At 45.8% G+C, this 115,343-nt stretch carries 92 protein-coding genes (2 of these 92 only partly in view); 27 read left to right on the top strand and 65 right to left on the bottom strand.

The features are described from left to right. From LZG73_RS06095 to LZG73_RS06035, 13 genes are all read right to left on the bottom strand, one after another. On the bottom strand, window positions 1–198 hold the start of the coding sequence (locus LZG73_RS06095) for an L-histidine N(alpha)-methyltransferase (RefSeq protein ID WP_233846898.1). 744 nt of this gene lie to the left of the window's left edge; the window shows 198 of its 942 coding nt (coding positions 1–198); the start codon lies at window positions 196–198; its stop codon lies beyond the left edge, outside the window. A gap of 18 nt (window positions 199–216) precedes the next feature. After that, the gene (egtB, locus tag LZG73_RS06090; protein WP_233846897.1) at window positions 217–1,383 is read right to left on the bottom strand and encodes an ergothioneine biosynthesis protein EgtB; all 1,167 of its coding nucleotides are present in this window, start codon (window positions 1,381–1,383) and stop codon (window positions 217–219) included. After that, window positions 1,355–2,932: an ABC transporter permease/substrate-binding protein gene (locus LZG73_RS06085; protein ID WP_233846896.1), complete on the bottom strand. Its 1,578-nt coding sequence runs from the start codon at window positions 2,930–2,932 to the stop codon at window positions 1,355–1,357. The genes egtB and LZG73_RS06085 overlap by 29 nt, the downstream gene beginning before the upstream one ends. Continuing rightward, entirely contained in the window at window positions 2,932–3,909 is a 978-nt protein-coding gene (locus LZG73_RS06080; RefSeq protein WP_310588375.1) for an ABC transporter ATP-binding protein, read from the bottom strand. The genes LZG73_RS06085 and LZG73_RS06080 overlap by 1 nt, the downstream gene beginning before the upstream one ends. Before the next feature lie 29 nt (window positions 3,910–3,938). Further along, the gene (locus LZG73_RS06075) at window positions 3,939–5,321 is read right to left on the bottom strand and encodes a mercuric reductase (protein ID WP_233846895.1); all 1,383 of its coding nucleotides are present in this window, start codon (window positions 5,319–5,321) and stop codon (window positions 3,939–3,941) included. Between the two features lie 101 nt (window positions 5,322–5,422). Next, window positions 5,423–6,349 (bottom strand): bifunctional riboflavin kinase/FAD synthetase, encoded by a 927-nt coding sequence (locus LZG73_RS06070; RefSeq protein ID WP_233846894.1) that lies wholly within the window; start codon window positions 6,347–6,349, stop codon window positions 5,423–5,425. After that, the gene (truB, locus tag LZG73_RS06065) at window positions 6,346–7,047 is read right to left on the bottom strand and encodes a tRNA pseudouridine(55) synthase TruB (RefSeq protein ID WP_233846893.1); all 702 of its coding nucleotides are present in this window, start codon (window positions 7,045–7,047) and stop codon (window positions 6,346–6,348) included. Before truB ends, LZG73_RS06070 begins: the two co-directional genes overlap by 4 nt. 27 nt (window positions 7,048–7,074) lie before the next feature. Beyond that, complete coding sequence (locus LZG73_RS06060; protein WP_233846892.1) at window positions 7,075–7,854, bottom strand: undecaprenyl-diphosphate phosphatase; 780 nt, start codon at window positions 7,852–7,854, stop codon at window positions 7,075–7,077. Beyond that, window positions 7,851–8,066, bottom strand: coding sequence for a DUF3098 domain-containing protein (locus LZG73_RS06055; RefSeq protein WP_233846891.1), 216 nt, complete (start codon window positions 8,064–8,066; stop codon window positions 7,851–7,853). Before LZG73_RS06055 ends, LZG73_RS06060 begins: the two co-directional genes overlap by 4 nt. Before the next feature lie 52 nt (window positions 8,067–8,118). Beyond that, window positions 8,119–8,997, bottom strand: coding sequence for an ABC transporter permease (locus LZG73_RS06050; protein ID WP_233846890.1), 879 nt, complete (start codon window positions 8,995–8,997; stop codon window positions 8,119–8,121). Window positions 8,998–9,127: 130 nt separating this feature from the next. Further along, window positions 9,128–9,724, bottom strand: a complete 597-nt coding sequence (locus LZG73_RS06045; protein ID WP_233846889.1) for a bifunctional nuclease family protein — start codon at window positions 9,722–9,724, stop codon at window positions 9,128–9,130. 239 nt (window positions 9,725–9,963) lie between these two features. Beyond that, complete coding sequence (locus tag LZG73_RS06040) at window positions 9,964–10,935, bottom strand: electron transfer flavoprotein subunit alpha/FixB family protein (RefSeq protein ID WP_233846888.1); 972 nt, start codon at window positions 10,933–10,935, stop codon at window positions 9,964–9,966. Between the two features lie 36 nt (window positions 10,936–10,971). Next, window positions 10,972–11,709 (bottom strand): electron transfer flavoprotein subunit beta/FixA family protein, encoded by a 738-nt coding sequence (locus tag LZG73_RS06035; protein WP_233846887.1) that lies wholly within the window; start codon window positions 11,707–11,709, stop codon window positions 10,972–10,974. Between the two features lie 96 nt (window positions 11,710–11,805). Between LZG73_RS06035 and LZG73_RS06030 the strand changes: the two genes are divergently transcribed. Together LZG73_RS06030 and LZG73_RS06025 are read left to right on the top strand one after the other, a co-directional pair. Further along, window positions 11,806–12,132, top strand: coding sequence for a tetratricopeptide repeat protein (locus tag LZG73_RS06030; RefSeq protein ID WP_233846886.1), 327 nt, complete (start codon window positions 11,806–11,808; stop codon window positions 12,130–12,132). Between the two features lie 168 nt (window positions 12,133–12,300). Further along, on the top strand, window positions 12,301–12,657 hold the full coding sequence (locus tag LZG73_RS06025) for a hypothetical protein (RefSeq protein ID WP_026632110.1): 357 nt from the start codon (window positions 12,301–12,303) through the stop codon (window positions 12,655–12,657). 42 nt (window positions 12,658–12,699) lie between these two features. Here LZG73_RS06025 and LZG73_RS06020 read toward each other — a convergent pair whose 3' ends face one another. Together LZG73_RS06020 and LZG73_RS06015 are read right to left on the bottom strand one after the other, a co-directional pair. Next, the gene (locus tag LZG73_RS06020) at window positions 12,700–14,019 is read right to left on the bottom strand and encodes a Gfo/Idh/MocA family protein (protein WP_233846885.1); all 1,320 of its coding nucleotides are present in this window, start codon (window positions 14,017–14,019) and stop codon (window positions 12,700–12,702) included. Window positions 14,020–14,034: 15 nt separating this feature from the next. Further along, the gene (locus LZG73_RS06015; protein WP_233846884.1) at window positions 14,035–15,333 is read right to left on the bottom strand and encodes an acetylxylan esterase; all 1,299 of its coding nucleotides are present in this window, start codon (window positions 15,331–15,333) and stop codon (window positions 14,035–14,037) included. Window positions 15,334–15,460: 127 nt separating this feature from the next. On the opposite strand from LZG73_RS06015, the gene rluF reads away from it, so the two are divergent. The 4 genes from rluF to LZG73_RS05995 all read left to right on the top strand — a co-directional run bounded on the left by rluF (window position 15,461) and on the right by LZG73_RS05995 (window position 19,454). After that, window positions 15,461–16,243 carry a 23S rRNA pseudouridine(2604) synthase RluF gene (gene rluF, locus LZG73_RS06010; protein ID WP_233846883.1) on the top strand — a complete coding sequence of 261 codons (783 nt, stop codon included), beginning with the start codon at window positions 15,461–15,463 and terminating at the stop codon, window positions 16,241–16,243. Window positions 16,244–16,255: 12 nt separating this feature from the next. Next, window positions 16,256–17,503, top strand: coding sequence for a serine hydrolase (locus LZG73_RS06005; protein WP_233846881.1), 1,248 nt, complete (start codon window positions 16,256–16,258; stop codon window positions 17,501–17,503). An 11-nt stretch (window positions 17,504–17,514) separates the two neighbouring features. Then, a complete protein-coding gene (locus tag LZG73_RS06000) occupies window positions 17,515–18,231 on the top strand; it encodes a hypothetical protein (protein WP_233846879.1) in 717 nt (238 codons plus the stop codon). Between the two features lie 146 nt (window positions 18,232–18,377). Continuing rightward, the gene (locus LZG73_RS05995; RefSeq protein ID WP_233846877.1) at window positions 18,378–19,454 is read left to right on the top strand and encodes an AI-2E family transporter; all 1,077 of its coding nucleotides are present in this window, start codon (window positions 18,378–18,380) and stop codon (window positions 19,452–19,454) included. 9 nt (window positions 19,455–19,463) lie between these two features. On the opposite strand, the gene LZG73_RS05990 is transcribed toward LZG73_RS05995, so the two are convergent. The 3 genes from LZG73_RS05990 to LZG73_RS05980 form a co-directional block, all read right to left on the bottom strand. Further along, window positions 19,464–20,465 (bottom strand): bestrophin family protein, encoded by a 1,002-nt coding sequence (locus LZG73_RS05990; protein ID WP_233846875.1) that lies wholly within the window; start codon window positions 20,463–20,465, stop codon window positions 19,464–19,466. 129 nt (window positions 20,466–20,594) lie between these two features. Beyond that, window positions 20,595–22,730 carry a PQQ-binding-like beta-propeller repeat protein gene (locus tag LZG73_RS05985; protein ID WP_233846873.1) on the bottom strand — a complete coding sequence of 712 codons (2,136 nt, stop codon included), beginning with the start codon at window positions 22,728–22,730 and terminating at the stop codon, window positions 20,595–20,597. Between the two features lie 24 nt (window positions 22,731–22,754). Further along, complete coding sequence (locus tag LZG73_RS05980; RefSeq protein ID WP_233846872.1) at window positions 22,755–24,710, bottom strand: sialate O-acetylesterase; 1,956 nt, start codon at window positions 24,708–24,710, stop codon at window positions 22,755–22,757. A gap of 101 nt (window positions 24,711–24,811) precedes the next feature. On the opposite strand from LZG73_RS05980, the gene LZG73_RS05975 reads away from it, so the two are divergent. Then, window positions 24,812–25,714 (top strand): glycosyltransferase, encoded by a 903-nt coding sequence (locus tag LZG73_RS05975; RefSeq protein WP_233846871.1) that lies wholly within the window; start codon window positions 24,812–24,814, stop codon window positions 25,712–25,714. On the opposite strand, the gene LZG73_RS05970 is transcribed toward LZG73_RS05975, so the two are convergent. The 4 genes from LZG73_RS05970 to LZG73_RS05955 all read right to left on the bottom strand — a co-directional run bounded on the left by LZG73_RS05970 (window position 25,705) and on the right by LZG73_RS05955 (window position 30,438). Continuing rightward, entirely contained in the window at window positions 25,705–26,517 is an 813-nt protein-coding gene (locus LZG73_RS05970; protein WP_233846870.1) for a DUF5672 family protein, read from the bottom strand. The two genes, LZG73_RS05975 and LZG73_RS05970, sit on opposite strands and share 10 nt — an antisense overlap. A gap of 27 nt (window positions 26,518–26,544) precedes the next feature. After that, window positions 26,545–27,501 carry a hypothetical protein gene (locus LZG73_RS05965; protein WP_233846869.1) on the bottom strand — a complete coding sequence of 319 codons (957 nt, stop codon included), beginning with the start codon at window positions 27,499–27,501 and terminating at the stop codon, window positions 26,545–26,547. 17 nt (window positions 27,502–27,518) lie between these two features. After that, entirely contained in the window at window positions 27,519–29,339 is a 1,821-nt protein-coding gene (locus LZG73_RS05960; RefSeq protein ID WP_233846868.1) for an ABC transporter ATP-binding protein, read from the bottom strand. Between the two features lie 115 nt (window positions 29,340–29,454). Continuing rightward, complete coding sequence (locus LZG73_RS05955; protein WP_233846867.1) at window positions 29,455–30,438, bottom strand: glycosyltransferase family 2 protein; 984 nt, start codon at window positions 30,436–30,438, stop codon at window positions 29,455–29,457. Window positions 30,439–31,179: 741 nt separating this feature from the next. Here LZG73_RS05955 and LZG73_RS05950 point away from each other — a divergent pair. Continuing rightward, window positions 31,180–32,361: a putative sensor domain DACNV-containing protein gene (locus LZG73_RS05950; protein WP_233846866.1), complete on the top strand. Its 1,182-nt coding sequence runs from the start codon at window positions 31,180–31,182 to the stop codon at window positions 32,359–32,361. 4 nt (window positions 32,362–32,365) lie between these two features. Here LZG73_RS05950 and dinB read toward each other — a convergent pair whose 3' ends face one another. Further along, window positions 32,366–33,475: a DNA polymerase IV gene (dinB, locus tag LZG73_RS05945; RefSeq protein ID WP_233846865.1), complete on the bottom strand. Its 1,110-nt coding sequence runs from the start codon at window positions 33,473–33,475 to the stop codon at window positions 32,366–32,368. A 150-nt stretch (window positions 33,476–33,625) separates the two neighbouring features. Here dinB and LZG73_RS05940 point away from each other — a divergent pair, with 150 nt between their 5' ends. Beyond that, a complete protein-coding gene (locus LZG73_RS05940) occupies window positions 33,626–35,773 on the top strand; it encodes a M43 family zinc metalloprotease (protein WP_233846863.1) in 2,148 nt (715 codons plus the stop codon). A gap of 66 nt (window positions 35,774–35,839) precedes the next feature. Here the strand turns inward: LZG73_RS05940 and LZG73_RS05935 are convergent, their stop codons facing one another. Then, window positions 35,840–36,235 carry a hypothetical protein gene (locus tag LZG73_RS05935; protein WP_233846861.1) on the bottom strand — a complete coding sequence of 132 codons (396 nt, stop codon included), beginning with the start codon at window positions 36,233–36,235 and terminating at the stop codon, window positions 35,840–35,842. 318 nt (window positions 36,236–36,553) lie between these two features. Between LZG73_RS05935 and LZG73_RS05930 the strand changes: the two genes are divergently transcribed. The 4 genes from LZG73_RS05930 (at window position 36,554) to LZG73_RS05915 (ending at window position 43,423) form a co-directional block, all read left to right on the top strand. Further along, window positions 36,554–40,012: a TonB-dependent receptor gene (locus LZG73_RS05930; RefSeq protein WP_233846859.1), complete on the top strand. Its 3,459-nt coding sequence runs from the start codon at window positions 36,554–36,556 to the stop codon at window positions 40,010–40,012. A 23-nt stretch (window positions 40,013–40,035) separates the two neighbouring features. Then, window positions 40,036–41,625, top strand: coding sequence for a RagB/SusD family nutrient uptake outer membrane protein (locus tag LZG73_RS05925; RefSeq protein WP_233846857.1), 1,590 nt, complete (start codon window positions 40,036–40,038; stop codon window positions 41,623–41,625). A 111-nt stretch (window positions 41,626–41,736) separates the two neighbouring features. Continuing rightward, window positions 41,737–42,498 (top strand): 5'-nucleotidase C-terminal domain-containing protein, encoded by a 762-nt coding sequence (locus LZG73_RS05920; protein ID WP_233846855.1) that lies wholly within the window; start codon window positions 41,737–41,739, stop codon window positions 42,496–42,498. Further along, window positions 42,470–43,423 (top strand): metallophosphoesterase, encoded by a 954-nt coding sequence (locus tag LZG73_RS05915; protein ID WP_233846853.1) that lies wholly within the window; start codon window positions 42,470–42,472, stop codon window positions 43,421–43,423. Before LZG73_RS05920 ends, LZG73_RS05915 begins: the two co-directional genes overlap by 29 nt. Before the next feature lie 8 nt (window positions 43,424–43,431). On the opposite strand, the gene LZG73_RS05910 is transcribed toward LZG73_RS05915, so the two are convergent. From LZG73_RS05910 to LZG73_RS05900, 3 genes are all read right to left on the bottom strand, one after another. Next, entirely contained in the window at window positions 43,432–45,045 is a 1,614-nt protein-coding gene (locus tag LZG73_RS05910) for a Na+/H+ antiporter (RefSeq protein ID WP_233846852.1), read from the bottom strand. Window positions 45,046–45,063: 18 nt separating this feature from the next. After that, entirely contained in the window at window positions 45,064–46,389 is a 1,326-nt protein-coding gene (locus LZG73_RS05905) for a cytochrome P450 (RefSeq protein ID WP_233846851.1), read from the bottom strand. Between the two features lie 107 nt (window positions 46,390–46,496). Further along, window positions 46,497–46,976 carry a Dps family protein gene (locus LZG73_RS05900; protein ID WP_233846850.1) on the bottom strand — a complete coding sequence of 160 codons (480 nt, stop codon included), beginning with the start codon at window positions 46,974–46,976 and terminating at the stop codon, window positions 46,497–46,499. Between the two features lie 220 nt (window positions 46,977–47,196). Between LZG73_RS05900 and LZG73_RS05895 the strand changes: the two genes are divergently transcribed. Then, window positions 47,197–47,877: a lipid-binding SYLF domain-containing protein gene (locus LZG73_RS05895; protein ID WP_233846849.1), complete on the top strand. Its 681-nt coding sequence runs from the start codon at window positions 47,197–47,199 to the stop codon at window positions 47,875–47,877. A 16-nt stretch (window positions 47,878–47,893) separates the two neighbouring features. Then, the gene (locus tag LZG73_RS05890; RefSeq protein WP_233846848.1) at window positions 47,894–48,094 is read left to right on the top strand and encodes a KTSC domain-containing protein; all 201 of its coding nucleotides are present in this window, start codon (window positions 47,894–47,896) and stop codon (window positions 48,092–48,094) included. Between the two features lie 13 nt (window positions 48,095–48,107). Here the strand turns inward: LZG73_RS05890 and LZG73_RS05885 are convergent, their stop codons facing one another. From LZG73_RS05885 to LZG73_RS05825, 13 genes are all read right to left on the bottom strand, one after another. Continuing rightward, window positions 48,108–48,296 (bottom strand): hypothetical protein, encoded by a 189-nt coding sequence (locus LZG73_RS05885; RefSeq protein WP_233846847.1) that lies wholly within the window; start codon window positions 48,294–48,296, stop codon window positions 48,108–48,110. A 34-nt stretch (window positions 48,297–48,330) separates the two neighbouring features. Continuing rightward, window positions 48,331–50,043: a GMC oxidoreductase gene (locus LZG73_RS05880; protein ID WP_233846846.1), complete on the bottom strand. Its 1,713-nt coding sequence runs from the start codon at window positions 50,041–50,043 to the stop codon at window positions 48,331–48,333. A gap of 21 nt (window positions 50,044–50,064) precedes the next feature. Next, window positions 50,065–51,285: an esterase gene (locus tag LZG73_RS05875; protein ID WP_233846844.1), complete on the bottom strand. Its 1,221-nt coding sequence runs from the start codon at window positions 51,283–51,285 to the stop codon at window positions 50,065–50,067. A gap of 142 nt (window positions 51,286–51,427) precedes the next feature. Then, window positions 51,428–51,913: a peroxiredoxin gene (locus LZG73_RS05870; protein WP_233846842.1), complete on the bottom strand. Its 486-nt coding sequence runs from the start codon at window positions 51,911–51,913 to the stop codon at window positions 51,428–51,430. Window positions 51,914–51,960: 47 nt separating this feature from the next. Then, window positions 51,961–52,413, bottom strand: a complete 453-nt coding sequence (locus LZG73_RS05865; RefSeq protein ID WP_233846840.1) for an SRPBCC domain-containing protein — start codon at window positions 52,411–52,413, stop codon at window positions 51,961–51,963. Window positions 52,414–52,451: 38 nt separating this feature from the next. Then, window positions 52,452–52,985 (bottom strand): SRPBCC family protein, encoded by a 534-nt coding sequence (locus LZG73_RS05860; RefSeq protein WP_233846838.1) that lies wholly within the window; start codon window positions 52,983–52,985, stop codon window positions 52,452–52,454. Then, window positions 52,982–53,269 (bottom strand): hypothetical protein, encoded by a 288-nt coding sequence (locus tag LZG73_RS05855; RefSeq protein ID WP_233846836.1) that lies wholly within the window; start codon window positions 53,267–53,269, stop codon window positions 52,982–52,984. Before LZG73_RS05855 ends, LZG73_RS05860 begins: the two co-directional genes overlap by 4 nt. A 106-nt stretch (window positions 53,270–53,375) precedes the next feature. Further along, complete coding sequence (locus tag LZG73_RS05850) at window positions 53,376–55,832, bottom strand: glycogen debranching protein (RefSeq protein ID WP_233846835.1); 2,457 nt, start codon at window positions 55,830–55,832, stop codon at window positions 53,376–53,378. A gap of 79 nt (window positions 55,833–55,911) precedes the next feature. Further along, on the bottom strand, window positions 55,912–56,406 hold the full coding sequence (locus tag LZG73_RS05845; protein ID WP_233846834.1) for a DinB family protein: 495 nt from the start codon (window positions 56,404–56,406) through the stop codon (window positions 55,912–55,914). A gap of 18 nt (window positions 56,407–56,424) precedes the next feature. Continuing rightward, window positions 56,425–56,802, bottom strand: coding sequence for a VOC family protein (locus tag LZG73_RS05840; RefSeq protein ID WP_233846833.1), 378 nt, complete (start codon window positions 56,800–56,802; stop codon window positions 56,425–56,427). A gap of 51 nt (window positions 56,803–56,853) precedes the next feature. Beyond that, entirely contained in the window at window positions 56,854–58,191 is a 1,338-nt protein-coding gene (locus tag LZG73_RS05835; protein ID WP_233846832.1) for an MFS transporter, read from the bottom strand. A gap of 149 nt (window positions 58,192–58,340) precedes the next feature. Continuing rightward, on the bottom strand, window positions 58,341–58,916 hold the full coding sequence (locus LZG73_RS05830) for a hypothetical protein (RefSeq protein ID WP_233846831.1): 576 nt from the start codon (window positions 58,914–58,916) through the stop codon (window positions 58,341–58,343). 146 nt (window positions 58,917–59,062) lie between these two features. Then, window positions 59,063–59,581 carry a DinB family protein gene (locus LZG73_RS05825; protein ID WP_233846830.1) on the bottom strand — a complete coding sequence of 173 codons (519 nt, stop codon included), beginning with the start codon at window positions 59,579–59,581 and terminating at the stop codon, window positions 59,063–59,065. 162 nt (window positions 59,582–59,743) lie between these two features. On the opposite strand from LZG73_RS05825, the gene LZG73_RS05820 reads away from it, so the two are divergent. The 4 genes from LZG73_RS05820 to LZG73_RS05805 are packed head-to-tail and all read left to right on the top strand — an operon-like array spanning window position 59,744 to window position 65,926. Next, entirely contained in the window at window positions 59,744–60,358 is a 615-nt protein-coding gene (locus tag LZG73_RS05820; RefSeq protein WP_233846828.1) for a TetR/AcrR family transcriptional regulator, read from the top strand. A 49-nt stretch (window positions 60,359–60,407) separates the two neighbouring features. Continuing rightward, the gene (locus LZG73_RS05815; protein WP_233846826.1) at window positions 60,408–61,772 is read left to right on the top strand and encodes a TolC family protein; all 1,365 of its coding nucleotides are present in this window, start codon (window positions 60,408–60,410) and stop codon (window positions 61,770–61,772) included. A gap of 5 nt (window positions 61,773–61,777) precedes the next feature. Continuing rightward, window positions 61,778–62,821, top strand: a complete 1,044-nt coding sequence (locus LZG73_RS05810; protein ID WP_233846825.1) for an efflux RND transporter periplasmic adaptor subunit — start codon at window positions 61,778–61,780, stop codon at window positions 62,819–62,821. 18 nt (window positions 62,822–62,839) lie between these two features. Continuing rightward, window positions 62,840–65,926, top strand: coding sequence for an efflux RND transporter permease subunit (locus LZG73_RS05805; RefSeq protein WP_233846824.1), 3,087 nt, complete (start codon window positions 62,840–62,842; stop codon window positions 65,924–65,926). A 461-nt stretch (window positions 65,927–66,387) separates the two neighbouring features. Here LZG73_RS05805 and LZG73_RS05800 read toward each other — a convergent pair whose 3' ends face one another. After that, window positions 66,388–68,100 carry a hypothetical protein gene (locus LZG73_RS05800; protein WP_233846823.1) on the bottom strand — a complete coding sequence of 571 codons (1,713 nt, stop codon included), beginning with the start codon at window positions 68,098–68,100 and terminating at the stop codon, window positions 66,388–66,390. Window positions 68,101–68,500: 400 nt separating this feature from the next. Here LZG73_RS05800 and LZG73_RS05795 point away from each other — a divergent pair, with 400 nt between their 5' ends. The 3 genes from LZG73_RS05795 (at window position 68,501) to LZG73_RS05785 (ending at window position 72,015) form a co-directional block, all read left to right on the top strand. Then, the gene (locus LZG73_RS05795) at window positions 68,501–70,738 is read left to right on the top strand and encodes a bifunctional alpha,alpha-trehalose-phosphate synthase (UDP-forming)/trehalose-phosphatase (protein ID WP_233846822.1); all 2,238 of its coding nucleotides are present in this window, start codon (window positions 68,501–68,503) and stop codon (window positions 70,736–70,738) included. A 132-nt stretch (window positions 70,739–70,870) separates the two neighbouring features. Beyond that, complete coding sequence (locus tag LZG73_RS05790) at window positions 70,871–71,383, top strand: Crp/Fnr family transcriptional regulator (protein ID WP_310588391.1); 513 nt, start codon at window positions 70,871–70,873, stop codon at window positions 71,381–71,383. A 68-nt stretch (window positions 71,384–71,451) separates the two neighbouring features. Then, complete coding sequence (locus LZG73_RS05785; protein WP_233846820.1) at window positions 71,452–72,015, top strand: DinB family protein; 564 nt, start codon at window positions 71,452–71,454, stop codon at window positions 72,013–72,015. On the opposite strand, the gene LZG73_RS05780 is transcribed toward LZG73_RS05785, so the two are convergent. The 5 genes from LZG73_RS05780 to LZG73_RS05760 all read right to left on the bottom strand — a co-directional run bounded on the left by LZG73_RS05780 (window position 72,016) and on the right by LZG73_RS05760 (window position 76,961). Then, complete coding sequence (locus LZG73_RS05780) at window positions 72,016–72,267, bottom strand: hypothetical protein (RefSeq protein WP_233846819.1); 252 nt, start codon at window positions 72,265–72,267, stop codon at window positions 72,016–72,018. A 230-nt stretch (window positions 72,268–72,497) separates the two neighbouring features. Further along, window positions 72,498–73,568 (bottom strand): dipeptidase, encoded by a 1,071-nt coding sequence (locus LZG73_RS05775; protein WP_233846817.1) that lies wholly within the window; start codon window positions 73,566–73,568, stop codon window positions 72,498–72,500. Between the two features lie 25 nt (window positions 73,569–73,593). Beyond that, a complete protein-coding gene (locus LZG73_RS05770) occupies window positions 73,594–74,703 on the bottom strand; it encodes a D-TA family PLP-dependent enzyme (RefSeq protein ID WP_233846815.1) in 1,110 nt (369 codons plus the stop codon). 55 nt (window positions 74,704–74,758) lie between these two features. Further along, a complete protein-coding gene (locus LZG73_RS05765; RefSeq protein WP_233846813.1) occupies window positions 74,759–75,232 on the bottom strand; it encodes a RidA family protein in 474 nt (157 codons plus the stop codon). A 424-nt stretch (window positions 75,233–75,656) separates the two neighbouring features. Further along, window positions 75,657–76,961: a gluconate:H+ symporter gene (locus LZG73_RS05760; protein ID WP_233846812.1), complete on the bottom strand. Its 1,305-nt coding sequence runs from the start codon at window positions 76,959–76,961 to the stop codon at window positions 75,657–75,659. 279 nt (window positions 76,962–77,240) lie between these two features. Here LZG73_RS05760 and gyrA point away from each other — a divergent pair, with 279 nt between their 5' ends. After that, a complete protein-coding gene (gyrA, locus tag LZG73_RS05755) occupies window positions 77,241–79,886 on the top strand; it encodes a DNA gyrase subunit A (protein WP_233846811.1) in 2,646 nt (881 codons plus the stop codon). Between the two features lie 73 nt (window positions 79,887–79,959). Then, the gene (locus LZG73_RS05750; RefSeq protein ID WP_233846810.1) at window positions 79,960–81,420 is read left to right on the top strand and encodes a tetratricopeptide repeat protein; all 1,461 of its coding nucleotides are present in this window, start codon (window positions 79,960–79,962) and stop codon (window positions 81,418–81,420) included. A gap of 123 nt (window positions 81,421–81,543) precedes the next feature. Here the strand turns inward: LZG73_RS05750 and LZG73_RS05745 are convergent, their stop codons facing one another. Next, window positions 81,544–81,993, bottom strand: a complete 450-nt coding sequence (locus LZG73_RS05745; RefSeq protein WP_233846809.1) for a hypothetical protein — start codon at window positions 81,991–81,993, stop codon at window positions 81,544–81,546. A 48-nt stretch (window positions 81,994–82,041) separates the two neighbouring features. Beyond that, the gene (locus LZG73_RS05740) at window positions 82,042–82,476 is read right to left on the bottom strand and encodes a glycosyltransferase (RefSeq protein ID WP_233846808.1); all 435 of its coding nucleotides are present in this window, start codon (window positions 82,474–82,476) and stop codon (window positions 82,042–82,044) included. Window positions 82,477–82,937: 461 nt separating this feature from the next. Here LZG73_RS05740 and LZG73_RS05735 point away from each other — a divergent pair, with 461 nt between their 5' ends. After that, the gene (locus tag LZG73_RS05735) at window positions 82,938–83,867 is read left to right on the top strand and encodes a DKNYY domain-containing protein (protein ID WP_233846807.1); all 930 of its coding nucleotides are present in this window, start codon (window positions 82,938–82,940) and stop codon (window positions 83,865–83,867) included. A 30-nt stretch (window positions 83,868–83,897) separates the two neighbouring features. On the opposite strand, the gene LZG73_RS05730 is transcribed toward LZG73_RS05735, so the two are convergent. The 9 genes from LZG73_RS05730 to LZG73_RS05690 form a co-directional block, all read right to left on the bottom strand. Continuing rightward, window positions 83,898–84,764, bottom strand: coding sequence for a hydroxypyruvate isomerase family protein (locus tag LZG73_RS05730; protein ID WP_233846806.1), 867 nt, complete (start codon window positions 84,762–84,764; stop codon window positions 83,898–83,900). Window positions 84,765–84,786: 22 nt separating this feature from the next. Continuing rightward, window positions 84,787–85,680 carry a hydroxypyruvate isomerase family protein gene (locus LZG73_RS05725; RefSeq protein ID WP_233846805.1) on the bottom strand — a complete coding sequence of 298 codons (894 nt, stop codon included), beginning with the start codon at window positions 85,678–85,680 and terminating at the stop codon, window positions 84,787–84,789. A gap of 109 nt (window positions 85,681–85,789) precedes the next feature. Then, complete coding sequence (locus LZG73_RS05720) at window positions 85,790–88,486, bottom strand: c-type cytochrome (RefSeq protein WP_233846803.1); 2,697 nt, start codon at window positions 88,484–88,486, stop codon at window positions 85,790–85,792. A gap of 487 nt (window positions 88,487–88,973) precedes the next feature. Next, entirely contained in the window at window positions 88,974–90,482 is a 1,509-nt protein-coding gene (locus tag LZG73_RS05715; protein ID WP_233846801.1) for a RagB/SusD family nutrient uptake outer membrane protein, read from the bottom strand. Window positions 90,483–90,520: 38 nt separating this feature from the next. Continuing rightward, complete coding sequence (locus LZG73_RS05710; RefSeq protein ID WP_409014311.1) at window positions 90,521–93,712, bottom strand: SusC/RagA family TonB-linked outer membrane protein; 3,192 nt, start codon at window positions 93,710–93,712, stop codon at window positions 90,521–90,523. Between the two features lie 351 nt (window positions 93,713–94,063). Next, window positions 94,064–95,491 carry a DUF1501 domain-containing protein gene (locus LZG73_RS05705; RefSeq protein ID WP_233846799.1) on the bottom strand — a complete coding sequence of 476 codons (1,428 nt, stop codon included), beginning with the start codon at window positions 95,489–95,491 and terminating at the stop codon, window positions 94,064–94,066. Between the two features lie 178 nt (window positions 95,492–95,669). Then, window positions 95,670–97,973 (bottom strand): DUF1549 domain-containing protein, encoded by a 2,304-nt coding sequence (locus LZG73_RS05700; RefSeq protein WP_233847542.1) that lies wholly within the window; start codon window positions 97,971–97,973, stop codon window positions 95,670–95,672. A 319-nt stretch (window positions 97,974–98,292) separates the two neighbouring features. Continuing rightward, a complete protein-coding gene (locus LZG73_RS05695; RefSeq protein WP_233846797.1) occupies window positions 98,293–99,801 on the bottom strand; it encodes a RagB/SusD family nutrient uptake outer membrane protein in 1,509 nt (502 codons plus the stop codon). Between the two features lie 11 nt (window positions 99,802–99,812). Beyond that, complete coding sequence (locus tag LZG73_RS05690) at window positions 99,813–103,046, bottom strand: TonB-dependent receptor (RefSeq protein WP_310588373.1); 3,234 nt, start codon at window positions 103,044–103,046, stop codon at window positions 99,813–99,815. A 360-nt stretch (window positions 103,047–103,406) separates the two neighbouring features. Here LZG73_RS05690 and LZG73_RS05685 point away from each other — a divergent pair, with 360 nt between their 5' ends. Further along, a complete protein-coding gene (locus LZG73_RS05685) occupies window positions 103,407–105,317 on the top strand; it encodes a gliding motility-associated C-terminal domain-containing protein (protein ID WP_233846795.1) in 1,911 nt (636 codons plus the stop codon). Window position 105,318: 1 nt separating this feature from the next. Here the strand turns inward: LZG73_RS05685 and LZG73_RS05680 are convergent, their stop codons facing one another. Continuing rightward, complete coding sequence (locus LZG73_RS05680; protein ID WP_233846793.1) at window positions 105,319–105,744, bottom strand: helix-turn-helix transcriptional regulator; 426 nt, start codon at window positions 105,742–105,744, stop codon at window positions 105,319–105,321. Window positions 105,745–105,978: 234 nt separating this feature from the next. Then, window positions 105,979–106,794: a 2,3,4,5-tetrahydropyridine-2,6-dicarboxylate N-succinyltransferase gene (locus tag LZG73_RS05675; RefSeq protein ID WP_233846791.1), complete on the bottom strand. Its 816-nt coding sequence runs from the start codon at window positions 106,792–106,794 to the stop codon at window positions 105,979–105,981. A 414-nt stretch (window positions 106,795–107,208) separates the two neighbouring features. On the opposite strand from LZG73_RS05675, the gene gap reads away from it, so the two are divergent. Further along, window positions 107,209–108,231 (top strand): type I glyceraldehyde-3-phosphate dehydrogenase, encoded by a 1,023-nt coding sequence (gene gap / locus LZG73_RS05670; RefSeq protein WP_233846789.1) that lies wholly within the window; start codon window positions 107,209–107,211, stop codon window positions 108,229–108,231. A 52-nt stretch (window positions 108,232–108,283) separates the two neighbouring features. Here the strand turns inward: gap and trmB are convergent, their stop codons facing one another. The 6 genes from trmB to LZG73_RS05640 all read right to left on the bottom strand — a co-directional run. Then, window positions 108,284–108,943 (bottom strand): tRNA (guanosine(46)-N7)-methyltransferase TrmB, encoded by a 660-nt coding sequence (gene trmB, locus LZG73_RS05665; protein ID WP_233846787.1) that lies wholly within the window; start codon window positions 108,941–108,943, stop codon window positions 108,284–108,286. A gap of 16 nt (window positions 108,944–108,959) precedes the next feature. Beyond that, entirely contained in the window at window positions 108,960–110,261 is a 1,302-nt protein-coding gene (locus LZG73_RS05660) for a folylpolyglutamate synthase/dihydrofolate synthase family protein (protein WP_233846786.1), read from the bottom strand. Window positions 110,262–110,268: 7 nt separating this feature from the next. Further along, entirely contained in the window at window positions 110,269–111,195 is a 927-nt protein-coding gene (locus LZG73_RS05655; RefSeq protein WP_233846784.1) for a hypothetical protein, read from the bottom strand. 103 nt (window positions 111,196–111,298) lie between these two features. Beyond that, a complete protein-coding gene (locus LZG73_RS05650) occupies window positions 111,299–112,396 on the bottom strand; it encodes an SPOR domain-containing protein (protein ID WP_233846782.1) in 1,098 nt (365 codons plus the stop codon). A 28-nt stretch (window positions 112,397–112,424) separates the two neighbouring features. Next, a complete protein-coding gene (locus tag LZG73_RS05645; protein WP_233846780.1) occupies window positions 112,425–114,095 on the bottom strand; it encodes a TonB-dependent receptor in 1,671 nt (556 codons plus the stop codon). Between the two features lie 42 nt (window positions 114,096–114,137). Continuing rightward, window positions 114,138–115,343 carry the end of a tetratricopeptide repeat protein gene (locus LZG73_RS05640; protein WP_233846778.1) on the bottom strand. It continues 1,806 nt past the right edge of the window, so only the last 1,206 of its 3,012 coding nucleotides appear in the window; the start codon falls outside the window, past its right edge; the stop codon is at window positions 114,138–114,140.

The raw sequence follows: 115,343 nt of genomic DNA, 5'->3' as shown, positions 1-115,343 counted from the left end.
ATTCAGCCTCGCAATAATCTGCGCACTTTGCATTGAGAGAATCTCAAATTCACACGCAGTCGGGTAATATTCAGGCATTTTCATAATATCCTGAAAAATCCCGCTGCCTATGTCATCGTAAAAATATTTGGAAGAAATGTGCTTAAATGGTGCGGAAAGACCTGAATGTATATCTTTTGCAAATGTATTTTCAGACATAATTTTAAATAAATGCAGTTACTTGACAAGGCGGATGCCCGTGTATTGCCAGCGTTCGTGTGCGTGAAAAAAGTTACGATACGTATTCCGACTGTGATTGGGTGAAGTGCCAACGGAGGCTCCGCGAAGCACCATTTGGTTGATCATAAACTTTCCATTATACTCACCAACCGCTCCCGGCGCCTTTGAAAATCCCGGATAAGGCAAATATGAACTGTTCGTCCATTCCCAGCGCTTGCCCCAGTCCAGCTGTTCAGACGCAATCTCCCATTCGAATTCGGTTGGCAAACGCATGCCTTTCCATTGTGCAAAGGCCGATGCTTCGTAAAAGCTAATGTGGCTTAAAATGGCATTCGGATTGACTTTCTGTAATCCTCCCAGTGTAAAATAGTGCCATTCGCCTCCTATTTTGTGCCAATACATGGGCGAGGCAATGTCATTTTCATTGACCCAAGACCAGCCTTCATCAAGCCACAAATTGAAATCCTGATAACCGCCAGCTTCTATGAATGCCATGAAATCTGCATTCGTGACAAGTGATTTTGAAATTTCGAAGTTGTGTAAATAAACTTTATGACGACCCAGTTCATTGTCAAAACTAAACCCTTCACCATTGAACCCAACCTCATAAACGCCTTCGCTGACGGCCAGAAAGCCAGCGTCCTGATTTTCATCATTGACGAGATTGTAGCCGGATTGATAAACGGGAAAAAGGGGATTATGACCAAGAATGTATTTAATGTCCGTCACCAGCAATTCCTGATGCTGCTGCTCGTGGTGCAAGCCGAGCTCAACAAGTGCCAGTGCCGTCGGATCAGTCAGCGACTCCAATAATTCTTCCATGCAGCGATCTACATGTTGCCGGTAGGCATACACATTTTTGGTGGTGGGCCGTGTAACATTTCCCCTGTCGGTCCGCAATGTGCGTTCGCCGACATTGTTGTAATAGCTGTTGAACAAATAATTATAATCGGTGTCAAAGACTTTGTAATCGGGAAGGAATGGTTTTAGAATAAATGTTTCAAAAAACCATGTTGAATGCGCCAGATGCCACTTTGGGGGACTTACAAACGGCACGGGTTGAGGCACATAATCTTCGGTTTCGAGCGGTTCACATATCTTTTCAGAGTAACTTCTTACGGTGTTATATGTGTCGCTAAGGGTGGTGGTTGTCAGTGGATACATAATCTTTCAAATCTGTAATAGAACGTATATTCAATGATTGTGCCTGCTCTTTTCGCATCATTAAGGCATAAGCATTATTAAAGCCAATGGGTTTGAGCCATTCAAGATCATACTGCTTTGCAAAGCCATTTTTTACAAACTGAAAAACCTTTTCACGGCTTCCAGCGAGCTTTATTAATTCGTTTCTGGAAGGTTTCAGGATGACGAGCAGACCAGTGCCCGTGTATTCGGGATACATGTCGATTTCATTATTGGTTAATGCATCAAAACATATCTTGGTTCCACCCAAACCCGTTTTTGTGTCAACCTTTAAGTCTGTATTCCCTTCGATGAGCGCTTTGTAAATATTGATGAGAATGTACTGCTCGGCAAAGATTTTAGAGCCAAGCCGGATGGTCCCTTTGTTGCCGTTTCTTGGTTTTTTGTATAGATTTTGTGTTTTTACAAAATCATAAGCGACTTTTTCAGGGACTTGCTTTAAATAATCAACCCGATAATTAAGCTCAGTCATAATGGAGTCATTGATCTTGCCCGCAAGCAGGTTCAGCGCCTGTTCAAGCTCGGGATATTTGGCCAAAACATCCTTTCTAACCAATGGGGAGGCGTAATAGGGTGGGAAAATTTGCTTGTCATCTTCCAATGTCACGAGGTCATATGCCTTCAATCGACCATCCGTACTGTATCCGCTGATAACGTCGATCTTCTTTTCGAAAGCCGCTTTGTACATCACCGCGTCACTGATGACGACAGTTGGCATATTGAGTTTGTATTTGGATTTCAGGCCCAAATAACCATCTTCGCGTCCCATAAATTCGGGCGTAAAACCGCCTAGCATTTTGGCACCGGCATAAGGAAAAACGTAAAATGACGAACACAGCAGAAGCAAGCCCGGCAGCAGGACTGTGACTTTTCGCATTTTCCGCACATTGGCATTTTGAACCAATGAAAGCAAAAAGTCCAGAATGATCGCTAACAGAGCTGCCGGAATGGCGCCTGCAAGAATCATGTTGGCGTTGTTCAGTGCGATGCCTCCAAAAATGAACTCCCCCAAACCGCCCGCTGCAATGTAAGCCGCCAGCGTCGCGACGCCAACATTGATTACGGTTGCTGTTCGAATGCCAGCCAAAATCACAGGCATGGCGAGCGGAAGCTCAACATTAAAAAGCACTTGCCATGGACTCATTCCCATTCCCCTCGCCGATTCAGTCACCGCAGCATTCACGCCGCGAATGCCCGTATAAGTGTTTCTGATAATGGGGAGCAGAGCATATAAAAATAATGCAGTTATGGCAGGAAGCGCGCCAATGCCGAGCAATGGAATCATGAAACCAAGCAATGCAATGCTAGGAATGGTCTGCAAAATGCCTGCAATGCCAAGCACAAACCATGCGGCTTTCTTGCGTTGCGCAATCCAAATTCCCAACGGCAATCCAACGAGCACGGCGGCCAGCAACGAAATGCAGGTTAAGCCAATGTGCGCGAGCGTCTGGCTCAAAAGCTTGTCGGATTGTTGCGCCATAAAAGCCCATAAACTTTGCTGTTCTTCCATCAGATTCGCTCTTTTATGGTTTTATAGCCATCCTGAATCGCGGTCATTGTGAAAACTTTTCGCTCATTCAAATCCTTGTCATGAATCAGCAAGGCGTCATTTTTGGCCGCTGACAGCAGTTGCATCCCGTCCCACAACGTAATATTTGACTTAATTATCAAAGCAGAATTAATTGTGTCTTCCGCTTCCCAGTTGTCATTTGTTTCCAATGTTTCCCAAATATCACTGAATGTCAATGCACTCATTTCCAGGAAGAAGCGCTGGTTATCGAAGAATGTTTTGGTAAAATCATTCGCCGGCCGCAGCACCAGATCCTTTGCAGTGCCCGCCTGGACGATTTTGCCCTTATCCATCAAACAAATGTGATCGCCAAGCTCGAAAGCTTCCTGCACATCGTGCGTGACAAGGACGATGGTCTTGCTTTTCAACTCCGGCAATTCCAGAAATTCCTTGCGGACGCCTGCCCGCGTGATGGGGTCCAAGGCGCCAAAAGGTTCGTCCATAAGCAGCACGGGCGGATCTGAAATAAGCGCACGGGCAATGGTGACGCGCTGTTGCTGTCCGCCGCTGAGTTCGTCAGGATATTTGTGACCGAATGCCGACAACGGCAATTTCAACTGATCGAGCAATTCTTGGGCCCTTTTGCGGGTTCTGGCCTTGTCCCAACCCAGCAACCTAGGCACGACGGCGACATTCTCCTCGACCGTGTAATGCGGAAACAAGCCATTATTTTGGGAAACGTAGCCGATTGTACGTCTTAAAACTTCGGGTTTTTGGTCAAAGATATTTTTTCCATCAATGGAAATTGAACCGGACGATGCTTCAATGAGGCGATTAAGCATTTTGAGCGTCGTTGTTTTTCCGCATCCGCTCGTGCCCAGCAAAACCATCGTCTCGCCTTCTTTTACGGTAAAAGAAATGTTGTCAACTGCCTTTATATCATTAAAAACTTTGCTGATTTGTTCGGCAATGATCATGAGTTTGTTTTGGCAAACTGTGAGAAGGACTATTTATCAAGGGTCATAAACAGGTTGTTAAGCGATTCTGCGTAGGTCGGGTGGGCAAAAACGCCATCTTTAATGCGGTCGTAAGTGACATTGCCCATCATGGCCATTTGCAAAATCGTGACAATTTCACCGCCTTGTTCGGCCAGCACAGCGGCTCCCAGGATCTGTTTGGTTTTGGCATCGATCACTGCCTTCATCATGCCTCGCGTGTCGCCGGTTTCAATCGCCCGGGCAACGCTATCATTCTTGATTGTTGCGACTATAACGTCCAATCCCTGCTCGCGCGCTTCCTGCTCTGTCATGCCAACGCGCCCCAGCTGCGGATCAATGAACATGCAATAGGGGACAAGCCTGTCTTTAATCGACGCATTGCCGTGATTGATGACATTCTCGCTAATGATCCGGAAATCGTCATAGGAAATGTGTGTGAAAGCCGGGCCTCCTTTCACATCACCCAATGCGTAAATGTCGGCCGCGGTCGTTTCCAGCTTGTCATTGACTTTAATGTAACCCTTTTCATCTGTTTCTACGCCGGCTTTTTCAAGCGCAAGTTCTTTCGTTTGCGGCCTCCTGCCTGTTGCAACGAGGATATGGGAACATGAAAGCTGGGTTTGCTTTCCGTCTGTCTCGGTCGTAACATTGATTTGATCGCCGTTTTTGGAAACTGAAACCGCTTTTGTTTTTGTCAAAATTTCAATTTGCTCTTCCTTTAAAACCTTCATCACTTCTTGGGCAATGTCTGCATCCTCTTTTTTAAGAATGCGCTCGGATGGTTCCAAAATAGTCACTTTACTGCCGAACCGTCTAAACATCTGACCAAATTCCAATCCAATGTAACCACTTCCAAGCACGAGTAAATGTTCCGGAATGCTTTCCAGTTCCAGGATTGTCGTGGAAGTTAAATATTCGACATTTTCAATGTTTTCAATTTTTGGTATCGATGGTTTTTCCCCTGTGTTAATGAAAAATTTGTCAGCAGTTAAAACGGCCGAGCCGCCATTGTTCATCGTTACGGTGATTTCCTTTTCACCTGAAAATGTGGCTGTTCCGTAATGCAAATCCAGATTTTTCGTTCCCTTGATTCCTTTTTCAGACCCGTTTCGCATCCGGTGCACAATGTCGTCTTTGCGCTTCATAATCGCCGAGAAATCGACATAGAATTGATCGGTTATGACGCCCAGACTTTTACTGTGATACATTGACCAAGCCGCTTTTGCCGACGCGATCATGGCTTTGGTAGGGGAGCAGCCGTCGTTAACGCAAGTCCCGCCAACCCAACGCCGCTCAATAAGTGCCGTTTTCAGCCCGGACTCAGCCAGTTTTTTCGAAAGGGGCGTTCCAGCCTGACCTGAACCGATTACAATCGCGTCGTAATGTTGCATACAGAGGAATTGAGATTACTTGATTTTATAAATGTAGACAAAACGTATAACAATAAAAGCGTGCCGTTAAGACACGCTTTCGACGTAAGGTTAGGCTGGTTTTATAGAAAGTAATGCTGCGAATTCTGCTTGTCAATGTTAATCTGCTGCACGAGCATATCCAAATTGTCAAATTTCTGTTCGGGGCGGAGATAATGCAGCAGTTCCAGTTTCAGATCCTCACCGTAAATTTCCTGATTGAAATCAAACAAATGCGCTTCGATTGTGCGCATGGTCCCGTCGACGGTTGGACGCACGCCAATGTTCAGCATTCCCTTAAATGTCAGGTCGTTATGTGTCGCATTGATTATATAAACGCCATTCATAGGAATCAGTTTATAGGATTCGTGCAAATGCAGATTGGCGGTTGGGAAACCAATGGTTCGGCCCAGTTGCTTGCCCTTTACCACAGTGCCGGACAATGAATAAGCTCGGCCAAGCAATTCATTTGCTTCACTTATGTGTCCGGTAATCAGCGACTTACGGATTCGTGAAGAGCTGATCGCCATGTTTTCAATGTCTTCGCGCGGAATTTCCTCCACTTCAAATCCATAGGAAGAGCAGTTTTCCTGTAAGAACTCAAAGCTGCCTTCACGATTTCTGCCGAAACGGTGGTCATAACCAATCACCAGTTTTTTCGTCCCAATCCGCTCAACCAAGATCTGCTGGATAAATTCATGCGAGGAAAGCTCAGAAAATGCACGTGTAAACGGAACAATAGCCAGGTGTTGAATGCCAAGCTGGGAGAACAGTTCAATCTTTTCGTCAATCGTGGAAAGCAATTGCAGCGATTGGCTGTCATCTGAAACAACGGTCCGTGGATGTGGCCAGAATGTTAGCACAACCGTCTCACCGCCAGATTGTTCACTGATTTCCCGGAGCCGGGAAAGGATTTTTTTATGTCCAAGATGGACACCGTCAAAAGTGCCACTTGTTACGACGCCGTATTCCAGTTTTTCAAAGGAATCGAGGCTGTGATAAATATTCATTCGTCCGCTTCTAACTTCAATGCTACTCTTTTTTGATGAATGAAATCGGTCAGATTCCATGCATTTTTTAATTCAAATTCGCCGATCCTGGTTCTGCAAAGCGCGCTCATGTAAGCTCCGCTGCCCGCCAGTTGACCAAAATCGCGAACCATGCTGCGAATATACGTTCCTTTTGAACAAATGATCCGAAAATCAATTGCCGGGAAGTGTTTTGCGTTGATTTCGAAAAGGGAAATTTCGACACTGCGCTTTTTGATCTCGACTTCTTCTCCGCGCCGCGCTTTTTTGTAAAGTCGCTCGCCGTCAACACGTAAGGCAGAATAAATCGGGGGAGTTTGCAAGATGCTTCCGGTCAAAGCCACTCGGGCTTTTTCAAGGATTTCAGGCGTGATGTGCGTGGTTGGAAATTCCGCATCGAACGCTGTTTCCAGATCAATGGAGGGCGTTGTTTTACCCAAAATCAATGTGCCCGTGTATTCTTTTTCCTGTGCCTGATAAGAGTCGATCTGCTTGGTTTTTTTGCCGGTGCAGAGGATCAGCAATCCTGTTGCAAGCGGGTCCAGAGTGCCTGCGTGGCCGATTTTCTTGAATTTACAAGCCCTTTTCAGCTTGTTGGCCACGTCAAATGATGTCCAGGTCAAGGGCTTGTCGATAAGTATGACTTCGCCTTCGTCCGGTATGTTATCTTCGTTATTCAAATTGCGGATGCGTATTAAATGAAGCGCTTAGACAATGTCCAGCTTGTAACCTGAGGCGAGCAATCCCAAAAGGATCAAGCCCAGAATGATCCGGTAATAACCGAAAACCTTGAAGCCATATTTGGTCAAAAAGCTGATAAAGAACTTGATAGCAAGCATGGCAACAACGAATGCAACCAGATTTCCTATCAAAAGCACTTTAATGTCTTCCGCCTGGATTGTATCATAGGTTTTCAGCAGCTTGTAACCGCCTGCCGCAGCCATGGTGGGAACAGCCAGAAAGAAACTAAACTCAGCTGCCTGCTTGCGGGAAAGTCCCTGCAACATGCCGCCGATAATGGTTGAAGCAGATCTTGAAACGCCCGGAATCATTGCTATGCATTGAAAAAAGCCGATTTTAAGCGCGTCGAAATAGGAAATTTCTCTCTCGCGCGTGTTATCATTCGCGATGCGATCAATGAAGATCAGGATAATGCCACCGACCAAAAGGGAGACGGCAACCACAACCACGTTCTCAAGCATTGCATCAATGAAATCATTCAACACAAAACCGATCACGGCAGCGGGAAGAAATGCAACAAATAACTTGAAATAGAAGTCTGCGGTTTGGAAAAAGCGTTTCCAGTAGAGCACCAGAACGGACAATATCGCACCAAACTGAATGTTAACCGTAAACATTTTGGTAAACTCCAAATGACTGATCCCCATAAACGAGGAAGCGATAATCATGTGGCCGGTAGAAGAAACGGGCAAAAACTCTGTAATCCCTTCAACAATTGCTAAAATAATGGCTTGCCAAATGCTCATGAATTTTTGGGTTTACGTAAAATTGCCCAAAATTCAATGATGAAGCCCGCAATCGTAATCAGCGGCCCAAGCGTAAGCCCGAGAAATCCGAAACCGAATTCGCTGCTGTCGAAGGTCATGATCAGAAAGCCAGCCAAAATGACTGCTATGCCAATCAACATCGTCGTATAATTCGATGTCGAAAATGGGAGTTCGTTTTTTGCGTTACTCATTGTTTTAAGATTTTGCTGTTTTTAATAAAGTCAGTGAATCAGGCTGAAAAGCTTAGTATAAGTCATCCAGCGCCATTCTCAAATAGCGCGCGAGTGATTGATAGGTGCTCGAAATGCCAATCAGGACGCCAAGTGTAAGCACAGCAACCACCAGCAAAATGATCTTATCGTATTCCTGTAACATTGCAAGGCCTTCCACATTGCGCACAGCCAATTGTTGCAAAACAATCAGCAACACAGCTGCGAGAATTCCGCCGATCAAACCCTGCACTGCGCCACGCACTACATAGGGACGCTGAATAAATCCGTTCGTCGCGCCTACAAGCTGCATGCTGCGGATCAGGAAACGTTGTGAATAAATCGCGAGTTTAATGGTGTTATTTACAAGTAAGACAATGATAATGAGCATGATCAATGCAAAGCTTGCCAGGACTACGTAAATTTTGGTGACATTTTTATTGATGTTGTCAGCCAGGTCTTCCTGGTAAACCACTTCATAAACGCCCTTTATTTTTTCAAGGTCTTTTTTGATGAGCTGCAACTTGGCTTCTTCGAAATAGTCTTCTTGGATTTTGACGCGATAACTGTCACGAAGAGGATTTTCACCCAAAAAAGCAGCGAAATCTTCTTTTGTTCCTTCAATAAATTCTTTGGCAGCCTCTTCTTTGGAAACGAATGTGATGGGTGTAACTTCGGTGGAAACCAGCACGTAAGGTTTCGCTTTGATAACGCTCAATATGGAGTCCCGGCCGGCCGTTGTTTCCTCTTTGTCTACAAAAACCCTGACTTCAATGTTCTGGCGGATAATGGAAACCAGTTTTTTGGATTGGATCACCAGCAGCCCGCAAAAACCGATCAAAAATAATGCAGCCGTGAGGCTCATCACAATCATTGCATTGGGGTAACTTCCAATCTTCTTTTTCTTAGGCATAATTGCGTAAAGTTTCGCTCAGCAGTTGTCCAGTTTGGTAAGTGAACAGTGGCAAAAATAAGAATTATAATGTCAATAGGCTCAAAACGGCGCGATCCTTAACTATTTTTAACTAACAAATTGTCGTTAATCAATTCCTGCGACCCATTTCGTCACGGATGCTGGCGGCCTTTTCATAATCTTCTTTGGCAAGCGCATCGTCCAGCATGCGTTGCAACTCGTCAAAAGACAGGTCACGCATCTGATCTTTTCCGGTTCCCGAAGGTTTCAATGTTTCTTTTACGGCATCATCGTCGTCATCTTCATCCTCGGTAAGGGAGCTCGACACAATTCCAGCTTCGGAAAGAATGGCCTCGTAAGTGAAGATCGGGATGTCAAAACGCAATCCTATGGCAATTGCGTCGGAGGGGCGCGCATCGATTTCCACTTCTCTTAAACTGTCCGTGCAAACGATTTTGGCATAAAAAATCCCTTCTTTGAGATCAGAAATGACGATTTCCTTTAATGTATAATTCATTCCGTCCGCGAATGATTTGAACAAATCATGCGTCATGGGGCGGTTTGGAACTATGTTTTCAATTTGAACAGCAATGGCCTGTGCCTCGAACACACCAATGATAATAGGCAGGCGGCGATTGCCTAACTCTTCTCCAAGAACCAGTGCGAAGGAGCCGGCTTGGGATTGGCTTGGGGACAGCCCGAGAATTTCTAACTTTATTTTTTTCACGTTAAAACTAAAAGCGCAGGTTTGATTAACAGTTGTGGTGAGTATTTTATCAATTTCTGATCGAAGTTGCAAAAATAATTAACCCGTGCTGCATAAAAAAATGCGCCACGGGTTAAGAAGAGTCTCATTGACAGTTCAATGAAAATAATAGCAGTTAATTATCTGATTTTAAGCAATGTTTTTAATTGAACCTGGCAGCATTTATTCGAATTAATTTCAATGCCGCATAAATCTGGCACTTAAAGCTTTTTTGCCGCTTCCGTTAGTTTTGGCAATATTTCAAACACATCGCCTACAATTCCATAGTCAGCGGACTTGAAAAATGGCGCCTCGGGATCCTTATTGATGACGACAATGCATTTGGAACCATTCACACCAGCGAGGTGCTGAATCGCGCCTGAAATTCCGCAGGCAATGTAAAGATTGGGGGCAACTTTAATTCCTGTTTGGCCAATGTGTTCATGATGCGGCCGCCAATCCAAGTCAGAAACGGGCTTGGAACAGCCTGTGGCCGCACCCAGCGCCTTGGCCAGATCCAAAAGTGGCTGCCAGTTTTCCGGCCCTTTCATGCCGCGTCCGCCCGAAACAATGACTTGTGCCTCGGTAAGCGATAATTCCAAATTCGCTTTTTCAACACTGATCACCGAAGCCTGGAAGTCGTTTTCGCGCAATTGCGGCGCAAATGGCTCAACGGTTGCTTGGGCAGAAGCCACGTCGTTTTCATCAATTTCAATGACATTCTTTTTGATAACCAGGATCTTCACATCCGATTTCACTTCGGTCGTAGCGAATGCTTTTCCTGTAAAAATGCCTCTCTTAACCTTGAATGTTGCGTCAATTTCTGGCAATGCTGTGACACCGGAAACAATGCCGGCTTTAAGCTTCGCAGCCGCACGAGCAGCCATTGCATCGCCCAGACCCGATTTTGACAAAATAATCACCTTGCTATTTTCCTGAGTCACGGCTTGTGAAAGCGCATCCGCATAGGCAAGGCTGTTTTCATGCGTGAGCTTTTCGTCGGCTGCGTGCAGCACTTTGGTGGCTCCGTAATTTCCAGCCTTTTGAAGCGCTATTTCGTCTGCTTGCCCCAGGGCAAGAACCACAACGGGGCCGCCGGTTTTTTCTGCAACTTTCGCGCCGTAAGCAACCGCTTCCAGCGATGTTTTTTTGATTGAACCGTTATCCAGTTCTACATATATAAGGACTGACATGATCGTTTTCGATTTAAAATACTGAAATGAACAAGCTTAGAGCACTTTTGCCTCCGTTTGCAAAAGACGAATCAATGTTTCCGCCTGATCTGCCGGGATCATTTTGCATGCACCTTTTGGCGCTGGTAAAAAATATTTTTCAGGAGAAGTCATATTTTCAACGTCCACAGCCTTAACAACTTGCAGCAGTTTAGTTCTTGCTGTCATTATGCCACGCATGTTGGGGATTTTCCACTCAGCAATGGGTTCCTGGCAGCCCAGCACGAGTGGGAGCGGGGCTCTCAGCACTTCTTTTCCACCATCAATTTCCCTACTGATGGTTGCAAAACCGCCTTCAATATCCAACTTCATTACGGGAGAATAAGAGGCAATGCCGAGCATTTCACCAACCAGTCCGTGAACAACGCCGCTGTTATAATCAATCGATTCGCGACCCATTAAAATCAGGTCGTAACTGTTCTGTTTGGCAATATTGGCGATCTGCACCGCCACGAAATATGAGTCCAAAGGATCTGCATTCACACGGATTGCATCATCGGCTCCGATGGCGAGTGCCTTGCGGATCTGCGGATCAGCGTCCGCTTCACCCACGTGCAACACGGTCAGCGAACCGCCCGATTGTTCCTTCAATTCGACGCCCCGGGCAAGCGCGTAATCATCGTATGGGCCAATAATGTATTGAACGCCGGTTTTATTAAGTCTGGTGTCGTTATCCGTAAATGTTATCTTAGCGGTTGTATCGGGCACATTGGATATACAAACGAGTATTTTCATGAGCTTTTCGTTAACTGATTTTTCTATGTATGGAAATATCTTTGTCCGGGCAAATTAAGGGAAATCTTAAATAGTATGCAAGCATAATAATATACAATGAACACCGCTTTACTCACGAGTCTGCTGGGCTTTTATCACGACGATCCTAACGATCCTTTCAATGTTTACGCGCTCGCAATTGAATACAGCAAATCGGACGCTGCCCAAGCCGAACGATTTTTCGATATCCTGTTGACAGAACACCCGGATTACCTGCCAACCTACTATCATGCTGGTGCATTTTTTGCTAATGCCGAAAAAATTGAGAAGGCTGAGGAAATTTATCGCAAAGGCGTGGCGCTGGCGATGTTACAGAAAAACACCAAGGCGCATCAGGAGCTGCAAAGGGCGTTTAACAGCTTTTTGGACGAACTGGACGACTAATCGGATGGAGGAAAGATTTGCTCATTCGGGTAAAAACCTGTAACTTGCATGATTAGTAAGAATACTACATTCAAGACTGCTTTCGGTAAAACACTTCCTCTCAGTTTAGTTTGATTTTTATGAAGTTCCCTGATCGACGGGATTAAGAAAAATTATTCATTTAATATTATGGAAAAGGAATTATTTATTCCACTTGTGGTAAAGTGGGCACAGGCGCATGGGTTTAAGGATATCCAAGCCAATATGGAAGGATTTGAAACACCGAAGTCCTACGAACGGGCCGCCGACAATGCCAAATTTACCCCGGATGTTACTGGCGTAAATATGTTCAACAGACACTATCTTGAAGTGTCAATGAAAACAGATCAGCTTCGTGGAAGCATTTCTAAATGGAAGTTGCTGAGCGAGCTTGCAGGCATGAAAGGCGCCAAATTATACCTGATGGCACCAAGAGGTCATGTCCGTTTCACACGCGAAATTATAGATCAATACAACATTCCAGCGGAAGTTGTTAAGATCGACTAAAATGATCAGGGATTGTTAGTGATAACAATCCCTGCTTTATTTTCAGACCTGCGGATATTTCCACTCTCCCCGATATTCCCTGCTCAGCAACTTATTTGCTTCCGGATCTCCCTCAATCGTTTCCTTTTCCCCATCCCAGACAATGCTTCTGCCAAGCTTGTAGGAAAGCATCCCGAGCAGTGCAACATTCGTTGAACGCTGTCCAACTTCTATTTCACAAATGGGAGGCTTGTTTGTTTTAATCGACTCAATAAAGTTTGCCCAAAGCTGTGCAATGTTCTGATCATCAGGCTTATTCAGTTGCGCATCCTGGTGAATGATTGGCTTCTTTGGATCTGTCGGATAAAATGTCCAGCCGTCGAGCCAGCCCATGTGAAATGTGCCTTCTGTTCCGTAAAAGTAAACGCCTACTGCTTGCTGCGGATGCGTTTTTTCGGCATTGTTAGCCGCAAAGTTGCGGTGTTCCCATTCCAATGTGAAACCGTCAAAATCAAAAACCGCAACCTGATGGTCCGGCGCATCGGTATTATCCTGCCGGATGGCCCGCCCGCCAGTCGAGTAGATTTTTCTCGGATATTTTTGTTCCGACCACCAAAGCACCTGATCCAGCCAATGGATTCCCCAGTCGCCTAATGTTCCGTTTGCGAAGTTCAGATAATTACGAAATCCGCGTGGATGCATTGTCTTGTTGTAAGGCAAAAGCTGTGCAGGGCCACAGTAAAAGTCCCAATCCAACCCCTGCGGCGGCTCAGAATCAGGCGTTTTTTGACCCGGCCCGCCGCCATAATGTACGAATGCCCGTGCCATGCCGATTTTGCCAGCTTTACCCGATTTTAGAAATTCCATCCCGGACACATTATGCGGAGAAACGCGCCTGTGCGTTCCCACCTGGACGATTTTGCCGTGCTTGCGTGTCGCATTCACCATCGCGCGACCTTCTTTAATTGTATGTGAAATTGGTTTTTCAACATACACGTGTGCGCCCGATTCAATGGCCGCAATGCAGCAGAGCGCATGCCAGTGGTCAGGCGTCGCGACGATTACAACTTCCGGTTTTTCCTTTGCCAAAAGCTCGCGGTAATCCTTGTAAAGCTTAGGCTTGTCCGGCGTCAGTTTGGAAACTTCCGCAGCGCACGCTTTGAGCTGATTTTCATCCACATCGCACAGTGCAACAAGCTTGTTTTCACCCGATTGAATAGCACAGCGCAGAATGTTCGTTCCCCACCAGCCTGCGCCAATGAGGGCGGTCCGGTAAGGAGCTGCGCGACTAACGGCGCTCAAAAGTGGCAATGGTGAGAAGGCCGCACTGGATAGTGCGGCGCCTGCAAGCGCAGACTTCTCGATAAAGGTTCTCCGATCCATGTTAAGGGGTTTAAACTATTTCTTTGTAAGTTTTTCGATGAGCCAGTTGTTCATGACATCCTTTTCTTCCTGATAAGTCCAGTGGCCTGTGTCCAGGAAAAGTTTAAGTTCCTTCGGTGCGCTTGTGACATTATACGACGCATACATAGAAGTCGGCGGGCAGGTTTCGTCATTGAATCCCCAAATGTATAATCCCGGCACTTTCACGCGTCTCGCAAAATTGACCACATCATAATAAGCAACCGTGTTAACCTTTTCCTTTGTGTTGTTTCCCTTGATTCCGTTTTTATCAAAGTAATGTGGCCAGCCGCCTGCGCGTCCGTGCAAATAACCCGTCACATCGCTTAACGCCGGATAAAACGCGCCCAGCCATTTCACGCGCGGGTCAAGTCCGGCTGTGATGATGGACAACGCGCCGCCCTGGCTTCCGCCTGTTACGGCGAGGTTTGTGCCGTCATATTGTGGCAGGCTGGTCAGGAAATCATTGGCGCGGACGCAGCCCAGGTAAACTTTTTTGTAATAAAACTTATCGCGGTCGTCCAGATTGTAAGATGGATAACCATTCAAAAGTCCGAGTCCCATATCCGTATAAACCGACGGGTCCATGATAACAGGAATGCCGTGAATCCCAATTTCCAGCGTGATAATGTCTTTTTCGGCCGTTACAACATCGCCGTAATAAGCTCTTACACCAGCACCCGGGACGCGAAGCAATGCGGGATATTTTCCTTCTTTTTTCGGAATGCTCAAAATGCCGTAGACGCGGACGCCCTTTTTGTGATTCTGTAAATTGAGATGATATACATTCACCTTTTCCGTGCAGCGTTCGGGAAGCAATGTCATTTTAGCATCCATAGGAACCGCAGCCAGTTCTTCTTTGGCGCTCGCCCAGAACGTGTCGAAATCTTGCGGATTGCTTACGGTCGGCTCAATTTTCAACGGGTCAAATCCTGCTGTCGCGATGCCGCGATATTCTATGCCATCAACGGTGACCCAGGCAAGGCAGCGCAAAAAGCCTGGTGTTTTGAGCGTTCCGCCATCGATGGTGAGCTTGCCATCTGCTGCTATTTTGGTTTGTTGAATGGTTGGATCTAATTTTTCAAGGCCGATTTCATAACGCACGGACGCATTTTTTACCAAATTTCCATTGCGCATCACTGTTATCAAAAACTGCACTTTGTCGCCCGTTTTGTAAGTCCAGTCGTCGCGGTCAGTCGTTACGACGACCTCAACGGGCCGCCGGGCAGGCTGGGCGAGCGCGGTGATGATGGAAAGCAAGAAAAGGAATGCAATTGGTAAAAAACGATTTTTCATGAGTGAACTGATTTCTTCTTTTGATTTGAATAAATGAAGCTTAGGTGACAAAAGAGACATTGAGCCTGAATCTTTAATAAAAGCAGCATAAATTTTGTGATTTGCAGTAATTTGCTTTCAAATAATAATGCATTGCCGGCATTCAGCGGCCGGATTAACAACATCTATTTTGATCAGGATTAATAAATTTATAAGTGAAACGGGCTTCTGTTCCCGGCGTGAGGCAGATAAGCTCGTGGAGCAGGGACGCGTAATGTTGAATGGCAGAATCGCCGTTTTGGGCGACAAAGCAACAGCGGCTGAAGAGGTTAAGATTGACGGGAAATTGCTAAAAGTAAAGAAGGCGGCTGTTTACATTGCATTCAACAAGCCCGTGGGAATCACTTGCACGACGGAGCGCGACATTAAGGGCAACATCATCGATTACATTCGGCATCCGGAGCGGATTTTTCCAATCGGCAGGCTCGATAAGCCATCGGAAGGACTGATATTTCTGACGAGCGATGGCGACATTGTGAACAAGATATTGCGGGCCGGCAACAACCATGAGAAAGAATATGTGGTGACGGTTGACAAGATGATCACACCTGATTTTATTCTAAAAATGGCTTCCGGTGTGCCGATTTTAGGAACAGTAACCAAAAAGTGTTTTGTAAAAAAGGAGGCAAGCCACGTGTTTACCATCGTCTTGACGCAAGGCCTTAACCGGCAAATCCGCCGCATGTGCGAATATCTTGGTTATCATGTCACGAAACTGAAACGGGTGCGGATCATGAATGTCACGCTGGACAACCTGCCCACCGGGAAATGGCGCGATTTGACTGCGGCGGAAATGCAAACCATCAACGAGGCCGTTGCCACTTCGGTAAAAACAGAGGAAGGATCGTATTTGCCTGGCTGGGAGGAATAACATTAGATCGACATGATGATTCGTTTTTTTACTTATTTGCTTGTTGGTCTTTCACAGCTTTGCCAGGCGCAGCAACCTGACACATTATTGCTCGAAAGGTTGCTCCGAAGCAAACCTGAGCTGTTTTCGGGCATTCTGAACCATCCGACGAGGAATGAAGTCCAGATCCTTTACACGCAAATTGATAGGGATAAAAACAATGTTCCGCATTTCAAAAGTTACAGCTACAACCTGAATGACCTGCATTATTTTTTCCCCGCGAGCACGGTCAAACTGCCCACGGTAATTTTTGCGCTTGAAAAAATCAACGAGCTGAATGTGAAGGGACTGACAGCGAAAAGCACCATGCTGACAGGCGCTGCATTTGCCAAGCAAACCGCGGTGGAGAGGGACAGTTCTTCGGCAAGCGGGCTTCCGTCATTGGAACATTATATCAAGAAAATCCTGCTTGTCAGTGATAATGATGCTTATAACAGACTTTATGAATTCATCAGCCGGGCGGAAATCAATCAAAAGTTGAAGAAATACGGATTGACAACGAGCAGGATCTTGAATCGTTATGCGGTGAAGGACACCGAAGTCACCTCGCGGCACACGAATCCAATTTCATTTTATGAGCGCGACAGCCTCGTTTTTTATCAGCACGGAAAGTTTGACCCCGAAAACTATCCGCTTCCATTGACCAACACGCTGATGGGCAAGGCTTATCTGGACAGTTCTGACCGGTTCGTAGCAAAGCCATTTAATATGGCCAATAAGAATGCATTCAGCATTTCGGATCAGCAGGCGGTGATGAAAAAATTGCTTTTCCCGGAAGCGTTTCCAGTTAATGAGCGGTTCAATTTGAAGCCGGAAGATTACGAGCTCATTTACACTTACATGAGCAAATATCCGACTGAAAGCGATTTTCCAAAATATGATCCGAAAGACTTCTGGGATTTGTACGCAAAGTTCATTTTCTACGGCGCTGACAAGGAAACCAAGCCGAAACCGAACATCCGCATATTTAATAAATACGGCGATTCTTATGGCTTTATCATTGATAATGCGTTTGTTGTTGACTTTGAAAATAAAGTTGAGTTTATGCTGACCTCCGTGGTGCAATCCAATGAAGATGGCGTGTATAATGACGATAAATATGAATACAAGGAAGTTTGCTATCCGTTTATGAAAAATTTGGGCCAGCTGATTTATGAATATGAATTGGCGCGGAAGAAGGAATATCTGCCGGATTTGTCTAAATTTATCATGAAATATTAAAACAATGTGTTATGGGCCTCACGATGAAAACCTGGTTCGCAATTGCTGTTCTGATAATGTCGGGAAACTCGGCTTTTGCGCAAACGCGGGACGTTTACCGTGTGAAAACTGGCTCGGACGTGTCGAAAGTGATTCCTTTCAATGAGCGTTACCAGTTTGATAAATTTCAGGATGGACGGGTTCTATTCAGAAGCGGCAAGATTTCGAAGGCCAAAATGAATTATAGTCTGGTGCACGGCGAAGTGCTTTTTATCGATGCAAAAAAAGACACGCTTATCTTCAACGACAGTGAATTTATCTCCAAAATCTTCGTTGGCGACAGTCTTTACTATCATTTGAAAGGCCACGGGCACGTGCAGGCAATTGAAGATTTCGGCGGCACGAAGCTGGGCAGAAAGCAATTTTTGGTAAGGCTAGGCAAGGAAAAATATGCATCCTACGACCAATATTCTGCGACTTCCGCCATATCGAGTTATTCCTCTTTCATTAACCAAAACGGCAATTTCCAGGCTTTGGAGGGCAATGAGAAAGTGATCTTGCGGCGTAGAGCCATCTTCTTTTTGATTGATAAAAACGAGCGCGTCTTGATGGCAAGCCGGCCAAATCTGCTCCGGATTTATGCAAATAACAAAAAGCAGCTGAATGCCTATCTCAAAGACAATGCGATCAGCTTCGAGAAAGAAGAGGATCTGAAAAAAGCATTGGCTTTCGCCAGCAGCCTGGAATAAATTGTCGCCTCCCCGCATTCAATTGCTGAAAAACGTATACGCCATAGCGGAAACGGGGCAGAATCTTGCCTTATGCAGCTCCAAATCGTCTCAAAACCGTTTTGGAACGATTCTTTAACCCATCGAGCATTAAAACCACCATCTCTATGAAGGAAGACGTAACCAAATTTTTAAGTTGGGTGTTGTTATTGATCGCAATCCCTGCCGGACTCTATTTTGGCAAAACATTTCTAGCGCCATTTGCCATTGGCGTGGTCCTTGCGATGATGCTGATCCCGATTATGGATTGGTTAATGTCAAAAAAATTATCAAAAGGTTTGGCCGTCGCGGGCAGCACATTGGTGTTGCTCTTATTCCTGGTTTTCCTCGGCGGATTGCTTACGATCCAGGCCAAAATGATCTCGAACGACTGGCCCGAAATTGAGAAAACGACCTCAAAATACTTGAAAGAAGCGCAGGGTTTTATTCAGGAAAAGTCTGGGCTGGACCCCAAAGCACAAATTGACCGGGCGAAAACAATGCTTTCCAAGCTGGGAAGTGGCGGTTCGGCTGCGCTTGGCTCGGTGGGGTCGACAATCGCAAATGTTATTTTGATTATCGTCTATGTCGTGCTGCTCTTGTCTCAGCGTGAGCGCTTTAAGGAATTTATCTTACTCAATTTTCCAAAAGAGGATCACCTGCGCGTTCGGAAAGCTCTGAAGGAAATCCGCAAAACATCGGGCGGCTATTTTTATGGCATGCTCAAAGCAATGATCATTCTTGCGATCTTATATGGCATCGGTTTTACAATTGGCGGCATCAAATATGCGTTCTTGCTCGCGCTGATTGCGGCTGTTTTTTCATTCATTCCGTATGTCGGCAATGCGATCGGAGGCGGACTTGCTGCACTTTTGGCATTGGTTTCAGGCGGCCCGTCGAGCGTGCTGGTCGTGCTGATTGTGATGACGGCCGCACAGATGATCGATAATTACATTACGCAACCTTATGTTGTCGGTAAAGAAGTGGATTTGAATCCGTTCATGACCATCACGTCTGTGGTTGCCTTCGGTGTGTTATGGGGCGTTGCCGGCGCAATCATTGCCATTCCAATTACGGGAATCATCCGCGTTACTTTTCAATATTTGCCCAACACAAAATCTCTTGCTTTCTTAATGGGCAATGAGAAACCTGTGATGGATCTGGAAAGTGTGAAACAGCAGGTTGACGAGCGCAACAGCGCATAAGTCAGCGCGTTACATTAAAATGTTATTGACTGGCGTAATTGCCGCAGGAATGTTCTCTTCATCGAGCATTTCGCGCAAATCGATTTCAATGGTGCGGCAAATCGCGGTCATTGGAACGTCGTTGATGGCGTTTTCGAAAGGGTTTTCGCTCGTGTCGCCGACGATTTCCATGGTGTTAAAAACCCAGCCAATGATCATGTAACTCGGCACGGCAAGCCACATCATGTCTGTGCCAAGTTTTGCGAACTCATTGACCAGCCCAAATGGCAGAACCAGAATAAACAGCCATACAAACACCTTACTGAAATAAGCATATTGTCGCGGAAATGGGAAATTCTTGATCCTTTCGGCAGCGCCTTGCTGGTTATAAAATTCTTGTACAACGCTCATCATTTGAACGTAGAACCGCTCGTTAATCGCCCCTTTGCGAAATGCATCGTCCAATTGCTTGGCCTGGATTTTCATGATATGCGTTGCCGGATTTTTTTTCGACAAAACATATTGCGTTTCTTCCGCTCGCATGAACTGACTTGTTGCATGCAGCAGTGGCGATTCGTGGTGCTCAACCTGATCCTTCACAATGTTGTGAGCAGTGGAAGTCGTGTCATTCCAGGCGCTTTTAGACCTTAGCTGAATCCTGATTGCATTAATGTACGCGATTTGGCGGTGAATCAGCTGGCTGCGGACTTCACTGTGATTGAAATCCGGATCGTCGGGAAGTGGCTGAATGTAAGTGATGGTGTATGTGCCCCAGGTGCGGCTCGCGTTGACGATTGCGCCCCAGATGCGCCTTGCTTCCCAAAGCCTTTCATAGGACGAATTGTTTTTAAAACCCACATAAAATGCCACAGCGGTGCCGATCAAGCCAATGGGCACGAATGAAATGCCGAGGATAATGCCGGAATAATAGCTGATCAGACAAAGGATCGAGGCATAGACAAAAAAGAAAAGAATCGTTTTCCATGCGAATGAAAAGATGATTCCGAATTTAATTTCGCGCGCGGTATACATGCAGGAATTGCGACAGATGAGGTTTAACGAATACTAATATTTCACTTTACATGGCAATCCCGGCATATGTTTGCGTGAAGCAGCAATTTTTACCAATAAAACTGCCGAAACTGAATGTGGAAATGCTGCTTATTCCAACGCGAAGGCTACATATTGATTTCCTTTCTTGGTCCCAAGCTTGGTTCCACCGCAGGCGATTACAACATATTGCTTGCCATTGACCGCATAAGTTGAAGGCGTCGCAAATCCGGCCGCCGGAAGCATTGTTTCCCACAATAGTTTGCCATTCTTTTTATCAAAAACCCTGAACTTGCCATCCTTAGTTGCTGCAATGAAGAGCAAACCGCTCGCTGTGACCACCGGACCGCCGTAGTTTTCGGTTCCCGTCGTCGGAACGCCCTTTTGTTTAAGCGATTCAACTTCTCCGAATGGGATTTTCCACAAATATTCACCCGTATTGAGGTCAATGGCATTAAGCGTTCCCCAGGGCGGTGATATGGCAGGAAGGCCATTGGCGTCCAGGAATTTGTTGTAACCTGTGCTTTGATAAGGCAAATAGGTCTTTTTGGAAGCTGTCGTTTTGGAAACGGCTTCGACTTTTTCATCATTAAACAAGAACGAAACCAATGATTGTTTTTCATCCGCCGTCAGCATAGTGAAGCCCGGCATCATGCCTTTTCCGGACGTGATTATCTGTGTTACAAAAGTGCGGTCGCGGCGTGTACCAATGTCCACCAGGGAAGGATAACCGCTTTTTGCATTGCCTTTGCGTTGCGGGCCGTGACAAGTTACACAGTAAGTTGTGTACACTTTTTCTCCCGGACTCAATGCCGAGAGCTCGCTGGCCTTTGGCGTGTCTTTCATTGTTAAGATCCAGGGCATTTCATTGCTATTGACATACAAAATGCCTTCCTGCGGATCGGCAGCAGCGCCGCCCCATTCCGCACCGCCATCAAAGCCGGGCAAAATCACCGTGCCTTCCTTACTTGGCGCAGCAAACATTGCTTTTTGATAAGTTTTGAACTTGATAACGAGCGAGTCGTGGTCCGGCGCGTGGGTGCTGATGTCGTTTTCGGTCAATGTATGCGCTTGTCGTGCGTAAGGCGCTGGTTTTGTCGGAATTGGCTGCGTTGGCCATGGAAATTCGCCCGGCAACGCTGTTTGCGGTGCGCTGACCTCTTTGATTGGAAATAATGGCTTCCCCGTAATGCGATCAAAAACAAACACATAACCCTGCTTGCTAACCTGCGCAACGGCATCAATTTTTTTTGGCTTTCCGTCTGGCCCTTTCTGGGTCACGGTGATCAGGTTGGGAGGGGCGGGGAGGTCGCGGTCCCACATGTCGTGGTGCATGGTTTGATAATGCCAAAGCCGCTTTCCTGTGCGCACATCCAGCGCGAGCAGGCAGTTTGCAAAAAGGTTTGCGCCTTTTCTTTTTCCGCCATAAAAATCGTAGCCCGCAGATCCGGTCGGAACATACAAAATGCCTCGTTTGCGATCAATCGAGGTGCCGGACCAGTTATTTGCTGCTCCGGTGAATGTGTTTTTGTAAGCATCCGGCGGAAATGTTTCGTAACCGAATTCACCCGGATAAGGGATTGTATGGAATGTCCAAACCAGTTTTCCCGTCTTCACATTGAATGCCCTGAGGTCGCCGGGTGCCGCGTCAGAATCCTCAGATAAGCGAACGGGCATGATGATCAGATCTTCAAAAATCGTCCCTGGTGTGTTAGAAACCAAGTATTTATCTTTCGCAACTTCCGGAAGGCCGGTTCTGAGGTCGATTTTTCCGTTTTCGCCAAAACTTTCAATCGGTTTTCCCGTTTTCGCGTCCAGCGCGTACAAATATGCGCCCATTGAATGCATAATGCGCTTGTCATCACCATCGCTCCAATAAGTAAGTCCGCGACTGGTGTTTGACCCGTTTTTTGATTTATCACCAAAAATCCAGATCTGCTTTCCTGTTGCAGCGTCCAATGCGAATGCCTGAACCGTGTTGGTTACGCCGTATAAAACGCCCTCGACAATGATCGGATTAACCTGTGTTTGACCTGAATCCGGCATGGAATATGTCCACGCAACTTTTAGTTTATTGACATTTTCGTGGTTGATCTGTGTTAATGGCGAATAATGGTTGCGGTCGGGGCCGCCCAGATATTCGGGCCATTCGGTGTCTTCGGCAGGTTTTATTTCAAAATCTTGCTGTTGCAAAGCGGCCAGAAAAATGGCAGATGCGGCAACGAGGATAGAGAGTGGCTTTAACATATAGTGAATGAAAGGAAGTGCTGTTTACTCAAATTTGGTATTAACCGTAATGCCCGGCCAGTCGTCGGTCCGGAACGCGCTGGCTGGAAATCCGTCCGTGCTGTAAAGGTTTGCCTCTGCCGGAGCGTCAGTCCAGGCATAACGAACGGCCACCGGCTTGCCAACTTTCGGGTGTGAAATCTCGACCGTGTTTCCTTTGATCTCTGCTTTGGCAAAATAAAATTTCTTGTCATCGCCAGCAATCTCAAAGCCTTTGAGATAACCATAACGATCTTTCACCATTAACCCATTCTCAGCATGTTTGAAGGAAACAATGGCTTTCCCGTCCTGAAACTGGACTTTATCATACAATGGAGAAGCGTAGGGAATGTTTTGGCCATAATCATTTTTCAGAGCCTGGGTTGCGAGCCTATGCGCCACATCCTGCTTGTTGGTCGGGTGAATGTTGTCTGGATTGCCGACGTCGGTGCTGACGGCCATGCCGGTTTTGGGCAGGCTAAGCGTCATGTTCTGCGCTTCGCGCAACTCAGCCCATCCGCTGCCCTTATTGCTGTCATCATCGCCTCCAAAGCTGGAAAGCTGCACCCAGTAAAATGAAAATTCATCATTCCAAGCCTTGCGCCAGTCGTTGATCATCAGCGGAAAAGCCTTGCGATATTGATAAGCACGACCTGCATTGGACTCGCCCTGATACCAAAGTGTTCCGCGAATGGCGAAGGGAATCAGCGGGACGATCATTGCGTTGTAAATGCTTGTCCCAACATTGTTCATCAAATGCGCATATTCATGTTTGGAAGAAAAAGCGGGCATTAGCAGCCAGTCTTTCGCCAAGCTGATCTTCGTCGTTCCGGCCTCCACAAACAGATCATTGGCGTTGCCCATCATGCCGGGTCCAAACCACGGCGTGCCCACCATAACGCCATGCGCGATCACCAGTTGGTTTTTGCCTTCTTTCCAGGAGTTGGCGGGCACTTTAATCTTGCGAACACCTTTTGAGGACGTTTCGTCAATCAGTTTGCCATTAATGTAAATCTGGTTAGGACTGTCATTTTCGGCCAGTGACAATGTCGTTTCTTTGCCAACCAATTCAGCGGGAATCATGACTTCTTTGGCCATGAAAGCGTTTCCGCGATAACCCATCACACCTTTCCAGTCCCATTGTCCCACGGGATCAGCCGCTTTGAGCCATGTTGAAAAGTCTGCATTGCCGCTGGTGTATTTCTTTTCATCCTCGGCCGTCGGTGTGTAATTGTCGGCTTTAAAGAGTGTTTTCCGAAGTTTTGCGTCCATCATTACGTCAGCTTCCTGCCAAGTTTTAGGCAAGTTTTCTGCGTAATTTTTGAGTTCCGGCTCGGTTAGCATGGCTTCCTTGCTGATCCAGCCTTCCACTTGCGAGCCGCCCCAGGATGAATGCAGAATGCCGACGGGAATGTTTAATTTTTGATATAATTCGCGTGCAAAAAAGAATCCGATTGCAGAGAACTTGCCCACCTTTTCTTCGGAAGCAACTTGCCAATCGCCCTCTTTCAAATCGGTTTCCGGTTGTAATGTTACATTGTGTTTCACTTCAAAATGCCGGATCTGCGGAAAGTTTGCATTCTTCTTTTCAATGTCGTAATCCTTTGCCTGCGCCACGCTCCATTCCATATTGGATTGCCCCGAGCAGAGCCAGACCTCTCCGATAAGCACATCATTAACAGTAAGTTGACCCGATTTTGCGGCCACTTTAAGCACATGCGGACCGCCTGCCTCCATCGCATTGAAGCGCACCGACCATTTGCCTGACGCATCTGCTTTGCCTTGAACGGTTTGTGAACCCAGCGTTACATTGACTTTTTCGCCTGCTTTGGCCCAGCCCCAAACTGGAATCGGCTTTTGTCGTTGCAAAACGACGTGATCGGAGAATAATCTGGCGAATTTTACTTGTGCAAATAGGGAGGTGTGAGCGAAGAAAAAAAGAACTATAACAAAGCGTTTCATGAAGTCAAAAAAGTTAATAACGCCTATAAAATGCCGCCGGGGTGTAGTTTCTACTTAAAGCGTTATTTTTGCAAGTGCCCGCCGAGAATTAATTGCTTCCTATGATCTCCATTATTATTTGTTCCGCCAACCCGCAGGATTTGCTTTTGGTCAAAGAAAACATTGCGCAGACCATTGGGGTTGCTTATGAGATTATTGCTTTTGATAACAGCCAGGCCAGCAAGGGGATTTGTGAGCTTTACAACCAAGGCGCCCGCGAGGCGAAGTTTGATCTGCTTTGTTTCATGCACGAGGACATCGAAATGAAAACTGCTGATTGGGGTAAACAAGTAATCGGAACATTCGCTTCAAATCCTACGCTGGGATTGCTGGGCGTTGCCGGCGGCGGATATAAATCTGTGGTTCCGTCGAGCTGGTATAATGCTGATCTCGAAGTGAATGGTGCGTTTTATTGTAATTTGATTCAAGGGTTCAAATATTCGGGAAGAGAGGCTTTTTGGGATTATCGCAATCCGAAGAATGAAAAAGTTTCCTACGTCGCAAGCATTGACGGTTGCTGGATGGTAACGCATAAAAATATTGCTTTGGAGAAGCCTTTTGACCAAAATCTTCTGCAACATTTCCATGCTTATGACATTGATTTTTCACTGTCCGTCGGTCGGGATTATGACGTTGCAGTCACTTATGAAGTGCTTTTAAGCCACTTTTCCGAGGGGGATTTCAGCGAGAAATGGGAAGAGGAAATTTTGAAAGTGCACCAGAAATGGAGCCACATTCTGCCGGTCAATGTTGATGGCTTGGATGAGCAAACATTGCTCCGTTATGAGCGGCGCGCATTTAAAAGGTTTTTCGAAAAACAGCTTGAAAAAGGCAGATCTTACGGTTATCTAATGAAAATTTGCTGGAACGCACGCCATTCACGCATATTCAAAAATCTGAAATGGTATAAAATGTTTGTCGACCTGCGGCGGGTTGCGACATTGCGTCGTAAAGCTCACAACTGATATCCCATATCCAGCAAATAGGGCTTCCAAAACGCCAGATTATCATCCCGATCCCACGCATGACAGCCGAACGGCAGGCCTTTGTTGAATCGGACTCCGCGTTCCGGATTATTTTCGATGGAAAATTTGTAAGCAGTTTTAAATGCAGGAATGCGCAGCTTGCTGAATTTCCGGTTTACCTCAATGCTCCAAAAAACATCCTCATGAAACTGGTGCTCGTGCCGCTGGTGATATTCCTGGATCTTATCCTGCATGGTTGAGGCAAGTTGGAAGAATTTCTTGACCCGGCGCAGCGAAAAACCGCCATTACCAACCACATTGTCGAATTGCCGCTGCGTGGGCAGGCCATCTTCAATTGTATTTTTCCACATGTGATACAATGTGATCGTCCTTGTTTTAAAAGCCTTGATAAAGTCAGGCTCTTCGAGGCGTTTGGGCCAGGGCGCGCCAATATAATCGTAGCCGCTGCTGCACCACTTTATAAGCTCGTCTTTGAAAACAAATGCGTCCAGCTGATGGATGAGGATGAATTCGTAATCAAGAAATGTCTGGTAAAATTCCGGACTGAGCATTAACCGGTTATAACCCTGCACACCATTGAAAAACTGCGGATCAAAACTGACCGCATCTGTGAAAATATTGTCGTCTCCAAGCTCGGACAAATCAAGCGTGTCCGGCTTAATGGCGATAATTGGATGGTTTGAAAGGATTTTCCTGCATTGCCGAAGCGATATTTTTTCGTAGTCCGAAAGCTGCGTTTTGTAAACGGGAACAACAACAGCAACTTTTTTGGTGCTACTCATTTTGGTCAATGTCAGGGTGTGAGAATGTTAAGCGTTTGTTTTGCGGCTGTCCAGCATTTGGACCAATGATTCCAGGTGTTCCTGGAAGAAAAAGTCATAACCGTCTTCTCCTTCGGGAACCACATTGATCACATCAAAAGATGTTTCCAAAATGCGCGGAACTTTCAAACCTTCGGCGATAGAAAACGGAAACGACTGGTTGCCAATGAAAAACTTAGCACCTTTAATAATCCGTGCCATCTGCATAAAGTCATCAACCTGAACCCATTGAATGCTCGGAACAACCTTTTTGATGTCGTTATATTCGCTTTCGACGCCGATGAAGACAATGTTCGGATAATTATTCAGAAACTTGTAGTTGACCGTATAATTGCGGTAACGCTCGCTGCGTGCCATCACGATCGTGTCCGCATATGCAGTGTCAGGCTCGACTTCCAGCCAGGATTTGTATAAAATCGGGTTAACGCCTGTGAGGTAACTGCACCAGCGCGCAATGTTTCCTTTGTCGAGCGGAATGCCGCCAGCGCGGAAATAATCGAGATCAATGTCAATGAGCTGATCTGTATGCACTTCCACGAGATCAATGTATGGCTGCGGTTTCAGGAGCGTAATGAGCATGTCGGCCATGCGTTGGTTGAGCATCACGTTGCCCAGCGGGTGCGTGTTGTAACCCGAAAGAATCAATGGCTGCCCGAGTCTGAGATATAATTCGATGCGCACATTGGTCATTTTTCGGATCGCATCAATGGTCGGCAATGCGTAAATAATATCGCCTGCATTGCCACTGTGGCTTAGCCTGATGCATCCTTTTTGGGCAGCGTATTCCTTTATTTTGGCAGGACTGGTAAGTTTGTCGGCGTCGTTGATAAAATTGGCAAACGCCAATTGCTTCTGGTTTTTCAACTCCCATTTGTATTGCTTATAGCGGATTTTGTCCGTGTGTTTAAGCCAGAGTCTCGAAGCCAGATTTCTCTTTTTGAACATAATAACTTTAATTAAATCTAATCATTGAAGGTCTGCATATCGATCAGCCTTTTATACAGGCCGTCGTGTGCAATGAGCTCAGAATGGTTGCCTTGCTCAACAATTTCACCCTCTTCCAAAACCACGATCATATCGGCTTTCTGGATCGTGCTCAGCCTGTGGGCGATAACCAGTGACGTTCTGTTTTGCATCAAATTATTCAATGCTTCCTGCACCAGCTTTTCCGACTCTGTGTCCAATGCAGACGTTGCTTCATCCAAAAGCATGATCGGCGGATTTTTCAAAACGGCCCTGGCGATGCATATGCGTTGTTTTTGCCCGCCCGAAAGCTTCATTCCGCGGTCTCCAATGTTGCTTTGGTAACCGTTTTCCGTATCCATAATAAAGTAATGCGCGTTCGCAACGCGTGCTGCGGCTTCTACTTGTTCAGGCGTGGCCGTATGATTTCCAAAAGCGATGTTGTTATAGATGGTGTCATTGAAAAGCATTGATTCCTGGTTAACTACCCCGAACAAGGCCCACAAAGATTCCATTTTGACCTGCTTCACATCCAGATTGTCAATGGAAACGGAGCCTTCCTTGGCATCAATGAAGCGCGGCAGCAAGTCCATCATTGTTGATTTTCCGCCACCGGACGGACCGACGAGCGCAACTGTTTTTCCTTTGGGAATGGTGAGGTTGATGGATTTGAGGACGGGACGGGATTGATAGGCGAATGAGACATTGGTCAATTTCAGCGAGTCATTGAATTCCTTGACATCAACGGCGTTAGGCGCATCCTGGATCTCCGGTTTTTCATCAATTAATTCCAAAACCCTTTCACCCGCAGCGATCCCGGCGTGAATGGTGCTGAAAGAATCCGTTAACGCCTTGGCAGGACGCATTACTTGCGAGAAGAGCGCAATGTAAGCGACAAATTTCGAGACGCTCAGATCGGACTGGTTGTCCAGAATCAGGGAACCTCCATAAAGGACGATAATCGCAACCATTGTAACGCCGAGGAACTCAGAAACGGGACCGCTCAACTGCTGGCGCCGCGCCATTTTGCGCCCAAGCTCTGAATAACGAATGTTTTCCTGGTGAAATTTCTCCTTAATATCCTCCGTCGCGTTGAATGCCTTAATGATCTTGATGCCGGAAAGCGCCTCATCTAGATAACTGATCATTAAACCAAAAAGATGCTGCGCCAAAGTCGCCTGCTCTTTTAGTCTTTTTACAATTTTGGAAATAATAAATGCGGAAATGGGAATAACCAGGATGGCGAAGAATGTAAGCTTGGCAGAAGTGGCAAAAAGCATGAAAACGTAAGCCAGCAATTGCAAGGGTTCTTTAAACACAACCTGCAATGTTCCGGTCACCGAAAACTGCACCACTTGCACGTCAGAGGCGATTTTGGAAATAATGTCGCCCTTGCGCTGGTTGCTGAAATAGCCTGCATGGAGGTTCATAACGTTGTTGAAAACCGTTTTGCGTAGATTTAACAGTGTATGAATCCGCAGGTTTTCCATCACCCGCTGGGAAAAATATTTGAAAATATTGGAAAGCAAAATGGAGGTGACAATAACGGCGCAAACGATTTGCAAAGCGCCATGCGGGCCATAAGTGTTGTTTGCTTGCTGCGCGTAATAGTTGAGCAAGCCCGTCACATCCCAAACATCCGGTTTTTGTATGATTTCAGCCCCGTCCTTATTGTTGTTGAAAAGGGTGCTCATCAGGGGAGCGAGCAATGCTAAATTCAGTGTGTTGAATATGACCCCCAGGACTGTGAATATAATGTAGGGAACTGCAAATCGGGAAATGGGCTGGGCAAAAGATAATAATCGGAAGTATGTTTTCATTTATATGGAAAATGGCACATTAGGATATGCCTGAAAGTAAAACAGCCGGAAATTGTGAAATTTCCGGTTGAGGGTGCAAATTAATGCTAATCGTTTGAAAAACGCAGACGGGGAATTATAATTTTACGACCTGCTTGTATTTCAACATCATTCGGATATTCTCGATGATATCGTTAATTCCAATGTTGGACTTGTGATTTTTCATCTGCGTTTTGAACGCCGTTTTCTTCACGGAAAGCTCATTCATGTTGCGCAGAAAATCGAGATAAGCCTGGGCTTTGTAGAATTGAAGCGTAATGATGCTGGGGAGCACATCGCTCAAAATAACCTGTAAGTGATAGAGATTGAGATCAATTCCGTGCAAATGCAGGTGATGCATATAATAACGGTTGCGGAAATAAATCCTTTTCACCGAATAATTGTCCTTGTGTCCTTTGGTGCTTGCTGAAACTTCGTGACGACAAACCGCATTGTGCTCGTAATAACATTTCCAACCCAATCTCCATGCACGGATCGACATTTCCTGATCTTCTCCGTAATAGGGATTGAACATTTCGTTGAAACCATTGATGGCTTTCAGCTTTCTTGTGTCCATTAATGCAATTGCACCTGACAAATAGAATGTTGGCGTAAGCGTGTCAGAATCTTTGAGATAGAAAAAATTGCTGGGCTTTATTTTACGTCCCAGAATCTTCGGAGAGCGTGCAGCATCGAGAATATTATCATCTTCCATGCCAATAATGCGGCCCATCACACCGAATGTATCTTCAAGCTCGAAATATTTATAAAGCTTTTCGAAATAACCTTCTTCCAGCGTAACGTCTGTGTTTAGCAGGAATATCAGGTCATTAGATGCTTTCTGGATGCCGAGGTTGCAAGTGTGTGAAAATCCTGAATTCTTTTCTTTCCGGATAATCGTAATTTCATCTCCATATTGCTGCTCCAGATAAGCTATAGAATCGTCGCTGGAAGCATCATCCACTACGATGATTTGAACCTTCGTTCCAAGCCCTTTCAGGATCTTGTAGTTGCTCTCAAAATATTTTTCGAACAAATGCTTTCCGTTGTAATTCGGAATCACTACCGAGATGCTTTTCATCAATCTTACAATTTAAAGTGTAGAGTATATTGTGTACCCGATAGTTGTCTGTTTTAAATCTATGTTTTTAGTCACGCCGTCACTTAACAATTATTGCACCAATATTTTGGATGACGGAAAATCCGTTTGCATCATTTATCAAGCGGCAATGCGATTTCAATTTTTATTAAACACAAAGAATCTGCTGGGGACGCATTGTCCTGCTTTCTGCGTTTAAGTGTTTAGGGAGCGAAGAGGGAATAGTAATGCGATATGCCTGCTGTAAAAAATTTTGTAATTAACCTGTTACGGCATTTTGTAAATACTTAATGTAATTATTATCATTTCCCGTATCTATACACGCAATATGAGCATTTTGATGCAGGCAAGATATGTTTTTTCCAAGATCATTCATTCAAACCGCTGTTTTATTTTCATGGCTGAAATATCACTTCTCTAATCTCAAGCTTCGATTTATACGACGTGCAAACTTTAAAAATGGTTGGAAACTGATTTCAAGAAATTGTAAAAAGAGCAAAACGTTTATTCTAAAAAATTTTGAAAGTGCTCATTATCACCGACAACTGTTTCACCATTGGGCCAAAAAAAGTTTGAGTATGTGAAAAAATATACGCAGTTCCGGAATTCCCAACTTTTTATAACTTCTCTTTGTTGCTATCTTAACTTCTCCGCCACTGTCCAGGCAGCTGGCTGCCAAGAGAACGACTAAATCTGCCAAAAAATTTTAAGTGCCTGTTCCCAATGATTCAGACCTTTGATTCCAACACCTTTGCCGGCGACACGGTTCCGGTGACCACATACAAAGCGGCGCGGGCCGTTGCAAGCCTTGTTGAAAGCCATTTTCAGCGTCATCATCAGCAGGTTAGCAGCCATTACGAACACGACCTAGCGCCTAAGCCGGACGCAAAAACCATTGAAACGATCATTGACACCACATTCTGGGCGAGCTTGCGCCGGGAGGAAGGCCGTTCACCCAAAGTTTCCATCGCATTTCTTCCGCCGGAATCTGCTGAGCATCCGCTCATTTTTAGTGAAACACTTTCTTTGACTTCGAATATTTTGACCAAGCTTGCGCCCGCTGTTGAGCGGTCGGGCATTCACCTGGGCGTCTGGATGGAAGGGGATGAGCTGCGGATATGGGGCACCACGCGCGTTATTCCGGGATTATGCTTTGTTTTGGAGGTCGTGGAGCCGGGCATGCTGGTGATCAAACACCGCCGCGTTGACGGTTTTGGCAAATTTGTCAATGTTGCGGTTTTAAAAGGCGATCAGGTTAAAATTGTGGATGAAAAAAGCGGAACGGCGCGCGATTGTCCTTCTGTGATCAATTCCATGATCGGCTTCGCTTCATCCAGTCTCTGGACCGATTCGCTGAATATTCTGGTGCAACTGGCGGTTTCCATGCGTGCACACGAGCGGGGAGGCATTTTGCTTGTTGTGCCCAATGGCAAGGAAGACTGGCGCAAGTCCATCATTCATCCGATCACTTATCACGTTCAGCCGGCCTTTTCCGAACTTGCCGAACTGAACCGCAGATACACCGCCGACCCAAATCCGATTGCCTGGCAGGGACAATTAAGCTCAGCCATCACCGGCCTCGCTGGATTAACTGCTGTTGATGGCGCCACGATCATTAATGACAATTACGAATTGCTTGCATTCGGAGCCAAGATCGGACGCGCTGCGGGTGGCCAGCCCGTAGAGGAAATGCTGGTAACGGAGCCCGTTATAGGGAATGAAGGTTTGGTGCTGCATCCGGTGCAGCAAGGCGGCACGCGGCATCTTTCGGCTGCGCAATTCGTGTTCGATCAGCGTGATGCCATTGCACTCGTGGCCTCTCAGGACGGGCGTTTTACCATATTTTCATGGTCGCCGTGCGAAGGCAAAGTGCAGGCGCACCGCGTGGATGCATTGTTGTTGTAACCGATCAATCATTGAATAATTCCAATTGAGCAGAGTCCCTGGATCTTCTTGGTCTAAACTCTTGCTCGCCAAAATTGGAAAGTGAAACACCCAGTAAGCGAACCGATTTTTCTTCCAGATCTACTTTTTCCAGCAATTGTTTCGCCGTTTCCAGGATTGTTTCCAAGTCTCCGACGGGTGTTGTAAAGGAGTGATTGCGCGTTATTTGCGTAAAATCGCTGTATTTGATTTTTAATGTGATCGTCCGGCCTTTCAATTGTTTCTTTTCCAAACGGTTGACAACAGTGATGCCGATTTTGTCAAGCTCCTTGTGCATTTCCTCAATTTCCGTCAGGTCGTACATGAATGTGTCTTCGGCGCCGAGCGACTTGGTTTCGCGGTGCGTTTCCACTTCACGGTTATCAATTCCCCTCACAATTTTGTAAAAGAAATGACCGGTTTTTCCAAAATGTCTGACCAGCTCATCCTCAGTTAGTTTTTTGAGATCAGCGCCGGTGAAAAGCTGCATCCGCTTCATTTTGTCAGCGGTTACTTTGCCGACACCAAAGAACTTTTCAACCGGCAACGCATTGATGAACGACTCCACTTTGGACGGTCCAATGAAAGTCAGCCCGTTCGGTTTGTTGATGTCGGAAGCGATTTTTGCAACGAATTTATTGATTGAAACGCCCGCAGAAGCTGTCAGATCCAGCTCCGTCTTGATCGCCGATTTGATCTGTTCCGCTATTTCCAATGCTGAACCAATTTGCAGCTTGTCTTCCGTAACATCCAGGAAAGCTTCGTCCAGCGAAAGCGGTTCAATGAGATCGGTGTAACGCGAGAAAATTTCCCGAATGTGATTGGAAACTGATTTGTAAACCTCAAACCTGGGACGGACAAAAATGATGTTTGGACACAATTGAATGGCCTTTCGTGATGACATTGCCGATCTTACGCCAAACTTTCTGGCCTCGTAACTCGCCGTCGCCACAACACCGCGGCCACTGGGTGAACCGCCCACAGCGAGCGGCTTGCCGCGATATTCAGGAAAATCGCGCTGCTCGACAGACGCATAGAATGCATCCATGTCAATATGGATTATCTTGCGCGTCGGCTTGGCAGCATTTTCGGACATTGTGCTCAGGGAATGATTTTAAGATAAAACAAATTAAATAATTAACAATTCGCATCACTTGCCGGTTTTTTTACGTAGTAAACTATAAAACGAGCATTTGTTCAACACCAACAAAATAATTTACTCAATCTTGTTCCCGCAATTCCACTAATGCGATATATTTTACCAAAAGTCAATTCTTTTATTGTCAGCTTCCTCATTTGCTTTTTAGTGATCTCCGGCATTCAGGTTTCCGCGCAGGATCGCTGCGGAACCATGGACCTGCTTAATCTGCGATTCAAGCAGCAACCAACGCTGAAAATCATGTTTGATCGGCGTGAGCAGCAGTTAAAGCAAGTGATTCGCCAGCGGAGTGCTTTGCCAAAATCATTGAAAACCAATGCTGCGGTCACCATTCCAGTCGTGTTTCACGTGGTGAGCAATAATCAGTCAGTGATCACCGAGGCGCAGATTATGGCGCAGCTGGACACCATCAACAAGGATTATGCAGGAATCAATAACAGCGCAAGCCGCGTTCCTGCGCATTTCAGATCATTATTTGGTCAATCCGGCATTCAATTTTGTCTGGCACAACGCACGCCCGATGAAAAACCTACAACCGGAATTGAACGCTATTCCACATCCCGCTCCACATTTGACTACACGAGTAACCTGGTGAAACACGCCGAAGTTGGCGGAGCCGATGCCTGGGACCCGTCTCGTTATCTGAACATCTGGATTTGTGATTTATCCGGCGGAACATTGGGTTATGCGACATTTCCCGATGACGGAACGCCTGACGAACAAGGCGTTGTGATTGATTTTGGAAGTTTGCCGGGCGGAATTGTGTCGGGTTATAATGCTGGAAAGACGCTAACGCATGAATTGGGGCATTATTTCAATTTATATCACATTTGGGGAGATGACAATGGTGCGTGCAGCGGAACGGATGAGGTGGACGACACGCCTAACCAGGGCAACAGTTCTAGCGCATGCCGGACCGGCATCGTGACCGACAATTGCACGACGACTTCGCCCGGGATCATGTATCAGAATTACATGGATTACACTTCAGATAACTGCCTGATTATGTTTACAAAAGGGCAAGTTGCGCGAATGGATGCGTCATTTAACCTTTCAAGAATGTCGCTCGCCAGTTCTGACGCCTGCACGCCTTTGAACCTGAAAAGCAAAGATGCTTCGCTTAAATCCATCACACGTCCGGATCAGCGGATATGCACGAACACGCTCACGCCGCAGGTTGTGCTTGTTAACCGGGGAAATGATGTACTTACTTCGGTGAATATTAATGCGGTGATCGACAATGGCACGGTGCAGACATTCCGGTGGACAGGTTCACTGGCAACATTTGCAGAAACGACCGTAAACTTGCCGGCGCTTACAACCGTCGAAGGCAATCACGTGCTGACCATTTACACTTCGAATCCGAACGGGATTGCCGACGAGGATTCTGGAAATGATGCATTGAGCCTATCCTTCATTTATTATGAACCGTTTGCCGCCCCGGTTATTGAAGGTTTTGAAAGCCTCTTCCCGCCGCAGGGCTGGGACATTGTTAATGAGGACAATGGCACCACATGGGAAAAGACGACAACCGCCGCAAAAACGGGAAGCGCGTCCGTCAAGATTTCCAATTTTGGCAACAAAGCCATTGGGCAGCAAGACTTCCTGAGATCGCCGACAGTTAACATTGCCAACACGGATTCAGCGTTTGTTTCGTTCCAGCTCGCGGCCGCAACTTACACGAATCCCACGACGCAAGGCAATGTGTGGGACACATTACAAGTTCTGATCAGCACCGATTGCGGGCAAACCTACACGAGTGTTTATAAGAAATGGGGTCCATCGCTGACAACCAGGAGCTCAGCCATTCGCACTGCCTTTACACCGACTGCAAACGAGTGGCGCAGCGAGCAGATCAACATCAGCAGTTTCATTAACCAGGGCGAAGTGCTGATTGCATTTCTGAACACCAATGGAAACGAGAACGACATTTATCTCGACGACATTAACATCAGGACGGTCACTGTTAATCCGAATCTGAAAGAAGCGGGATTCCTCGTGACGCCTAGTCCAACGAACGGACTGATTTCCGTGCAGTTTTACCCGCATCCGGAAGGATTGCAGTCGATTTCAATTTACAATGTTGCGGGAGAGAAAATGCTGGAACAGCGTATAACGGGTGAGGTAAGCAGCAATGTGTATGATTTTGACCTGACCAATTATGCCAGCGGGCTTTATATTGTGAAAGCGGAATTTGCTGACAGGGTGTTAACGAAAAAAGTTGTCAAGAATTAGGAGAGAAATAAATCGAAAAACCGGCTTAACGATTACAACTTGTAAGGTTAAGCCGGTTTTTTCTGTTTAATAAATTCGCTTTACGATAACCTTGCTGTTGGTCTGAGCGATGGCGAATTCCTTTGCGTTTTCATTTGGCGGAGAAATAAAAATTTGCTTTTTCTTCTTGCCATCCGTGCTGACCCAGTTTGCAGAATAAATTTCGGGCAAAGTCCCTGAATATATGGGGCGATTGTCGGCATACATAAAGACTTCTTCTTCTTCGTATGCAAGCTCCAAATCGCTCCCTTCAATTACGTCGCAGATAATTTTTAGTTTACCAAAGTCGTCATCCACTAAACCTTTGATCCTGGCTTTTCCGAAAAAAGGATCTTCCTCAAAATCCCAGCGGATATAATATTCGATTACGTTTCCTATCTGAGAATCAATATAATCGGCGGTTAGCAGTTGTTCCTGGCTCATGGTTGTAATTTGTTTCTTATACTCTTATTCACAATATAATTCTTAAACCCCGGGGTTGTGGGCATTTTGACAAATGTAATCTTAACATCATTGTTTCCAAAAATAATTACTTCCGGTTGCCAATTAATTTGGAAAATAAAAAATAACGTTCCAGTAGAACCGCACCGTTTTTTACGAAAGCAACTTACCTATGTATCGCCCGGTTAGTTTGCATTAAAAAGCTGTTTATAACCGATGGAAACTTAGCGGTATGATTTTTGTCGAAGGCTATACGTATTACTTCGGGACTACGTCCTCTCACTTAGCCAAATCATGAATATGCGAACAACTCAACGATCAGATGAGATGCAGCCTCGCGATTGCATGCTCGTTTTTCGGAAGGGCCGAATGCTGCTGCTGTTATGCTGTTTAACCATTACAAATGCCTTCGCGCAGCAGCCCGCGACCGATTCCACGAGAAGAGATTCCCTGCCAAAGCCTCCTCCGGGCGCTATGAAGCCAGCAACAGACACCCTCCCAAAACCCAGGTCAACAACCGACAGCGCAAGCAATGTCCCTGCGGTAAAGCCCACCCAGAACTTTAACCCATTAGTCAAGCCTGTGACGAAGCCGGATTCAACGGCTCCGCAGCAACCCGCCAAGCAAACAGCCACAAGACCTGATTCAAACAATGTCACACCAACAGCGCAGCCGTCAGCGGAACTGGGTGCTAATGCAAAAACGATTTCCGGGAAGGTTATCGATGACAAAGGCGTAGGACTTCCGGGTGTGAGCATTGTGGTAAAAGACGCAAAGATCGCAACCGAAACATCCGCGGAAGGCACATTTACAATGAAAATTCCTGCAACGGGCGCCGTGCTGGTTTTCAGCTTCATTGGTTTTACTTCGAAAGAAGTGCCCGTTGGAACGCAGGCGCAAATAAATGTGCGGCTCGTGCCGGAAGCCAAAGCATTGAACGAAGTTGTGGTGGTCGGTTATGGTGCGCAAAGCAAGCGTGATCTGGCGAGTTCCACGTCCCGCGTTTCTTCACAGGAATACAAATCTGCCGTCGTAAACACCATTGATCAGGCACTGCAAGGTCGGACAACGGGTGTTCAGATTGTCGAGTCCTCGGGTGAGCCTGGCGCTGCTTCGGTGGTGCGGATCAGGGGGAATAATTCACTGAGCGGAAACAATGAGCCTTTATATGTGATCGACGGATTCCCCATGCCGCCTTACCGGGAAGCTGGTGCCAATTTCACGGGCGCCTATTCACAAAACGGATTGTATGGGATTAATCCCAATGACATTGAAAGCATGGAAATCCTAAAAGACGCTTCCGCAACCGCGATTTATGGATCAAGAGGCGCAAATGGCGTTGTTTTGATCACTACAAAAACAGGCAAAAGAGGAGAGGGACGCGTTGAGCTTGTCAACAAAACGTCTTTTGGAACGATTTCCAATCCAATCAAAATGATGAATTCGCGGCAATATGCGGAGACGATCAATGAAAGCTATATCATCTCTGGCCGTAATGCGCCGTTTGAAAATCTGGATAGCGCGATGACCAACACGGACTGGGTTAAAGCGGTGACGCAGCCAAGTTTTCGAGAAGATGTCACTCTGAGTTTGTCAGGCGGAAGCCCGAAATCATCTTATTATATATCAGGAAATTATCTTAAAGAAAAAGGGACGATTATTAACTCCAATAACAACCGGGCAAGCCTGCGCATTAACCTGAACAATGAGATTAATGACTGGTATTCGGTGAAAGGTCAGGTTGCGGTGACGCGTCAGAAAAACAACCGTGCGGTTACGGCTTCGCGTGCCTGGCCCAATTCGGGCGGTTTAATGGACGGATTGCGCGCAGCGCCAACATTGGAAGTGGATTACCTGGGCAACAACAGCCTTGGAATCCCGAATTATCAGGGTTATTATTTTGCAAATCCTGTGAATGAGCTCATGGCCAAAACGGACATTACGCAAAATGATTACTCGATCCTGAACCTTGAAAATTATTTCAAACTGGTGGAAGGATTGCAACTCGTGGTGAGCCTCGGTGGAAACCAGAATCTGACGAGAAGAAACGTTTTCTTGCCGCCCTCTACAGCAGAAGGAAATCAGGTGAAAGGCCGTGGAAGCAACAACACTTCAAACACTTACAGTTACAATGTCAATGCTTACCTGCAATATGAGAAGACATTCAAGTTGGATCATTATTTAAACACAACGCTAGGTGTGGAATATAACGACCAGACTGTTGAATTCGTCAACACCAACTCTTCAGGCTTTGATGTGCCCTATTTTGGCGTTGATAACATTGGCAGCGCGCAGTCGCAGTCCATCGGGTCATATAAAGAAAAGCGCATTTTGCAGTCTGGATTTCTTCGTGCCAATTATTCATTCAAAAGCCGCTATGTCCTGAACACGTCCATCCGCATTGACGGAGCATCGCCATTTGCAGCAAATAGAAAATATGGTATTTTCCCATCGGTGGCGCTCGCTTGGAATTTGGAACAAGAGGAATTCATGAAAGGCGTTACGTTTGTTTCTAACACAAAGCTGCGCGCATCTTATGGTGAAACGGGAAGTCAGGCTATTGGTCCATATTCTTCTTTGTCACAATATGGCAGCGGTTTTTATGAAATGGGACCGGGCGGGAATGCAGGTGTAATCAACACCGGAATTTTCCCAAACACCATTGCCAACCCCAATTTATCCTGGGAGCGGACGCGCCAGTTTAATGCAGGAGCAGATTTCAATGCAGTAAATGATCGCCTCGTTTTCAGCTTCGATTATTACGACAAAGTGACTTCGGATTTGTTGCAGCCAAGAAAAGTCCCGACGCAATCGGGCGTAGGAACCATCATCGACAACTACGGAACCATGCGCAACCGTGGCGTCGAACTCAACATTCAGGCCAATATTGTCAAGAAACAGGATGTCACTTTCTCATCAAGAATCAACCTTTCGCGGAATGTGAACACGCTGGTGGACCTGGGCGACCGCACGCAACCTGACTATGTGAGCATTAACGGAAACTTGCTCGGCGGCGTTTCGGGCATTTTGACACCGGGCGAAGAAGTCGGTCGCTTTTTTGGCTATCGCGTGTCGGGTCTTACGCAAACAAATTCTTTTGACAGCAACGGGAATCCAACTTTTGCAACATTCGAAGGTCCGCGGCCTCCGGGGTCCAAGGGAACGCCACTTTATGGTGCGTGGATTTATGAAGACGTGAATGGTGATAACATTATCACTGACGATGATCGCGTTGTTTTAGGCAAATCAACACCCGATTTCACCTTCGGATGGAGCAATGATTTTACATGGAAGAACTTCGCCGTCAATGCATTGTTCACCGGATCAGTTGGAAATGATGTGCTGAATCTCACCAATTTTTATATCAACAATGGCGTCGTTGATTATGGTGGCGTTGGGTTCAATCAGTCGGAAGATTGGTATAAGAACCGTTACAGGGAAGGCAATGAGCATAACAATGTCAAATATCCCGGCATTCAGCGCGGCATTGCATCCGGCGATATTAACTCCACAATGCTGGAAGACGGCAGTTTTATGCGCTTGAAAATGTTAAGCCTTTCGTACACTTTCCCAAAATTAGGGCCGGTCAAAAATCCAAGATTATTTGTGACAGGAACCAACATCTGGACCTTGACCAATTACACAGGCTTTGATCCGGAAGTGAGTTCGTACGCACAGTCGCTGTTGCAACAAGGCATTGATTATGGTGCCTATCCGTCGCAACGTTCGTACACAATCGGCTTTTCCTGCAATTTCTAATTCCTGATCAACGCAACAAAAATATGGCATATCATACAAAAATATCCGCAATGCTGATGCTGACATTGGGCATTGTTTCCTGCAAAGACAATCTGGAAGAAACGCCGTTTTCGTCACTCAGCAAGGAAGTCGTTTTTAAAGACGAAGATGGCCTTAATCAGGCAACGATCGGGGTGTATCAAGCCTGGACGGCTCCTGACTTTACGGACATTAGTGCACGTTTTGTGCTGACCGAATCGGGCCATCGTTATGCAACTGCCGGGATTTTGGGCTCAGGCGCTGACCCTTATTATCGCTTTGGGCATGTTTCCACATCGGGTGCATTTGAAGCGGTTTGGTCAAGATTCTACAAAATCATTTTCAGGGCAAATGTGGTGATTGATAATGCGCCTCGCGCCGTTCCGGGGGAAGAGGAAGAGGCAGATCCTTACATTGCAGAAGCGCGATTTTTGAGAGCCTATGCTTATTTCAACCTCGTTCGCTTGTTTGGCGGCGTTCCGCTGATCCTCAAAGAGGTGAATTCTTTGGCTGATGAAGACATCATTTTCGCGCCCCGGGAAACCGATGCCGCCGTTTATGACGCCATCATTGCCGACCTGAATTTCGCCGAAGCCAACCTGCCCGACTCTCGCGGCGGAGCTGAACTCGGACGTGTTTCGGCAGGAACAGCCAAAGCAATGCTTGGAAAAGTGTATTTGACAATGGCCGGAAAGCCTTTGAACCGAACTGAAAATTATCAGAAAGCCGTTGACAAATTCGCCGAGCTGGTCGGTCCTGAGAACGAGGAAAAATTTGATTTTGAACTGCTGCCCAACTTTTCGGAAGTGTTTGCACTGGATAATGAGCGGAACCGGGAGATTGTGTTGTCGTTCGGTTATTTTGTCAATTCCTCCAATCCCAATGGTAACATCTTGCCTTTCAACCTGTTCCCATCGGGGCTGGTAAATGGGGATGAGCAAACCAATTACGGGTTGACTTATGATTTTTACAAATTATTTGAAAAATCAGACACGCGCAGGCCATTTACGCTGGTTGACCGATATGTTTTCAAAGGCGGCGCGAGAGCAGGAGCGGAGGAAGGCGACAGCATCATTTACAATCCGACGATTGGCAATTACATTATCAAGCGGACCAATGCGTCACTGGGTCATGACGATTTTAAATACGGCATTGCATTCGGCAAACTGGCGCGCGAGCCGCGTCCTGCCGGAGCCGCCGTGCAAGGTTATAGCGCCGATTTAATTGAAATGCGCTTTTCGGACGTCCTGCTCAGTTATGCAGAAGCTTTGGTAGAAACAGGAAAAACAGCCCAGGCACTGCCCGTTTTGAATCGTGTAAGAGCCCGTGCAAAAGCATCACCATCCAAAGCAACAACGGCCGCAGCACTTCGCACAGCCATTCGTTTGGAGCGGCGCTTGGAACTTACAGGCGAATTGACGACCGTTTTTGACATTCGGCGCTGGGGGACTTTGCAGCAGGAAATCGCGGCAATGAGCGAGGACCAGATCATTGATAATGTCCTCATCCCATATTCACCGCGTCTGGAATTATATCCGATCCCGCAATCGCAAATCGACGCCAATCCAAATTTGAAACAAAGCGAAGGCTGGTAGGCGATCCTTGCGCACACTTCCCAAGTCTTCAAGACTTGGGAAGTCTTAACTGGCATTTAAAAAGCCGTTTTCTAAAAATCCTCGCTATTTTTGTGCTCAACAAATAGCATTATGACCCTGTCTCTCCGACAATTTGGTTACCTCGCATGGATCGCCGCAATTGCCTTTTGCGCATCCTGCCAGCGACATCTGGCTGTTACAAAAAACGAATACAAGCAATATGGCATCAATGCGCAGACTTCCGAGGATTCTGCAATCGTAAATTACTATTTGCCGTACAAGCAAAAAATGCAGGCGGAGATGGGCAAAGTCATTGGCCAGACAGCAGAAGAGCTGACCAAACCCGCTAATCCGGAGACATTAATGGGCAATTATTTTGCAGACGCACTGCTTACGGAGGGATTGAAAAAGGACACAACCATTCAATTTACATTGTCAACCAAAGGCGGATTGCGCACGACCTTTCCGAAAGGCGATATCACCGTTTCCCATGTTTTTGAATTAATGCCGTTTGAAAATGAGATGGTTGTCTTGAAACTCTCCGGCGAGAAAGTGCAGGAAGTCATTAATTTTATTGTCAAAAAAGATGGCGAGCCGATCTCGGGCATGCACATGAAGATCAGAAACGGTGCGGCTTACGATGTAACCATTGCCGGCCAGCCATTTGACAAAAACAAAACCTATAATTTACTGACCTACGATTACCTGGCCGACGGGGGCGATGAACTTGAATGTCTGCGTAATCCATTGGAAAGGAGAGAAATAAACAAAAAAGTGCGTGACGCGCTTTTGGACAACATTAACGATTTGACCCGCCAGGGTAAAAAAATAACCGCTCAGCTCGATGAAAGAATTGTCATTGTTAAGGACTAACCGCAGGGATTTTTTGAAGACAAGTGCAGGAGCTGCGGCATTGATCTCGGCCGGAAGTTTTCCGTTCCAAGCATTTGCCAGGGAATCCACTGTGCAGCTTACGATTTTGCACACCAATGATGTGCATAGCCGCATTGAGCCGTTTCCAATGGATGGTTCGCGGAATCAGGGGATGGGTGGCGTTGCGCGGAGGGCTGCGTTGGTGAAGAAGATCAGGCAGGAGCAGAAGAATGTGCTTCTTTTGGATGCAGGTGACATTTTTCAGGGAACGCCTTATTTCAATTTGTATGGCGGCGAGTTGGAATTGCAGATCATGAGCGATATGGGTTATGATGCCGCCACCATGGGAAATCACGATTTCGACAACGGCGTGGCGGGCTTTGCGAAGCAGCTGCCACATGCCAATTTTCCGATTTTGGTCAGTAATTACAATTTTGAAAATACAGAATTAAAAGGCAAAACGCAGCCTTACAAAATCTTTGAAAAACAGGGTTTGAAAATCGGTGTCTTTGGTTTGGGAATTGAACTGGCGGGTTTGGTGAACAAGAAGAATTATGGCGAGACCGAATATCTTGATCCGATTGCCAAGGCCAATGAAACCGCTTCTTTACTGAAAAATGAAAAGCATTGCGACCTGGTTATTTGCCTGTCGCATTTGGGTTATAAATACAAGGAAAACAAGGTTTCCGATCAGGTTTTGGCCAAATCAACGCGCAACATTGATCTCATCATTGGCGGGCATACGCACACATTTATGAAGCTTCCCGAAGAGATTATGAACCTGGATGGCAAGGTTACGACCGTTAATCAGGTCGGTTTTGCGGGCATTAACCTCGGTCGCCTGGATTACTTTTTTGATAAAGCATCGAAGCAAAAGAAAATGGTGGCAGGCGTTTATCCCGTTCACGAATATGGTCTGGCTTGATCCCAAGCCTATTCCATATGCAGAAATTGCTGCCTGATTTTCTCTTCTTCCAGGTCTAATTGAGATTGGTGCTGGCGAATGACCTCTTCTTCAAATGTTTCTTTTTTGTTGAATTTGTCCAGCAGCATACGTTTATGATCCAGCAACTCCTTTGTTATGACCTGGAATCTTTTGATATAATCGTAGCCGGCCGGTGCATTGTCAGGATGGATCACGTGTTCAAGAAAGCCAATGTCGCTTTCCAGTTTGGCCGTTAAGTTTTGTAACAACTCATTTTTCGGCAACTCGTCGGCATAACGCGTTTTCAGGAATTCGAGCGATTCTTCGGCAAGTTTTCTCCTGATTTTCAAGTCTTGTTCCTGCGCGGGAACTTCGTAATCCAATTCACCCACATCCATCCATTTGATCACCAAAGGCAATGTAAGGCCTTGAAAAACAAGCGTTACCAGAATGACAACAAATGTGATGAACAGGATCATGTTGCGTTGCGGAAATGGCTCACCATTATTCAAAAGCAAAGGAATGGACAGCGCCGAAGCCAGCGAAACCACACCACGCATCCCCGCCCAGCCAAACATAATGGGCGCCCGGTAACCGGGTCGGCTGTCGGCTGTGGTGATAAAGTTGCTGATAAAGACGGTGAACGCAGAAGCGCCAACGGTTGAAGCAAGTCGGGTTATGATCACGACGACCGAAATGATCAGCCCATATTTGATCGCCTCGGGTAATGCGCCTGGCCCGAGCTGCTCTACGATCACCGGAAGTTCGAGCCCGATGAGCATAAAAACAATTCCATTGAACACAAAACCGACTGTTGACCAGACATTTACACCCTGAATGCGGCTCAAATGCCCAAGAATCCGGCGACTGTGGTAAGACAAAAATAACCCGCCTGTCACAACCGCGATCACGCCTGAAAAATGAAATTCTTCTGCTGTAATGTACATTGCATAAGGCGCCACCAATGTTAAAATTGTATCAATGCTGGGCGTTGTGGGAAGCCAGCGATGGATCGCATAAAACAAGGCTCCAATGATCAAACCAATGACAACACCCATGATGATGACGATGAAAAAACTGCTGACCGCATCGCTCATGACGAATGTGCCGGATAGAATTGCCATAAGCGCAAAGCGAAACACGATCAGGCTCGACGCATCATTGAGCAAGCTTTCTCCTTCCAAAATCGTCACGAGGCGCTTGGTAACCTTCACATCTTTCAAAATAGAAGTCGCGGCCACCGCATCCGGCGGTGAAATAATGCCGCCCAGCAGAAATCCGAGTGGCAATGTGAAGCCGGGAATGATGGATTTGGACACATAGGCGATGACACCAGACGTGAGAATCACCACAATGAATGCAAACGAGCCAATTACGCGGCGCCATTTGTAAAAATCCTTCCAGGAAGTCTGCCACGCGGCATCATAAAGCAATGGTGGCAGGAAAATCAAAAATATAAATTCCGGATCAATGGAAATCCTCGGGAGCCCGGGAATAAAGCTGATTGCCAACCCGCCGAGAACGAGGACGATCGGGTAGGAGATTTTTATCCGCTGCGCCAGCATGACGAGAAATAAGATGATGACAATCAGCGAAATGTATAATATAATTTGTTCTGACATAGGAACAGGATTGCTGTTTTAGCGCACGAATAATTTGATTCCGTTGGTTGATTTCAGGACGATCTGTGGATGCATTCCAACGGGATGCCGAGGATCAGATTCGAAGCTAAACCGCTTCACCAATGCAGCGAGAAGCAACTGCATTTCCATCATGGCAAACTGTTGTCCAATGCAAATGCGAGGTCCGGCTCCGAATGGCAGATAATTGAATTTCGCCCTGTCTTTTACGTTTTCAGCATTGAAATTTTCTGGATCAAAAGTCAATGGATTTTTCCAAAGATTGGGATTGCGGTGAAGTTCAAAAACGGATAGGAAAACGGAAGTTCCCGATTTGATCCCAAAACCTTCAATCTCCTGATCCACAATGGCCTCGCGCGTCATGGTCCATGCAGGCGGGTAAAGCCGAAGCCCTTCCTCCACAACTTGACGCGTATAAGGCATTTGCATCAGCTGCTGAAATGTAGGCACATTGTCAAAGATCGCGCTTTCTGCACGAATTTTGGCAACGATTTCCGGTTGTTTGGCGAGCTCATAAAGCAGCCAGCTCAGCCCGGTTGCTGACGTTTCATGGCCTGCTGCAAACATGGTAATGGCCTCATCCCGAATTTGTTGGTCGTTCATTCGCTCGCCAGTTTCCTCATCGGTGCTGTCGAGCAGCAGTTGCAGCAAATCATTTGGTTTTTCTCCTGAAATGCGTCGCTGGTGGATAAATTCAAAGACCAGTTTGTTGAAAAAAGCCAGATCCGTTTCAAAACGGCGGTTTTCTCCATTGATCGCCATAATGGGCACGCGGTAAGGTCTCCGCACGCGCGTTACCAGATATTTTTGCGTTCGGGTGACTTGCTGATAAATGCGCGCTTTGTCCTCCATCGTCATGTTTCCAAAAAGCGTTTTGAGCGCAATGTCAGAGGTTACGCCCATCATTTTTGCGTCAATGTCCACCGCGTCTTTCCCTCGAAAGGCTTCCATTTCATCCAGAAAAGCTGCGGTCAGTTTGCCCATTTCCAAAAATAATTCCTGCAACCTTTCCCTGTGAAAAGCCGGTTGGACCAATCGTCTCTGGCGCAGCCAAAAATCCCCGTCGCTCGTCACCAAGCCATTTCCAAGCACAGGGCGAAGCATTTTGGAAGAACTTCCTTTTTTAAAATTCCGGTTTTGCTGTTGCAGAATGTGTCTGAAAAATCCCGGATCACGGCTCACCACAAACTCCCGGAACAGCCGCATTTGAAATGTATCACCGCAGGACTCAAAACCCTCGTGAAGAAAATGCAAAGGGTTTTTGGCAAACTTGAATGGAGCCAGCACGCCGAGTCTTCCGAGTTTGTAAACGGGAATGTTCCGCATTATCAGTGTTAAGGAAAGAATTTCTGCAAATAAGCGATTAAGGCATAAAAAAACCATCCGTAGCGCGGATGGTTTTTTTATAACTGCCCTTCTGATCAAAGAAAAACCTATTTCTTGCCTGCAAATGAGCGGAGCATCCACGTGTTTTTTTCTTTAAACTGCATAAAGCGGTTAACCATATCATTGGTGCCGTCATCGCTGGCATCGTCGCTCGCGATCAAAAGCTCGCGTTCAAGCTCGATCAGTTTCGCCATATCATCCAGGATCGCATCAACCATTTCCAGATCAGGCATGCCGATGGTGTTGATTTCCTGAATGCTCGATTCGCTGATATAATCTGCAAATCGGCTGTGTGGTGGCTTTCCAAGAGTCAGCACGCGTTCAGCGATCTCGTCAATCGTCAATTGTGCGGCCGTATAAAGTTCTTCAAATTTTACGTGCAGTGTAAAAAAGTTCTGGCCTTTAATGTTCCAGTGACAGCCTCTCAGCTTTTGATAATGGACATGATAATTGGCCAGGTAATCGTTCAGGAGGTCGACCACCGGTTTTACTTCCTTTTCGTTGAGGCTTATTGCTTCCGCATTCATGATGTTTTGGATTAATGTTCTATGCTTTGCTTTGTATCAAAACTATACCAGCGAAATTGTTTTTACATATATACGTAAAAGCTTTTAGATGCGCAAAATATATCTAAAATCGCATAGGAAGCTATTTTTTACAGATTGGGCACGATAGTTGAATGTCTCTCGTTTATTACGCAAAATCGTGTCGAGGGACACAAATCAGCCCACAATTTTTAATTCAATCATGATTACGAAAAATTTGAAACTCAGCCTCCTTTTATTTTTAGTAACTGTCACTGGAAGCATTTCCGAAGTGTCGGCTCAGACAAAGGAAGAAGACAAAATTAAAGCAGCCATAACCGTTCTGGACGATTTCAGTGGCATGCAGGAAAACATTCCGGCGCAATTGCTGGACATTTCAAAAGGCATCATCATTGTTCCCAAGCTCATTAATGCCGGATTAGTCGTTGGCGGCAAACACGGCAAAGGCATTGCAATGGTGAAAAACGACAAAGGCGAATGGAGCGATCCCGTTTTTGTGACGATCACCGGCGGCAGCGTAGGCGCGCAAATTGGCGTTCAGGCAGTGGATCTTGTCTTGATTTTCAAAAGCAGCAAAACGCTTACCGAGATCGGAAAGGGCAGTTTTACATTGGGAGGCGACTTATCAGTTGCTGCGGGTCCCATGGGCAGAAGTTCATCTGCTAGCACCGATTACAAGCTGGAAGCCGAAGTTTATTCCTATTCTAGAAGCAAGGGGCTTTTTGCCGGCGTAACCATCAACGGCGCTGCCCTGGAAGTGGACGCGAAGGCTAACAGCGCATTTTACAATAAATCGCAGGATGCCAACACCATTTTCACGACTTCAAATGTTTCTACGCAGTCCGTGGAAGATTTGAAAGAGAAGCTGGACGAGTTGAATTAGGATTAACCAGATCAATATGCCGTCTTCTGTTGTTGCGGAAATGATTTACAATGAGCATACTGAAACGTTGCGGATCGTTTTTGTTTCGGGGATGGTTTACGATTACCAAAAAGTGCCGCTGCACATTTTCCAGGCGTTGCGCAATGCGAGCTCGAAGGGCACTTATCTGAATCAGGAGATCAAAAATAACTATGAATTTGTGAAGGTCGGCGAGTAATCGCCGGCCTTTTTTATGGGATTTCGCAGTTCTTTTCGTTACAAAACTTTACCTCACCCGTCTTTTCGTTTCTGCATTTGACCTTGCCGGTCACTTTTACCATCGCGCCTTTTTGGATCGACTCGTGGTTAATGATTACCCAGATGTCCTTGCTTCCCTTGATTTTGACGCGCGTGCCGTCAAAAAACTTTTGTACTGCCATTCGATTAATTATGTTCAGGCCGCAAAGATAGGCATCAAATATTTCCTTTCTTCATTTCGGACACCACATGATCCACCGCTCTCGCCGTTAACGCCATATAAGTAAGCGAAGGATTTTGCGTGGAAGTCGAGGTCATGCAAGCGCCATCCGTCACGATCACGTTCGGACATGCGTGCATCTGATTCCATTTGTTAAGCAGAGAAGTTTTGGGATCGTTGCCCATCCTAACGCCGCCCATCTCATGATTTTCACTGCCCGGATTGCGTTTTGTGTCACCCGTTTTAATGTTGGTAAAACCGGATTTATCAAGCATTTCGCTCAACTCCGTGTAAAAATCTTTGACCATTTTCATGTCATTGTCATCAAAGTCCACGGACATGCGAAGTTGCGGAATGCCCCAATCGTCTTTCAAATTCGGATCAAGGCTCACAAAATTCGTTGCTTTTGGCAGCGTTTCGCCCATCATTTGCGCGCCGAGGCTCCAACCGTTCGTTTCGGGTTTGAACAGACTTTCCTTCAATGCATCGCCAAGTTCATTGGTCGGGTTGCCCATTTTTGAAGCAGAGAATGAGGTTGCATAACCCCTCAAAAAGTCGGTTTCCTGCTTGAAAACATTCCTGAAACGCGGAATGTATGCGCCATTGGGCCTTCTTCCTTCGACGGTCTGGTCATGAAAACCGTCAAATTCCGCACTTACGCGGCCACGGTAATTATGGAATCCAATGAATTTGCCCATCAAGCCATTGTCATTGCCCAAGCCATTCGGAAAACGGTTTGATTTTGAATTCAGCAAAATTAAATTGGAATTGAGCGCCGACGCGTTGATGAAAATGATTTTAGCATAAAATTCCGTTATTTCTTTGGTAAGCGCATTCACCACACGCACGCCGGTCGCGCGCTGCTTCTTCTCGTCATAAATTACCGAATGCACCACGGAATGCGGCTGCAATGTCAGGTTTCTAGTCTTTTCGGCCCAGGGCAATGTGGAAGCGTTGGAGCTGAAATATCCGCCAAACGGACAACCGCGCTGGCACATCGTCCTATGCTGGCATTTTGCTCGTCCCTGCGCCGTATGGATTGGTTGCGGGTCGCTGATATGAGCAGCACGGCCAATGATGATCGGACGGGCATTGTTGTAATTTTTTGCAGTTTGTTCGCTAAAATGTTTTTCCACGCAAGACATTTCATGCGGTGTAAGAAATTCACCATCAGGTAATTGCGCAAGCCCATCTTTATTTCCCGAAATCCCGGCAAACTTCTCAACGTAACTATACCAGGGCGCAATATCGGCATAGCGGATGGGCCAGTCGACAGCAAAACCGTCACGTGCTGGACCTTCAAAATCAAAGTCAGACCAGCGCTGCGTTTGCCGAGCCCACAAGAGCGAGCGTCCGCCCACCTGATAACCACGCATCCAGTCGAACGGCTTATCCTGCACATAAGGATGCTCGGCATCTTTGACCACAAAATGCATGGCATCCTCTTTGAAAATGTAATGCTTGCTCACCATTGGATTGGCCTCCCGGATCGCCAGCGATGGCTGCCCGAGATGCGGAAACTCCCACGGCTGCATGTTCGCAGTGGGATAATCCACAATGTGCTTCACATCCCTGCCGCGTTCGAGTATCAATGTTTTCAATCCCTTCTCAGTCAGCTCCTTGGCTGCCCATCCGCCGCTGATTCCTGTGCCGACTACAATAGCATCGTAAGTTTGCGCTTTAACGGAATCGATGTTGAAATTTGACATATGTTGTAAATCAGAATCCTCTTATTTCGTTTTTCCAGAATTGTTTTTCCAAAGATTTGGTAAAAGCTTGTCATTCAGCAGCATGCGCCACGTTCCCCAATCGTGTGCCCCGTCGCCGCCAATGTAATACTCATGTTTGATGCCATGCTTTTCCAACGCCAGATGCGTCGCCTCCGACCGCTTTCCGACAAAGTCCAATTCACCACTTCCCAACCCTACAAGCAAATAATCGACCTTATCCTTGACCTTTGGATCATTAAAAAACGTAGGGTTCAATTTTTCGGGTTCGAGGTCACCGGCGCTCAGAATTCCGAATGAGCTGAACAAATCCAGTGCATTGAAACCGACCGCCTGCGTATGGCGCCCGCCCATAGATAAGCCCGAAATAGCCCGACCTTTTCTGTCGGCAATCGTGCTGTATGCCTTGTCAATGTATGGAACGATTTCCTTCCTGAGTTCTGCTTCAAAAAGCTTGTAAGTTTTGTCCAAATGCTTTGGATCGCTCCTGTGAATCACCTGATTATTAGGCATTGCAATAATCATCGGAACGATTTTTCCCTCCGAAAGCAAATTATCCGCGATGAAGTTTGCCCGACCGTCAAACATCCAGCCCGAAGCCAGCTCGCCGCTTCCACCCAATAAATAAAGGACAGGATATTTCTTCTTTGGATCGTAGCCGGGAGGCGTGTAAACAAACATTTCCCGCTCGCCATTCAATGTGGCAGAATGGTAAATATGACGCGTTATGCTGCCGTGAGGAACATTTTTGGCATCATAATAGGCGGGCTTTTGATCATGAACAACCACATTGGAATATCCCGGCTGGTTGGATGTGCCTGTAAAAGTGTTGTTAGGATCTGCAACCGCAACGCCGTCAATCAGCAAGCGATAAACGTAAATATTGGGTTCTACCGGCCCGACGGTCAGCGTCCAGGTGCTGTCCGAGCCTTTGACAAAAGGAATGGGTTGCTTAGACTTCAATGCAAGCAGGATAGGACCGTCAGTCAATGCAACTTTTTGAACATCAGGTGCTTTTATGCGAAAAGTGATGGTGTGATCGTCGTGAACTTCGGGAGAAATGACGTTGGCGCCGTAGGGATTAAGCTTCTCCGTATTTTTCTGCGGATCGTGGTTGAGATTAACATTGTCCTGCTGGGCAGCAGCGAATGTGAATGCGCAGAAAACCAGGCCAAGGCCCATAACACCGCAACGAATGCGTTTCATCGGAATATTAAACTTCATCTTGTGTAAAATTCGGCTGAGTCAATTGTCTTTGTTCCTAATTAAAGACGCTTGATTGCGAACATTACCCGGTAATTGATGAAATAATATAAGCCGCAGAATTTCAGTTTAGCTGTGTTGCGGTGATAAGGGATTGCATGGCTTAAATGTTTTTGACTGCGTTAAAAATCGTTTGATGGGGCTGCTCGCCTTCGAATGTCTGCACCAGATTGCCCGCTTTGTTGTAAATGGCAATGTAAGGAAACGATTTGATCTGATAATAGCGCTGCACAATGTAGGAATAACCTTCTGTTCCCACTTTGATATTGGGATAAGTGCTTAGCTTATATTGGGTTACAAAAGGTTTCAGCATTTCCATCGACTGAAATGTGATCATTACAACCTGCTTGTTGGCGAAGATGCTGTAATTTTTGATCATGTCTTTGGTAAAATTCTGGCAATGATCGCAATCGGGAGAAAAATATATCAAAACCACCGGCCCGGCAGCGAGCTGTGATGCAGTATACTGCTGGCCGTTCGTCAGTTTAATCTGGAAAGGCGCAATTTTTTTCTGCCCCAATGCCGATTGAGAAAACGCCGCACTGCCAATGGCTAGGAAAAACAGGATCGGAATAATTTTTTTGAACATGCTCGTGTGACTCTTTTTGGATGTAAAGAATCCGCAAGTTATCAGTTTCAAGCCGTTTTTCCTTCTGATAATTCCTTGATCTTAACCATGGCGATGTCCCATTGTCCTGACATCATATCAAAATAAGCGTCGCCCATATCCGATTGCACATCAAGCCGGGTTATGCCGTCCTTTTCGGTGAGCTGATAAGATTCTCTAAATCCTTTCATCGCCTGAGCCAGTTCGCTTTCGTAATCCTCTACGCCGTTATTAATGACGCCATTATATTCAATTACAAGCGTTTCATTAGGCTTGTTTTCCTTGATGAAGCCGATGATTCCTGATTGGGAATGATCTAAAAAACTGACTTTGCTGCCGACTTGCCAATCGGTTACAGCCTGTGTTCCTTCGCTGAATGCGGCATACCAGATCTTGTTTCTTTCGTCCAGAATGAGCGTTTTCCAAACTTCTTCCTTTGGCGCATTGATTTCAATCGACTTTTCAATCAGTAATACTTCCATGACTTGTTTGGTTTTAGGTGATCAATCGTGTTCGGTAATTATTTTTCAAGAACTGTTCTCAAATTGATTAGGCTTTTTTCAAGGTCTTTTCCAAGAATCCCGTCGATAAAGAGGTTGGTAATGTTCATTGGGTAAACACTTTTGCCCCTCATTCCCCAGCTCACTCTTGTTTGTCCATCGCCAGCGGGTTCCGTTTTCATTTCCGTGAGTCCGACGCCTTCAAATGGTTTGATAAAAGTCACTTTCAAGTCAACTTCTTCCGCTTCTTTTATAGCCGTAATTTCCTGATGTCCTTTTCCCACTTTTCCATCCTGGCTATCCCAGGCATACACGAATCCAACCTGCCCATCCACACCCGAATAATCTTTCTTCATCTTCGGATCAGCCATAACCCAAACACTGTAATTGTCCTGATTTTTAACATGCCTTACATAATCAAAAACGGCTCTGCTAGGCTGATTAATCAATATTTCACGCCTCACTTCATATTCTTTTTTGACAAAAGCGGCAACAATTAAAAGCAATACAACAATGCTGACAAGGGCAATCAGGATTATAAAAACGACTCTCATAGTAGATGTTGGGTTAGGGTTGGTTCAGGGGTTAAAACTAAAAATCCAGGAATGCGGTAGGAGACTTCGTCTGCGAGGATTTCGGCTTGGAAGCCGAAGTTTTTTAATGTTTCGATGAGTCGTTCGGACTTGATTTCCTCTTGATGGCAATGGATGCGAAGCACGTGGTCGCAATCTTCCAGGTCGAAACTGGCGCTGTAACCTGGGAATGCACGTTCGATTTGTTCGATTAATAGATTGGCCTGCCCTCGTTTTTTAACATTTGTTTTAAAAATTTCTATCATTTCCAGGGATCGATTAAGTGGTGCTTCATTGAACAAACTAACTCATAAAACCGTCAAAATCTGGTTGCGATTTGCGACATTGATAGGGGGGAATTGTGACAATAAATCATTTTAGCACAGCTGAAAACGCATTGACTTTGCCGCTAAACTCAACGACGTCAAATTGAGCGCGCAAAACGGGCGTCACGGCCTTCCCATTCACAATCCAGTTATTATACTTTCCTTTTGGTAAGGCAATAACCAATTTCCAGTCAGCCTGATTTTGCGAAAGTTTAAGCTCGATCTTGCTTCCAGTTTTTGTAAATTGATAATCCAGCTCATTATCTCCCACAACCACATTGTCCAGGCTTGCATCATTCCACTCAGAAGGCATTTGCGGTTGAATGTAAATCAACTTTTTCGAGGCATGCGGCTGAATGCCGAAAAATTGCTGCACGATCGGGTAAGCATAACTGTACACATTCCAGGCCTGCGCCATCATTCCAAAATCAGGTGAAACTTCGTAGATAGAACCCGGTAAAGCGAAGCTGAATGATCGCGTCATTTTTTTTAAATAGCCCAATGCAGCATCCGGACGACCATAATTGTTTTCGGCAATGGCCAAAACGCCTGTCGGAAGCGTCATCACTGCGCCGGTGTAGGTGAAAACTTTGTTCCTGCCTGCAACAGAACTGGCATCTTTTCCAGCACTTTCATCCCGGTCGATTCCCGTTACAAATGCGCCAAAAGGATTTACGAATTTCGATGCGGTTTGCAATGCCGCCAGCGCTTTGGAAGTATCCGCAATCCCCATTTCCATAGGCGTGTTCACAACCCAGTTGTGGTGGACGACAAATCCCTTCTTGACATTCTGTTTCTGAATGATAATCTTACCCTTAGCAGCTTTCAGTTCAGCCACGGCCCATGGTTTTTTCAATGTGTCGGCTCGCACAATGGCGTCGCTGATGAGGTTGATTGCCTGCTTAGGTGTTCCGATGAAATCCGCAAAAGAACTGCTTTCGGGCACCCAAAAATCGCTGTTAACCTTTGCTCGAATCTTGCCAGCAATGTCCGCATATTCTTTTGCCAAATCCTGATCGCCCAGTTCTGCCGCCATTTCGGCCGCGTCCGCGAAAGCCGTTTGCGTGTAAACAGCGACGTCAATCATCTCACTATCCATGCCATGAATCTCCATCATACCAAAGCCATCCGGGAGCAGATTTCCGTCTTTATCATTTTCCTTCAACAACCAGCTCAGCCCTTTTTTGATCGTTGGAAAATATTTTTGCAAGAATGCCTTATCGCCCGTCCATCGGTAAACGTGTGCGATAAGCGAGGCAAACTGCGGTGTTTCATTCAGATTTCCAGGATTGAAAACAGCCCCGTTTGTCGAAGTTTCATGCATAATGCGTCCGTTACCATTTACTTTTTCAGAAAGCTTGAAAACCACATTCACCGATTGCTCGACAAGGTCCGCTTGTCCGGTGGCAATGAGCCCTTTTAACGCATATTCACTGTCTGCACCAAACCACCACGGATAATCCGGCGCACCTGCCGAAAGCCCTCTGCCGATTTCCGGAACGTCCCGGATCAGCCAGTCGGTGTTGTATTTGGTCCAGCGAAACGCCTGTTCCAGGTTTTTATCAGGAATGGTAAGCTTCGATCTTGACTCGATAGACGCATATCTTTCCTTCTTCTGTTTCAAAAGCGACGCCGCGTTGGCTTGCACATCTTCAAATGTTTTTCTCGCATTGGCTTCGGATTGATAAGAACCCGCGATTGTAAAAGGAACGGTTACGGACGCATTAGGCGCAATGTCAAACGTGTATTGAAGCGATGCAGTGCAGCCATTTCCCTGCGGCTTATAGTCACAACTTATTGCGTTTTGCGCGTGACTTGTCGGTTCCAGATTGGCACCAAACATCACAAACCAATCATTGAGACTATCTTTTGCCATCCAGCTGTGATTGGCTTCATTCCAAATTGCGTTGTCATTGCCGTCAATCATTCCGGTTTTTTCACCCAGCCAAACTTGTCTTAGGTCCGTGTAACCATTGAAGTCAAATTGGATCGTCTGTTTTTTGTCGCTTTTGTTATTGAACGTGTAGGCGACAACCACAGCCTCCTTTCCATCCGGCACAAACTGAAAGCGCTCAACTTTCAGACCAGGCAAGCCGGTTGAAAATACATGTTTGTTGGCAAAAGGATAATTAATGAATGTGTCCGCCTTTGACAGGCAAACAGATTTATTATCAACAGTTAACGAAGCCGCAAAGCCGTCCAAAAGCTTGATCGGATGGTCCCATACGCCGCCCATTTCTCCCGTAACATGCCAGCCCAGATCAGGGAATGTTCCATCTTGATGCCCAACCATATACACCCGATCACCCGCTGTGATGTAAGGCGTGTTGAGGTAAATTGACTTGCCTATGATGCTTTCGGTGTCGGAAACAGTGTTTTGAAAGCTTTTTGTTTCCACTTTGTTTTGAGCACATTGAAACAATAATGCGGAAGCTGCCACAAGGGCTGGAAACGGTTTCCCGAGCACGCTTAGGCAGCCGGAAAGGAATTGATTCAGTTTCATCGGGTTGATCAGAATATCAGCCCCAATTTATGACAATGTTCGCCCTGATCACAAACCCGAGCAAACATTGTCAGCTTTGTCACATGTATTTCATTCCAGGATATCCGAGCAGCCTGCGCCAAAGCGCAATCTGACCAATGATATTGGCTTCCCGATACGAAGTAAACGAGAGCATTTCATGAACCGAATAACTCACATCGGGCCCCATTTCAATCTTTTGGGCCAATTGTTCGTCCGTCGCATTTTGCAAAGCATCCCGCAAAATTGGCGAAATGCGTTCCCAATCAGCACGGTAAGCATCCAGGGAAGGATAAGTTGCATCGGCCTGGATTCCTTTATTCTCAGCAAATAACGCATGTCCCTGCTGCTTTTCATCCCGCCCAAAATGCCGCGCCATGTCAAAGCGCTGCCCCACTGCGCTGCCCGCGAGCCAGGCAATGTGGTTGGCCTGGGTATTCAGGCGATTGTGCGCGTCGGCATCCGAAATGCCGTCCAATGCACTCTTAAAAAAATTGGTTTGCATATCGTACAACTCGATCAGTTCGTACAATTTGCTTTCGTTTGCTGTTGTCATGATGCTTGGATTAAGGATTTAACTTTGCATTACAGATAGGATATTTCCCGCGGGGTCCGTAAACCAGGCTACCGTCGGATCGCCGCGCATGATGTCGTCTTCATCCGTTTTCAGATCAGGCAAGTCGTAGCTTTCAAATTTCACACCGAGCGCTTTGAGCTCTTTGACTGTCTTTTCAACGTCGTCCACAGGGAAGTTCAGGATTGTGAATGTGGCAGGAGTGTGGTCAGGTTTTTCATAAACAATCACATCATTGCTGCCAGCAATATGCAGTTGTAGAATGCTCATTTCTTCAATTTCGGAGAGATCTATTTGGAGGATGTCCCCATAAAATGCTTTAGCTTTTTGCAGATTGTCCACAGAAAATCCGCTGAATGCTTTTGTTTCTTTAAACATAGATTGTGTTTGTTGATGGTCGGCAACCTTGCAGCTGCCGCCTGTTGAACATTAATTTCCCGCCACTTGTATCGCGTCAGCTTCCGTGAAAGCGGGTTCCGGCTGTTTGTAAATTGTTGATAGCTGCTTGTAAGCATTTGACTTCATGGCGATCAGCGTTACGATCAGCCCTATGACTCCGGTGACGGTGAAAAGCAACGCAAGTCCACGCGCAGTGCCGGTTCCGAACCAGGAACCAATGAGTTGAACGCCTGCGCCTGTGGTCATAAAAGGAATGAAAATAAACTTGGCAATGGGCCCGATCATGAATGCAGTAATAGGTGATGCCGCCTGTTCAATGCTTTGGGCAAAACCAAAAACGCGTCCTTGTCGCTCGTGCGGAATGACCTTTTGAAGGATTGTCTGCTCGGTCGCTTCTACAACCGGGATCAGGCAGAGATAAATGAACATGCCAATGCCAAGCAGGACAATGGAAGCCTGAATGGTGAAAAATATGCAGATTGTCCACATAATGATGTTGGAAACAAACAGCGTGCGGAGCGGTTTTTTACCCAACCCTTTTTTGGCAACGACAAGTCCGCCGACGATAAATCCAAGACTCAAAATGCCCCACAATAAGCCCCAAACCTGCACTGACACCAGCGACAAGCCATATGCATCCATCAGCGACATGAACACACCGCCCAGAAAGTTATTGAAAGTGTTGAAAAAAATGAGTCCGAAAAGTCCAGGCACGAGCCCGACCACCGCAATCGTTCCCTTAATGTCTATGTTTTCAAGATGAGTGCCTGTCTGAACGATTTCCTTCTCCGGAATGTGGATTGTAAACAAATGCAGAAGTACGAGCACAGTCAGGCCGACGGCCAATGTCAGCATCCAGGTCATGCCCATGAATCCGATGACCAATCCGCTGAAAATGGAGGCTACCAGAAATGACACACCATTAACGGTTCCTACGAGGCCATTTGCCTTGTCACGACCTTCTTCTTCAATTAAAATGGTGACTACAGTTGCTAACGCAATGCTCCGAATGTTCCCGGTGATGGCACCAAAAAGGCAGCAAGTAATTAATAACCAAAGGCTTGTGCTCGAAGAATCTTTGAAATCAGCATTCGGTGTCGCCAGATAAACGATCAATGCAATGGTGTAAAGCACAAGCGTCGCCACACCAGAAATGGTCATGGACGTTTTTTTCTTGTAACGATCCACGATGGAACCCAGGAAAAAGCCTGAAAGTGCAACTGTGGCGAAATAGATTCCCGCCATCACAGAGGTTGCAATGACAGATTTCGTTTCCAGATAAACCCAAAAGGTGACCGCGAACCAGACAAATGTATTTGTCAGGGACGCGGCGAGCGAATTGATTAAAACGGCGTAAAACGTTTTCATGCATATAGCGCTTTAAGTTGTCTGTCTGAATTAAATTCAACCCGACACCACAAAAATACTACATTAGGCCGAGCGACACAGCGGTGTCGCAGGACAACTTAGGGGTGCAATCGTGCCAACATTTTAACGCCATTTTGAGGCACCATTCCTCAGGGCACGCTGCGAACAGGGGTCGATTGCGGCACTGTCTGTGGCACGGTTTGCCTGTTTGCGGGAGCCGTCGAAGTTCTGTTTGTGGTCGTTGTCGTTGTGGTCGCTGGCTGTGTTGCGGCAGGCGCAGATTGCGTTGTGGTGGTGCTGCGCTGTGTTTGCACACCTGTTTCCGCCTGCACATTCGTGCCCGTTTGCTGCGTCTCTTGCGGTGCGCCCGTTGTGGTTTGCTGCACTTCTATTGTCTGTTCAACCGGTTGTGTGGCAGCAGGTTGATATCGTTGCGGCGATGTCAGCGGATCTTGCGATGTGTTTACTTTGGGCACTTGACCTTCCTGCACGGCTGGAACCGGATTGGTCACCGCTCCCGGATTCGAGGCTTGCGTTGCGGGCTGGATCTGCCCGGTTGGCTTTGGCTGATATTCGCTGTAAGGCCGCGCTGGCTGACCCGGTCCGGAACTTGGGATTTTGCCGGTAGGAGCAGGGCGTGATGGAATTTTTTGCGCGTAGGATTGAACAAAAATAGCCTCCGCAGTGATGAGTGCAGAAACAAGTAAAACAGTCAGGATCTTCATATAGTGTTATCAATTAAAAGATAAATGTAATCTGATTAAGGTTTTGTACCAAAACCATTCCTAACATACGCATCTTTCATGATCGTGAAATGATAAACGGCCTTGATGAGAGGCCGTTTATCTTGAATGGCTAATAGATTACAATGTTACCGATCCCAGAATGCTGGCGGCTCCACACCCAATGCGCGCAAGTAAACATAACCTTGTGCACGGTGGTGAATTTCGTTGTCTATCAGATATAGCAATGTGTTTAGAATGGTGTTTTCGTACATTCCGAATGCCGCTTCTGTTTCGTAAAACCGATTGGGATCGATTTGTGGCCAAAGCGTCTCGATGTACTCAGTTACCAAATCCCAAAGGTTGAGCACTTCCTGCTTAGTTGTGGGAGCAGGCGTCGAATGGTCCAGGACCGGCTCGGAAAATGTCCAGTCTCCATAAGTGATGCCGCGGATGCCGGGAGCAGCCAGACCGACGATTTCCATGGTCAGCTGTGCGAATGTGCGCATGCCGCCGATTGAAAAGGTGTAGAACTGATCTTCCGGAAATGCTTCGATAACCCGGCGCGTCAGTTTGCGATGTCCTTGCCAGTGTTCGAGCAAAGCGTCTGTCGACAGCAATGTTGGTGATTGTGCAACTTCTTTGGTTTCAAGGCTGTTAGCTTCCATTTGTCAAAGGTTTTTAGTGATTTTGTTATTGAACATGACAAAGGAACAGCGGCCTGATGACAGCCGTATGTCAGCAGGATTTTTCTTTTTAAAAATATTTTTATCGATAAAAACGCTTTTACTAAACAGTGTTTATTATATTTACATCGAAAACGATTTGACATGGCAATTAAAGAGCGAAAAGAGCGGGAAAAGGCTGATATGAGAAATCTTATCATTGATTCGGCGACCCAGCTGTTTTTGAAACAAGGCTATGACAAAACGTCGATACGAAACATTGCGGAGGACATTGAATACAGCCCCGCCACCATATATCTTTATTTCAAGGACAAGGACGAGATTTTTTATGTGATCCATGAAAATGCCTTTGCGATTCTGGACAAACAGTTTCGTAAGCACGATGTGATCGAAAATCCATACGAAAGACTTATTGCCGTGTGCAAAACCTATGTGCGTTTTGCGATGGAAAACCCGGATTACTACGATTTGATGTTCATCATGCGTGCGCCGCTTTCTCAGATCAAATCGGAAGAGAAGTGGAATGCTGGTAATTGTGCTTTTGAATATTTGTTGCAAACCATTGATGCCTGTCTGGAAAGGAAGCTGATCAGGCCTGCGGATAAATACGTGTTGTCCATTGCCGTGTGGTCTTTCGGACATGGCGTTGTTTCCCTGCATGTGCGTGAGCGACTATGCGTAATGGGAATGCCGGACGATGTGATGTTGAGCATGATGGAGAGCTCCCTAAACTTTTTTCTTGCGAGTCTCAAAGCCTAAAAAAATTTGACCATGAATAAACAGTGTTTACTAAATAAACGTCATTTATATGAATAGACGGATTCTACGTTTGCGACGGCAAATCGCGTTATTTGCTGTGTTAGCAATGCTGGCCCAACCACTTCGAGCACAAGACAAAGTTCTGGAAGCCTATATCGCACAAGGTTTGAAAAACAATCAGGGACTGCGCCAGCAGGATTTTTTATTGCAAAAAAGTTTGTATGCGCTGAAAGAAGCGAAAAGCTATTTCTTGCCGGAAGTTAACTTTAACACATCTTATCTGGACTCGCGAGGGGGACGGAAGATCAGCATTCCGATCGGGCATTTGCTTAATCCGGTCTATTCGTCGCTAAACCAGCTGACCCATTCGACGGCATTTCCGCAGGTTGAGAATGTGAACCAGACATTCAATCCAAACAACTATTACGACGCGAAATTCAGGACTTCACTGCCGCTTTACAATCCTGAAATAGGCTTCAACACGAAGATCAGGAAAGAGCAGATCAACTTGCAACAAGCTGATTATGATGTTTATAGGCGGGAATTGGTTAAGGAGATCAAGCTCAGTTATTTTGCATATCTCCAATCCCAAGAGGCCGTTCGGATTCTGGAAAGTGCAGTGGCGCTGGCTCGTGAAAATCTCCGCTTTAACCGGGTGCTTGTGAGCAATGACAAAGCGATCCGGACCGTGGTGAGCCGTTCCGAGAACGAGCTGATCGGATTGGAAGCGAGATTGGAAGAGGTAAAATATCAATCCAAAAGCGCAGCTGCATATTTCAACTTCCTGCTGAACAGTCCGCTGGATACGCAGATCGACTTCCAAGCAGCGCCGCAAACGGAGCCGAACGCATTGGCAGTTGCCTCGGTGCGGCGCGAGGAGTTGGTGAAACTTGAATCGCTTTCAAAAATCAATGTGTTGTCAGGCCAGCTGGAAAAGGCTTCGTCACTGCCGAAGCTTGCAACGTTTATAGACTTGGGTTCGCAAGGAGATTTCCTTAATTTCAATAATGACACACGATATTATTTGTTTGGACTCACGCTGGACTGGCGTGTGTTCGCGGGAAATCGGGTGCAATACAGGACCACACAAGCGCAATTGGACGGTAAAGTGACCGGGGAGCAGATTAGCCAGGTGGAGCAGCAATTGGAGCTGCAATCGCAGACTGCGTCTAACAAATTGAATGCTTCGATCAAAATTTACCAGGCCTCCCGGAGCCAGACGGCGCTCTCGGAACAATATTACCAGGACCAGCAGAAGCTTTACCGGGAAGGGCAACTCCTTTACATTGAATTACTTGATGCACAAAATCGACTTGTGAGCGATCAGTTGCAACAAAGCATCGCTTATATGAATATGCAAAGTCGTTCCGCTGAACTGGAACGCGCACAAGCCAGCTATCCATTTTCAAATTAACTGTCATGAAAAAACGCATAAAACCAGGCATAATCGTCATTATCGCTTCCGCGGCGCTCGTGTTTGCAAGCTGCAAGGAGGCTAAGAAAGTCGAAGAAACGGACAGCACGATCCCTGTCAAGATCATCAGCTCCGCGGCACTCAGCCAGTCGCAACCCATTGAAACGTCCGGATTAATGGGTTCAGAAAACGAAGCGCAGCTCTCATTCAAAGTGGGCGGAATTATCAGGGAAATTTTGGTAAAAGAAGGCGACAAAGTGCGGAATGGCCAATTGCTCGCAACACTGAACACAACCGAAATCGCAGCACAAATGGCCCAGGCCGAGGAGAACTTTCTCAAAGCCAAACGGGACGCGCAACGAACACAAAACTTGTATCGCGACAGCGTGAATACGAAGGAACAATTGGAAAATAGCCTTACATCATTGAATGTGGCAGAAAAGCAATTGGAGATTGTGCGCTTTAATCTGTCGCAGTCGAAAATTTACGCGAATTCCGATGGTGTGGTGATCAGGAAATTGCAAAATGCAGGCGAGCAAGTGCAAGGCGGCGCGCCGATTTTATTTCTTAGCAGCACCAATAACAAGGATTGGGTGATCAAATGCGGCTTGACTGACAAAGATTGGACGCGGTTAAAGGGTGGTGAAAAGGCGGAAATCACATTCGACGCCTATCCACAGACTTTTTCAGGAAGTGTGTCCTCATTATCCCAGGGAAGCGACGCCACTTCGGGTTTGTATCAGGCCGAGATCAGGATTGAAAAGCAGCCTGCAAAGCTTGCAACGGGACTTTTCGCGAAGGTCAGCATTTATCCAAAAGAGAAAACAAACCTAATTTCCATTCCAGTGGATGCATTGATCGAAGGAGAAAGTGATAGCGCATTCGTCTTCGTCGCCGATGGCGGCAAGGCCGTGAAGAAGCAGGTTAAGATCGCTTTTTTGGAAGGTGAGAAAGCATTCATTCGGACGGGTGTCGACGCGGGAGCGCAGATTATCCGGGAAGGCTCAGCCTATCTGGCAGATGGTTCAGCAATTAAAATTGTCCAGTAACATTCAAACATTCTCGTTATGAAATTACCTGAATTTGCTGTTAAGAATTACCAATTTACCCTGGTAATATTTCTAGCAGTGTTAGCATTGGGCATTTACTCACTGATTTCGATGCCGCGAAGCGAAGACCCGGACATTCACCCGCCGCAATTTACGGTCGTGATTGTGTATCCAGGTGCAAGTCCTAAGGATGTGGAACAGCTTGTCGTCGATCCGATGGAAAAGAAAATTAATGAACTCGACGACATGAAACACGTAATTACAGACGTTCGCGATGGGCTGGCGGTGATGCAGGTGCAATACAAATACAGCAGCGATCCGGACGATAAATATCAGGAACTTGTTCGCGAGATTAACAGTCTGAGAAGCAATTTGCCTGCGGACATCAGTGACATTCGCATTAACAAGCAAATTCCTTCGGACGTCAGCATTTATCAATATGCGCTGATCAGTGAAAACGCGTCCTATGCGCAGTTGAAAAAGTATTCCAAGGACTTCAAAGAGCGTCTGGAAAAAATCAAATCACTGAAAAAGGTCGAATATTCGGGCTTTCCCGAGCGTCAGGTGAACGTGAGCCTGAATTTGCAAAAGATCGCTCAGCAAAAATTGACTCAGAATCAGGTTATCAGTGCTTTGCAAAGCGAGAATGTCAACATTCCCGGCGGGAGCATCAGCATGGCGACGAAGAAGCTGAACATTAAAACGAGCGGTAATTACCGGACATTGGATGAGGTGGCAAACACAATCGTGTCAACTTCGGGCGGAAAGGTTGTCTACCTGAAAGATGTTGCAGATGTGAAGCTGGGTTATGAAGATGAAACGCACATTACGCGGCTTAACGGCTTTCGTTGCAGTTTTGTGAATGTGAGTCAAAAAGAAGGAGAGAACATTATCGCTGTTCAGGACAAGGTTTTGCCAATTGTTGAAAAGTTTGAAAAAGAACTTCCCGCAAACATTGATCTGGTAAAAGTCTTTGATCAGGCCAAAAGCGTGGACCTGCGCTTATCGCATTTTGCTAGGGATTTTGGCATTGCGATATTGCTCGTGCTGCTCACGCTGCTCCCCCTGGGAACGCGCGCGTCACTCGTCGTGATGATTTCGATTCCGCTTTCGCTCAGCATTGGCCTTACGATCATGAATTTGCTGGGTTACAACATTAATCAGCTTAGCATTGTCGGAATGATCGTTGCGCTCGGAATTTTAGTCGATGACAGCATTGTTGTCGTTGAAAACATTGAGCGTTATTTGCGGCTTGGCTACAACAGGGTGGAGGCGGCCGTGAAAGCTTCTTCACAAATTGGCATGGCGGTTGTTGGCTGCACAATCCTGCTGATCTTCGCATTTCTACCCCTCGTTTTTCTGCCGGAAGGAGCCGGAGATTTTATCAGAAGTTTGCCACTTTCGGTGATCACGACCGTTTTTGCATCCATGCTTGTCTCGCTGACAATCGTTCCGTTTTTATCGAGTGTTATTTTGAAGCCGCATGCGAGTGCTGAGGGAAATTTCTTGTTGAGAGGAATGAAAAAAGGCATTCACAAGACATACGGAAGTGTTTTGGACAAAGCGCTTAAATGGCCGGCCACGACATTGATCTTGGGGGGATTGATATTTGCGGGTTCGCTGGCGCTGGTTCCGTTAATTGGCAATAGTTTGTTTCCCAAGTCTGAAAAACCAATGTTTTTGATCGACATTGAAACGCCGCAGGGGACGAATTTGAAAAAAACGAATCAGGTAACACGCTATGTGGAAGGCATTTTGAAGCAGGAGCCGCTCATTACTTCATTTGCAACCAATGTTGGCAAGGGGAATCCCCGGGTTTATTACAATGTGATCCAACGCAATGAAAGTGAGAACTTTGCCGAGATTTTTGTGCAGGTGGAAGGTTTGGAAACGGAAGAAAAAGTAGAAGTGATCGAGCGGTTGCGGAAAAAATTGGAACGCTATCCGGGCGCTGAAATAAAGGTCAAAGACTTCGAACAAGGCCCATTGATTGAAGCGCCGCTTGCTTACCGCATTTACGGCGAAAATTTGACTGATCTGCGTAAAACTGCATTCCGTGTCGCGGACTTGCTGAGCAAAACCGAAGGAACCATTTATGTCAACAACCCGCTGCTGGTGCAGCCGACGGACCTGAAAGTGAACATTAATAAAGAAAAAGCAGGCACATTAGGCATTTCTTCTGCCGACATCGACCGGACAGTGCGGCTTGGCGCTGCGGGATTGAATGTTGCAACTTACCGGGAGGACGTTGGAAAAGCGGATAACTACAATGTGAATGTGTCTGTTTCCCGAGATGCAGCCATTCAGGATTATGGTGTTTTTGACAAATTATATGTCACTGCTGCCTCAGGAGCGAACATTCCACTCAAAAATGTGGCGACGATCGCGTTCGAAAGCTCTCCAAATCAGATCAGACATTATGACAAGGATCGTTATGTGACCGTTTCGTCATTCGTTAAGCCCAGCTATAATGTGCAACGCTTGAATGAGGAAATTACCGCGAAGCTTGGGCAATTTAAATTTGAAAAAGGCCAGACATTTACTGTCGCCGGAGAAAAGGAAAGTCAGCAGGAGAGTTTTGGCGGACTGGGGTTAATTATTTTGGTCACTGTTTTCGGGTTTCTTGGCGTGCTGATTTTGGAATTTAAAACATTCAAAAGCATCCTGATTGTGCTTTCAGTGATTCCTTTGGGCATCGTTGGTGGCTTGGCAATGCTTTTCCTTACTGGCGAAACGCTCTCTTTTACAGCCACGATCGGCTTCATCGCATTGGTCGGGATTGAGGTTAAAAACTCGCTTTTGGTTGTTGATTTTACCAATCAGCTGAGGGCGCAGGGAACGGGCATTGAAGAAGCGATCATTGAAGCGGGAGAAATCCGTTTTGTGCCGATCCTGCTTACTTCGATGACGGCCATCGGCGGCTTGATCCCGCTTGTGATTGAATATAGCGCACTTTATTCGCCGCTCGCGCTCGTTTTAATTGGCGGATTGATCAGTTCAACATTGCTCTCGCGACTGGTTACGCCGGTGATGTACAAGCTTCTGCCTCCGTCCATTGCGCATGTTGAAGATGAAGAGCTTGCATTGGAGCCCATGTTGCATTGAGCGCTTGTTCCGAGCATTTGGCTTACAAAATTGAATCAATGTTATTTTAAAATTAAAAATGCCCTGAGCAAGATCGCTCAGGGCATTTGCTTTCAATCGGGTGTTTAGGAATCTGCCCGGAGGTTAAAGCAGAAAATAGTCAGTATGAGCCGGGGGGTTAACGTGCGCTTAACTGCTGTGACATAACTTGTGTAAGCCTGATCTTTTTTTGTGCCTGGGCGCTTTGGCCACTGTGCCATCTGCAAACGGACAGGATTAATAAAAGACCGAGGATTAAAGATTGCAAAAAGAAATACCTGGACTTGGCGGTTCGCATGATTTTGGAAAAAAAACTTCAGACGATTCAAATGTAGAAATAGCTTTGTTAACCCAGAGATTTGGGGCATTCCAAAAACATTCCAATTTGAAACATCTTGATTAACTGCGAGTTAATCGGCCATTAAAAATGCGGTCGTTGAAATCTAAATTGTGGAGATAACATCTTTCAGGTCAGCTTCTTCGGGAAGGTTGAGCTTTTTACGAATCCGATGCCGGATCACGCGCACACTTTGAACAGAAATTCCGAGCGTGCTTGCCATTTCTTTATAAGTCAGATTGAGTCTGGCCAATGCCATAAACCGAACTTCGGCGGGCGTGAGGCCAGGCAGTTTCTCGCGCAGACGGGACAAATAACCCACGTGGATTTTTTCAAATAGATTTCTGAAATATTCCCATTGCTCGTCTGTGAGGATCGTGATTTTCTGCAATTCCTGAACCGTCTCATCGCTGGCACTGCTTCCATAACGTGCGCTAAGTTCTTCGACCAGCTGCGTTTTTTCAGAAATGCTTCGTGTGAATTCTTCAAGCTGCATGGTGGCAAAAGTGAGTTCCTGCTCCGCCTTTTCAAGCTGATCCTTAACGAGCCGCTGTTTTTCCAGATTTTTGTAATAATAAGTTTTGTAAAAATACAACGCCATTACGCCCAGCAACAGCACAAGGACAAGGAGGATATTCCGTTCCAATGTTTTGATCTGCCTTTCTGCCGCCACACGTTCCATATCTGCCCGATGCGCATTCAATTGCGCTTTTTCACTGGCGCGCAGCATTTGCATGGAGTTAAAATCCTTTTCAAAAATATTCTTGATCCGATTAGCCGAATCCAGGTAAACGTTTGTCAATTTCAGATTTCCTTTGGCCGCATATACTTTCCCGAAAACCTGATAAAGCTGTTCGAGCGGCTTGTTATTCTGGCTCCTTACTACACATTGCCTGGCATACAACATGGCTTTTTCAGCCTCTGGAATTTTTTCCTCACGAATGTAAATGTCTGCCATCAAAGTAAGCGACCGCGCCGCCTGATCAAAGTCAAAAATAATGACGGCCTGATCAATGTTGGCTTGCAAAAGCGGCTTCGCCCGTTCGTAATTTCCTCTCAGATAAGCTGTTAATCCCAAATCGCCCTGTGCAATGCCTTTCCAGACATTGTAATCGATTATGGCGAGGTTTTTGAGTATTTTGTCAAAATAATAGTCAGCGGAATCGAGCCTTCCAAGCTTAATGTAACTGAGGCCAATCGTGTTGTGCGCAATGTTGTGAACGCCGCGCTGCTCCGGAATCACTTCCACGGTAAGGGCTTCACGCGAGTAATGAACAGCATTTCGGTAATCTGCGAAGAAATAATAGGCTTCCCCAATTTGGGTCAGAACGAAGGCCTTTTCAGGGAATTCCTTCCCGCTAACCTTTTGCAAAAGCGGATGCAGCATGAGATATTGGTCAAATGCGCGCTCGTAGTTTTTTGTATCGTACCAATATAAACGGGCGAGAAAGTGGTGTGCCCGAATGACAATCTGCATATTCCCTTCTTTTGCAGCCTTGTTGATAATGCCATGCAAATTCCTGACATTTTGTTTGATTTGCTTGGGGTAAAGCTTCAAGTCAAGAATGATCCGCGCCAATTCTGCCTCCAATATCAAGTCACGGTCGTTGTGCTTGATCGCGACCGCTTTTAGTCGCGCAACGGATTTATATGACTCAGTGGAATCCGGCTCTGAAATGTACATGTTGATAAACTTGCGCATTTCCGTGTAACGCTCGGGATGGCTCTTGTTAATTAGATTGTCGAATTCGGCAGCATTGGAAATCGCTGATGACAACAGGCAGGTAAAAAAAAGACACCAGTTAAATACGCCCTTCATGTAAGTTTTCGAGTTAGCCGATTATGGGTCAGGGCAAGCATAGCATGCTATACAAGTAAATTCAGGCAAAAAAAGTGGCGGCCATTGACGACCGCCCGCAACCCACAACAAAGAGTGGCACAGTATTAATCTGCGAGTACACAATTGTAGTCAGTGACTAATCTAAGGCATTAATGCCTGTATTTGTGTTCATTCATCACATTAGTTTATGGAAAACAGCAAATTGAATTTGCTTGCCATCAGCCGAAAAATCGGCTGGGGCCTCGACGAATCGGTTCCTATAAAATGATGAAAGAGGTTGCAGACGCTAAGCTAATATAAATCCTGACGACATCAAATTTTTCGTTTTCGATGCTCTACGCAGATTTCGGGCATTGATTTTTTAACTTTTTAAGGCTTTATGGAAAATTCAAAACATAACAAGGATTCGGGCAGATTAATCATTGTAGCCTACCGCTTACCCTTCAAAATTGTCAAGGAAAACGACGAGGTGCAATTGTTTCAGAATTCGGGAGGGCTCGTTTCGGCTGTGCTTTCACTCGTAAAAGAGCAGCCCGGATCAGCGTTTTCGTCCTCCCAGAAGATTCAATGGGTTGGTTTCTCTGAAAATACACGCGAGGAGCTGGAAGGACAAACGCTTGAAAATGACGATTTTGAGGCACACCCGGTTTTCATTCCCGAAGATGTGAATGAAAACTATTACGAAGGTTTTTGCAACAATCTCATTTGGCCATTGTGTCATTATTTTCCATCGCTAGCAAGGTTTGAGGACGATTATTTTGAGGCTTACCAGGTCGCCAACCGCTTGTTTTTTGATAAAATAAATGAGATCATTCAGCCGGGAGATGTAGTTTGGGTGCAGGATTACCAACTTATGCTGTTGCCGCAAATGATCCGGGAACAGCATGCTGAAAATAAGATCGGATTCTTCTTTCACATTCCGTTTCCTTCATTTGAGCTGTTTCGTTTGCTGCCCGTTGCCTGGCGGAAGGCCATCATTGATGGCATTCTTGGTGCCGACGTTGTTGGATTTCACACCAATGATTATGTTGAATATTTCCTCAAAGCCGCACAACTTGTGTCGGGGCACGGGAACAAGCTGCATTACATTAATATGAGCAATCGGATCGTGAAAGTCGATTCGTTTCCGATCAGCATTGATTTCAAAATGTTTAATGAAGCTTACTATGCACCCGAAGTGGAGGCAGCGCGGGCCGAGGCAAGGCATTCGTTGAAAGAAAAAATCATTTTTTCGGTCGACAGGCTAGATTATTCCAAAGGCATTATCCACCGGTTGCGAGGCTTTCAGCGGTTCTTGGAACGTTATCCCGAGTGGCATGGAAAAGTTTCCTTCGTAATGGTTGTGGTTCCATCCCGCGACACGATTGAGCAATATCAGCAGATGAAATCCGAGATTGACCAGGCGGTTGGCAGGATTAATGCGGATTTTGGCAACATTTACTGGCAGCCGATCATTTATCAATATCGCTCCATGTCTTACCACGAACTGGTTGGCATGTACACCGCCAGCGACGTTGCGCTGATTACGCCGGTTAGGGACGGCATGAACCTTGTTTGCAAAGAATATGTGGCGAGCCGGAAAGATCGGAAAGGCGTTTTGATATTGAGCGAAATGGCTGGCGCCGCAGCCGAACTTGGCGAAGCGCTTATTATCAACCCGCTTGATATTCAAGACATTGCAGATGCAATTAAGAAGGCGTTTGAAATGCCGGAAGAAGAACAAACCAAGAGAATGGATGCGATGCGCGAGCGTATCCGTGAGTATGATGTTTTCGCGTGGACCAATGACTTTTTTACGCAAATGACCATGCTGGAACAAGAACATGATCGCCTCAGACAGGTGTTTTTAACAAATACGGGAATCGATGGAATCCGGCAAGCCTACGAAAACGCGACCAACCGGATCCTGTTCTTTGATTATGACGGAACGCTCGCGCCCATCGTGCCCGACCCGTCGAAAGCCATTGTCTCGGACGATGTTAAAAGTTTGATTCTGGAAATCGCGAAGCGCGACACGGTGATCATCATCAGCGGGCGGGATCGTTATTTTCTGGACAACCTCTTCAAAGATCTTCCCGTGCACATTATCGCCGAGCACGGCGCGCTTGTCCGCACGAAAGGAAGCGAAAAATGGATTTTGAACGAAAATTACGAGGAAAACTGGAAGGAAAGCATTCGTCCAATCATGGATATTTATGCCAAAAGGTCACCGGGTGCATTCGTTGAAGAAAAAGAAACCTCGTTGGCCTGGCATTACCGGACTGCCGAGGATGAAGAATATGCGCAAAGACGGGCGCAGGAATTGTTATGGCAATTGAAAAATTACATTCAACCCGAGCTGAATTTACAAGTAATTGACGGAAGCAAAGTCGTTGAAGTGAAAAAAACGGCTTTCAATAAAGGCACTTCTGCACGAGATTTTGTAGACAGTGGAGATTATGATTTTGTGTTGGCCATCGGCGATGACACAACGGACGAGGATATGTTCATCGCATTGCCCGACACCGCTTACACAATTAAGATAGGTGATGATCTTTCCGCCGCCAGAAATCACATCAGAAGCCAGGAAGAGGTTTTTCATTTTCTTAAATTTATGGTTTCATCCATCGGGGCGTGACCGTGCAGATCTGCTCCTTGTAATTTAAGCCAGGTGCAAGAGAATTTATCGATAGGCAACGATGCCGGCCACATTAAAGCCCTCCGCTCGCTGATCAATGCCGTTAAGCCCCTCAATGATGCGGACTGGGCGATGTTTGCCGCCATTTGGAAACCATATTCAGCTGGCAGGAAGGAAGTTATTACTGCGGCGGGAGCGGCGGAGGGTTATTTGTATTTTGTAATAAAAGGCATTCAGCGCGTGTATTATTTTGATGACCAGGGTCGTGAAGCGACGCTGGTTTTCATGTATCCGCCTTCGTTTGGAGGCGTCGTGGATTCGCTGTTGCTCGGGCAGCCGTCGCGATATTATTATGAAACGCTGACGCCTTCCGAGTTTCTGCGCGCGCCGGTGAGCGAATTGCAAACTTTGATGGCTGAAAGGCCGCAAATAAGCGAAATGGTGCGCCTCGGTGTAACGCAGACGCTTTCCGGGATTTTAGAGCGGCTGGTTGAAGTGCAATGCTTTTCTTCGGAGGACAAGTTTAGAAATCTGCTTCGCCGCAGTCCGCACATTCTGCAATTGGTTCCGCATAAATATCTTGCAAATTACCTTGGAATCGATGCGACGAATTTCAGTAAGCTTTTGAATAAGATCAAAATTTGAAATGTTGGTTTTTACCAAGCTTTTAATGCGCTGCCGTTTGCAGTTTTGCATTACAAAACTTACACAAGATGAAACCGATAAACAAATCAGAACTGCTATACAGACTTGAAGATCAAGTCGAAACGCACATTGCAGACGCAATTGCGCTTTTTCAAAACAAGAGCGGGGAGTTTTTAAACAGGCCTTCCGAGACGGGAGGTTGGAGCATTGCGCAATGTCTGGATCACCTTAATAGTTATGGTGATTTTTATCTTCCGCATATTGAAAACAAACTTTCAGTCGCTCCTGACAGCGCTCAGAATACATTTTCCAGCTCCTGGATCGGCGCGTATTTTACCAACATGATGGACCCGCAAACGGGTAAAAAGAAATACAAGGCGATGAAAGGACACATTCCTGCATCAAAATTGAATGCGGAGCAGGTTGTGGCAGAATTTATCAGGCAGCAGGAGGAGTTACTTTCCCGATTGCGCCAGGCCCGGACCAAAGACCTGAACGCAATTAAAATTCCGACCTCGATAACAAAGCTTATTAAGTTGAATTTAGGAGATGTTTTTCAATTCCTGATCGCACATAACGAGCGTCATATGCAGCAGGCCAAAAGGAATCTGACAAAGGAAAGAGCATTCTGATCAGCTGATTGCCAATCCATTCGGCTCACTCAGGTTTTCCAATTTTACAAAATGACAAACATAACCAGCCGAACGCAAGACGGCCTGGATTTTGCTGAAATCGGATAATTCCGACGTCAGTGTCAGCAATAAATCCTGAAAGTCATAAGCCCAGTGCTTTACATTGAGCTGTTTGAGGCAATCGTGCAATCTCTGAAAGGATTTATTGTTCTTGATTTTGGTTCGAAATGAAATTTTATATGTGTTACGCATGGTCTCGGAAATTATGAAGGATAACTGGCAATGCGATCTGGCTCATAAAGTCCCAAGCGCATTGTTGTTCAAATATGCTCTTAATTTATAACTGTTCCAAATAAGAAATGTTAAAATGTCTTAAATGAATGATACAAAAAAAGCCTTGCAACGGTGACGTAAGTTGCAAAGCTTTTTGCTTATTCAGTTTATTATAATATTAAGATTTTATTAGATTCTTTCTCAGCATTTTATTTCCAGCTTCTTTCCAAAAAATCAACCCAATTTCGCCACATAATCTGCTCGATATCGTGACCAGAATAGCCACGTTTCTCCAAAATTCCGGTCATCGACTGCAAATCTGCGATCGAGTCCAAATCCATAGGCGACTGTTCTTTGCCATAAGCGCCATCCAGATCCGAGCCTATGCCTACATGAAGCGCATTTCCGGCAAGTTGGCAAATGTGATCAATGTGTTCGGCAACGTGTGCGATGGTCAACCCCATGCTTTCCGGCGTCGATTTGCCGCGCTCCCAGCCGGGCACCATCATCCAGGCGTCAAACGCCATTCCGATAACGGCCTTTCTTTCAAGCAGTTCCTTGATCATTTCATCGGAAAACTGCCTGTTATGCGGGGTGATTTTACGGACTAGGTTGTGACTCGCCCAAACTGGCCCTTTGAAGATTTCAAGCGCTTCCCAAAATGCCGTGTCGCATAAATGCGTGGCGTCCAGAATCATGTCCAGTTTGTCCATTTCCAGAAGCAAATCCTTGCCTTTTTGCGATAGCGGCTGGTCAGAATCTGTCCCATATGCATACACGCCAGGCCCATAATGTGCAGGCCCGATCGCGCGGAGCCCATATCCGTAAGCGATTTCAAGGTTTTTAAGACTAATGAATGAATCCGCACCTTCCAGGCTCAGAATATATCCGATGGGCAAATGTTCTGTGGATTCGGCATTTTGCCAAAGCGCCAAGTGTTCGTGCAAACCTTTCAAATCGACGATTTGCTTCATTTCGCCGACCTCTTCCATGGCTTTATACCAAGCAATTTGTGCCTGCGTTTGCGCCCATGCTTGTGCCTGGGAATGCCACCCGGGAATTTTGCTGTCTGGCTTTACAAAGCGGGCAATCTGCGTCGCAACACACATTCCGATATTTCCTTTCCGCATTTCCGGAAAACTCACGACGCCTTTGCCGCGGTCGGGCTTATCGGTCAGGTTGGCCTCGCGTTGCCGGATTGCGTGCAAGTCTTGGGTCAGGTCGCGGTTCCATTCCACAGCATTCATGGAAAGGTCGAGATGGGCGTCGAAAATAAACATTTATTAAGGTTTAGGATTTTACTATTTAAATGGTCAGGCGTCTGTTTCGCGCGACGATCTTCCATTCGTCGGCAACTTTCCCGTCATCAATAACAGAAGCGAAGTCGTGCAATGCAACGGTGGGGCATATGTGAAAGGGGAGCGCATAAAGCACATCGCCGATCTGCACCGATTCCCACACATCCTGACTGACTTCCAAAACACCGTGCTCTTCGCTTTGTCCGGTTAACTTGTAATTCGTCAGGTTCAGCAATTTGAAACGGTTTTCAATCGGATTTTCGGCAGCAACGGCTTTGTGTCCCAAATCAATGGTCACGATTCCGGCGGCAGGCTTCGAAACAACGCGAGTCAGCACCAATGCGGCATGTTCAAATGGCTGCCCGTCAAACCGGTCGCCATAACCCCAGTCCCAAAGCACATTGGTGCCCGGACTCAGAAAAACATTGGGACGCATGGCATGAACAGTGAGAGACGGCGAGCCACCCGCAATGATCATGGGTTCCGCGCCCGTGTGATTTTTGATCAGGTCAAAAAGCGGTAAAACTTTATCATAAGCCTCATCCACAGCCGCTTTCCGGTCGGTAAATTCCGGATTGCGCAAATGCCCGTCATACACGTGAACGCCTTGAAACGAAACATTAGGCAATGCGGAAATGTAGCGATATAAGGATAATAATGTTTCGTCGGTGACATGCCCAGAGCGATTCATGCCATTGTTGACATCCAGGAAAACATTTGCAGAAACGCCCGCGGCAATCGCAGCTTCGTTCAGCTGATCGGCGGATTTTTCGTTGTCAACCAATGATGCAAAAGTCACATCAACAAACTTTTCACGAAGCGTAAAAAGCCGTTGAATGTTTGGCCCCACCATTTGATAAGACAATAAGATCCATTTCGCGCCGGAATCTGCAAGCATTTCGGCTTCCGCAATGGTGGCGCATTTGAATTTATTAATGCCTTGCGCAAGCTGCATTTTCACAATCTCGGCAGACTTATGCGTTTTAACGTGCGGAATCAGTCGATCTGCATCGCCTGCGATCTTAATCATCCCACGGATATTATTCTCAATGCGATCACGATAAAACAGAAGCGAAGGAGAAATGACAAGCTCAGGATTGCGAAGTTGAAACCACATAGGGGGAAGTTTTGAATGAGTGAATGAGCGGGCGCCGCTGCGCTGAATGAGTGTATTATTTTTCTTCAAGTTCAAACATCACTTCAATCTCCACCGGAATGTTGTCTGGCAGGCTTCCCATTCCTACGGCGCTTCTTACGCCGATGCCGTTTTCTTCACCCCAGATTTTTGCGAAGAGTTCGCTGCATCCGTTGATAATAAAAGGGTGTTTTTCAAAATCCGGCGTGCAATTTACCATTCCTAAAACTTTGATTACACGTTTAATGCGATCCAGGCTGCCCAGGTTTGCTTTTAATGTTGATAAGATGGTCAATCCAACCTGACGCGCTGCAAGTTTTCCTGCATCGGCGTCCATATCCTTTCCGATTCTTCCCTTAATGAGCGTCCCGTCGTCCTGCACAGTGCCGTGCCCGGAAACGTAAACCCAGCGTTTGTCGACAATTAGAAGCGGCTTGTAAACGCCAAGCGGTTTTGGCGCAGGAGGAAGATTAAGGCCAAGTGCAGCAAAGTTTGATTCCGGAGTGTTCATCTTAATTTTGAATGAGTGAATGAGTGAATGATTGAATGATTGAATGAGCGGGCGCCGTTGCGCTGAATGAGTGAATGTGCTTGCGGCGCTGGATGATTGAATGATTAAATGAGCTGGTGCCGTTGCGCTGAATGATTGAATGACTGAATTTCAGTGAGCGGGCGGCGCTGCGCAGACCGGGTCTCCGGCGATAATTGATGACACGCTGGGCGATGAATGAATGACCAGGATGATTGAATGATAGACTTTTCTGGTGGTTGTTGAAAAAATGAATATGGACTTCCGCAAACAACATTGGATGTTTATTTCTAAAAATTTCAGTCATTCAATCATTCAGTCATTCACTCATTCAATCATTCACTCATTCAATCATTCAGTGCAACGGCGCCCGCTCATTCACTCATTCACTCATTCAAAATTCTTCCTAAACGAACAAATTTAGCACTAAAACGCCCAGTAATCCCATTACGGATACAATTGTTTCCATGACCGACCAGGTTAAAAGTGTGTCTTTAATGCTCAGATTGAAGTATTCTTTGAACAGCCAGAAACCGCCGTCGTTCAGGTGGGAAAACATCAAACTGCCTGATCCAATGGATAATACAAGCAGTTCGGGTGATACATCTGACGTAACCAAAAGTGGTGAAAGAATGCCAACGGTTGTGAGTCCGGCAACGGTTGCCGACCCTACACAAACACGGATTATTGCAGCAATTCCCCAACTTAATAACAATGGTGAAATGTTAACGCCTTTGAGACTTTCAGCAATGAATGTGCTCACGCCGCTGGCTGTCATGATTTCTTTAAAAACACCGGCTCCGGCAATGATCAGCAAAATTACAGAAACGCCCTTGAATGCTTCTTCCATGGATTTGCTGACATTTTTCATATTGAGGCCGCGACGAATCCCCAGCACATAAGCAGCAAACAAAACGGAGATTAACATGCCGAAATAAGGCTCGGCAAGCAGACCAATGATCTTGTTATCAGGATAAATGCGTTTAATTCCAGACATGGAAGTCAATAGAAAAACGGGCAGTAAAGCCGTGACAACGCTGATCCCCAATCCCGGGAGTTCGGCTGTTGGACGCGGTTTTACATTGAAAAGATCTTCGTCTGGTTTGGGTTGAAAGCGCTTTAATGTGCTTCCAAAAAGCGGCCCGGCAACTGCAATGGCTGGAATGGAGACGATGATGCCATATAACAATGTCTGTCCGAGATCCGCATTCAGCTGGCTGGCAATGGCCGCAGGCGAAGGGTGGGGTGGGAGATAACCGTGGGCCACCGACAGTGCGGAAAGCATGGGAACGCCTACATATAATAAAGGAAGACGCGCAGTGGCGCTGATCATGAAAATCAGTGGGATAACGATTACAAAGCCAGCATTATAAAACAATGGAATCCCGATGACAAAACCAGCGAGCGCCATGCCCCACTGAATGTATTTTTTCCCGAAGAGCCCGATGAGCGCGTCGGTTATTCTCTGCGCCGCGCCGCTGTCCGCCACCATTTTTCCGAGCATTGCACCAAAGCCAACGATGAGCACCAGATCGCCCAACGTGCCACCCACGCCTTTTTGAATTGCTTTGCTCACGGTTTCAACATCAAGCCCGCTTGCCAGTCCTAAACCAATGGAAACAAGTAAAAAAGATATAAATGTGTCGATTTTAAGCCAGGCAATGAGTGCAATGAGGGTCAGGATGGCAATAAATGTCAGTAATAAGGGCATAATGGGAACAGGGAAAAGTACGCGTTTAGGTTATAAGCTGGAAGAAAGTAAAATTTAATGATAGAAGCGAATTAAGTTTTGAAAGGATAATCTTCGGGTAAATTCCCAAGGATCACGCATATACGAAATGAATAGTCAAATAGCACAAAAGATAGTTTGTTAGAATGCTTAAAAATAGCGAAATTTGACTTTTTAGAATTTATATTATTGTGTTAATTCATTGAGCAGTTGGATATTTTCGCTTGCTCGTTTAAATTTTTGATTCTTTTCTAATTCTTTATGGCAGAATCTTCTGGTGAAAACATTATCCCCATTAACATTGAGGATGAAATGCGTGGAGCATACATCGATTACTCGATGTCAGTCATTATTTCCCGCGCTTTACCCGACGTTCGCGATGGTTTAAAACCGGTTCACAGGCGTGTGTTGTACGGAATGTCGGATTTAGGGGTTAATTACAACCGCTCGCATAAAAAATCAGCTCGTATAGTAGGGGAGGTTTTGGGAAAATATCACCCGCACGGTGACTCTTCGGTTTATAATACAATGGTGCGTATGGCTCAAACATGGTCATTGCGTTATCCGTTGGTTGATGGGCAAGGTAACTTCGGTTCCGTGGATGGTGATAATCCGGCGGCGATGCGTTACACAGAGGCAAGACTGAAAAGACTTGCTGACGAACTATTGAATGACCTTGGAAAAGACACGGTTGATTTCCAGCCAAACTTTGACGATTCACTTTCTGAGCCTTCCGTTCTTCCTGCAAAATTCCCGAACTTACTGGTTAACGGTTCATCCGGGATCGCTGTGGGAATGGCGACCAACATGGCGCCGCATAATCTTTCGGAGGTTGTGGACGGCGTTTTGGCATATATCGATAACAATGAGATCACCATTCCCGAATTGATGGAGCACATTAAGGCGCCGGATTTTCCAACGGGTGGGATCATTTATGGTTATCAAGGTGTAAAATCTGCATTTGAAACCGGTCGCGGAAGCATCATCATGCGTTCAAAAGCGCAGTTTGAAGTTTCGAAAACAGGACGGGAGCAAATCATTATTACGGAGATTCCGTATATGACCAATAAAGCCGCGATGATTGAACGCATCGCTGGCTTGATCAATGATAAGAAACTGGAAGGAATCTCAGATATACGTGATGAGTCTGACCGGGAAGGAATGCGCATTGTTTTTGATTTGAAAAAAGATGCGGTTCCGAACATTGTTTTGAATCACTTGTTTAAATATACGCCGCTTCAATCAAGCTTCGGCGTGAATAATGTTGCGCTTGTAAAAGGACGTCCCGTTACGCTTAATCTCAAAGATCTGATCAAACATTATGTTGATCACCGGATTGTTGTGATTACGCGCCGGACAGAATACGAACTGAGAGAAGCAGAAAAGAGAGCGCATATTTTGCAAGGGTTGCTTATTGCGCTCGATAATCTGGACGCAGTTATCACTTTGATTCGTAATGCACGCGATCCTGAAATTGCGAAAACAGGTTTGATGGAGTCGTTCGAGTTGAGCGAGATCCAGGCCAAGGCAATTCTTGAACTTCGTCTGCAACGCTTGACTGGTCTTGAAAGAGACAAAATTGTCAAAGAATACGAAGAGATCATGATTTTGATCACGGATTTGAAAGACATTCTTGCCAACGAATTCCGGAAATTTGAGATCATTAAAACAGAACTAGGCGAAATCAAAGATCGCTACGGTGACGAACGCCGCACGAAAATTGAGTTTTCAGCCGAAGAGTTCAGCGATGAAGACATGATTCCGGATGACGAAATGTTGATCACGATTTCGAATGAAGGATATATCAAACGAACTCCGCTGGCAGAATACAGGACCCAAACGAGGGGTGGAGTAGGGTCTCGCGGCGTGAAGACGAAGGACACGGATTTCACCGAGCATTTGTTCTCGGCAACTATGCTCAATTATCTGCTGATCTTTACGGAATATGGTAAGCTGTTCTGGATGAAGGTTTACGAAGTGCCGGAGGGAAGCAAGCAGTCGAAAGGCCGTCCAATCCAGAATTTGATCAGTCTTGAAAATGGAGATTCGATTCGTTCAGTGATCAACGTTCGCACATTGTCGGATGCGGATTACATCAATAACAATTATTTGATCATGTGTACGCAGCAGGGAACAATTAAGAAAACCTTGCTCGAAGCATACTCTCGTCCACGGACAAACGGAATCATCGCCATTTCCATCAATGAAGGCGACCGCTTGTTGAATGTTGCGCTAACCAATGGTGACAATGACATCGTTATTGCATCCAGCGCCGGACGTGCAGTTCGGTTTAACGAAAAGGGCGTTCGTCCGATGGGCAGAACAGCTGCAGGTGTGCGTGGGATCAACCTGAACGATCCTGACAATAAGGTGATCGGAATGGTTTGTATCAATCGCGAAGATGCTCAGTTGCTGGTTGTTTCAGAAAATGGTTTCGGAAAACGGTCGGATATCGACAGTTACCGCATCACCAAACGTGGTGGAAAAGGGGTTTCGACCATGAATGCGACGGACAAAGTGGGTAAACTTGTTGCAATTCGCGAAGTGACGGAGCAGGACGATTTGATGATCATTACCAGAAATGGAATTGCAATTCGCATGAGCGTGCTGGATATTCGACTGGCTGGGCGTAACACTCAGGGAGTTAAATTGATACGCTTGAACAACAGCGATGAAATCACTTCGGTAACCCGAATCTTGAAAGATCCTGATGAAAAGGCCGAAGAACTGGATGAAGATGGCAATGTTATCGTGACTGCGCCTGTAATCGACGGAAACTCAGACGTGATCGTAGTGTCGGCCGATGAGCAAATAGAGGAGGCAGATGACGAGGATGATGTTCTTGAAGACGAAGACGATGAAGAGGACGAAGACGAAAATGAGGCTCCTGAGGATGCAGAGGCATGATTTTTGTAAAAATAATGTTAGTTAATTTATATTTAGGAATCGAACAACCAATCACAACCAAAGTTTAATGTTTATGAAAAAACTGTTTTTTGTGTCTGCGCTTAGTCTTTTCAGCATGTCTGCGTTCGCGCAGGATGATGCTGTTAACAAGGCTATGGTGGATCAATTTCGGAAGGATAAAGAAAAAAGTGATAAAGACATGAGCGATCCAAAAGCCAGCGCGAGAGCGTCGTTTTGGATGGAAAGAGCAAAGCTTTATGAAAACATAGCTTTGCAAGGTTCGGCAGTGGATTCCAGCGCAGCCAAATCATCTTTGGAAGCTTATAAAAAGGTTATTGAACTGGACAAAACTAAAAAAGGTGAGCCAGGTAAATCTGCAAAGGAAGCAGAAACTGTGCTTGCAGGCGGTGAAGGAACGCAGCTGTTCAATGCTTTTGTAAAGCAAGGAGCAGAGAAATATCAGGCAAAGAACCTGAATGGTGCACTTGAAATGTTCACTGCGGCTCAGGAAATCAACAAGAAAGACACGTTGGCTTCGCTTTACGGTGGAATCGCAGCGCAACAGCTTGAAAAGAAAGATGTTGCAAGAGATCAGTTTGAGAAATATGCAGCAAATGGCGGAAAAGATCCAAGCGTATTTTACGGACTTGCGCAGTTGTATAAAGAAGAGAAAAACTTCGATAAGGCGATTGAAGCTTTGAACAAAGGGCTAGCTCAATCTCCAAACAATAAGGATTTGAAGGCAGAAGTTGTTAACATTCTGCTTGCATCTGGCAATGAAGGAAAAGCAATCAGCGAATTGGAAGCATTGGCTCAGTCGGACCCAAAGAACATTCAAAACGTGGTTAACCTTGCAATTCTTTATGATAACATGCAACGAACTGCGGCGGACAGCGTAAAGCAATTAAGCGCTAAAATGGGATCTGGAAGCAAAGGTGCTGCCAGCCTTACTAAAAATCTTGAAGCTGAAAAAAGCAAAATTGAAGTTTACGACGGAGAGGTTAAGCGTATCGGTGCATTGATTAAAAAGCAGCCGAAAAACGCAGATTTGAAACGTCAGCTTGCAGATGTGAATGCTAAAAAGAAAGAAACACTTGCAGCAATCACAGCGCTGGAAGGAGAAGTAAAAACTGCACAAGCATCAGCACAAAGCGGTGATGCAGCTGGAAATGACAAGAAACTTGCAGATTTGAAAGCAAAACAAAAAGAAGCAAGTGACAAAGCAATTGCCAGCTATAAAAAAGCTTTGGAAATTGACGGCACAAACTACGATGCCCTTTATAACTTAGGCGTTTTCTATTTCAACGAAGCAGTTCAGTTGAAAGGCGAAGTTGATAACATGAATATGACTGAGTATCAGCAACGAGGCAAAGAAATCGAAGGCCGCGTTTGTGGCAAGTTCAAAAAGGCCAAGCCATATTTCGAAAAAGCCATTCAGGCAAAAGACGAAGCTGAGGCTAAGGAAAACTTGACAACTGTTAACGGAGTTCTCGAACAGTTCGCAGCAAAACAAGTTGCGTGTGTTGAAGAGTAAGAACCAGTGATATTGAATAGAGTGGGAGAGCAGCAACGAAAGTTGCTGCTTTTTTTTGTGCAAAATTAGCTCGACAGGGTTGGGCAGAGGTCTTGGTCAATAAATGGTGAACCTATTAATCAATCAGAATAATAGGTTCACTTTTGCTCCCCAAATTTTCCTCAAAACAAAAAAGAACTTGCTCAGTCCATTCTTTTTCATAATATGCAAAAGCGGATTTCTGTTTTTCCAGATCATTATGCCAAATGGCAAATCAAAAACAGAGCGATTGCGTTTTAAACTCTTTTGATAAAGTGCCTGGATAAATGGCTGAGATTCAGAATTTTTTGATGCGCAAATTTCAAGCCATTTGCTTTCTTTCAAAAGTTTTTCCGAAGCATTGGCTTTCGTTTTTGCTCCGATTTTAGGTGACGCGAGAATGTTGGTGCAATTGTCGTTATGAATGCGATATTGGACAAGGCTTTCATTTACAAAATCAATTGATCCGCTGCAACATGCAATAAAGGCAAGCCACTGGTCATAATGAAAGTCGGGAGGGAAAGGCAGTGCGATTGCTAGCAGCGAGCTTTTCATCAAAATCGTGTGGCCGGAAACACAGTTCAGGAACAGAAAAGCCTCAGGCTACGAGCCTTTGTAAAAGTTGAATTTGTCAGACATTTTGTAATTCATTGATTTTCCGGTGCCATCAATGAAATGTGAATCACAATAAACAAGCATATGGTGTTTCATAGCGCATTGCTGAATTTCCAATTTGTCATGTCTCCAAATATCATCCTGATCGCAGATAGCAATGAATTCGCCTGTGCAAAGTTTAAGTGCCTTCTCAAAATTCTTGTTGTAGCCAAGCCGTTCAGGATTTACGTAAACCTTGACTGATGCATGAGTTTCCGCATAGTCGCGAATAATGTCATGTGTGAGATCCGATGAACAATCATCGACAATGACAATTTCAATGTTTTTGTAAGTTTGGTTGATCACAGAGTTCAGTTGTTCCTTTAAATAGCGCTGCCCATTGTATGTACAAAGCGCGATGGACATCAGTGGTGTTTTGTTCATTACTTCGTAAGATGTACGAAAGCAATTTCACAATCTGATCAGCAACAGTTATAAGCGTTTACCCTCCGGATGGTTTGGGTGAATAAGCGGTTAACCTTCAAAGACGGAAAGACGCTGAAAATCTATTTAACATAATATAAATTATACAACAAACATATCGAAGTTAACACACTGACTATACGCATGAGATTTGAGCATCCCGGACTAAGGCTGGGTTGTGACAGTCTTAGAGAAAGCTAAGCGGCATCTATTGACAATGTATTTGGTTTAGTCTGTTGATTCTCAATGTTTAACTGTGCTAGCTCACGATTGCAAAACTTTTGATCCATTTTTGATCCGGGTGTCGTTTTAAGCATTATAGCACTTCGGATTGCCACTTAAGAACTTTTTTTCCACTCGATAATTGAAATAAACGAGAATCAGCTGAACGCTTAATCTTTGTTTGGAAAAACTGCATTGCGATGGCTGATCACAAACATTTAAAAAGCAAACTGATTATCATGGGGTTACTCGGAATTTTAGCGAACCTGTTTTATTGCGCTGATAACAAATCTGGCTTTAAGCCAGGCGTATTAACTGCTCGGGGTTACTATGTTGAAAACGGGAAAGCATATTTTTACGGCGGATTCAGTAACGCATCGGTTATCGAATTGAAGGAAGCAAATGCTGAGAAGTTCGAGGCATTTGATAAGCGATTTCCAGGGAATGTCAATGCGTCGGAATATGCTGGTGATGACAAAGTGGTCTACTATCTTGGAAGTTTGCTAAAAGATGCAGACTCTGAAACGTTCGAGGTTCTGGATTTCGGGCTCGGTAAAGATGCAAATCATGTTTATTCTCGCCACAATGTGATATCTGATGATGCTGCCCATTTCGTAAAAATAGACGGCGGACTTTTCAAGGATAGTCAGCATGTTTATAGTGGCGATCAAATTGTTTCCGATGATCCGAATAATATTAAATATCTTGGCGAATTCGGGTATATTAAATATTTCTCCGACTCCAAGGGAATCCTTGCCAATAAAATCCGCATTGATTCCGTAGATGTTCAATCATTCAAACCTCTGGAACATGGCTATGCCATTGACCATTCGCAGGTGTTCATCATACAAGACGCTCGTTTGGAAAAAGTTGAAAATGCGCACACACCAAGCTTTGAAGTGATCAGCCGGTTTTACTCAAAAGATGCTTCAAGCGTCTTTTGGCGCGGAGATAAATTACCGGGCGCAAATCCGGCCACCTTTAAGATTATCAGTGAGGAGCATCATTGCAGTTGTGACGACAAAAAAGTTTACCATCAGAATAAGGTCGTTCCCAATGCTGACCCGGCTAAATTTCCAGTTGGAAAGAAATTTAAATATTGTAATGACAGCGAGATCGTTTTTGAATAATAAATCGAAAACAATCTCGCTGTCAACTAGTTAAGCAATGTCGCAGATCTCAACACATTGTTTCAGAGAAGCGAGCGGCTCTCTTTTTGGAATGAATTCCTGCGCGACATAGCCTTTAAATCCTGTGTCGGCAATCGCTTTCATGATTGCAGGATAATAGAGCTCCTGCCCTTCATCGATTTCGTTTCTTCCCGGCACTCCCCCAGTGTGATAATGCCCAATGTATTTGTGATATTTTTTGATCGTTGCGATCACATCTCCTTCCATAATGGACATATGATAAATGTCATACAGCAGTTTAAAGTGCTCTGAATCAACCATTTCACAAAGTCCTGCACCCCAAGCGGTGTGGTCACACATGTAATCTTTGTGATTCACCTTGCTGTTAAGCAATTCCATGATCATAGTAATGCCGTATTTTTCGGCAGACGGCATCAATCTTCGAAGTCCGATTGCGCTGTTACGCATGCCGTCAATGTCGGACATGCCTTTGCGGTTGCCGGAAAAACAGATTACAGTTGTATAACCTGCTTCTTTCAGTTTTGGAAAAATATCTTCGTAACTTTTGACAAGTTCGTCGTGCAAGGCAGGATCATTGAAGCCTTTCTCAATTCCCATTCCGGCGCCATTGGGCAGCGCACAGGTGAGTCCGTATTTTTTCAAAACCGGCCATTCTTCCGGGCCGAGCAGTTCGACAGAAGTTATTCCTATTTTTTTACACTCCTGCGCAAATGTCTCTAAGGGAATGTCGCGGTAACACCATTTACAAACCGAATGTTTGATCTTCCCATTGAGCTTAGCACCCAAAACTTTTTCATTGGCAGCGAAAACCTCCGATAGTGAGAGCACTCCGGTGCCTGCTGCGAGGCTTTTTAATACAGATCTTCTAGTGGACATAATGAATAATGTTCTAATGTTATCAGGCTATGTCGCAAATGGTAACTCCTTGTTTCAGAGAAGCAATGTCGTCTTTTCTGCTGGGAATGAACTCCTGGCCGACGAAACCTTTGTAACCCGTTTCAATGATCGCTTTCATAATGGACGGATAATATAATTCCTGCGTTTCATCAATTTCGTTTCTCCCCGGAACGCCTCCTGTATGATAATGCGCGATATATTTGTGATATTTCTTAATGGTCGCAATTACGTCACCTTCCTGGATCTGCATGTGATAAATATCGTATAGCAGCTTGAATTTTTCAGAGCCGACCATCTCGCAAAGGGCTGCCCCCCACTCTGTTCTGTCACATTGATAATCCCGATGGTTCACTTTGCTATTCAGCAATTCCATGACCAAAGTCACATTGTGTTTCTCAGCAATTGGCATTAATCGTTTCAAACCCACTGCGCAATTCCGCAGACCGTCCGTGTCTGACATGCCGCGTCTATTGCCCGAAAAACAGATAATTTTGTCAAATCCTGCCTCCCTCACTTTCGGAATTACATCTTCAAAACCTTTCACCAGCTCATCGTGGTTTGCAGGATCATTGAAACCTTTCTCGATATTTCTGGTCAATCCTTCGCCCCATGGCAGTGCGCACGTAAGTCCATACTTTTTAATGACAGGCCATTCGGCTTGTCCAAGCAATTCAATGGATGTCATACCCAGCTTCTTGACTTCCTGAGCGAAAGTATCCAATGGAATTTTACCATAACACCATTTACAAACCGAGTGATTGATTTTCCCGTTAAGTGCGGGTCCCAATGCCTTTTCCGTTGCTGCAAATGCGCTGGTGAGTGTGGCAGGCAACGTTAGTAATCCGGCGCTGGCGGCCATGTTTTTCAAAGCAGAACGTCTCTCTATACGTTTCATTTTTATGCTGGAATTGATACTTTGTGTCAAAAAATGAGTGGTGCAGGTTAGCAACCCGCACCACTCTATTAAGCTTAATAAATAATAATCTACTCAACGCGAGGTTGATCTATTTGCCTCCTTTCGGTGCCGAAGCATCTGAATAAATCGGGTTGTTTTTATTTCCGCCCGACATCAGATAAGCCACGAGATCTCTCAGTTCATTCGGATTTAGTCCATTAATCAAACCTGGGAGCATCACAGAAACCGTCGAAAGTTTTGTTGAAGCAACTTCTTTCTTGCTCAATTTTCGAACTGTTTTCGAGTCAAATGGATTTTGGGCAATGTAATAGAAATTTGCATCTTCATTGATCTGGCGACCGACAATGGATTCTCCGCTTTTCATTGTGTAGGCAATTGATCCGAATTGGTCAGAAATTGTTTTGTTAGGATCAATGATTGATTCCAGCATATCCTTCACGGAGAAACGAGTGCCCAGTTGTGTCAAGTCCGGGCCAACGTCCGAGCCTTCACCTTGGATAACATGGCAGCGATTACAAAGCACAGCGGAGAAAATCATCTTTCCATTGTCGAAATCGCGGTGCGCAAGGCTGTCCTGAACCAATGCAACGGCTTCGTCCACTTTCCAGCCACGTCCGGGTCCTTTTGGAGAATACATTTTCACCAGGTCATTTCCACTTCCGGTAAGTAACTCAGCACCAGACAGTTTATTATAATAAGCAACTTTGTCTTGCGGCACATTTTTCAATGCCAGTTGGCGCGCTTTGTCAATAAAACCAATGTAGCTGCGTCCGCCCTGGTAACTGAATGCTTTATGGAACCATTTGAAATATTGCTCGCTCAACTGAGGCGTCCAGCCCGTTTTCGCGCTGCTCAGCATAATGGCGTAGAATGTCTGCTGCTGTGGCGGCATTTTTTCCAATAATCCAGCCAGATCCAGACCATACTGCGGATTCCTCAGAATAAGATCGGCAGAAGCGGTCACCATTTCATTGTCTTTATCGTCGAATTTCTCATTCTTTTCGATTAAGGCAAGCGTTTTCTCAACGGCTTTTGGTGCTTCAAGCGTAATCAGAATCTTACTCAGAAAACGATTTTGCAATGCGCTTGGAGAAGGATATTTTGGATTAAGATACGCAATAACGGCTTGTTTTGTGGCCGCATCCGGCTGACCTGTGCGATACAGCGTAACTTCCACAGCACGTAACAATGCTTGTTTTTGCAGATCATTCAATTTTGCATAATCGATCTTGGTAAGTCCGTTCAAGATAGGCCCTCCTACTTTCGTCGAATCTCCTTCTCGCGCCAAAGCAATGGACGCATAAATCAATGTCTGCGGGTCTTTCTCAGCGTAAACTTTGTTTTCCCACTCAGCAACCGGTTGATGCTCAATGGCTAAGCGAGCTGCAAAGCGCAAGAAACGGTCCGGGCTTTTCAGATATGGCCAAGAAGTTTCCACTGCTTTTGGATCCTTCACTGCGTGGAATTTTTCCAGATCTGTGCGTTGCTTATGTTCCGCCGTAAGCGTCGGTTTTACCGTGTTAGCGCCTGCCGGAATGTTTTTATAATCGCCATAATACACGCGATAAAGGTCAGATTCCAGACGACGACCGCCTGTCAGGAAATACAAAGCGCCATCCGGGCCAATTGCTCCATCAGTCAAAGGAAGCGGTGCTCCTGAGAGGAATTCTTCATGATCAGCCGAGTAAGTAGAGCCGTTTGGCTTTAAATGCAAACCGTGGACGATCCCGAAACTCCAGTCAAATGCCAGCAGCGTGTTTTTGTATTTTGCGGGAAATCTTGCGTCACTCAGGTAAATAAGGTTGGTAGGCGATCCCTGCCCAATGTTCATGATTGGTGAAAGGAAATCAGCAAATGCTGGTGAAGTGTTGGCCGAGCCGGTTCTCCATCCGTAGTCGCCACCGCTTGTTGCGTGACAAACGCGGGTTGGACGATACCAGGGCGTGCCGAAATCCCATTCCATATCCGAGTCATAAATGAAAAGGTCTCCCGCCTCGTTGAATGCAATGTCATAAGAGTTACGATATCCTGCGCTTACAAGCTCCCATGATTTTCCGTCAGGATCTGTTTTTGCGATCCAGCCGCCCGGCGCATGTCTGTCCGCAGCGTGTCCGCGTGGATCTTTGATAAAGGGGAAAAGATTGTCGTTTTTCCAATTGGGCATCAGGCGATAACTGTCCATTTTGGGCAGATCGGTGAAGTTACCCGCCACGACATAAAGCGATTTTTTATCTGGCGAAAGTACAATGCTGTGCGGACCATGCTCGCCTTCACCTTTCAGTGGTTTGATCAATGTAATCTTGTCATATTGATCGTTTCCGTCGGTGTCTTGCAACCTGTAAAAACCGCTTCCTTTTGGGAATTTCGCACTTTCGCGGTTGTTGATCATGACGTAAAGGCTGTTGAATGCATAAAGCAGACCATGCGCATAACCCATCGCAACTTTCGCCGTGTCGCCTTCCACTTTCAGCGCTTCCACCTTAGGCTTTTCTGTCGAGCCGATCGGCGGCAGCACAAGGCGGAACAAGCCGCCATATTGATCAGAAGTGATCATCCTTCCTTTGTCATCGAAGGTCATCGAAACCCATGAGCCATTCTGTTCTTCGGAAGGACTATATAAATGCTCAGCTTTAAAGCCTTCCGGCAGTTTGAGTTTGTCAACCTTTGAACCGGGCGGACGGTGTTTTGCAGTTCGGTTACTGAGCATAACTCCGCAGAAAACGCCCACTGCAAGCAGCACAGCGAGTGTCATGGGAAGTTTAGACCATTGTTTTTTAGTGTACATTTTACAGCTAAGGATTAAGTAATAAAGAAAAAAGCATTAGTTCAAGGCGAAAGATAAACCGTAACATTCTTAAATAAAGCAAACTAAAACTTTAAATAATCTGATACATACAATATTAAGACGAAACGCCTTTTCGACTATCCTGTTGTGTCGGGGAAAGTGAATGTTGAATGAGCGGGAGCTGATGCGTTGAATTTTGAATGAGTGAATGAGTGAATGAGTGAATGAGCGGGCGCCGCTGCGCTGAATGATTGAATAAGTGAATTTTGAATGAGTGAATGAGTGAATGAGTGATTGAGTGATTGAGTGAATTAGTGAATGAGTGAATGATTGAATGAACGAATGGGTGCGGCTGCGCTGGTGAATTTTTATAAAAAAGAAAATGAGTGAATGATGAAATCATTGAACCGTGATTCAAATATTCAGTCATTCACTCATTCACTCATTCACTCATTCAAAATTAGACTCTATTCAATCATTCAAAATTCTAAAAATGCGGCGTCAATGCGGATTCTACTGCTGGGAGGCCGTAATAGTCGTCGAGGACGGTGAATGCGTTGGGTGGAGGAACTGCGCCTTTTGGGAAGTAATAAGCTTGTGGATTGGCTTTTACTTTTGCTCCGTATGCGCCGATGATTTCCTTCACGCGGCCTGTTCTTGTCAAATCAAACCAGCGTTTGTTTTCAAATGCAAGCTCTACACGTCTTTCTTTAAAGATTGCTTCACGCATGGTCGCCTGGCTGGTCGCTTTGGTTGCAGCCAGTCCTGCGCGGGTGCGAACCTGGTTCAGGTAAGTTGCGGCTTCTGCTGGTTTTCCTTGCTCGTTAAGCGCTTCTGCCATGAACAGCAACACTTCCGCATAACGATACACCGGCCAGTTTTGACCTGTATTTTGAAACAGCGCATGCGGTCTAGCATATTTTTTAATGTATGGGTAAACCTTATTTTCGGCCAGACTTCCGCTCAATGTCACGTAGCCAATGGAAATGTCCTTGCGCTTGTCGCCTGTCTCATACGCCGCGATCAAGTCGGGAGTCGGAATGTTGTTACTTTCCTGAGAAGTCGGTTGTGGATTGGAAGTGCCTGTTAGCGGGGCGATTTCAGCCGCAGAGATTGGTGACGGAATGAAACGATAAATTTGGTTTCCATTGTAACCTGCCGATCCTTCCATATACTGGATCTCAAAAACCGATTCAGCATTGTTCTTGTTTGCCGTAGTCGTTGAGAACGCATTGTTATAATCCGGCATCAGCGTATAACCGTCATTAGTGATCACTTCTTTCGCCAATTTCTCAACCTGCGCCCACTTTTTCTGCGTTAGATAAAGGTTAGCAAGCACAGTTTTAGCTGCTCCTGATGTAGCACGACCCGCTTCCTGTTTCGCTTTGTTCGGCAACAAAGCCGCTGCTTCGGTCGCATCTTTTTCTATTTGCGCATAAAGTTCTTCGGTGGTGGCCAATGGCAATGCGGCATCCTCGCGACCGACAACAGGAATAAGGTGCAAAGGCACTTTTCCAAACAACCGAACCAAATCGAAGTATGAAAATGCCCTCAAAAACAATGCTTGCCCTTTCAGGTTATTTTTCGACGCTTCGGGGAAATCCACGCCATCAATCAGTGCCAAGATCTGGTTCACTCTTGCAATAATCTGGTAATTAAGACGATATTGAACTAAAACGTTGTCATTGGCCGTAACTCCGCCCGACGTGGGCACGGCAAAGTCTGCAACGTTTTCCGTTGGATCGACCGCTCCGTATAGCGTGTTCCGCGCATAATAAGTGTTATCGGAATGCATTTCTTCCAAAACCCAGGCGCGTTCATTGAACATTTGGCGAAGCGGCACATAAGCACCGTTAACCGCTTGTTGAAAATCTGCTTCTGTAACAAAGAATGTGGCTGAGCTCAATGCAGTTTCAGGCACGACGGTCAGGAATTCTTCCGCACAACCCGTAAGCGTGAGTGCCAGGAGCCAGGTTGCTATATATCTTTTTTTCATCGTTTAATCTTTTAATAATGAATGGAATGAAGGCTGGCTTAGAAGTTGAGGTTAACACCCAAAGTCCAAGTACGTGGAACCGGATAGCTTGAAAAGTCAACACCCTGGCTCAGGTTACCACCATCGCCGTTTCCGTCGCCCTGTGCGCTGGTCTCAGGATTTGGTCCACCCCAATATTTGGTAAAGACATAAACCTGCTGAACTGATCCGTAGACACGGGCAGATTTGAAGAATTTATTTACTTTACCAATGTTGTAGCCAATTGTAATGTTCTTGATCGTGAAGTAAGATGCATCAGCAACGAAGTGCGAGCTGTTCCAGTCACGTTCAATTCCCGTGAAGTTTCCGCCATTGTTGGTTGCTCCATACATGCCGCTACCAGTCGAAATAACTTCTGTTGCAACGCCGGCTGCATTGTTTTTAACGCGGAAGCGGTCCTTAACACCGGCCACCATGTTGAACACACCGTCGAGGTTGGCTGTGCTGTAAAGGTGACGAACCCAAAGTTGATTTCCCTGTGAACCCGAACCCACGATAGAGAAATCCCAGTTTCCGTATGACAAATCGTTCACGATTCCGTAAGTGAAATCAGGGAACGGATTACCGATAATGGTCCGGTCATCAGCGTCACCGCCATATGTAATTTGACCGTCACCATTCACATCCTTCAACTTAATTGTACCAATCGCTGATCGCCCAGGGACTTTTGGAGAGTTGGCCAAATCTTCCGCATTCATATAAAATCCGTCCTTAACCATTCCATAAAACTGTCCGAAAGGCTGACCAACTTGGGTGATGTGGAAACTTCCATATACGCGGTCAATGCCCGGAGCGAGTTCCAGCACTTTGTTTCTGTTGAAAGAAATGTTGGCGCTGGTTGTCCATTTCAGTTTGCCTTGCAAGTTTCTTGTTGTCAAAGAAAACTCGTGTCCCCAGAATTTGATTTCACCAATGTTGTCATTGTAATTGGTAAAACCTGCTTCTTGCGGAATTTGAACTGCGTACAACAAATTGGTCGTTCTCTTGGTATAAAAGTCATAAATAAACTGGATACGGTCGTTGAACAAGCCCAGGTCCAGACCAAGGTCAAACTGTTTGGTAGTTTCCCAACCCAGGTTGCGGTTAGCCAAAGAAGTTACCACGGCGCCAGTTGCCACAGTGTTTCCAAATACGGCATTGGTTGTGTTGTTCACAAGCGCATACTGCGTGTAATTACCAATGTTGTTATTTCCAATTACACCAAAGCTTCCCCGAATTTTTGCAAATGAAACCTGATTGACATTTTTAAGAAACTCTTCGTCGGATACAACCCAGCCTGCGGAAGCTGATGGGAAAGAACCCCAAAGGTTGTCAGATCCAAAACGGGAGGAACCGTCTGCGCGAATTGCCGCTGTAAACAGATATTTGCCCTTGTAATTATATGACAAGCGAGACAAATAAGATCTTAACGACCACTCATTCGAGCCGGTTAATGTGCCACCGCGGTTAATGTTAAGTGCTCCCTGAATTGTTGGAAGTCTGTCATCGGCATAAGTGTCAGCCTGGATGCGGGTGAAATCCTGACGATAACGCTGTTGCGTAAACCCAGCCAACAGTTCGAAATTGTGATCGCCGAAACTGCGGTTGTAAACAGCCGTGTTCTCGTTTAGCCAGCCCACGTTTTCCAGGCTTTGGCGAATTGAAACCGCCGTTGTCGGGATTGGGACATTGATAGCACTAGTCGCTGTGGATGGATTGAAGAAGAAAAACTTGTTGTTTTCGTATTCAATGTTCAGCGTTGCTCTCAGTTTAAGGCCTTTGATCGGGCTGTAAACCAGATAAGTGTTGCCCAGCAGCTTTGTGTTTTTGTTTTCGTTGGTCAATTCTTCCGCAGCGCGCACCCAGTTTGGATAGTTAAAAATGTTTCCTGTGCTGCTTGGGAATGTGTTAACCTTGGTCAGCTCGCCATTTTCATCGCGGATTGGCATAACCGGCCATGTATGCAATGCGTTGAAAAGGATACCCGTTCCGCGGTCACCATCTGTCCGTGGCGTGTTATCAAAAATATACTGCGGAGCAATGTTGAAACCAATCTGAATTTTGTCAGAAACATCATATTCCGAGTTCATCCGCAGTGAATAACGTTTGTAATCATTGTTCACTACAACGCCTTTTTGATTAAAAATCCCCGCCACAAGCGACGTTTTAAGTCTGTCCTTATTTGAAGTTATGGTCAGGTTGTAGCTTTGAATCGGCGCCGAACGAAGAACGGCATCATACCAGTCGTTATTCTTATTTGCATAACTCGCTGGATTCTCGAATTCTTTTGGAACAGCAATGTTCTGATCCTCATAAAACTCCTTTTTAAACTGTGCGAACTCCTGCGCATTCAGCATTTTTACGCGGCCTCTTTCAGGAACGTTTTGAATGCCGTAATAGGCTGTAAGTCCAACATTCGTTTCGCCTGGTTTGCCTCGTTTTGTCGTGATGAGCACAACGCCGTTTGCAGCGCGTGAACCGTAAAGTGAAGTTGAGGCAGCATCTTTTAGGACGGAGATGTCTTCTATTTCATCCGGGTTCAATGCACCAATGTTGCCTGTAATGGGAAAACCGTCGATTACATACAATGGATCACTCCCTGCTGTTACAGAAACCTGTCCGCGAACACGAACAGTCATTCCCTGACCGGGCTTTCCAGTTGTCTGGTTGATCTGCACACCCGCAAGACGTCCCTGCAATTTCTGTGTCACCTGCGAAACAGGCACGTCTTTCAGTTCGGCGGCGCTTACGGTTTGAACTGCACCCGTAATTTCTCTTTTGAGCTGGCTGCCGTATCCAACCACAACGACTTCTGTCAATGCTTTCGAATCGGTTGCGAGTTTGACGTCAATGGTAGCGCCGCTTCCGATGGGGACTTCCTGTGACAAAAAACCTACGGATGAGAAGATCAATGTTCCGCCTGCGTCCGGGACGTTAATTGTGTAAGCGCCTTCCGAGTCGGTGACAGTTCCTGTTGTGGAGCCTTTTAGAACTATGCTTACGCCCGGCACTTTTTCGCCTGATTCGTCGGACACTTTACCTTTGATGGTTCGGTCCACGAAAACAGCTTTTTCGAAATTTGGCCTTGGCATTAAATGTGGAGCGGCAATGGCAGACATTCCGCAAGCAGTGCCAATGAGCACCTGGCCCACAGACTGCTTTATTATGGAATTCAACCGTGCGCAATAGGATGCTTGTCGAGATTGATTCATAGGATTGATTTTTTCGATTTTAGTAATGAGCGGGGAACTTGGTGTAGGTGATTTGCATGGTTAACAGCTCCGTTTTCGGTGTCTTGTTTTCATAAGGATTAGGATTTGATGTTCAATTGTTAAGTGTTGTAAGAAAAGGTTTGGGAATAGAAAGAAATCAAGTTCTGTATTTGTATATGACAAAATTTAATTCTTAAAGTAATATTCTGCAATACTAGAATGATTGTAACGCCCGACTATCCTGCTCTGTCTGGTTTTAATAAATATTTAATTAGCATGAGTTTATTGGATATAAACCATAAAAAAATCGCCCGACAGATCCTGTCGGGCGATTTTGACTATGCTTAACAATTATGACAATAACTCCATCACTGCTTTTCCTTTGCCATCGGGCGTCGTGTAAAACGGCCGTTTTTCAACTTCATATTGCGTGTCTTCGGCAATGCCTAATGCGTGGTAAATGGTCTGGTGAATGCCATCGATCTTAACCGGATTTTCAATGGTTTTGCATGGGCGTTCGTCTGCCGTTTTTCCGTAAACAAATCCTTTTTTGATCCCGCCGCCAAACATTAACATCGAACACCCATCCGTAAAATGCCGATGCATTCCGTAGAATTTTAGGTCTGAAAGAATGTCGGGCTGCTGCACCTGTTCCAGCACTTTCGCGTCCGGGCGGCCTTCGACCATCATATCGCGGCTAAACTCGCTGGCGAGCACGACCATTGTGCGGTCAAGCAGGCCTTGCTTGTCAAGGTCTTTGATCAATTGTGCAATTGGACCATCAATTTGTTTTTTCATTTCTTCGAGCCTTGTATGCCCGTTTTCGTGTGTGTCCCAACCTTTAAATGGTTCATATTCAGTGGTTACGCTGATGAACCTTGCTCCCTGCTCGGTGAGACGCCGGGCGAGTAAGCAGCCGAGGCCAAACTTGCCTGTATTGTAAATGTTATAACTCTCCTTTGGCTCTGTGCTCAGGTCAAATGCTTTGGATTCGGGTGAATTGAGGAGCGCATATGCCTGCTCCATGGAGCGTTTCAGCGATTCGCGCTGGTAATCACTCCCAAATTCGCCCACCGGACTGTTGTTGATCAGTTCATTGTAAAGCTGGTTCCTTCGCTCAAAACGTTTGGCGTCCATGCCCACTGGCGGGCGCACGCTGTCCAGTCCCTGGCTTGGATCAGGAATGAAGAATGGCCCGAACTCGTTGCCGAGAAAACCCGCAGTGTGAAACGCCTTCAATTCTTCGGCTTCGCCCACAGTAAACCGCTGCCCGATGTCCACGAATGCGGGGATAACCGGATTCTTTGGTCCAAGTTCTTTGGCGATCCATGATCCCATGTGCGGGGCGGCAACCGTCTGCGGCGGCTCATAGCAAGTGTGCCAATGATACTGATGCCGCGAATGCAAAATGTGGCCCATATCCGCGGCGACATATGAGCGAATCAGCGTGCCTTTGTCCATCACTTTTCCAATCGATTGCAAGCCGTCGGAAAAATGGATTCCGTCCAAAGCCGTTGGAATGGATTTGAATGTGCTCAGGACGCGGTTGCCTTCCATGTCTTTTTCAAACGGCGTGTAAAGCTTCGGATCGAATGTTTCCGTATGTGCCATGCCGCCAGCCATCCATAGCAAAATGACCGTATCGGCCGACGAATCTCGGCCTGATTTTCCTTTACAAGATGACAAAATGCTCGATATGGGAGCTCCCGCAGCCAATGCAGCCATCGTCGCTGCACTGGCTCTTTGCAAGAATTCTCTCCTATTCCATGAATTGTTCATGATTTCAATCAATGTTAACGGGTTAATCGACAAATATTTACGGTTGTGTCATTATTAAAAGTTTAATACTTTTTAAATGTAAGTAACGTATTTGTCTTTTAATATTTTTATACTTCTTATATTTATCAACTTAATATTCTGTTTATTACTTTTTAAAAATATCGTTCTAATGCTCCATTTAATATATTAACTGGAATTCGGGAACAAGTGCAATGGCCCACACCAGATCCTGAATGCTCTCTTCATTAGGCGTTGGACCCAGGATTCGCTTGGCTGCTTCAAGCTCTTTTTCCAATGGTGTTCTTCCCAATGCGTTTTGGTAAAGTGCCGTTACAAGCGAATCGGAAGTTGGATATTTTGCCTTCCAGATTTTTGAACCTTCCTTTAATGTTGTCGTGAACTTGCTGCCGTTTGTCAGTTCGAGTGCTTGCAGCAAATTGGCTTGCGAAGTCCGCGAAGTGCTCACCGTCTCACGATTTGGTCGGCCGAGTGAAGTCTGGAATGGATCGTTTTTTACAAATGCCGCTCGCGGAAATGGCAAGCGCGATTTAATGTCGCCGGGAAGCAGTTTGTAAACCACAGCGGAGTCAGCATACATGGGATTGAATGCGGTGCTGATCGCGTCTGTGAATTGCTCGGCTGTCAGTCTTCTTCTCACCATTCCCGTAAACTTATAATTGTTCGCCATAATGTCGCTGGCTTCTTTTACAGAAGACGACGGAAGCTGATAAGTTCTAGAAGTCACGATTGTGAAAATCAGTTTTTTCATATCATAACCATTGGCAACAAAATCCGAAGCAAGCCAGTCGAGCAGGTCTTCGCTCCAAGGCATGCTGTCCATCATATCCACCGGCTCCACAATGCCGCGACCCATAAGCTGCGCCCACACGCGGTTGACGGCAGTTCGGTAAAGTCGCCCGTCTTTGGGTTGAACCAGGAAGTCGGCAAGTTCGCGAAGTCTTTTTTCGGTGCTCGCAGTTACGCTGATTTCACCAAGCTCTGGAAACAGCATTTTCGTTCCAGCAATTTTGCCAGTCGGTTTGTCGCAGCGGTTAATTTCCAAAAGTGTGTCTGCAAAAATATTGGCGAATGCGTAAGAGTCGGCCAGTTTCCAATCGCTGATAAAGCTGTCATGGCACGAGGCACATTTCAGGTTGAGGCCGAGAAAAATCTGGGACACATTTTGAGCAGCCTGCATTTCGGTGCGCTGACTCGAATTGATCGTTCCCCGCCATTTGATCCCTTTAATAAAACCTTCGGAGCCTTTCTTGGGACTGATCAGCTCTTTGACAAACCAATTGTAAGGTTTATTTTCTTCCAAAGACGTGTAAAGCCATTTGGTAATGTCAAAACGCCCACCCGTGATGTAACCCGTTCCGGTATAATCATTGCGAAGCGCATCATTCCAAAACGACATCCAATGTTGCGCATAATCATCATTTCTGCTCAACAGTTCTTTTGCGAGCAATGCGCGCTTGTCTGGCCTTTCATCTGCAACAAAAGCTTCGACTTTCTCGGGAGGCGGCAACAAGCCGATAATGTCCAGATAAACGCGGCGAATGTAAATGCGGTCGTTGATTGCGGGCTTCCAGCTGATTTTGTTTTTTTGAAAATATGCATTTACCAGCCGGTCAACAGGCTGCACAATGTCACCGCTTGCCGGCGGCAGAGCGGGCGTTCTTGGTTCCAATGCGGCCACGCGGTAAATGCTTTTTTGCTTACCATCTGGCCAGAGCGCACCTTTTTCGATCCAGTATTTCAAAACTTTCACTTCTCGTTCAGTCAGGCGTTTGCCTTTGGTTGGCATGGCCTCCTTGTCACCTTTTGGCAATGTGATGCGCCGGATGATCTCGCTTTTGTCCGGATGATTGGGAACAACAACGACGCCATCTTCGCCGCCTTTCATGATGGCTTCCTTGCTGTCGAGCCGCAAATCGCCTTTCATTTTGGCTTCTCCGTGGCAGCTGTAACAGTTATGCGCCAAAATAGTGCGCACTTCCACATTGAGATCCTGAACTTGCTGCGGATTCAATGCGCCATTATTGGTAAAAACAAAATCTGCCGGATCTTCATTGGATTCTTCCTGCTCAGGTTCGACAGAAGATGGCATTACGCTCGTGAGATAATCGTCGCCGTGTGTGATCATGGCGCCGTAATGTCCCGCGAAAGAAACGCCGAAGACGGTTACAAATAAAAGGGAACGGTAAATCGTCCTGTTGGCGTTGCGGAGTGATATGGTTGCCAGAATCGCCAGGCCCAATGTGATGAACCCGGCCCAGCGGTGAATTTCGAATGTCGATCCTTCGGACTGTTCTGCATCTGACAGCAATAAGCCGAAGATCACTGAAAATGTAGCGCTTGCCACGCCAATCCAGGTTAGAATGTTGACGGCGTCACGCAGTCCGGTCGACTTGCGTTTCCAGTCGATGAGTTCAAGAATAAGGGCGACCAGCAGCAGTCCAATTGGAAAATGGACCATCATGGGATGCAATCGACCTAAAAATTGCCAAAGCCAAAAAGTTTCGGTTGCTTCAAGTAACACAATGTAGCGGGTTAAGTGGGTTAGGAACCTGGTGCGAGCCAGCAAGCTGATACAATACTAGAACGAATGCGCGGCCCGACTATCCTGTTCTGTCTTGCTTAATATATTTAATTACCGTGACTTTTTAGAAAAATTCCAATAAAATTTGCCGAAATCATAACTCATAACGTGGTTATCAGAGATTAGGTGATAACCAAATGGAGAAAACCGCACATTGCTGTTTCTCCACTTGGTTAAATTTTTGGAATGACTTAATGCATTAATAACCAGGATTTTGGGTCAGCTTCGCATTGATCAAAATCTGTGGTGCCGGAATGGGAAGGAAATATTCGTTTTCCGTAAACACATAATCGGTTGAATTGAAAGGAACATTGCCGCGGTCAATAGTAGGCTTTGCCCGTTCTGCGGCTCCATGCGCATTCATGAATGCGGCCCACTGCGCGGGAGTTTGTGTTCGCTTTAAGTCAAACCATCTCTGATTTTCAAAAGCAAGCTCCAATCGCCTTTCTTTCAAAACCGCAGCCCGGAAATCCGTTTTGCCAGTGACTTTCGAGGCGGCCAATCCAGCTCGTTTCCTGACCTGATTAAGATAATCCAATGCTTCGGCCGTCGGGCCGCTTTGCTCGTTGATCGCTTCGGCAAGCATGAGCAAAACATCCGCATAGCGCAGCACGGGCCAGTTTGTGTTGGTCCGTTGCACAATCGTATGCGGATAATTGTATTTGGAAACATAAGGGATTGGATAGACTTTGCCGTCCAATGTAAAGCTGGTTTTCAGAGAAATGTCTTTTCGTAAATCCCCTTTCTCGTAAGCAGCAATCATGTCATTGGTCGGAGCATTTCTTCCGCCATTTCCGCCAGCTGCAAATCCGGTAACCGCTCCTTTGGAAACCCTTGGCGCAAAAACATATTCAAAGCTGCTCTGTTCGCCCAGGTCATTATCGCCCTGATATTGGACTTCAAAAATAGATTCAACGCCATTTTTCTTGGCTGGCGCAGGATCAAAATTGTCAGCATAATTTGCATTCAGCGCATAACCGAGCGCCGTAACCTGCTTCAATGCGGTGATTGCTTCTGCGTATTTTTTATTGGTCAAATGTGATTTCCCAAGCAGCGAAAGCGCTGCTCCCTTTGTGGCTCTTCCTTTATCTCCGGCAGCTGCATATTTTTCCGGAAGCAATGCAATGGCTTCATTGAGATCCTTTTCAATAAGTGCCCAAACTTCGGCCTGCGGCGACCTTACCAAGTCAAACGCTGGTTCCGGCACGGCCAATGTGCTCGTTACAATGATGACATCACCGAAATATTGAACCAGATTGAAATACATATAGGCCCTCAAAAACTTCAACTGACCTTCAATCTCTTTTTTAGGGCCGTCGGGAATATCGGCTGTTGCGAGTTTTTCCAATGTCAAATTTGCATTGTACAACGCCGCGTAATAGCCATTCCAAAGGTTTGCAATTTCGCCATTGCCCGAATTTACAGTTGAAAATTCAAACGCTTCCCAACCACCCGCGCCACCACGGTCCGATGGATTGAGGTCAATGGTTGTGTTGTCGGTCTGAAATTCTCCAAAAAGATAAGCGGTGTTTGTTAATGTTTGCAGCTGGCCGTAAACGCCGTTCAGCGCCTGTTTGGCCTGGGCTTCATTTTGGTAAAATAAATCAACATTAACCCGGGTCGGGTCGGTTTGGTTGAGGAAGTCTTCACTGCACGAAGATTGGAGCAGTGCAAGAACGACTAAACCCATTGCGGTTATATTTTTCATAATGATCAGATTTAGAAGTTTACTTTAAGACCAGCGGAGAATGTTCTTGGGACGGGATATGACTCGTCGTCATTGTTGAGCTCCGTTCCGCTTCTCACGCCCGCATCGGGGTTATTACCCGGATATTTGGTGACGAGCAGCAGGTTTGCCGCATTGATAAAAATGCGCGCATCAGATAGAACTCCGCCAATTTTTGGAAGCGTGTAGCCGATTGTGACGTTTTTGACCCACATATGCGTGCCGTCATACACGTAGCGCTCGCTGCTCTCGCGTGACCATTTGAAATAATCAGTTCCGCCCTGCGAATTCTTTGCATTGGGATTGGAACCCGGATTTTGCGGTGAGCGCCATCTGTCTTTTGCTTTTTCCAAAACATTGAAAACACCGTCCATATTCATGGTGGAGGCTTCAATATTCCTGTAAATGTCGTAATCGTAAGCGCCCATGAGCAAAACGCTGACATCGAAACGCTTGTAATCAGCGCCCACATTCCAGGCCCAGTTGAACTTTGGATTTGGATTGCCGATTTCCGTCATGTCTTTGGTGTCGTAGGAAACAATGCCATCCGGACCGCCATCGGCTGCGCCGTGCAAATCTGCAAATTTCATCGCGCCGGGAACCGCACCGTCCTGTTTCGGAGCTGCGTCGATTTCGGCTTGAGTATTGAAAATGCCGAGCTTACGGTAACCAAATATCATCCCGATCGGTCGGCCAACCTGCTGAATGTTGTATCCGCCATATTGACTTCCCTGCAAAATGAAATCGTTCTGGCCGCGGATAGCAAGCACTTTGTTTCGGTTGAAAGTGATATTTGCATTGGTCCTCAGATTAATCTGCCCCACCTTAATGCGGTAATTCGCAGCCAGCTCAATGCCTTGATTTTGGACCTTACCCAGGTTTTTCAATGTTGAAGTAAAACCGGAGACGGCCGGGATGTTGTATCCGAGCAACATGTCGTCGGTGATTTTCTTGTAATATTCGACCGTGAAAACGAGCTTGTTGTTGAATGTCGCCAGGTCAAAACCAATGTCCAGCTGATTTGATTTTTCCCAGGTCAATTCCGGATTTGCAAACCGTGTTACGGATTTTCCGGAGGCAAGTGTGTTGTTGAAAATGTAATTGTTCACACCGAGGAAGGACAAGCTTTCATAGTTGCCATCGTCTCCTGCATTTTGTCCCACGCCGAAGTTGTTGTTGGCACTCACGCGATATGTGTTATTGCCGGTCATTCCCCAGCTGGCTCTCAATTTCAGGTCGGTCAGCCAGGAAGCTTTTGGGATAAATGATTCTTCCGAAATTCTCCATCCCACAGACGCGGCAGGGAAATTGCCAAATTGATGTCCTTCGCTGAACCGGGAGCTGCCTTCGCGGCGAATGGTTGCGGAAAACAGATATTTGTCTCTGAATGAATAATTTAACCGTGCAATGTAAGCGAGCATGGTCCATTTGCGTTCCATGGAATTGGACGAGCGGATTGTTGCATTGCCCAAGAATGGCGCAAGGTCGTCCGGGAAAGTATTTCCTGAACCATATAAGCCTTTAACCACTTCTTGCTGAGCCGTATAACCCAATGTTGCTTCCAATGCGTGATCTTTTCCGATCATTGGTGTGTAGGTCAAAACCTGGTCGGCAGCGTAGTTTTTGAGTTCTTCGGAATCGTCACGCTCGGTCGCGATGCGTGGAGGCGCGCCGTTCGTTCCCGTCTGCACGGGAAGCCCGATTGTGGAGGGGACGTATTCTTTGTAAGTGTTGTAATTGATCTTGGCATTAACAGAAGATCTGAATTTAAGGCCTTTGGCAATGTTCAATTCAATGTAACCATTGGCCAGCACGTCGGCAATGTTCCGGTTGCGCTTGATGTTTTTGAGCATATAGAGTGGATTCGGAAACCCGAAAATGTCGCCGACACCATTGTAGTAAGGAATCAGCTCGCCCTTTTCATCATAAGCCGGATATCGCGGATCGCTGATCAGTGTTAAGCCAACTTGCGCATTGCGTCCATCTGTGCTGGAAAGGCTTGACCGTGAGTAACTTCCGGCAATGTTCATCCCCATTGTAATGAATTTGTTCACTTCGCCTGCAAGATTGGTCCGCAGCGAAGCCCGGTCGTAACCAGTGTATTGCAAAGCGCCGTCCTCCTTATAATAGCCAGCTGAAACAACCGATTTGATGGGCCCTTTTCCCGAAGATAATGTCAGGTTAATGTCTTTGTAAGGCGCATTGTTGTGAAGGATCAGGTCAAACCAGTTGGTTGAATATTTTGTGTCCGCCGGATTACGGAAATCAATTGGAATGTCGGTTTCTTCGGGTTGCTTGCCATTGGCCAAAACATAACGTCCGATGAAGACTTCCCTTTTGAATTGCGCAAAATCCTGACCATTCAGCACTTTCGTCTTTCTGCCTTCCGGGACATTCTGAATGCCGTAGTCGACCGAAATATTCAGACTCGTTTTCCCGTCTTTGGCTGCCTTGGTTGTGATCAAAACCACACCATTGGACCCTCTTGCGCCATAAATGGCCGTCGCAGCCGCATCTTTCAGGATCGAAATGGTTTCAATGTCATTTGGATTGAGGTTTTGTCCAACAGAAATTCCCACGGGAAAGCCGTCAATCACATACAACGGATCGCTGCCAGCTCCTAACGAACTGATCCCGCGCACTTTTACTTCAAACTGCTGGCCCGGCGTCCCGCTCTTTTGTTTTATAATAACGCCTGGTGCTTGTCCCTGCAACATTCTCGTGACGTTAGACTTGGGCACTTCGCCAATGTCTTCCATGCTGATCACCGAAACCGCAGACGTAATGTCGCGCTTGCGCTGCGTTCCGTAACCGACCACAACAACTTCTTCCAGAGCTTTTGTATCCACCAATAATTCAACGTCTAATGCAGACTGGTTACCAACCGAAATTTCCTTTGGCACGTAACCGACGAAAGAAAAAACCAGCACATTGTCGCCGGATTCGGGAATTTGCAAGGCATAGGTTCCTTCCGCATTGGTGACTGTCCCTGTGCTCGAACCCTTCAAAATCACACTTACGCCGGGCAATCCTGTGCCTTTTTCGTCAGCGACTTTTCCGGTGATGGTGCGGTCTGCCTGGATGGAAACATAGGGCAAGGCTGCCATTCCGGTGGCAACGGTTGTTGCTGGCGTCAACATGGTGCATGCGGCACCAATCAGCATGTGGGCCAAGGCTGTCCTGCCAAATAGCCGATTGCCAGTTCTGGACTGTCGAAGTTCCTTCATACGCTTTGGAGTTTGGTGGTTAAGGGATTTAAAATGATTGACTTTGATCGTGAATGCTGGGCTTGAAGTTTTTCTAATGATTCGTTAGATATGGAAAGGAATTGCATTACTTAATGAAATGCACCAACTGCGGGAGGGATTGAAGTTGTTTAAATACAATTTTTGATTGGAATTGTATTATGTGCAATAGTATGAGGATTTGTTTTTGTTACTGTCCTGCACTGTCTGGTTGTGAGTATAATTCTATCAAAACGGCAAAAAGTTTAACTAAACCAACATTTAAAATTTTTGATCGACATGGCTGTCAGTAAGGATCGAATTGCTAAATTTAGAGGCGTGCCAAGCTTTAATATTTGAGTGATGAAGAGAGATTTACTACGGAATTTGCTGTTTCTATCGCTGTTAGCTTTTTTACCGAAATGCATTTATGCCAATCACATTGTAGGAGGCGAGCTTTTGATGCGTCCGGTCGGAAATGCGGGTTCGTTTGAAATAACACTCATTCAGTTTTGGGATCAGAACAATCTCATCATTCCAAGGCCGGGTTCCGGCGGGAACAGGGATGAAACTGCTGACTTATTTATTTATAGAAAGCGGGATAACGAGCGCGTGAGCCGGGTGACATTGAATTACATATCTTCCGAAACCATTCAATATCAAAATAAAGCTTGTGCAAACATTCGGTCGCTGAACACGACGATGGGCACTTATCAGGGAAATATCACCATGTCCGCTGCGGATTACAGTGATCCGGAGGGTTACTATATGGTGTGGGAGCGCTGTTGCCGAAACAGTGATATCAATAACATAACGTCACCAGGAGATGCCGGGATGGTTTTTTATCTTGAATTTCCTCCAATAACAATACCGAACTCTTCTCCCCGACTTGCCGCTCCGAACGGTCAGTATATTTGCAGCAACCGCTCATTTTCGATGAACATGTCGGCGACTGATGCTGATGGCGATGAATTGCGCTATTCGCTGGTGACACCGATCCGCGGAAACACGACGCCGGGCAGACCGAATGGCGTTGATAATTCATCAAATGGCTATCCTTTGGTGACATGGGAAAGGGGAATTTCGCTGGCGAATGTTATTCCTGGACCCAAACCACTGGCTATAAACAATGCCGGAATCCTGACCGTAACTGCGGGAAGTTTGGGGTTGTACGTTTTTTCGATTCAGGTTGAAGAGTTTAGGAATGGGAAGAAAATCGGCGCAGTCCGCAGAGATTTCCAGCTTTTGGTCATCGACTGCAATGATGATCAGCCTGAGCAGCCCGTTATCTTGATGAACGAAGTGCCGGTTCAGCAAGTGCTTTTTTGCCCTGAGCGGCCGGTCACGCTTGAAACGGAATCATCCGCCGATTGGTCTTATCAATGGCAGCGCAACGGTTTGAATTTGCCGGGTGCAGTTAATCCTACCATCACAGTTTCAGACACGGGGGTTTATTCGGTTGTAAAAAGTTACACGAAAAAATGCTCGCGGGACACTTCGTCCTTGACGGTGAAAGTGGGTTATGCTGATCCAATTGTCGCCACGATTTCAGTTGATAAAGAAATCATTTGTGATGGCGAGGTGGCGAGACTGCTAGCGAATGACGGCAAAGTGGCGAGTAATCTGGCGCTTTCATGGAGCAGGGACAATGTGCTATTGCCGGATAATCAGGCTGCCCTTGAAGTGAAAGATCCGGGCGCTTACATTTTGAAGTTGTCGGATGAAGACACTGGGTGCGCCGGAGCCGATACGCTGCAAATTTCCAGAGAATCTGTTTCCGCAAAACTCCCTGCCAGAACCGGTGTCATTGAAGGTTCGAAAGTGACGCTCAGCCCGGTAATCACCCCCGCAGAACCGACGTACACTTACACCTGGTCTCCGACGGACGGGATTCGGTCTGCGTCCAATGAGCAGAATGTGACTGTCGGGCCATTGGTGGACACGAAATATACAGTTACAGTTGCGACGGTTAACGGCTGTGTTGCTGAGGCTTCAACAGAGGTTTATGTGATTGATAAAATGCATATTCCAACTTCATTCACGCCAAATAATGATGGCAAGAATGATAAGTTTGAGATTTTCAATGCAAAGGATCAGATTGTCGAAATGCGCATTTACAACCGCTGGGGAGAAGTTATTTTCGCTTCCGATGGATATGACGTGCCTTGGAACGGCACTTACAAAGACAACACTCCGGTTCCTGCCGGCAGTTACCCATATGTCATCAAGACCAACGAGCAAGAGGTGAACGGCGTGGTGTTGTTGCTAAAATAATTTAATTCGCTCTTTTGAATTCCTCAAATGTTCCGTCGGAGTAAAAGATCAAAACTTTGTCCACTTTCCGCTCGGGTGCTTGTTCATTCTTAATAGCAACATTTTTTGGTTCAACCTCAGTTTTGGCATTGATGACAACCGATTGCGCCGCATTGTTTTTGGTCCCTCGCATGGATGGATATTGAATAGCCGAGTTGCTTTCCGACGGCATGGCCGACATTGGCACATCTTCATCATCCAAAATCCAGTTCGTTCCTAACTCAGGATAGCGCTTTACAATCTTCTGTACGATATCCAGGCTTGGTTTGTTTCTGCCTGCGAGAATGTGCGACATGCTTGATCGCTGTATTCCGACTTCATCCGCAAACAGTGAAGGTGAAATGTGCTTGTCAGCAAGGATCTGTTTAATCTTATCGTTTAAGTCCACTGAGCGCAATTTACATTTGTGATTACAAAGTTAGCACATAATGTTAATTTACAAAAATAACTAATAGTTTAAGACTGTCATTTTATTTAAATATAATAAGTTAAACCAAGTATTTACATTATTAAAATAAAGCTTTTTTGAGCCACAATGACCACATTCAAGTAAGGTAGATCGTAAAACAAGAAAGGCGCCGTCCATCGACAGCGCCTTTTCTAATTGAATGTTGTAATAAGCCTAAACAGTTACATTGTTTTCACGTAGGGCTTCGTTCAATGACGTTTTAAGGTCGGTGCTAGCTTTCCGCTTGCCGATAATTAATGCGCATGGGACATGGTAAGTGCCTGCCGCAAATTCTTTTGGCAGTGTTCCAGGGATCACAACCGAGTCGGCCGGAACGAAACCTTTGTACTCAACCGGCTCGCTGCCAGTAACGTCGATAATTTTGGAACTGCCTGTAATTGTGACACCTGCGCCTAAAACAGCCCTTTTTCCAATGTGTGCGCCTTCCACAACAATGCACCGAGATCCAATGAATGCGCCATCTTCTATGATTACAGGGGAAGCCTGAACAGGTTCAAGAACGCCTCCGATCCCTACTCCACCGCTAAGGTGAACATCACGGCCGATTTGTGCGCAGCTTCCCACAGTTGCCCAGGTGTCAACCATTGTTCCTTCATCTATATAGGCACCAATGTTTACATAAGACGGCATTAGCACGACACCTTTTGAAATGTAAGCACCATAGCGAGCAACGGCCGGCGGCACAACGCGGACGCCAAGTTTGTCGTATCCCGTTTTTAGTTTCATTTTATCGTGATACTCAAATATCCCAACTTCGCTAACGGACATTTGTTGAATTGGGAAATAAAGGATGATCGCTTTTTTTAGCGCTTCATTCACTTTCCATGAACCATCCGCTTGCGGCTCTGCTACACGAAGGCGTCCTTTGTCAACCTCCTCGATAATTTCTTTAATGTAATTGACTGCTTCCGGATCTTTCAATAACTCACGATCCGACCAAAAGGATTCAATCTTTTCTGCAATAAACATGTTCAAGTAATGGATTAGTTAAATTAATTTAAAGCACTCTAATATAGACACTTACGAAAAAATTTAATAAAAGAAGTTGTAAGTAATAATGTTAAAAATACAATGATTTTGGTCCAATTAACTAGCTGGATCAGGTCAAACACACACGTTGAGAATGTGAAATCATCCCCTGTTATAGTGCAAGCAAATGTAATATATTATCGTTAAAACAAGCACGAAGTAATCTAAGGTAGGATAAATACTATTTTTATTAGTAAAAAAATGCAAAATACTAAATATACATATTTCGCTAATTTACTAATATAGATAGTAATCCAAATATCATCGCCACGTATTGTATTTTTTGCCTCAATACTTTAAATCGGGCCGCATTTTGCTTAATTTCGCGACAGTAATAAACAATAAATAATAGATATGTCGAAAGTTAAAGTTGCAATCAATGGATTTGGCCGAATTGGTCGTCTGGTTTATCGTCAGATTTATAATATGGAAGGCATCGATATAGTTGCTATCAATGATCTTACCAGCCCGAAAGTGTTAGCTCACCTGCTTAAATATGACACTGCACAAGGCCGTTTCGACGCAGATGTAAAGTCAACTGATAACTCAGTCGTTGTTAACGGAGAAAATATTATCATTTACGCACAACGTGACCCAGCTCAAATTCCTTGGGGACAGCACGACGTTGATGTAGTTCTTGAATGTACTGGATTTTTTACAAGCCAGGAGTCTGCAACTGCCCACATTACAGCAGGTGCTAAAAAAGTGGTAATCTCTGCTCCCGCAACAGGCGATCTTAAAACGATCGTTTTTAACGTGAATCACGATATTCTGGACGGTTCTGAAACAATCATTAGCGGTGCATCTTGTACAACCAACTGCCTTGCTCCTATGGCGCAGGTTTTGGAAGAGAAATTTGGCATCGTAAATGGTTTGATGACAACCATCCACGCTTATACAAATGACCAGAATACACAGGATTCTCCTCACGCGAAAGGCGATTTGAGAAGGGCTCGTGCGGCTGCGCAGAACATTGTTCCAAACAGCACTGGCGCAGCGAAAGCAATTGGACTTGTGCTTCCTGCATTGAAAGGTAAGCTCGATGGTTCAGCGCAACGAGTTCCTACACTTACCGGCTCACTGACTGAATTAACTGTAATTCTTGGAAAAGAAACTTCTGTTGAAGAAATCAACGCAGCCATGAAAGAGGCGGCAAACGAAAGCTATGGATACACAGAGGATGAAATCGTGAGCAGCGATATCATCGGCATCAGCTATGGTTCATTGTTTGACGCTACACAAACAAGAGTTCAGAAAGTCGGTGGAACACAGATCGTTAGAACTGTTGCCTGGTACGACAATGAAATGTCTTACGTATCTCAACTTGTAAGAACTGTTTACTATTTTGCTGGCCTGATCGGTAAAGAACAAGCATAATAACAAGGGAATCAAAAATGCCTTCTTATCATTGATAGGAAGGCATTTTTGTTTAAACTGCAATCGCTTTAATGTACTTGATCGTATATCCTTTCCCTATGAAGATCGTCTCGTAGTGCGTTTTAATTCCGCAATGCTCGTCAAGCAATGGTGAATCATAAAGGTCGTCCGTATGTTCGAGTAAGCTGAAATGCTCCGAAGCTTGGATTGTTTCCAATGTGTACTCATATAAAAAAGTGCTGTCTGTTTTCAGGTAAAACATTCCTCTTGGTTTCAAAGAGCCAGCATATTGTGTGAGAAAGGCTGGATTAGTAAGTCTTTTATTCTCATCACGCTCGCGAACCTGCGGATCCGGATGAATGAGCCAGATTTCACTCAACTCATTTGTCTCAAAAAACTCATCGCTGTATTGAATTCCGGCCCGAAGAAAAGCAACATTGGTTAATCCATATTCGCTCGCTATGAGGCTGCCCCGGGCAATGCGATCGCCCTTGATATCCATGCCGATGAAATTCTTGTCGGGAAACTGCCTTCCCATCCCAATGGTGTATTCACCTTTGCCGCAAGCGAGCTCCGCTACAATGGGGTGCTCATTTTTAAAATATAAATTGTTCCAATTGCCTTTAATTTGAGTGTAAAAGGGTTTTCCGGCTTCAATAACATTCACTGCGTCTGCGCTAAACTTGTAATGTTCTAATTTTCGTCTTGTCATTCTAAATTGTAATCAATTATAAATCCTTGATGTCGGCGACGACAAAAGTACTTCCGCCAACATATATTGTGTCACTTGGATGAGATTCAGCAATTGCGGCGTCGAGGGCATCATTGACATTGCTGAAAGCCGTGCCCTTTAGGCCATATGTCGATGCAAGATTTGCCAACTCAGTTGATTCCAGGGCCCGCATGTTGGAAGGTTGGCAGAAGTAAAAAACGCCATCGGTCGGGAAAAGCTGGATCATTGTAGAAATATCTTTGTCACCAACAAATCCGATCACGAAGCGCTTTGCTCCTGTCGCGACGCTCACAAACTGTTCCAATGCACTCGTTAAACCAGCAGTGTTATGACCTGTATCGCAGTAAATAGCCGGATTTTCACCCAACTTTTGCCATCTCCCTTTTAGTCCGGTCAGCTGGACGACTGACGATAAACCATTGTATAGCGAATCATCAGAAATACTCCATCCCTGATTTTTCAAGAACTTAACAGCTGAAATCACACCGCCAAGATTTTTAAGCTGATAAGCACCGGTAAGGTCTAAACGCAAGGCTGGATAGATGTTTGCAAGCGACTCTTTATCAATGACATCAACTTCCATTAAGCCATCGACCATGCGCTTCTTCTGAATGAGATATGCCTCTGATCCGAATATTATGGGGGCGTTTAACCGGTTCGCAGCTTCGATGAACACTGCATTTACTGAATCGACTTGCCTTTCGCTGATAATAATAGGCACTCCTAATTTGATGATTCCAGCTTTTTCAACTGCAATTTTTTCCAATGTATCGCCTAAATACTGCGTGTGGTCCAGGCTAATATTTATAATAAGTGCGAGTGCTGGTGTTATAATGTTAGTCGAATCAAGCCGCCCGCCCATCCCGACCTCAATGACCGCAATGTCTACATGCTCCTTCGAGAAATGAGAAAAGGCCATGGCAACTGTAACTTCAAAGAAAGATGGTGATAATCTTTCAATGTTAGATTTATTTTCACTGACAAATTCAATAATGAAATCTTCGGTGACAAATTCGCCATTCACCCGGATTCGCTCCCTAAAATCCTTTAAATGAGGCGATGTGTATAATCCAACGCGGTAACCCGCTTCTTGTAACACCGCAGCGATCATGTGTGAGGTGCTGCCCTTGCCATTCGTTCCGCCAATGTGAATGGTTGGATAATCGTTTTGAGGGTCGCCGAGAAATTTGCAAAGCTCCTGTGTAGTATGAAGGCCCGGCTTAAAAGCACGGGCCCCAATATTCTGAAAAACCGGCAAGCGGCTATACAGATAATCCAAAGTTCCCTGATAATTCATTCTAAATCTATTGCGACCGAATCTTAAATGTAATCGTTCCTACCGACTCGTCCGGCACATTTGATGATTTTGGGATAAAAGTCAAATCCCTAACTGCACTTTTATATTTGTTAACAACTGAATAGTCGGTTACCGTCGTATTCTGCGTTATGATGCTCTTAACCCGTCCGTTCTTGTCCACTGTAATCTTAAATGTGATGTCGCCCGTGGCATCGGAATTATCATCAACAACCGGTCTCCTAGACCAGCTCCATCCCGACAAACTCAAACCAACTGCCGTTCCGCCACCGCCGCCTTCTCCTTTGTATGTTTTGGCAAACAAACTTCCGGTTTTGGATCCTTTGTCGCCTACGCCTTCTGCATCATCCCCATTGTTATTGCCGCCAACACCGCTCTTAGTGCCATTGGTGCCGTTACTTCCAGATTTGCTTCCGGATGATTTGGTAAAAAGCGCATCTTTATTGACTGCTTTTTCCGGCGTCGGCTTGGCTGCTGGTGTAGATGAAGCCTCACTTCCGGTCGACTTTTTGCTTTCGTTTTTCTCTGGCGCTTCAACCGGACTCTCTTCTTTCGCAGTGATCACGGGCTTTTCCGCAACTGTTTTGGTCGGCTTAACCGGCTCGATTTTGGGCGGCGTCGGTGGAGTTGGTTTCGGCGTCGCCACTGATTTAACCTTTTTCACCTCATCCGCATCGGCGCGCATGTTTTCGGCAACCTTGCTGTCATTTGGCTTATTAAATGTCTGGATGTCTCCCTTTCCAACCTTGCTCGTTCCGTAGTTCACTTCGACGAAAAGCTCCATGGGTTCCACTTTCGGCAACGAACTGTTTAACCGGATAAAGAAGAACAAGCCCAGCATTGCAAGCGTGATCCCGATGGACATTGCCCAGGACACTGCAATTCTCTGACGATCTTCGGCCTGTAATACAATCATTGTTTGTGTCTTAATTTACTTTCGAACAACGTAAAATTAAAAAAATTCGTGTGTTGCAAAAAAGGGAAGCGCAGTGCCTCCCTTTTTTTATCATTATAAAATCTTATTTACGCTTGTAGACCCATCCTGCCTCTCCAATAACCGTTTTAAGCTTATTGGACGCACGGTAAGCATCAGTTTCATTATCATAACCATTCGTGGCAACCTTGATTTTCTTTCCGGATTTGCCGGGCAGAAGGATGCTTGCATCCTCGAATCCCTTTTCTTTCAACTGTGCTAAGAGAACCTTTGCCTGTCTGGTTCCTTTGAAAGTGCCAGCAATTACGTAGAATTTCGAATGCTCAGCAGCAATTGCAACGGGCGCAACAGTTGTTGGCGCTACGATCGGTGCTTTCACATCCGCAACTGCATTGGAATCGGGTTTCGTTGCCTCAATGGAATCCAAGGTTAAAGAGCTAACTGCCGCTGAATCCGGTGTTACAGTTTTAGTTTCCTCCGCACTTGCCATCGGTTCGTTTACGACAACTGTTGTCTCATTAACCGGTTGCTCTTGAGCAGATTTCCTAAAAAGCTCAGTGAATGGATTCAATGTGCTTTGAATGTCTCCGTCGTTTGAGTTAACCAGGAAAAAACTCAATCCGCATAAAATTGCCGCAATGGTTGCTGCAACTGCCAGCTTTCCCCAATTAAATGTTCGGGTGTTGCCTTCCTCAGCATCAAGCACTTCAACAGCATCATTAGAAACAAAATCGTTGTGAATGGCAACGGGCACAGCAGCCGCTTCGATTCGTCTTGCTTTTACAGTTTCGAAACCATACCATTCATCCTTAAAATATTTTCCTGTATTTGGTTCAAAAACCAACTTACCCTCCACATTCTTCCGAAACTCACCGATACCAACGATCTCTGCCTGTCCGTTCTGACGCAGCCCGTCGCGCAGCTTATCGGTGTAACCTTTGACATAATCAACCGCCTCCAAGTGAGACAAGCTTTCATGCCGTGAGATATAATTTGCCAAAAGACCATCATCCAGTTTAAGAAACTCGTTGAATGCCAACTTCTTGGCTGGTGGAGAGAAGGTCTGAGTTACTTCATCATAAGCAGCCGGAATCTGGTGCGAAAGTAATGCTCCGAATCCTGGAATGATTACAAATTCATATTCACCAACAAGTTTTCGGATGACGGTTTCGACTGCTATCATGAACGTTTTTTCAGTTAACTGAGCGAAGTTAAAAAGAAAATGATAATCCTCCAATAAAGTTCAGGCCCTGCTGCGGGTAATATTGATAGCGCTGATACTCTTTGCCCAGCACATTATTCAAAGACACAAACGCAGAGAAGTTCCTGGTTAACAGATAGTCAATCTTGAAATTGAGGTCGGTAATGACCGGCAATTTGGTTACCACGCCACTTTGGAAATTTTTTGCTTTTATTCCCCTTAACATATAAAAGTCCGCTGTTACAAAGAGTTTTTTACTGATCGCAAGTGCGTTAAACCAGTTTAATGTCAAATCAGGACGGTGCCATGGCTCTTCGAGATCGGAAACTGAGTAATCATAAAAGTTTGCTTTGAGCGACGTTTTGAACAAATCATTAAAACTATATCCCGCCTGAGCAGAAATGATCAGCACCTTCGTTTTGCCCGGGTCATAGATAATGGAGAACTTGGAAGTGTCGGCAAGTGAGTTGTTGAAATAATAGAAGTTCTGATATTGCGTGTAAGCAACCTTTCCTTCGTAATTAAATCCGCCAAATCCTTCTCCTTTCACCCCAGCACTGATTTCGTAATCCTTATCAGTGTTAAGTATTTGAACATTGGGTCCTAACCATTGATTTTCGTCAAGCATACTTTTCAATGTGTTCCGCACCATATCGCCATTCCAGCCTGCAAAAATGTGCAATCCTGCAAATGGAGCCACATCAATGTTCAAAACCGGGAATGCTTTGGTGCGATTGATGTCCAGTTCGCTGTCCGTTTCATTGGCAACATTGATCCCAGCAGTTACAGTAAATAACTCCGAAGTGTATTTGAAAGTTGGCTTGACGCGAAACAGGTTTCTATTGAATGTAAAACGATCCACGCGCTGCGTAATGAATGCGTCAGCTTCCAGCAATGCGTGGAACGAGCCGGAAATTGGCACGGAAGCCATCAACTGCGTTCCCCAATCCAGCTCAGAAGCTTCGTATCGGTCGCGCAATGTGTGCAAGCTGGTTTTTACTGAATAATCCACGGCAACCGAAGCATCTGTATTTTCAAAACCCAAGGCAAAACCGAAGCGATTAATCGTCTGCCTGATGCTGTCGCGATTTACCTGAACGGCTTCGGGCTGGGGTTGGTAACCATAGAAATAATAGTTCTTACGGTCGTAATCGAATGATGCGTCAAACTTGTGCGTGCTCCGAATGTATTTACCGCCAATCTTGAAATTAGTGGCTGCATTGGCGGAATTCTTATTATCAACCGGACCGTTGGCAGCAGACAAATGTTTGAGCTGCGTGGTAAAAACAAGATCTTCTGATGGACGACCGCCGACGAAGGCTTCTCCCAAGAAACGGCCGTAATTACCCGCACCGAGCTTTATGTAATTGTTCAGCGCGTCTGGCTGGTCCTGGCGTTTTTTTTCATCCGAAGATGCGCCTACACTTGGCGTTAACTTTGGTGAAGAAAGGTCTATTTTAGGGTCAATGATTTGATAATCAACTTTCTTTTTGCCCGTTTCACCTTTAATGGGCTCTACTTTATCGTAAACCCGATTTGCCGGCGCAAATTCAATGCTCTTTTCCTTTACAATTTCATAGGTCTGGCTTTCGATTTCTCCGCGCTGTGCCATGGCAAACTGTGAAGAAAACCCAAGCGTCAATAAAAACAGGGAAGAACGTAATGCTGTGGACTTCGTCATGTGTATCAATATTTTCTATTTGTCCCGAAGGAGATGAATCAATTATTTCTGGATCTGCGCCAATTTTTCCTTAGCCAGTTCTACTGCCTCTTTATCATCCGAATTGTCAATGATGGAGCTTAATGTTGCCTTAGCCTGCCCAACTTCATTCAATCCGACATACACCTCAGCCAGCAGGATAAATGACCTTACACGCCAGTAATCAAAACCTTCGAAATTCTTGCCCATTTCAATAATTGCAGCTTCGGCTTCTTTGTATTTTTTATTTTTATAAAGAATCGTTGCAGCCCAATAACTGGCTTCTGCACCATATTCATCTTTGGAAGAAGCCGCTATCTTTTTAAATTCTTCACTTGCTTTGGTCAGATCGCCACGGTCATAAGGAACCTTGCCATTATAAAGCTGCGCTTTTCCAACTGCTCCCGGGATTAGATTTCCTGCATTGATCACCTCTTTCGCATAATAAAGCGTCGAGTCGTAGCTTTTCAATGTATAATAGGTGTCCATCAATCCCACCCAAGCCTGGGCTTGCTCTTTTTTGCTTTCCGAGTTCCGGAGCAGCACGCGGAAGTTGGTAACAGCGTTGTTAAAGTTGCCTCTTGCGATTTCAAGTTCAGCAGATCGCTGCGCGGCTGCGGCTACAAATGTCGACCTGTTCTGTTGAACCACTTTACCGAAATATTCAAGTGCTTCATTTACTTTACCCGTTTTGTCATAAGATGAAGCGATGAAGTAATTCGCGTCATACTGGTGCTTGCTGGCAGGATAGCTGCGAATGAATTCTTGCAGCGAGTTAATCGCATTGTCATATTTTTCGGCATAATAGAGATTACGCACGTTGTCAAACTCTACTTCTTCTAACTTTTCATTGCCAGGGTTGTTCTTCCTAACTACGCCAAGCACTTGTGTAAACTCCTCGGGACGCCCCACAGCTGTGTATGCTTCCTGAATTCCTTCCAAGGCGCTGTTGGCTGATGGAGAGTCAGGATATTCTGTTAAGATTTTGCGAAAATCGACGATTGCCTGTTCGTAAACCTGCAAGTTATAATATGACTGAGCGCGGCGAAGCAAAGCGGCGGGAATCACGTAACTCTTTGGCTTCTCATTGATCGTTCGTGTAAATCCTTTCACCGCTGCAGAATAGCTTTGATTTTGGAAATCAATATCAGCTAATTGGAAATATGCATCGTCCAGATAACGGGAAGATGGATAACCGCTGATCAGCAATTCAAATTGCCTGCGCGCTTC

It is taken from the genome of Dyadobacter sp. CY326, from assembly GCF_021390515.1.
Lineage (GTDB): Bacteria > Bacteroidota > Bacteroidia > Cytophagales > Spirosomataceae > Dyadobacter.
This window is presented reverse-complemented; position numbering and strand designations above follow the sequence as displayed.

What these genes read in the sequence shown, in the direction of transcription:
- egtB (WP_233846897.1), bottom strand. Translation starts at nt 1,383, where the DNA reads ATGTATCCACTGACAACCACCACCCTTAGCGACACATATAACACCGTA.
- LZG73_RS06085 (WP_233846896.1), bottom strand. Translation starts at nt 2,932, where the DNA reads ATGGAAGAACAGCAAAGTTTATGGGCTTTTATGGCGCAACAATCCGAC.
- LZG73_RS06080 (WP_310588375.1), bottom strand. Translation starts at nt 3,909, where the DNA reads ATGATCATTGCCGAACAAATCAGCAAAGTTTTTAATGATATAAAGGCA.
- LZG73_RS06075 (WP_233846895.1), bottom strand. Translation starts at nt 5,321, where the DNA reads ATGCAACATTACGACGCGATTGTAATCGGTTCAGGTCAGGCTGGAACG.
- LZG73_RS06070 (WP_233846894.1), bottom strand. Translation starts at nt 6,349, where the DNA reads ATGAATATTTATCACAGCCTCGATTCCTTTGAAAAACTGGAATACGGC.
- LZG73_RS06060 (WP_233846892.1), bottom strand. Translation starts at nt 7,854, where the DNA reads ATGAGCATTTGGCAAGCCATTATTTTAGCAATTGTTGAAGGGATTACA.
- LZG73_RS06055 (WP_233846891.1), bottom strand. Translation starts at nt 8,066, where the DNA reads ATGAGTAACGCAAAAAACGAACTCCCATTTTCGACATCGAATTATACG.
- LZG73_RS06050 (WP_233846890.1), bottom strand. Translation starts at nt 8,997, where the DNA reads ATGCCTAAGAAAAAGAAGATTGGAAGTTACCCCAATGCAATGATTGTG.
- LZG73_RS06040 (WP_233846888.1), bottom strand. Translation starts at nt 10,935, where the DNA reads ATGTCAGTCCTTATATATGTAGAACTGGATAACGGTTCAATCAAAAAA.
- LZG73_RS06035 (WP_233846887.1), bottom strand. Translation starts at nt 11,709, where the DNA reads ATGAAAATACTCGTTTGTATATCCAATGTGCCCGATACAACCGCTAAG.
- LZG73_RS06030 (WP_233846886.1), top strand. Translation starts at nt 11,806, where the DNA reads ATGAACACCGCTTTACTCACGAGTCTGCTGGGCTTTTATCACGACGAT.
- LZG73_RS06025 (WP_026632110.1), top strand. Translation starts at nt 12,301, where the DNA reads ATGGAAAAGGAATTATTTATTCCACTTGTGGTAAAGTGGGCACAGGCG.
- LZG73_RS06020 (WP_233846885.1), bottom strand. Translation starts at nt 14,019, where the DNA reads ATGGATCGGAGAACCTTTATCGAGAAGTCTGCGCTTGCAGGCGCCGCA.
- LZG73_RS06015 (WP_233846884.1), bottom strand. Translation starts at nt 15,333, where the DNA reads ATGAAAAATCGTTTTTTACCAATTGCATTCCTTTTCTTGCTTTCCATC.
- rluF (WP_233846883.1), top strand. Translation starts at nt 15,461, where the DNA reads ATGCATTGCCGGCATTCAGCGGCCGGATTAACAACATCTATTTTGATC.
- LZG73_RS06005 (WP_233846881.1), top strand. Translation starts at nt 16,256, where the DNA reads ATGATGATTCGTTTTTTTACTTATTTGCTTGTTGGTCTTTCACAGCTT.
- LZG73_RS06000 (WP_233846879.1), top strand. Translation starts at nt 17,515, where the DNA reads ATGGGCCTCACGATGAAAACCTGGTTCGCAATTGCTGTTCTGATAATG.
- LZG73_RS05995 (WP_233846877.1), top strand. Translation starts at nt 18,378, where the DNA reads ATGAAGGAAGACGTAACCAAATTTTTAAGTTGGGTGTTGTTATTGATC.
- LZG73_RS05990 (WP_233846875.1), bottom strand. Translation starts at nt 20,465, where the DNA reads ATGTATACCGCGCGCGAAATTAAATTCGGAATCATCTTTTCATTCGCA.
- LZG73_RS05985 (WP_233846873.1), bottom strand. Translation starts at nt 22,730, where the DNA reads ATGTTAAAGCCACTCTCTATCCTCGTTGCCGCATCTGCCATTTTTCTG.
- LZG73_RS05980 (WP_233846872.1), bottom strand. Translation starts at nt 24,710, where the DNA reads ATGAAACGCTTTGTTATAGTTCTTTTTTTCTTCGCTCACACCTCCCTA.
- LZG73_RS05975 (WP_233846871.1), top strand. Translation starts at nt 24,812, where the DNA reads ATGATCTCCATTATTATTTGTTCCGCCAACCCGCAGGATTTGCTTTTG.
- LZG73_RS05970 (WP_233846870.1), bottom strand. Translation starts at nt 26,517, where the DNA reads ATGAGTAGCACCAAAAAAGTTGCTGTTGTTGTTCCCGTTTACAAAACG.
- LZG73_RS05965 (WP_233846869.1), bottom strand. Translation starts at nt 27,501, where the DNA reads ATGTTCAAAAAGAGAAATCTGGCTTCGAGACTCTGGCTTAAACACACG.
- LZG73_RS05960 (WP_233846868.1), bottom strand. Translation starts at nt 29,339, where the DNA reads ATGAAAACATACTTCCGATTATTATCTTTTGCCCAGCCCATTTCCCGA.
- LZG73_RS05955 (WP_233846867.1), bottom strand. Translation starts at nt 30,438, where the DNA reads ATGAAAAGCATCTCGGTAGTGATTCCGAATTACAACGGAAAGCATTTG.
- LZG73_RS05950 (WP_233846866.1), top strand. Translation starts at nt 31,180, where the DNA reads ATGATTCAGACCTTTGATTCCAACACCTTTGCCGGCGACACGGTTCCG.
- dinB (WP_233846865.1), bottom strand. Translation starts at nt 33,475, where the DNA reads ATGTCCGAAAATGCTGCCAAGCCGACGCGCAAGATAATCCATATTGAC.
- LZG73_RS05940 (WP_233846863.1), top strand. Translation starts at nt 33,626, where the DNA reads ATGCGATATATTTTACCAAAAGTCAATTCTTTTATTGTCAGCTTCCTC.
- LZG73_RS05935 (WP_233846861.1), bottom strand. Translation starts at nt 36,235, where the DNA reads ATGAGCCAGGAACAACTGCTAACCGCCGATTATATTGATTCTCAGATA.
- LZG73_RS05930 (WP_233846859.1), top strand. Translation starts at nt 36,554, where the DNA reads ATGCGAACAACTCAACGATCAGATGAGATGCAGCCTCGCGATTGCATG.
- LZG73_RS05925 (WP_233846857.1), top strand. Translation starts at nt 40,036, where the DNA reads ATGGCATATCATACAAAAATATCCGCAATGCTGATGCTGACATTGGGC.
- LZG73_RS05920 (WP_233846855.1), top strand. Translation starts at nt 41,737, where the DNA reads ATGACCCTGTCTCTCCGACAATTTGGTTACCTCGCATGGATCGCCGCA.
- LZG73_RS05915 (WP_233846853.1), top strand. Translation starts at nt 42,470, where the DNA reads ATGAAAGAATTGTCATTGTTAAGGACTAACCGCAGGGATTTTTTGAAG.
- LZG73_RS05910 (WP_233846852.1), bottom strand. Translation starts at nt 45,045, where the DNA reads ATGTCAGAACAAATTATATTATACATTTCGCTGATTGTCATCATCTTA.
- LZG73_RS05905 (WP_233846851.1), bottom strand. Translation starts at nt 46,389, where the DNA reads ATGCGGAACATTCCCGTTTACAAACTCGGAAGACTCGGCGTGCTGGCT.
- LZG73_RS05900 (WP_233846850.1), bottom strand. Translation starts at nt 46,976, where the DNA reads ATGAATGCGGAAGCAATAAGCCTCAACGAAAAGGAAGTAAAACCGGTG.
- LZG73_RS05895 (WP_233846849.1), top strand. Translation starts at nt 47,197, where the DNA reads ATGATTACGAAAAATTTGAAACTCAGCCTCCTTTTATTTTTAGTAACT.
- LZG73_RS05890 (WP_233846848.1), top strand. Translation starts at nt 47,894, where the DNA reads ATGCCGTCTTCTGTTGTTGCGGAAATGATTTACAATGAGCATACTGAA.
- LZG73_RS05885 (WP_233846847.1), bottom strand. Translation starts at nt 48,296, where the DNA reads ATGGCAGTACAAAAGTTTTTTGACGGCACGCGCGTCAAAATCAAGGGA.
- LZG73_RS05880 (WP_233846846.1), bottom strand. Translation starts at nt 50,043, where the DNA reads ATGTCAAATTTCAACATCGATTCCGTTAAAGCGCAAACTTACGATGCT.
- LZG73_RS05875 (WP_233846844.1), bottom strand. Translation starts at nt 51,285, where the DNA reads ATGAAGTTTAATATTCCGATGAAACGCATTCGTTGCGGTGTTATGGGC.
- LZG73_RS05870 (WP_233846842.1), bottom strand. Translation starts at nt 51,913, where the DNA reads ATGTTCAAAAAAATTATTCCGATCCTGTTTTTCCTAGCCATTGGCAGT.
- LZG73_RS05865 (WP_233846840.1), bottom strand. Translation starts at nt 52,413, where the DNA reads ATGGAAGTATTACTGATTGAAAAGTCGATTGAAATCAATGCGCCAAAG.
- LZG73_RS05860 (WP_233846838.1), bottom strand. Translation starts at nt 52,985, where the DNA reads ATGAGAGTCGTTTTTATAATCCTGATTGCCCTTGTCAGCATTGTTGTA.
- LZG73_RS05855 (WP_233846836.1), bottom strand. Translation starts at nt 53,269, where the DNA reads ATGATAGAAATTTTTAAAACAAATGTTAAAAAACGAGGGCAGGCCAAT.
- LZG73_RS05850 (WP_233846835.1), bottom strand. Translation starts at nt 55,832, where the DNA reads ATGAAACTGAATCAATTCCTTTCCGGCTGCCTAAGCGTGCTCGGGAAA.
- LZG73_RS05845 (WP_233846834.1), bottom strand. Translation starts at nt 56,406, where the DNA reads ATGACAACAGCAAACGAAAGCAAATTGTACGAACTGATCGAGTTGTAC.
- LZG73_RS05840 (WP_233846833.1), bottom strand. Translation starts at nt 56,802, where the DNA reads ATGTTTAAAGAAACAAAAGCATTCAGCGGATTTTCTGTGGACAATCTG.
- LZG73_RS05835 (WP_233846832.1), bottom strand. Translation starts at nt 58,191, where the DNA reads ATGAAAACGTTTTACGCCGTTTTAATCAATTCGCTCGCCGCGTCCCTG.
- LZG73_RS05830 (WP_233846831.1), bottom strand. Translation starts at nt 58,916, where the DNA reads ATGAAGATCCTGACTGTTTTACTTGTTTCTGCACTCATCACTGCGGAG.
- LZG73_RS05825 (WP_233846830.1), bottom strand. Translation starts at nt 59,581, where the DNA reads ATGGAAGCTAACAGCCTTGAAACCAAAGAAGTTGCACAATCACCAACA.
- LZG73_RS05820 (WP_233846828.1), top strand. Translation starts at nt 59,744, where the DNA reads ATGGCAATTAAAGAGCGAAAAGAGCGGGAAAAGGCTGATATGAGAAAT.
- LZG73_RS05815 (WP_233846826.1), top strand. Translation starts at nt 60,408, where the DNA reads ATGAATAGACGGATTCTACGTTTGCGACGGCAAATCGCGTTATTTGCT.
- LZG73_RS05810 (WP_233846825.1), top strand. Translation starts at nt 61,778, where the DNA reads ATGAAAAAACGCATAAAACCAGGCATAATCGTCATTATCGCTTCCGCG.
- LZG73_RS05805 (WP_233846824.1), top strand. Translation starts at nt 62,840, where the DNA reads ATGAAATTACCTGAATTTGCTGTTAAGAATTACCAATTTACCCTGGTA.
- LZG73_RS05800 (WP_233846823.1), bottom strand. Translation starts at nt 68,100, where the DNA reads ATGAAGGGCGTATTTAACTGGTGTCTTTTTTTTACCTGCCTGTTGTCA.
- LZG73_RS05795 (WP_233846822.1), top strand. Translation starts at nt 68,501, where the DNA reads ATGGAAAATTCAAAACATAACAAGGATTCGGGCAGATTAATCATTGTA.
- LZG73_RS05790 (WP_310588391.1), top strand. Translation starts at nt 70,871, where the DNA reads ATGTTTGCCGCCATTTGGAAACCATATTCAGCTGGCAGGAAGGAAGTT.
- LZG73_RS05785 (WP_233846820.1), top strand. Translation starts at nt 71,452, where the DNA reads ATGAAACCGATAAACAAATCAGAACTGCTATACAGACTTGAAGATCAA.
- LZG73_RS05780 (WP_233846819.1), bottom strand. Translation starts at nt 72,267, where the DNA reads ATGCGTAACACATATAAAATTTCATTTCGAACCAAAATCAAGAACAAT.
- LZG73_RS05775 (WP_233846817.1), bottom strand. Translation starts at nt 73,568, where the DNA reads ATGTTTATTTTCGACGCCCATCTCGACCTTTCCATGAATGCTGTGGAA.
- LZG73_RS05770 (WP_233846815.1), bottom strand. Translation starts at nt 74,703, where the DNA reads ATGTGGTTTCAACTTCGCAATCCTGAGCTTGTCATTTCTCCTTCGCTT.
- LZG73_RS05765 (WP_233846813.1), bottom strand. Translation starts at nt 75,232, where the DNA reads ATGAACACTCCGGAATCAAACTTTGCTGCACTTGGCCTTAATCTTCCT.
- LZG73_RS05760 (WP_233846812.1), bottom strand. Translation starts at nt 76,961, where the DNA reads ATGCCCTTATTACTGACATTTATTGCCATCCTGACCCTCATTGCACTC.
- gyrA (WP_233846811.1), top strand. Translation starts at nt 77,241, where the DNA reads ATGGCAGAATCTTCTGGTGAAAACATTATCCCCATTAACATTGAGGAT.
- LZG73_RS05750 (WP_233846810.1), top strand. Translation starts at nt 79,960, where the DNA reads ATGAAAAAACTGTTTTTTGTGTCTGCGCTTAGTCTTTTCAGCATGTCT.
- LZG73_RS05745 (WP_233846809.1), bottom strand. Translation starts at nt 81,993, where the DNA reads ATGAAAAGCTCGCTGCTAGCAATCGCACTGCCTTTCCCTCCCGACTTT.
- LZG73_RS05740 (WP_233846808.1), bottom strand. Translation starts at nt 82,476, where the DNA reads ATGAACAAAACACCACTGATGTCCATCGCGCTTTGTACATACAATGGG.
- LZG73_RS05735 (WP_233846807.1), top strand. Translation starts at nt 82,938, where the DNA reads ATGGCTGATCACAAACATTTAAAAAGCAAACTGATTATCATGGGGTTA.
- LZG73_RS05730 (WP_233846806.1), bottom strand. Translation starts at nt 84,764, where the DNA reads ATGTCCACTAGAAGATCTGTATTAAAAAGCCTCGCAGCAGGCACCGGA.
- LZG73_RS05725 (WP_233846805.1), bottom strand. Translation starts at nt 85,680, where the DNA reads ATGAAACGTATAGAGAGACGTTCTGCTTTGAAAAACATGGCCGCCAGC.
- LZG73_RS05720 (WP_233846803.1), bottom strand. Translation starts at nt 88,486, where the DNA reads ATGTACACTAAAAAACAATGGTCTAAACTTCCCATGACACTCGCTGTG.
- LZG73_RS05715 (WP_233846801.1), bottom strand. Translation starts at nt 90,482, where the DNA reads ATGAAAAAAAGATATATAGCAACCTGGCTCCTGGCACTCACGCTTACG.
- LZG73_RS05710 (WP_409014311.1), bottom strand. Translation starts at nt 93,712, where the DNA reads ATGAATCAATCTCGACAAGCATCCTATTGCGCACGGTTGAATTCCATA.
- LZG73_RS05705 (WP_233846799.1), bottom strand. Translation starts at nt 95,491, where the DNA reads ATGAACAATTCATGGAATAGGAGAGAATTCTTGCAAAGAGCCAGTGCA.
- LZG73_RS05700 (WP_233847542.1), bottom strand. Translation starts at nt 97,973, where the DNA reads ATGATGGTCCATTTTCCAATTGGACTGCTGCTGGTCGCCCTTATTCTT.
- LZG73_RS05695 (WP_233846797.1), bottom strand. Translation starts at nt 99,801, where the DNA reads ATGAAAAATATAACCGCAATGGGTTTAGTCGTTCTTGCACTGCTCCAA.
- LZG73_RS05690 (WP_310588373.1), bottom strand. Translation starts at nt 103,046, where the DNA reads ATGAAGGAACTTCGACAGTCCAGAACTGGCAATCGGCTATTTGGCAGG.
- LZG73_RS05685 (WP_233846795.1), top strand. Translation starts at nt 103,407, where the DNA reads ATGAAGAGAGATTTACTACGGAATTTGCTGTTTCTATCGCTGTTAGCT.
- LZG73_RS05675 (WP_233846791.1), bottom strand. Translation starts at nt 106,794, where the DNA reads ATGTTTATTGCAGAAAAGATTGAATCCTTTTGGTCGGATCGTGAGTTA.
- gap (WP_233846789.1), top strand. Translation starts at nt 107,209, where the DNA reads ATGTCGAAAGTTAAAGTTGCAATCAATGGATTTGGCCGAATTGGTCGT.
- trmB (WP_233846787.1), bottom strand. Translation starts at nt 108,943, where the DNA reads ATGACAAGACGAAAATTAGAACATTACAAGTTTAGCGCAGACGCAGTG.
- LZG73_RS05660 (WP_233846786.1), bottom strand. Translation starts at nt 110,261, where the DNA reads ATGAATTATCAGGGAACTTTGGATTATCTGTATAGCCGCTTGCCGGTT.
- LZG73_RS05655 (WP_233846784.1), bottom strand. Translation starts at nt 111,195, where the DNA reads ATGATTGTATTACAGGCCGAAGATCGTCAGAGAATTGCAGTGTCCTGG.
- LZG73_RS05650 (WP_233846782.1), bottom strand. Translation starts at nt 112,396, where the DNA reads ATGATAGCAGTCGAAACCGTCATCCGAAAACTTGTTGGTGAATATGAA.
- LZG73_RS05645 (WP_233846780.1), bottom strand. Translation starts at nt 114,095, where the DNA reads ATGACGAAGTCCACAGCATTACGTTCTTCCCTGTTTTTATTGACGCTT.